98 protein-coding genes, 1 tRNA gene, 1 other RNA gene and 2 riboswitches (1 of these 102 cut by a window edge) are annotated in these 113048 nt (G+C 66.1%); of the genes, 39 read left to right on the forward strand and 61 right to left on the reverse strand.

Going from position 1 to position 113048, the window contains the following annotated elements:
* The 11 genes from rfbB to gyrA all read right to left on the reverse strand — a co-directional run.
* A protein-coding gene (gene rfbB, locus AZSP09_RS06535) for a dTDP-glucose 4,6-dehydratase (RefSeq protein ID WP_152089524.1) crosses the window boundary here: on the reverse strand, positions 1–209 show its beginning. It extends 853 nt beyond the left edge of the window; 209 of the gene's 1062 nt are visible here — the first part of the coding sequence; the start codon lies at positions 207–209; the stop codon falls past the left edge of the window.
* Positions 210–219: 10 nt separating this feature from the next.
* Positions 220–1545: a UDP-glucose dehydrogenase family protein gene (locus AZSP09_RS06540; protein ID WP_152089525.1), complete on the reverse strand. Its 1326-nt coding sequence runs from the start codon at positions 1543–1545 to the stop codon at positions 220–222.
* A 52-nt stretch (positions 1546–1597) separates the two neighbouring features.
* Positions 1598–2764: a lipopolysaccharide assembly protein LapB gene (lapB, locus tag AZSP09_RS06545; protein WP_130459241.1), complete on the reverse strand. Its 1167-nt coding sequence runs from the start codon at positions 2762–2764 to the stop codon at positions 1598–1600.
* Positions 2764–3090, reverse strand: a complete 327-nt coding sequence (locus AZSP09_RS06550) for a LapA family protein (protein WP_152089526.1) — start codon at positions 3088–3090, stop codon at positions 2764–2766. The genes lapB and AZSP09_RS06550 overlap by 1 nt, the downstream gene beginning before the upstream one ends.
* 84 nt (positions 3091–3174) lie before the next feature.
* Positions 3175–3477 (reverse strand): integration host factor subunit beta, encoded by a 303-nt coding sequence (locus AZSP09_RS06555; protein ID WP_014237016.1) that lies wholly within the window; start codon positions 3475–3477, stop codon positions 3175–3177.
* Between the two features lie 114 nt (positions 3478–3591).
* The gene (gene rpsA, locus AZSP09_RS06560) at positions 3592–5298 is read right to left on the reverse strand and encodes a 30S ribosomal protein S1 (RefSeq protein ID WP_014237015.1); all 1707 of its coding nucleotides are present in this window, start codon (positions 5296–5298) and stop codon (positions 3592–3594) included.
* Between the two features lie 199 nt (positions 5299–5497).
* Positions 5498–7432 (reverse strand): bifunctional 3-phosphoshikimate 1-carboxyvinyltransferase/cytidylate kinase, encoded by a 1935-nt coding sequence (locus AZSP09_RS06565; RefSeq protein ID WP_152089527.1) that lies wholly within the window; start codon positions 7430–7432, stop codon positions 5498–5500.
* A 48-nt stretch (positions 7433–7480) separates the two neighbouring features.
* Positions 7481–8353, reverse strand: coding sequence for a prephenate dehydrogenase (locus tag AZSP09_RS06570; RefSeq protein ID WP_014237013.1), 873 nt, complete (start codon positions 8351–8353; stop codon positions 7481–7483).
* Between the two features lie 57 nt (positions 8354–8410).
* On the reverse strand, positions 8411–9535 hold the full coding sequence (gene pheA / locus AZSP09_RS06575) for a prephenate dehydratase (RefSeq protein ID WP_332066816.1): 1125 nt from the start codon (positions 9533–9535) through the stop codon (positions 8411–8413).
* Positions 9536–9538: 3 nt separating this feature from the next.
* Positions 9539–10669 (reverse strand): 3-phosphoserine/phosphohydroxythreonine transaminase, encoded by a 1131-nt coding sequence (serC, locus tag AZSP09_RS06580; protein WP_014237011.1) that lies wholly within the window; start codon positions 10667–10669, stop codon positions 9539–9541.
* Positions 10669–13290, reverse strand: a complete 2622-nt coding sequence (gene gyrA / locus AZSP09_RS06585; RefSeq protein WP_014237010.1) for a DNA gyrase subunit A — start codon at positions 13288–13290, stop codon at positions 10669–10671. Before gyrA ends, serC begins: the two co-directional genes overlap by 1 nt.
* Positions 13291–13556: 266 nt before the next feature.
* Here gyrA and AZSP09_RS06590 point away from each other — a divergent pair, with 266 nt between their 5' ends.
* The 6 genes from AZSP09_RS06590 (at position 13557) to ssrA (ending at position 18116) form a co-directional block, all read left to right on the forward strand.
* Positions 13557–14198 (forward strand): OmpA family protein, encoded by a 642-nt coding sequence (locus tag AZSP09_RS06590; RefSeq protein WP_152089528.1) that lies wholly within the window; start codon positions 13557–13559, stop codon positions 14196–14198.
* Positions 14199–14267: 69 nt separating this feature from the next.
* Complete coding sequence (locus AZSP09_RS06595) at positions 14268–15602, forward strand: TRZ/ATZ family hydrolase (RefSeq protein ID WP_152089529.1); 1335 nt, start codon at positions 14268–14270, stop codon at positions 15600–15602.
* Between the two features lie 82 nt (positions 15603–15684).
* Positions 15685–16323 (forward strand): outer membrane protein OmpA, encoded by a 639-nt coding sequence (gene ompA, locus AZSP09_RS06600; protein WP_014237007.1) that lies wholly within the window; start codon positions 15685–15687, stop codon positions 16321–16323.
* Positions 16324–16402: 79 nt separating this feature from the next.
* Positions 16403–17101 (forward strand): bifunctional 2-polyprenyl-6-hydroxyphenol methylase/3-demethylubiquinol 3-O-methyltransferase UbiG, encoded by a 699-nt coding sequence (gene ubiG, locus AZSP09_RS06605; RefSeq protein ID WP_014237006.1) that lies wholly within the window; start codon positions 16403–16405, stop codon positions 17099–17101.
* Positions 17094–17753, forward strand: a complete 660-nt coding sequence (locus AZSP09_RS06610; protein ID WP_152089530.1) for an HAD family hydrolase — start codon at positions 17094–17096, stop codon at positions 17751–17753. Before ubiG ends, AZSP09_RS06610 begins: the two co-directional genes overlap by 8 nt.
* Before the next feature lie 39 nt (positions 17754–17792).
* Positions 17793–18116: a transfer-messenger RNA gene (gene ssrA, locus AZSP09_RS06615) on the forward strand.
* 124 nt (positions 18117–18240) lie between these two features.
* Here the strand turns inward: ssrA and ahbB (AZSP09_RS06620) are convergent.
* The 5 genes from ahbB (AZSP09_RS06620) to AZSP09_RS06640 all read right to left on the reverse strand — a co-directional run bounded on the left by ahbB (AZSP09_RS06620) (position 18241) and on the right by AZSP09_RS06640 (position 22025).
* Positions 18241–18744 (reverse strand): siroheme decarboxylase subunit beta, encoded by a 504-nt coding sequence (gene ahbB / locus AZSP09_RS06620; RefSeq protein ID WP_152089531.1) that lies wholly within the window; start codon positions 18742–18744, stop codon positions 18241–18243.
* 166 nt (positions 18745–18910) lie between these two features.
* The gene (locus tag AZSP09_RS06625; protein ID WP_152089532.1) at positions 18911–19417 is read right to left on the reverse strand and encodes an Lrp/AsnC family transcriptional regulator; all 507 of its coding nucleotides are present in this window, start codon (positions 19415–19417) and stop codon (positions 18911–18913) included.
* Positions 19410–20438 carry a siroheme decarboxylase subunit beta gene (ahbB, locus tag AZSP09_RS06630; RefSeq protein ID WP_152089533.1) on the reverse strand — a complete coding sequence of 343 codons (1029 nt, stop codon included), beginning with the start codon at positions 20436–20438 and terminating at the stop codon, positions 19410–19412. The genes AZSP09_RS06625 and ahbB (AZSP09_RS06630) overlap by 8 nt, the downstream gene beginning before the upstream one ends.
* Positions 20439–20452: 14 nt before the next feature.
* Positions 20453–21646, reverse strand: a complete 1194-nt coding sequence (locus tag AZSP09_RS06635) for a cytochrome D1 domain-containing protein (RefSeq protein ID WP_152089534.1) — start codon at positions 21644–21646, stop codon at positions 20453–20455.
* A 25-nt stretch (positions 21647–21671) separates the two neighbouring features.
* Positions 21672–22025: a c-type cytochrome gene (locus AZSP09_RS06640; protein WP_152089535.1), complete on the reverse strand. Its 354-nt coding sequence runs from the start codon at positions 22023–22025 to the stop codon at positions 21672–21674.
* A gap of 244 nt (positions 22026–22269) precedes the next feature.
* Here AZSP09_RS06640 and AZSP09_RS06645 point away from each other — a divergent pair, with 244 nt between their 5' ends.
* Positions 22270–22947: a hypothetical protein gene (locus AZSP09_RS06645; RefSeq protein WP_152089536.1), complete on the forward strand. Its 678-nt coding sequence runs from the start codon at positions 22270–22272 to the stop codon at positions 22945–22947.
* Between the two features lie 176 nt (positions 22948–23123).
* Here the strand turns inward: AZSP09_RS06645 and ilvN are convergent, their stop codons facing one another.
* Positions 23124–23441: an acetolactate synthase small subunit gene (ilvN, locus tag AZSP09_RS06650; protein WP_130458139.1), complete on the reverse strand. Its 318-nt coding sequence runs from the start codon at positions 23439–23441 to the stop codon at positions 23124–23126.
* Between the two features lies 1 nt (position 23442).
* On the reverse strand, positions 23443–25161 hold the full coding sequence (gene ilvB, locus AZSP09_RS06655) for an acetolactate synthase large subunit (RefSeq protein ID WP_152089537.1): 1719 nt from the start codon (positions 25159–25161) through the stop codon (positions 23443–23445).
* Positions 25162–25179: 18 nt separating this feature from the next.
* Between ilvB and AZSP09_RS06660 the strand changes: the two genes are divergently transcribed.
* The 8 genes from AZSP09_RS06660 to AZSP09_RS06695 all read left to right on the forward strand — a co-directional run bounded on the left by AZSP09_RS06660 (position 25180) and on the right by AZSP09_RS06695 (position 40417).
* Positions 25180–25569, forward strand: coding sequence for a hypothetical protein (locus AZSP09_RS06660; RefSeq protein WP_152089538.1), 390 nt, complete (start codon positions 25180–25182; stop codon positions 25567–25569).
* A 196-nt stretch (positions 25570–25765) separates the two neighbouring features.
* A riboswitch (cobalamin riboswitch) is annotated at positions 25766–26016 on the forward strand.
* Between the two features lie 129 nt (positions 26017–26145).
* Positions 26146–28992: a ribonucleoside-diphosphate reductase subunit alpha gene (locus AZSP09_RS06665; protein WP_197739067.1), complete on the forward strand. Its 2847-nt coding sequence runs from the start codon at positions 26146–26148 to the stop codon at positions 28990–28992.
* On the forward strand, positions 28989–30173 hold the full coding sequence (locus tag AZSP09_RS06670; protein ID WP_152089539.1) for a ribonucleotide-diphosphate reductase subunit beta: 1185 nt from the start codon (positions 28989–28991) through the stop codon (positions 30171–30173). The genes AZSP09_RS06665 and AZSP09_RS06670 overlap by 4 nt, the downstream gene beginning before the upstream one ends.
* A gap of 151 nt (positions 30174–30324) precedes the next feature.
* Positions 30325–30578, forward strand: a riboswitch (cobalamin riboswitch).
* Positions 30579–30782: 204 nt separating this feature from the next.
* Entirely contained in the window at positions 30783–33062 is a 2280-nt protein-coding gene (locus AZSP09_RS06675) for a TonB-dependent receptor plug domain-containing protein (protein WP_152089540.1), read from the forward strand.
* Positions 33063–33076: 14 nt separating this feature from the next.
* A complete protein-coding gene (locus AZSP09_RS06680) occupies positions 33077–33685 on the forward strand; it encodes a MotA/TolQ/ExbB proton channel family protein (RefSeq protein ID WP_152089541.1) in 609 nt (202 codons plus the stop codon).
* Positions 33663–34004 (forward strand): DUF2149 domain-containing protein, encoded by a 342-nt coding sequence (locus AZSP09_RS06685; RefSeq protein ID WP_014236992.1) that lies wholly within the window; start codon positions 33663–33665, stop codon positions 34002–34004. Before AZSP09_RS06680 ends, AZSP09_RS06685 begins: the two co-directional genes overlap by 23 nt.
* The gene (locus tag AZSP09_RS06690) at positions 33988–37992 is read left to right on the forward strand and encodes a cobaltochelatase subunit CobN (RefSeq protein WP_152089542.1); all 4005 of its coding nucleotides are present in this window, start codon (positions 33988–33990) and stop codon (positions 37990–37992) included. Before AZSP09_RS06685 ends, AZSP09_RS06690 begins: the two co-directional genes overlap by 17 nt.
* Positions 37993–38203: 211 nt before the next feature.
* A complete protein-coding gene (locus AZSP09_RS06695) occupies positions 38204–40417 on the forward strand; it encodes an OsmC domain/YcaO domain-containing protein (RefSeq protein ID WP_152089543.1) in 2214 nt (737 codons plus the stop codon).
* Positions 40418–40515: 98 nt separating this feature from the next.
* Here AZSP09_RS06695 and cydX read toward each other — a convergent pair whose 3' ends face one another.
* The 4 genes from cydX to cydP are packed head-to-tail and all read right to left on the reverse strand — an operon-like array spanning position 40516 to position 43559.
* Complete coding sequence (gene cydX / locus AZSP09_RS06700) at positions 40516–40611, reverse strand: cytochrome bd-I oxidase subunit CydX (RefSeq protein ID WP_014236989.1); 96 nt, start codon at positions 40609–40611, stop codon at positions 40516–40518.
* Between the two features lie 21 nt (positions 40612–40632).
* Positions 40633–41772: a cytochrome d ubiquinol oxidase subunit II gene (gene cydB, locus AZSP09_RS06705; protein ID WP_152089544.1), complete on the reverse strand. Its 1140-nt coding sequence runs from the start codon at positions 41770–41772 to the stop codon at positions 40633–40635.
* Between the two features lie 13 nt (positions 41773–41785).
* Complete coding sequence (locus AZSP09_RS06710) at positions 41786–43333, reverse strand: cytochrome ubiquinol oxidase subunit I (RefSeq protein WP_152089545.1); 1548 nt, start codon at positions 43331–43333, stop codon at positions 41786–41788.
* Positions 43311–43559: a cytochrome oxidase putative small subunit CydP gene (cydP, locus tag AZSP09_RS06715; protein ID WP_014236986.1), complete on the reverse strand. Its 249-nt coding sequence runs from the start codon at positions 43557–43559 to the stop codon at positions 43311–43313. The genes AZSP09_RS06710 and cydP overlap by 23 nt, the downstream gene beginning before the upstream one ends.
* A gap of 217 nt (positions 43560–43776) precedes the next feature.
* Between cydP and AZSP09_RS06720 the strand changes: the two genes are divergently transcribed.
* The 3 genes from AZSP09_RS06720 to AZSP09_RS06730 all read left to right on the forward strand — a co-directional run bounded on the left by AZSP09_RS06720 (position 43777) and on the right by AZSP09_RS06730 (position 46702).
* Positions 43777–45039, forward strand: coding sequence for a sensor histidine kinase (locus tag AZSP09_RS06720; protein ID WP_152089546.1), 1263 nt, complete (start codon positions 43777–43779; stop codon positions 45037–45039).
* 1 nt (position 45040) lies between these two features.
* On the forward strand, positions 45041–45604 hold the full coding sequence (locus AZSP09_RS06725; protein WP_014236984.1) for a response regulator transcription factor: 564 nt from the start codon (positions 45041–45043) through the stop codon (positions 45602–45604).
* 159 nt (positions 45605–45763) lie between these two features.
* Entirely contained in the window at positions 45764–46702 is a 939-nt protein-coding gene (locus AZSP09_RS06730) for a ParB/RepB/Spo0J family partition protein (protein ID WP_152089547.1), read from the forward strand.
* 110 nt (positions 46703–46812) lie between these two features.
* On the opposite strand, the gene AZSP09_RS06735 is transcribed toward AZSP09_RS06730, so the two are convergent.
* The 3 genes from AZSP09_RS06735 to AZSP09_RS06745 form a co-directional block, all read right to left on the reverse strand.
* Positions 46813–47274, reverse strand: coding sequence for a hypothetical protein (locus AZSP09_RS06735; RefSeq protein WP_130458123.1), 462 nt, complete (start codon positions 47272–47274; stop codon positions 46813–46815).
* A gap of 41 nt (positions 47275–47315) precedes the next feature.
* Positions 47316–48416 (reverse strand): RNA methyltransferase, encoded by a 1101-nt coding sequence (locus AZSP09_RS06740; RefSeq protein WP_152089548.1) that lies wholly within the window; start codon positions 48414–48416, stop codon positions 47316–47318.
* Between the two features lie 75 nt (positions 48417–48491).
* Complete coding sequence (locus AZSP09_RS06745) at positions 48492–49385, reverse strand: LysR family transcriptional regulator (protein ID WP_232058864.1); 894 nt, start codon at positions 49383–49385, stop codon at positions 48492–48494.
* A gap of 153 nt (positions 49386–49538) precedes the next feature.
* Between AZSP09_RS06745 and AZSP09_RS06750 the strand changes: the two genes are divergently transcribed.
* The 3 genes from AZSP09_RS06750 (at position 49539) to AZSP09_RS06760 (ending at position 54376) form a co-directional block, all read left to right on the forward strand.
* Positions 49539–50255: a DUF554 domain-containing protein gene (locus AZSP09_RS06750; protein ID WP_014236979.1), complete on the forward strand. Its 717-nt coding sequence runs from the start codon at positions 49539–49541 to the stop codon at positions 50253–50255.
* Positions 50256–50501: 246 nt separating this feature from the next.
* A complete protein-coding gene (locus tag AZSP09_RS06755) occupies positions 50502–53021 on the forward strand; it encodes a response regulator (RefSeq protein ID WP_152089549.1) in 2520 nt (839 codons plus the stop codon).
* 158 nt (positions 53022–53179) lie between these two features.
* Complete coding sequence (locus tag AZSP09_RS06760) at positions 53180–54376, forward strand: amino acid aminotransferase (protein WP_152089550.1); 1197 nt, start codon at positions 53180–53182, stop codon at positions 54374–54376.
* A 582-nt stretch (positions 54377–54958) separates the two neighbouring features.
* On the opposite strand, the gene AZSP09_RS06765 is transcribed toward AZSP09_RS06760, so the two are convergent.
* The 7 genes from AZSP09_RS06765 to rlmB form a co-directional block, all read right to left on the reverse strand.
* A complete protein-coding gene (locus AZSP09_RS06765; RefSeq protein WP_197739068.1) occupies positions 54959–56377 on the reverse strand; it encodes a hypothetical protein in 1419 nt (472 codons plus the stop codon).
* Positions 56378–56485: 108 nt separating this feature from the next.
* Positions 56486–57013, reverse strand: a complete 528-nt coding sequence (locus tag AZSP09_RS06770) for a hypothetical protein (RefSeq protein WP_152089551.1) — start codon at positions 57011–57013, stop codon at positions 56486–56488.
* A gap of 301 nt (positions 57014–57314) precedes the next feature.
* Entirely contained in the window at positions 57315–58328 is a 1014-nt protein-coding gene (locus AZSP09_RS06775; RefSeq protein WP_152089232.1) for an IS110 family transposase, read from the reverse strand.
* Positions 58329–59009: 681 nt separating this feature from the next.
* The gene (gene ahpF, locus AZSP09_RS06780) at positions 59010–60572 is read right to left on the reverse strand and encodes an alkyl hydroperoxide reductase subunit F (protein WP_152089552.1); all 1563 of its coding nucleotides are present in this window, start codon (positions 60570–60572) and stop codon (positions 59010–59012) included.
* 184 nt (positions 60573–60756) lie between these two features.
* A complete protein-coding gene (gene ahpC, locus AZSP09_RS06785) occupies positions 60757–61326 on the reverse strand; it encodes an alkyl hydroperoxide reductase subunit C (protein WP_014236974.1) in 570 nt (189 codons plus the stop codon).
* Positions 61327–61701: 375 nt separating this feature from the next.
* Positions 61702–62268 (reverse strand): hypothetical protein, encoded by a 567-nt coding sequence (locus tag AZSP09_RS06790; protein ID WP_014236973.1) that lies wholly within the window; start codon positions 62266–62268, stop codon positions 61702–61704.
* A 77-nt stretch (positions 62269–62345) separates the two neighbouring features.
* Positions 62346–63107: a 23S rRNA (guanosine(2251)-2'-O)-methyltransferase RlmB gene (rlmB, locus tag AZSP09_RS06795; RefSeq protein ID WP_014236972.1), complete on the reverse strand. Its 762-nt coding sequence runs from the start codon at positions 63105–63107 to the stop codon at positions 62346–62348.
* Between the two features lie 192 nt (positions 63108–63299).
* Between rlmB and AZSP09_RS06800 the strand changes: the two genes are divergently transcribed.
* Positions 63300–64208, forward strand: coding sequence for an HDOD domain-containing protein (locus AZSP09_RS06800; RefSeq protein ID WP_152089553.1), 909 nt, complete (start codon positions 63300–63302; stop codon positions 64206–64208).
* Here AZSP09_RS06800 and AZSP09_RS20565 read toward each other — a convergent pair.
* Complete coding sequence (locus AZSP09_RS20565; protein ID WP_014236970.1) at positions 64196–64330, reverse strand: hypothetical protein; 135 nt, start codon at positions 64328–64330, stop codon at positions 64196–64198. The two genes, AZSP09_RS06800 and AZSP09_RS20565, sit on opposite strands and share 13 nt — an antisense overlap.
* A gap of 1 nt (position 64331) precedes the next feature.
* Positions 64332–65552 (reverse strand): MFS transporter, encoded by a 1221-nt coding sequence (locus AZSP09_RS06805; RefSeq protein ID WP_232058865.1) that lies wholly within the window; start codon positions 65550–65552, stop codon positions 64332–64334.
* A gap of 105 nt (positions 65553–65657) precedes the next feature.
* Here AZSP09_RS06805 and AZSP09_RS06810 point away from each other — a divergent pair, with 105 nt between their 5' ends.
* The 3 genes from AZSP09_RS06810 to AZSP09_RS06820 are packed head-to-tail and all read left to right on the forward strand — an operon-like array spanning position 65658 to position 67540.
* The gene (locus tag AZSP09_RS06810) at positions 65658–66230 is read left to right on the forward strand and encodes a LemA family protein (RefSeq protein ID WP_014236968.1); all 573 of its coding nucleotides are present in this window, start codon (positions 65658–65660) and stop codon (positions 66228–66230) included.
* Entirely contained in the window at positions 66227–67132 is a 906-nt protein-coding gene (locus tag AZSP09_RS06815; RefSeq protein WP_014236967.1) for a GIDE domain-containing protein, read from the forward strand. The genes AZSP09_RS06810 and AZSP09_RS06815 overlap by 4 nt, the downstream gene beginning before the upstream one ends.
* A gap of 36 nt (positions 67133–67168) precedes the next feature.
* Positions 67169–67540: a DUF1304 domain-containing protein gene (locus tag AZSP09_RS06820; RefSeq protein ID WP_152089555.1), complete on the forward strand. Its 372-nt coding sequence runs from the start codon at positions 67169–67171 to the stop codon at positions 67538–67540.
* A gap of 45 nt (positions 67541–67585) precedes the next feature.
* On the opposite strand, the gene AZSP09_RS06825 is transcribed toward AZSP09_RS06820, so the two are convergent.
* Positions 67586–68473 carry a LysR family transcriptional regulator gene (locus tag AZSP09_RS06825; RefSeq protein ID WP_152089556.1) on the reverse strand — a complete coding sequence of 296 codons (888 nt, stop codon included), beginning with the start codon at positions 68471–68473 and terminating at the stop codon, positions 67586–67588.
* Positions 68474–68610: 137 nt separating this feature from the next.
* Between AZSP09_RS06825 and AZSP09_RS06830 the strand changes: the two genes are divergently transcribed.
* The 8 genes from AZSP09_RS06830 to AZSP09_RS06860 all read left to right on the forward strand — a co-directional run bounded on the left by AZSP09_RS06830 (position 68611) and on the right by AZSP09_RS06860 (position 78865).
* Positions 68611–69780 carry a mandelate racemase/muconate lactonizing enzyme family protein gene (locus tag AZSP09_RS06830; RefSeq protein WP_152089557.1) on the forward strand — a complete coding sequence of 390 codons (1170 nt, stop codon included), beginning with the start codon at positions 68611–68613 and terminating at the stop codon, positions 69778–69780.
* Positions 69781–69923: 143 nt separating this feature from the next.
* Positions 69924–72464 carry an EAL domain-containing protein gene (locus AZSP09_RS06835; protein WP_152089558.1) on the forward strand — a complete coding sequence of 847 codons (2541 nt, stop codon included), beginning with the start codon at positions 69924–69926 and terminating at the stop codon, positions 72462–72464.
* A complete protein-coding gene (locus tag AZSP09_RS19915) occupies positions 72461–72784 on the forward strand; it encodes a hypothetical protein (protein WP_172974713.1) in 324 nt (107 codons plus the stop codon). Before AZSP09_RS06835 ends, AZSP09_RS19915 begins: the two co-directional genes overlap by 4 nt.
* A 1-nt stretch (position 72785) precedes the next feature.
* Positions 72786–73649: an HDOD domain-containing protein gene (locus AZSP09_RS06840; RefSeq protein WP_014236961.1), complete on the forward strand. Its 864-nt coding sequence runs from the start codon at positions 72786–72788 to the stop codon at positions 73647–73649.
* Positions 73633–75843: a PAS domain-containing sensor histidine kinase gene (locus AZSP09_RS06845; RefSeq protein ID WP_152089560.1), complete on the forward strand. Its 2211-nt coding sequence runs from the start codon at positions 73633–73635 to the stop codon at positions 75841–75843. The genes AZSP09_RS06840 and AZSP09_RS06845 overlap by 17 nt, the downstream gene beginning before the upstream one ends.
* On the forward strand, positions 75840–77153 hold the full coding sequence (locus AZSP09_RS06850; RefSeq protein WP_152089561.1) for an HD domain-containing phosphohydrolase: 1314 nt from the start codon (positions 75840–75842) through the stop codon (positions 77151–77153). Before AZSP09_RS06845 ends, AZSP09_RS06850 begins: the two co-directional genes overlap by 4 nt.
* On the forward strand, positions 77146–77688 hold the full coding sequence (locus AZSP09_RS06855; RefSeq protein ID WP_152089562.1) for a response regulator: 543 nt from the start codon (positions 77146–77148) through the stop codon (positions 77686–77688). The genes AZSP09_RS06850 and AZSP09_RS06855 overlap by 8 nt, the downstream gene beginning before the upstream one ends.
* 13 nt (positions 77689–77701) lie before the next feature.
* A complete protein-coding gene (locus AZSP09_RS06860; protein WP_152089563.1) occupies positions 77702–78865 on the forward strand; it encodes an ATP-binding protein in 1164 nt (387 codons plus the stop codon).
* Here the strand turns inward: AZSP09_RS06860 and AZSP09_RS06865 are convergent, their stop codons facing one another.
* Entirely contained in the window at positions 78866–80788 is a 1923-nt protein-coding gene (locus tag AZSP09_RS06865; RefSeq protein ID WP_152089564.1) for an ATP-binding cassette domain-containing protein, read from the reverse strand.
* A 103-nt stretch (positions 80789–80891) separates the two neighbouring features.
* Here AZSP09_RS06865 and AZSP09_RS06870 point away from each other — a divergent pair, with 103 nt between their 5' ends.
* Complete coding sequence (locus AZSP09_RS06870) at positions 80892–81386, forward strand: YbaK/EbsC family protein (protein WP_152089565.1); 495 nt, start codon at positions 80892–80894, stop codon at positions 81384–81386.
* A gap of 61 nt (positions 81387–81447) precedes the next feature.
* On the opposite strand, the gene AZSP09_RS06875 is transcribed toward AZSP09_RS06870, so the two are convergent.
* Positions 81448–83484, reverse strand: a complete 2037-nt coding sequence (locus AZSP09_RS06875; RefSeq protein WP_152089566.1) for a methyl-accepting chemotaxis protein — start codon at positions 83482–83484, stop codon at positions 81448–81450.
* A gap of 233 nt (positions 83485–83717) precedes the next feature.
* Here AZSP09_RS06875 and AZSP09_RS06880 point away from each other — a divergent pair.
* A tRNA-Arg gene (locus tag AZSP09_RS06880) sits at positions 83718–83792 on the forward strand.
* A gap of 186 nt (positions 83793–83978) precedes the next feature.
* Here AZSP09_RS06880 and AZSP09_RS06885 read toward each other — a convergent pair.
* The 4 genes from AZSP09_RS06885 to AZSP09_RS06900 all read right to left on the reverse strand — a co-directional run bounded on the left by AZSP09_RS06885 (position 83979) and on the right by AZSP09_RS06900 (position 87740).
* Positions 83979–84980: an LLM class flavin-dependent oxidoreductase gene (locus AZSP09_RS06885; protein ID WP_152089567.1), complete on the reverse strand. Its 1002-nt coding sequence runs from the start codon at positions 84978–84980 to the stop codon at positions 83979–83981.
* The gene (locus AZSP09_RS06890; protein ID WP_152089568.1) at positions 84977–85906 is read right to left on the reverse strand and encodes a DMT family transporter; all 930 of its coding nucleotides are present in this window, start codon (positions 85904–85906) and stop codon (positions 84977–84979) included. The genes AZSP09_RS06885 and AZSP09_RS06890 overlap by 4 nt, the downstream gene beginning before the upstream one ends.
* A 69-nt stretch (positions 85907–85975) precedes the next feature.
* Positions 85976–87058, reverse strand: a complete 1083-nt coding sequence (locus AZSP09_RS06895; RefSeq protein WP_152089569.1) for an alkene reductase — start codon at positions 87056–87058, stop codon at positions 85976–85978.
* A gap of 97 nt (positions 87059–87155) precedes the next feature.
* A complete protein-coding gene (locus AZSP09_RS06900) occupies positions 87156–87740 on the reverse strand; it encodes a TetR/AcrR family transcriptional regulator (protein ID WP_130458096.1) in 585 nt (194 codons plus the stop codon).
* Between the two features lie 147 nt (positions 87741–87887).
* On the opposite strand from AZSP09_RS06900, the gene AZSP09_RS19920 reads away from it, so the two are divergent.
* Together AZSP09_RS19920 and AZSP09_RS19925 are read left to right on the forward strand one after the other, a co-directional pair.
* Positions 87888–88046, forward strand: a complete 159-nt coding sequence (locus AZSP09_RS19920; RefSeq protein ID WP_172974714.1) for a hypothetical protein — start codon at positions 87888–87890, stop codon at positions 88044–88046.
* Between the two features lie 604 nt (positions 88047–88650).
* Positions 88651–88824, forward strand: coding sequence for a hypothetical protein (locus tag AZSP09_RS19925; protein ID WP_172974715.1), 174 nt, complete (start codon positions 88651–88653; stop codon positions 88822–88824).
* Positions 88825–89462: 638 nt separating this feature from the next.
* On the opposite strand, the gene AZSP09_RS06910 is transcribed toward AZSP09_RS19925, so the two are convergent.
* From AZSP09_RS06910 to aceK, 10 genes are all read right to left on the reverse strand, one after another.
* Positions 89463–91640 (reverse strand): cache domain-containing protein, encoded by a 2178-nt coding sequence (locus AZSP09_RS06910; RefSeq protein ID WP_152089570.1) that lies wholly within the window; start codon positions 91638–91640, stop codon positions 89463–89465.
* Entirely contained in the window at positions 91637–93022 is a 1386-nt protein-coding gene (locus AZSP09_RS06915) for a sigma-54-dependent transcriptional regulator (RefSeq protein WP_152089571.1), read from the reverse strand. Before AZSP09_RS06915 ends, AZSP09_RS06910 begins: the two co-directional genes overlap by 4 nt.
* Positions 93023–93086: 64 nt before the next feature.
* Complete coding sequence (locus tag AZSP09_RS06920) at positions 93087–94271, reverse strand: SpoIIE family protein phosphatase (RefSeq protein ID WP_152089572.1); 1185 nt, start codon at positions 94269–94271, stop codon at positions 93087–93089.
* 64 nt (positions 94272–94335) lie between these two features.
* Complete coding sequence (locus AZSP09_RS06925; protein WP_152089573.1) at positions 94336–94647, reverse strand: STAS domain-containing protein; 312 nt, start codon at positions 94645–94647, stop codon at positions 94336–94338.
* A gap of 166 nt (positions 94648–94813) precedes the next feature.
* A complete protein-coding gene (locus AZSP09_RS06930; protein ID WP_152089574.1) occupies positions 94814–95392 on the reverse strand; it encodes an SRPBCC family protein in 579 nt (192 codons plus the stop codon).
* Between the two features lie 57 nt (positions 95393–95449).
* Positions 95450–95995 (reverse strand): chorismate--pyruvate lyase family protein, encoded by a 546-nt coding sequence (locus AZSP09_RS06935; protein ID WP_152089575.1) that lies wholly within the window; start codon positions 95993–95995, stop codon positions 95450–95452.
* Positions 95992–96450: a DUF192 domain-containing protein gene (locus AZSP09_RS06940; RefSeq protein ID WP_152089576.1), complete on the reverse strand. Its 459-nt coding sequence runs from the start codon at positions 96448–96450 to the stop codon at positions 95992–95994. The genes AZSP09_RS06935 and AZSP09_RS06940 overlap by 4 nt, the downstream gene beginning before the upstream one ends.
* A 94-nt stretch (positions 96451–96544) precedes the next feature.
* Positions 96545–96703, reverse strand: coding sequence for a hypothetical protein (locus tag AZSP09_RS19930; RefSeq protein WP_014238303.1), 159 nt, complete (start codon positions 96701–96703; stop codon positions 96545–96547).
* Complete coding sequence (locus AZSP09_RS06945; RefSeq protein ID WP_152089577.1) at positions 96642–97307, reverse strand: pseudouridine synthase; 666 nt, start codon at positions 97305–97307, stop codon at positions 96642–96644. The genes AZSP09_RS19930 and AZSP09_RS06945 overlap by 62 nt, the downstream gene beginning before the upstream one ends.
* Before the next feature lies 1 nt (position 97308).
* Positions 97309–99069, reverse strand: a complete 1761-nt coding sequence (aceK, locus tag AZSP09_RS06950; RefSeq protein WP_152089578.1) for a bifunctional isocitrate dehydrogenase kinase/phosphatase — start codon at positions 99067–99069, stop codon at positions 97309–97311.
* Positions 99070–99294: 225 nt separating this feature from the next.
* Here aceK and AZSP09_RS06955 point away from each other — a divergent pair, with 225 nt between their 5' ends.
* Both AZSP09_RS06955 and icd read left to right on the forward strand, forming a co-directional pair.
* Complete coding sequence (locus AZSP09_RS06955) at positions 99295–101535, forward strand: NADP-dependent isocitrate dehydrogenase (protein ID WP_014238306.1); 2241 nt, start codon at positions 99295–99297, stop codon at positions 101533–101535.
* Between the two features lie 371 nt (positions 101536–101906).
* Complete coding sequence (icd, locus tag AZSP09_RS06960; protein WP_152089579.1) at positions 101907–103133, forward strand: NADP-dependent isocitrate dehydrogenase; 1227 nt, start codon at positions 101907–101909, stop codon at positions 103131–103133.
* 84 nt (positions 103134–103217) lie between these two features.
* Here icd and AZSP09_RS06965 read toward each other — a convergent pair whose 3' ends face one another.
* From AZSP09_RS06965 to AZSP09_RS07010, 10 genes are all read right to left on the reverse strand, one after another.
* Positions 103218–103871 carry an oxygen-insensitive NAD(P)H-dependent nitroreductase NfsB gene (locus AZSP09_RS06965; protein WP_014238308.1) on the reverse strand — a complete coding sequence of 218 codons (654 nt, stop codon included), beginning with the start codon at positions 103869–103871 and terminating at the stop codon, positions 103218–103220.
* A 122-nt stretch (positions 103872–103993) separates the two neighbouring features.
* Positions 103994–105694, reverse strand: a complete 1701-nt coding sequence (gene ybaL / locus AZSP09_RS06970) for a YbaL family putative K(+) efflux transporter (RefSeq protein WP_130458919.1) — start codon at positions 105692–105694, stop codon at positions 103994–103996.
* Positions 105695–105942: 248 nt separating this feature from the next.
* Entirely contained in the window at positions 105943–106461 is a 519-nt protein-coding gene (locus AZSP09_RS06975) for a TlpA family protein disulfide reductase (RefSeq protein ID WP_014238310.1), read from the reverse strand.
* Positions 106461–107288, reverse strand: a complete 828-nt coding sequence (locus AZSP09_RS06980; protein WP_014238311.1) for an ABC transporter permease — start codon at positions 107286–107288, stop codon at positions 106461–106463. Before AZSP09_RS06980 ends, AZSP09_RS06975 begins: the two co-directional genes overlap by 1 nt.
* A gap of 24 nt (positions 107289–107312) precedes the next feature.
* Positions 107313–107747 carry a protein NosL gene (locus tag AZSP09_RS06985; RefSeq protein WP_130458920.1) on the reverse strand — a complete coding sequence of 145 codons (435 nt, stop codon included), beginning with the start codon at positions 107745–107747 and terminating at the stop codon, positions 107313–107315.
* Positions 107744–108613 carry an ABC transporter ATP-binding protein gene (locus AZSP09_RS06990; RefSeq protein WP_014238313.1) on the reverse strand — a complete coding sequence of 290 codons (870 nt, stop codon included), beginning with the start codon at positions 108611–108613 and terminating at the stop codon, positions 107744–107746. Before AZSP09_RS06990 ends, AZSP09_RS06985 begins: the two co-directional genes overlap by 4 nt.
* A gap of 102 nt (positions 108614–108715) precedes the next feature.
* Positions 108716–109681, reverse strand: coding sequence for a NapH/MauN family ferredoxin-type protein (locus AZSP09_RS06995; protein WP_152089580.1), 966 nt, complete (start codon positions 109679–109681; stop codon positions 108716–108718).
* A gap of 1 nt (position 109682) precedes the next feature.
* Positions 109683–110555 carry a 4Fe-4S dicluster domain-containing protein gene (locus AZSP09_RS07000; RefSeq protein ID WP_152089581.1) on the reverse strand — a complete coding sequence of 291 codons (873 nt, stop codon included), beginning with the start codon at positions 110553–110555 and terminating at the stop codon, positions 109683–109685.
* Positions 110552–111943: a nitrous oxide reductase family maturation protein NosD gene (gene nosD, locus AZSP09_RS07005; protein WP_152089582.1), complete on the reverse strand. Its 1392-nt coding sequence runs from the start codon at positions 111941–111943 to the stop codon at positions 110552–110554. The genes AZSP09_RS07000 and nosD overlap by 4 nt, the downstream gene beginning before the upstream one ends.
* Positions 111940–112923, reverse strand: coding sequence for a hypothetical protein (locus tag AZSP09_RS07010; RefSeq protein WP_152089583.1), 984 nt, complete (start codon positions 112921–112923; stop codon positions 111940–111942). The genes nosD and AZSP09_RS07010 overlap by 4 nt, the downstream gene beginning before the upstream one ends.
* Between the last annotated feature and the right edge of the window lie 125 nt (positions 112924–113048).

Below are 113048 nucleotides of genomic sequence, written 5' to 3' on the forward strand. Positions count from 1 at the left end.
TGCTGCAGCAGTTCCAGAATCAGGTCGTAGTCGGCGATGTCGCCGCGCACGAAACGGTGCCGCGGATCGCCGGCCAGTCCCTGGAGGTTCTCCAGATTGCCGGCGTAGGTCAGCTTGTCCAGGTTGATGACAGGCTCACCCCCCGCCGCCAGCCAGTCGATGACGAAATTGCTGCCGATGAAGCCTGCACCGCCGGTCACCAGGATCATGGCGGACTCCTTATTGACGACCGATGGCCTGGTAGTCGATGCCGAACTGGCACACCTGCTTGGGTTCGTACAGGTTGCGGCCGTCGAAGATCACCGGCTGCTTCAGCTTGGCCTTGATGGCCTCGAAATCGGGACTGCGGAATTCCTTCCACTCGGTGACGATGAGCAGGGCATCCGCCCCATCCAAGGCGGCCATGGGGCTCTCCGCATAGCTCAGACGCGGCTCATCGCCGAAAATGCGCCGGGCTTCATGCATAGCCACCGGATCGTAGGCCACCACGGTGGCGCCAGCGGCGAAGAGATCGGCCAGCAGATAACGGCTGGGGGCCTCGCGCATATCGTCCGTATTGGGCTTGAATGCCAGGCCCCAGACGGCGAACTTGCGGCCGCTGAGGTCGTTGCCGAAACGCTTCACGGTCTTGGCGGTGAGCACGTGCTTCTGGGCATCGTTGGCGTCTTCCACCGCATTGAGGACCTTCATCTCCATGCCGGCGTCGAGGCGGGCGGTGCGCTGCAGGGCCTGCACATCCTTGGGGAAGCAGGAACCGCCGTAGCCGCAGCCTGGATAGAGGAAGTGGTAGCCGATGCGCGGGTCGGAACCGATGCCCTGGCGCACCTGCTCGATGTCGGCACCCAGCTTCTCGGCCAGGTTGGCCAGTTCGTTCATGAAGCTGATGCGGGTGGCCAGCATGGCGTTGGCGGCGTACTTGGTCAGTTCGGCGGAACGCACATCCATGACGATGAGGCGCTCGTGGTTGCGCTGGAAGGGCGCATAGAGGGCGCGCATCAACTCGATGGCGCGCTCGTCCTCGGCGCCGACGACGATGCGGTCCGGCCGCATGAAATCCTCCACGGCGGCGCCTTCCTTGAGGAATTCCGGATTGGAGACGACGCTGTAGGCGATATCCGCTCCCCGGGCCTTGAGCTCGTCGGCGATGGCGGCGCGCACCTTGTCGCCGGTGCCCACGGGCACGGTGGACTTGTCCACCACCACCTTGTAGTCGCCCATGTGGCGGCCGATGTTGCGGGCGGCGGCGAGCACGTACTGCAGATCGGCGGAACCGTCCTCGTCCGGCGGCGTGCCGACGGCAATGAACTGGATGGTGCCGTGGGCCACGGCCTGTTCCACATCGGTGGTGAAACGCAGGCGGCCGGCGGCCACGTTGCGCTTCACCATGTCCAGCAGGCCCGGTTCGAAAATGGGAATGCCGCCTTCGTTGAGAATCCGGATCTTTTCCGGATCCACATCCAGGCACAGCACATCGTTGCCCACCTCGGCCAGGCAGGTACCGCTCACCAGGCCCACATAGCCCGTACCGACAACTGTAACTTTCAAATTATTCTCCCTGAAGGGTCATTGATCCGCCCAAACCGACGCATTCATGGGCTCAGGGGATCAGATCGAATTCTTCCGTGCGCCGGGGCGGATAGGTTTCCCAGCCGCCGCAGGCAGGACAGCGCCAGTAGAAGTGGCGCGCCTTGAAGCCGCAATTATCGCACCGATAGCGGGCCAGCCGGCGGGTGTGGTTGTGCACCAGATTGCGCACCAGCTCCAGGTCCGCCCGCTTTTCCGGCGGCACGCCGAGCAGCTGGGCTTCCAGCAGGCGGTCCAGGCCCAGCAGGGTCGGATTGCGCCGCAGTTCGTCCCGCACCAGGCGATAGGCCGCCTCCGGCCCCTCCGCATCCATCACCAGCTGGAATACGGTTTCCAGCAGATCGAGGGAGGGGTAGCTGGCCAGATAGCCGCGCAGCAGTTGCAGCCCTTCGTCCCGCTGCCCCTGGGCCAGGTAGGCATCCTGGAGCTTGCGGGCGACGATGGCCAGGTAGGCCGGATTCTGGCTCTCGATGCGCTTCCAGGCCTCGATGGCCGCTGCCAGATCACCCGCCTGCTGCAACAAGTCGCCCTGCAGGACGCTGGCGCGCACGCAGTTGCGGTGCAGGGAAAGGGCCGAGTCCAGGTACTGGCGGGCGGAATCGGGCCGGGAATTGATCATCTCCCCGGCTGCCAGCTCGCAGTAATAGTTGGCGATTTCCTTCTGGGTGGCGTAGTCAGGCATTTCCTTGGCGATGGCGATGGCCTTCTGCCAGTCCTTCTCCTGCTGGTAGATTTCCAGCAGGTTGCGCTTGGCCTCCTCGTCCCGGGAGGTGCCGCGCAAACGGGAAAACACCTCTTCGGCCCGGTCCAGCAGACCGGCCTTGAGGAAGTCCTGGCCAAGCTCGGAAAGGGCCTGCAGCTTCAGCTCCGGAGACAGGTCCACCCGCTCGATGAGGTTCTGGTGCATGCGGATGGCCCGCTCGGTCTCGCCGCGGCGGCGGAACAGGTTGCCCAGGGCGAAGTGCAGTTCCACCGTCTGGGGATCCACCTTCACCACTTCGATGAAGGCTTCGATGGCCTTGTCCGGCTGCTCGTTGAGCAGGAAATTCAAGCCCTGGAAGTAGGACCGGGGCAGGGCCCGGGATTCCCGCACCAGATGCTTGATGTCGATGCGGGCGGCGGCCCAGCCAAGGACGAAAAACAGGGGAAAGAGCAGTAACTGCCAGTACTCGAATTCGATCATTGGGCCACGGCCTCGCCGGCAGGAGGCGGTTGCACGGCAGCGTCGCTGGCGACCGGCTTGAGCACGGCCTGGCGCTCCCGCTCCCGCGCCAGTTCACGGCGGGTGCGCGACAGTTCGCGGCGCAACTGGAACAGGGTGCCGAGCAGGGACAGGGCACCTAAGGCCGTCCCGGCGGCGAAGAAACCGAGCAGGATGATCACCAGGGGCGCCTGCCACTGGGTATCGAAGAAGAAGCGCAGACTCACCGGATCGCTGTTCATTGCCGCAAAACCCAGCAAGAAGAAGAAGATGATGAGCCGGATGATCAAGATCAGGGCGCGCATAGCCTTATCCGCAAGCAATAAAAAAGGCGGCAACCCTAGGGTTGCCGCCCGCAATCTACCACAGGACAGGGGGTAAGGTCAGCGTCAGGCGGAGAGAGAGGCCAACAGCCCCAGGTCCACCCGTTCGCGCAGTTCCTTGCCTGCCTTGAAATGGGGTACGTATTTTTCCGGAACGCTGACTTTATCCCCGGACTTGGGGTTACGCCCCATTCGCGGCGGCCGGTAGTTCAGCGCGAAGCTGCCGAACCCCCGAATCTCGATACGGTCACCGTGGGCCAGAGCCTCGGTCATGGCATCGAGAATTTCCTTGACCGCGAAATCAGCGTCTTTCGCCACCAGTTGCGGAAACCGCATGGCCAGGCGGGCGATCAGCTCGGATTTGGTCATGCTTGAGCCTTAAAAAGCCATTGAGGGAAGGAAGCCCTCCAGCCCCACCCATCCCCGGTACCGATCCTGTCGGCGCAGCACCGGGAAGCCGGGAGGGGCATGGAAGGGGATTTCTTAGCCCTGGTTGGAGCCGTTCAGCTTGGCCTTCAGCAGCGCACCCAGGTTGGTGGTGCCGGAAGCAGCGGAGCTTTCGGAAGCGAACTTCTGCATGGCTTCGTGTTGCTCGGCCTGATCCTTGGCCTTGATGGACAGGTTCACGTTGCGGGACTTGCGATCCACGTTGATGATCATGGCTTCGAGTTCGTCGCCGACCTTAACCAGCTGGGACAGATCTTCCACGCGGTCACGGGAGTACTCGGAAGCACGCAGGTAGCCTTCAACGTCGCCTTCCAGCTGCAGCACGGCACCCTTGGCATCAACGCTCTTCACCACGGCGCGCACGATGGTGTTCTTCTCGTGGGTGGCGATGTAGTTGGTGTAGGGGTCGCCTTCGAGCTGCTTGATACCCAGGGAGATGCGCTCCTTGTCGGTATCGATGGCCAGCACCACGGCCTGCACTTCGTCGCCCTTCTTGAAGTTGCGGATGGCTTCTTCGCCGGTGGTGCTCCAGGACAGGTCGGACAGGTGCACCAGGCCGTCGATGTTGCCGGGCAGGCCGATGAACACGCCGAAGTCGGTGATGGACTTGATCTGGCCGGAGACCTTGTCGCCCTTCTTGTGGTTCTGGGCGAACTCTTCCCACGGATTGGCCAGACACTGCTTCATGCCCAGGGAGATACGACGACGGTCTTCGTCGATTTCCAGGATCATGACTTCCACTTCGTCGCCCAGTTGGACAACCTTGGTGGGATGCACGTTCTTGTTGGTCCAGTCCATTTCGGAGACGTGGACCAGACCTTCGATACCCTGTTCGATCTCAACGAAGGCGCCGTAGTCGGTCAGGTTGGTGACCTTGCCGAACAGGCGGGTACCGGAGGGGTAACGACGGGAGATGCCCACCCACGGATCTTCGCCCAGCTGCTTCAGGCCCAGGGACACGCGGTTCTTCTCGGTGTCGAACTTCAGCACCTTGGCGGTGACTTCGTCGCCCACGGCCAGCACTTCGCTGGGGTGACGCACACGACGCCAGGCCAGGTCGGTGATGTGCAGCAGACCGTCGATGCCGCCCAGGTCCACGAAGGCGCCGTAGTCGGTGATGTTCTTGACGATACCCTTGACGGTAGCGCCTTCCTGCAGGGTGGACAGCAGCTTCTCGCGCTCTTCGCCCATGGTTTCTTCCAGGACGGCACGGCGGGAAACGACCACGTTGTTACGCTTGCGATCCAGCTTGATGACCTTGAATTCCATGGTCTTGCCTTCGTAAGGAGTGGTGTCCTTGACGGGGCGGATGTCGACCAGGGAGCCGGGCAGGAAGGAGCGGACGCTGTTGGTCATGACGGTCAGACCGCCCTTGACCTTGCCGGTGATGACGCCGGTCACCAGGGTACCTTCGTTCAGGGCCTTTTCCAGATCGTTCCAGGCGGCGATGCGCTTGGCCTTGTCGCGGGAGAGGCGGGTTTCACCGAAGCCGTCTTCCAGCTGTTCGATGGCGACCTGCACGAAGTCGCCGATCTTGGCTTCGACTTCGCCGGCGTCGCTCAGGAATTCTTCGACCGGGATATAGGATTCGGACTTCAGGCCGGCGTTGACGACGACAAAGTTCTGGTCGACGCGAACGACTTCGGCGGTAATCACTTCACCGGAGCGCATCTCCTGGCGGGCCAGGCTCTCTTCGAATAGCGCAGCGAAGGATTCTTGGGAAATGGGGGAAGCAGTAGTCATGGAAAAGGTACCCTAACCGCCTGTACAAGCTGGCGGGAAAAGGTTGAACACCGCCACCGTTCCCCCTTCCTTCCGGCACCCTGCCCGACAGCGGGCGAAAAAATGCGGGAAAAAGGTTCCCGCTTCTTCCAGGAAGTCCGAACGCGAAAGGAATTTCCGATCAGGCTGACGAGGCAGAGGCGTGGAACGGTGACACCAGTCAGGATGCCGAACCGTACCAGTCGAGGACCTGGTCGACCGCCTGGTCGATGGTAAGCCCCGAGGTGTCCAGCAGGACGGCATCCTCATTCTGCTGCAAGGGCGCCACGCTCCGCTCACTATCGCGGCGGTCGCGCTCACGCAAATCCAGCAAAATGGCCTGCATGTTAGCAGGGAACCCTTTTCCGATCAACTGCTTATAACGCCTTTCCGCCCGTACCTCGGCAGAGGCGGTGAGAAAGACCTTGAGCCGGGAGTCGGGGAAGACCACGGAACCGATATCCCGGCCATCCCCCACCAGGCCGGCGCCGCAGCGGAAGACCCGCTGGCGGAACAGCAGGGCGGCCCGCACTGCAGGCAGGGCGGCCACCTTGGAGGCACCCTGGGAAATTTCCTCGGTACGGATGGCCCCCTCCACCTCTTCGCCGGCCAAGCGGATGGAGCCTTCGCCGAAGACCACTTCCAGGCCGGCGGCCACTGCCGCCACCCCGGCTTCGTCATCCCAGTCCACCCCGGCCCGCTGGGCGGCCAGGGCCGTGAGGCGGTAGAGGGCGCCCGAATCCAGATAGCCGAAGCCCAGGGCCGCCGCCACCCGGGCCGCCACCGTACCCTTGCCGGAGGCGGAGGGACCGTCGATGGCGATCACCGGCACGCTGCGGGTAACCGTGGCCAGGCGCTCGAAATAATCGGGGAAGGTCTTGGCCACACACTTGGGATCGTTGATGCGCAGGGGCGTGGCAAAGGCGGCCAGGGAGAAGCACATGGCCATGCGATGGTCGTCGTAGGTATCGATGGCGGTCGGTTTCAGGGCCGGCACCGGCGTCACCTTGAGGTAGTCCGGCCCCTCTTCGACCACAGCCCCCAGCTTCTGCAGTTCGGTGGCCATGGCGGCGATGCGGTCGGTCTCCTTGACCCGCCAGCTGGCAATATTGCGCAGCACGGTGGTGCCTTCGGCAAAGAGGGCGGCGGTGGCCAGGGTCATGGCCGCATCGGGAATATGGTTGCAGTCTAGGTCGATGGCCTGGAGCTTGCCGCTGGCAGGAGCCCGGGCTTCGATCCAGTTAGGCCCCATCTCGATGCGGGCGCCCATGAGGGCCAGGGCTTCGGCGAAGCGCACGTCGCCCTGGATGGAGTCCTTGCCCACGCCTTCGACCCGCAGGGGGCCGCCGCCGATGGCGCCGGCTGCCAGGAAATAGGAGGCGGAAGAGGCATCCCCTTCCACATAGACCGTGCCGGGAGAGACGTAGCGCACCCCGGCCGGCACGACAAAGGCCTGCCAGCCTTCACGTTGGACCTCCACACCGAAGCGGGCCATGGTGGCCAGGGTGATTTCGATATAGGGCTTGGAAATGAGCTCGCCCACCACCTCCACCCGGGTTTCGACGCCGGTCAGGGGCAGAGCCATGAGCAGGGCAGTCAAAAACTGGCTGGATACGTCGCCGCGGACCTGGAGCACACCGCCGGCGCGGATACTTGCCGGGAAAATTTCCAGGGGCGGGAAGCCGTCGTTGCCCAGGTAACGCACCTCGGCCCCCAGCTGGCGCAGGCCATCCACCAGGTCGCCGATGGGCCGCTCATGCATGCGGGCCACGCCCTTCAGCACATAGTGGCCGCCGGCCAGGGCCAGGGCGGCGGTGAGGGGACGGAAGGCGGTACCGGCATTGCCGAGAAACAGCTCGGCCTCCTTCACCGGGAAGGGACCGCCGACGCCGCTGATCCGGTAGGCCTCGCCACCCAGGGACTCCACGCCCACACCCAGCTGCTGCAGCGCCTCCAGCATGCGTTCCGTATCGTCGGAATGGAGCAGGTCCCGCACCTCGGTAACGCCTTCGGCCAGGGCGGCCAACAGCAGCACCCGGTTGGAAATGCTCTTGGAGCCGGGCAGACGCACGGTGCCGCCGGCGGAAACGAAGGGAGCGAGGTCGAGGAATTCCATGGTCACAACAGCCTTGAGGGGCCGGCGGAGAAGCCCGCCAGCCGGGGGTTAGCGCTTGCCTTCGGCCCAGTCGCGACGGGCCGTGCGGGCGGTATCGAAAATTTCTTCCAGACGGCGGCCGTCGCCAGCAGCCAGGGCTTGGTGCAACTCGTCGAGCTGGGCCCGATAGCTGTCCAGTTCCAGCAGCAGGGCGTCCTTGTTGGCCAGGCAGATGTCCCGCCACATTTCCGGGTGGCTGGCGGCGATGCGGGTGAAATCGCGGAAGCCGCTGGCGGCAAAGGTGAAGAACAGTTCCTTGTTTTCCCGTACCGCCAGATCATGCACCAGGGCGAAGGAGAGCAGATGGGGCAGATGGGAAACGGCAGCGAAGACCCGGTCGTGCTCGGCCGGCGTCAGTTCGTAGATCTGGGCGCCACACCACTCCCAGGCGGAACGGACCTTGGCCACGTTGAGTACGGAGTTCTCCGGCAGGGGCGTCAGCACCACCTTGCGTTCCCGGTAAAGATCGGCCCGGGCAGCCGCGGCACCGGAATTTTCGGCCCCGGCGATGGGATGGGCCGGCACGAACTGGCCGATGCGCTCGCCAAAGGCGGCCCGGGCCGCAGCCACCACGTCGCCCTTGGTGGAGCCGCCGTCGGTGACCACCGTCTCCGGCCCCAGATAGGGCACGATGCGGGCCATGATCTCGGGCATCTGGCCCACCGGCGTGGCCAACAGCACCAGGTCGGCGTCGGACAGTTCATGGGCCGGATTGATGCCGGCCCGGTCGATCACGCCCAGGTCCAGGGCCTGCTGCAGGGACTTGGGGCTGCGCCCGAAGCCCACCACCTCCTCCACCGCGCCGGCCGCCCGCAGGCCCAGGGCGAAAGAACCGCCGATGAGGCCCACACCGAAAATGACTACCTTGTTGAACTCGGCCATGACGCGCGCCTAGAGAGCTTGCACGAAAGAATCCACGGAACGCCGGGGAGGAAGGAATCAATAGACGGCGACCGGGTAGGACCCGAGCACCTTCAGGTAGGCCGCACGCCGGGCCAGTTCGTCCAGGGCCGCTTTGACCCGGGGTTCATCCCGGTGGCCATCCACATCGACGAAGAACACGTATTCCCACAGGGTGTGGCGCGCCGGCCGGGATTCCAGGCGGGTCAGGGAGACACCGGCGTCGGCGAAGGGCACCAGCAGGGTATGCAGGGCCCCCGTATTGTTGGGAATAGACATGATCAGGGAGGTCTTGTCCTTGCCCGCCGTGGAGGGGCCGGCGTCGTGGCGGCCCAGCACCACGAAGCGGGTGGTGTTGTTGGGCTCGTCCTCGATGCTCTCGGCCAGCCGGGGCAGGTCGTAGCGATCCGCCGCCGCCTCGCCGGCGATGGCCGCGGCGCCCTCTTCCTGGGCCGCCATCTGGGCCGCCTGGGCATTGCTGCCGACGGAGATGCGGGGCACGTTGGGCAGGTGGCGGTTCAGCCACTCATGGCACTGGGCCAGGGACTGGGCGTGGGAGTAAACCTTGGTCACCCGGTCCAGAGACGGGGCCTTGGTCAGCAGGTGCTGGTGAATGCGCAGCACCACCTCGCCGCAGATTTTCAGGGAAGTGCCGAGCAGCAGGTCCAGGGTGCGGCCGACGGCGCCTTCGGTGGAATTTTCCACCGGCGCCACGCCGTAGTTGGCATGGCCGGCTTCCACTTCGCGGAAAACGTCGTCGATGGAGGCCTGGGGCAGGAGCCGGGCGGCATGGCCGAAATGCTTGGTGGATGCGCTTTCCGAGAAGGTGCCCAGGGGCCCGAGGAAGGCGATGCCGAGGGGCTGCTCCAGGGACAGGCAGGCCGACATGACCTCGCGGAAGAACCAGGTGACGCTTTCGCTGGAAAGGGGCCCCTGGTTCATGTCCTGGATGCGGCGCAGGACCTGGGCTTCCCGCTCCGGGCGGTAGATGAAGCCGGCGTCGCCGTGACGGGCCTTGATCTCGCCCACCTGCTGGGCGCAGCGGGCACGGCGGTTGAGCAGGTCGAGCAGCTGGGCGTCGATGGCGTCGATGTCCATGCGCACCACGGACAGTTCGGCCAGCAGGGAGTCCTTGCCGTTGTCGCTATTCTGGCGGTCGCTCATGGTTCAGGCCCGGGACTTGGCGAAAGCATCCATGTACGCCACCAGGGCGCGAACCCCGTCCAGCGGCATGGCGTTGTAGATGGAGGCGCGCATGCCGCCGACGGACTTGTGCCCCTTCAGGGCCAGCAGGCCGGCTTCCTTCGCGCCTGCCAGGAACTCCGCATCGAGGGCGGCATCCCGCAGGGTGAAGGGCACGTTCATCTGGGAACGGCAGGCCGGGTCCACCGGATTGCGGTAGAAACCGTCGCTGCCGTCGATGGCGGCGTAAAGCAGGCGGGCTTTCTCGGCGTTGATGCGGGCCATCTCGTTGATGCCGCCGATGCGCTTCAGCCACTGGAACACCAGCCCGGCCACGTAGATGGCGAAGGTGGGCGGGGTGTTGAGCATGGAGTCGTTCTCGGCCATGACCGCGTAGTCCAGGACCGTCGGCAGACTGGCCGGGGCCTTGCCCAGCAGGTCCTCGCGCACGATCACCAGGGTCAGGCCGGAAGGGCCGATATTCTTCTGGGCGCCGGCATAGATGAGGCCGTAGCGGGAAACGTCCATGGGCCGGGAGAGGATGTGGGAGGACATGTCCGCCACTACCGGCACCCCGGCGGGAACGCCGGCCAGGAAGGCCGCTTCGTCCAGCAGCTCGACGCCGTGGATGGTTTCGTTGGTGCACAGGTGCAGGTAGGCCGCATCAGCATTGACCTGCAATTCGGCCGCGGCCGGCAGACGGGTGAAACCGTCGGCCACGGCAGCCTTGTCTTCCGTGCTGGCGATGCAGCGGGCGGCGGTTTCACCGCAGACCCGCAAAGTTTCCTTGAAGGCCTTCTTGGACCAGGAGCCGGTGACGATGTAGTCGGCCGGCTGCTTGTCCTTAACGCCGGCCAGCAGGTTGAGGGGAACCTGGGCGAACTGCTGGGTGGCGCCGCCCTGCAGGAACAGCACCTTGTAGTTGGCGGGGATGCCCATCAGCTCCCGCAGATCGGCTTCGGCCCGCTGGGCGATGGACGTGAATTCCTTGCCCCGGTGACTCATTTCCATGACGCCGCAACCGGCGCCCTGCCAGTCCAGCATTTCGTCCTGAACCTGCTCCAGCACCTCGGCGGGCAGAGCCGCCGGGCCGGCACTGAAATTCCACAAACGCATTACGCTTCCTCGCTGGCAGCGCTGTCCTCGCCGCCTTCAAGCATTTCGCCGTCCGCCAGTTCGTCGCCGGCCTCGGCATCGGTATCGCCTTCGCTTTCCGCCACCTTTTCCAGGCCGGACAACTTCTCGCCCGCATCCAGGGAAATCAGGGTGACGCCCTGGGTGGCACGACCCAGTTCGCGGATCTCGGCCACCCGGGTGCGAATCAGCACGCCGCCGGTGGTGATGAGCATGACCTCGTCCGCATCGGTCACCAGCTTGGCAGCGACGATCTTGCCGTTACGCTCGCTGGCGGCAATGGCCATGACGCCCTGGGTGCCGCGGCTGGAACGACGGAAGTCGCCCAGGCGGGTGCGCTTGCCGTAGCCGTTCTCGGTAGCCACCAGCACGGTTTCCTCTTCGCTTTCGGCCACCAGCAGGGAAATGACGCTCTGACCTTCCTGCAGCATCATGCCGCGCACGCCGCGGGACTGGCGACCCATGGGGCGCACCTGATCCTCGCCGAACCAGACAGCCTTGCCGCCGTCGGAGACCAGCACGATGTCGCTCTGGCCGGTGGTCAGGTCGGCACCGATCAGGTAGTCGCCCTCGTCCAGATCGACGGCGATGATGCCGGCCTTGCGGGGATTAGAGAAGTTGGCCAGGGAAGTCTTCTTCACGGTGCCCTGGACGGTGCACATGAAGACGTACTTGTCGTCGGAGAATTCCTTCACCGGCAGGATGGCGTTGATCTGCTCGCCCTCTTCCATGGGGAACATGTTGATGATGGGCTTGCCCCGGCTGATGCGGCTGCCCTGGGGCACTTCATAGACCTTGAGCCAGTAGCAGCGGCCCCGGTTGGAGAAGCAGAGGATGTAGTCGTGGGTGTTGGCGACGAAGAGGTGATCGACGAAGTCGTCATCCTTCATGGCAGCCGCCTGCTTGCCGCGGCCGCCGCGGCGCTGGGCCCGGTAGTCGGCCAGGGGCTGGGACTTGATGTAGCCGGTGTGGGACAGGGTCACCACCATGTCCTGGGGCGTGATCAGGTCTTCGATGCCCAGGTCCTGGGCGTAGGCCACGATCTCGGAGCGCCGGTCGTCGCCGAACTGGTCGCGGATGGCGGTCAGTTCCTCGCCGATGATCTCGGTGACGCGCTCGGGGCGGGCCAGGATGTCCATCAGGTCGGCGATCTTTTCCAGCAGTTCCTTGTAATCGGCGACGATCTTGTCCCGCTCCAGGCCGGTCAGGCGCTGCAGACGCAGTTCCAGGATGGCCTGGGCCTGGGCTTCGGTGAGGCGGTAGCCCTGGGCGGAGAGGCCGTACTCGGGCGCAATGCCTTCGGGACGGGTGGCATCCAGGCTGGCCCGGGCCAGCATCTCGGTAACGGTGGCGGAAACCCACATGCGGGCCATCAGCTCGCGGCGGGCATCGGCCGGAGTGGGCGCGGCCTTGATCAGGGCGATGATTTCGTCCACGTTGTCCAGGGCTACGGCCAGACCTTCCTGGGTGTGGGCCTTTTCCCGGGCCTTGCGCAGTTCGAAGACGGTGCGTCGGTTGAGCACTTCGCGGCGGTGGGCCAGGAAGCATTCCAGCATCTGCTTCAGGTTGAGCAGGCGCGGCTGGCCGTCCACCAGGGCCACCATGTTCATGCCGAAGGTGTCCTGCAGCTGGGTCATCTTGAACAGGTTGTTCAGGACCACCTCGGGCATCTCGCCCCGCTTCAGTTCGATCACCACCCGCATGCCGGACTTGTCGGACTCGTCCCGCAGGTCGGAGATGCCTTCGATGCGCTTTTCGTTGACCAGCTCGCCGATCTTTTCCAGCAGGGTGCGCTTGTTAACCTGGTAGGGCAGCTCGTCGATGATCAGGGCCTGGCGGTTGCCCTTGTCCAGGTCTTCCACGTGGGTCTTGGCCCGCATCACCACCCGGCCGCGGCCGGTGCGGTAGCCCTCGCGCACCCCGGCGACGCCGTAGATGATGCCGGCGGTGGGGAAGTCGGGAGCCGGAATGATGTCGATCAGCTCGTCGATGGTCAGGTTCGGGTTCTGCAGCAGGGCCAGACAGGCGGCCACCACCTCGCCCAGGTTGTGGGGCGGGATGTTGGTGGCCATGCCCACGGCGATGCCGGAGGAGCCGTTGATCAGCAGGTTGGGGATGCGGGCCGGCAGGATCAGGGGCTCCTGCTCGGAGCCGTCGTAGTTGGGGCCGAAGTCGACGGTTTCCTTGTCGATGTCTTCCAGCAGCTGATGCCCGATGCGGGCCATGCGCACTTCCGTGTACCGCATGGCAGCAGCGTTGTCGCCGTCCACCGAACCGAAGTTGCCCTGGCCGTCCACCAGCATGTAGCGCAGGGAAAAGTCCTGGGCCATGCGCACGATGGTGTCGTACACCGCCGTATCGCCGTGGGGGTGGTACTTACCAATGACGTCGCCGACGATACGGGCGGACTTCTTGTAGGCCTTGTTCCAGTCGTTGCCCAGTTCATGCATGGCAAACAGGACCCGGCGATGCACGGGCTTGAGGCCGTCCCGCACATCCGGCAGCGCCCGGCCGACGATCACGCTCATGGCGTAATCCAGGTAGGAACGGCGCATTTCCTCTTCGAGGCTGATTGGCAGGGTTTCTTTGGCGAATTGATCCATAGGTCTCGGGCGGCCGCCGGAGCGGCTCTGGGAGGATTTCCGGTGGAAATGAAGGGGGAGATTCTAGCACGCCGGCCTCCCCGCCGTCAGAACGCCCCCACGGCCGGGGATATCCCGGCGGAATCCCTTCCCGCTTCGCCGGAATCGGTTGTATCCCCCGAAAATCTTTGGTTAAATCGCCCATACATTGCCGTATGTGCAATGGTAGGCAAAGAAAGGCCCCCTAAGGCCACACCTGAGACACCACCCACGAGGAGGGACAAATCTTGAAACAGCAGAACCTGACCACCATCATCGCCACCCTGGGCGCCTTCGCCTGTGCCGCCCCGGCCCTGGCCCAGACGCCAACCGCCGCCTATCTCACCGACACCCGCAATGTGGTGGCCAAGAGCGGCTTCGGCCTGTGCTGGCGGACCAGCGCCTGGACCCCGGCGGCCGCCCTGGCCGAATGCGATCCGGACCTGACCAAGGCAGCCCCCGCCGCCGCCGCACCGGCCGCCGCCGCAGCCGCCAAGAAGTGCGACTTCACCGTCACCCTGCAGAGCGACGAGCTCTTCACCTTCAACAAGGCCGCCCTTACCAGCGCCGCCCAGAAACGCCTGGACAGCGACGTGGTGGGCAAGCTGGGCTCCTGCGCTTCCGTCTCCATGATCATGATCACCGGCCACACGGACCGCCTGGGCTCCCAGGCATACAACCAAAAGCTGTCCGAAAAGCGCGCCGATGCAGTCAAGGCCTATCTGCTGAAGAAGGGCGTGCCGGCCGACACGGTGGACACCATGGGCGCCGGCAAGACCCAGCCGGCCCAGGGCGTCAAATGTGATGACTCCCTGCCCCGGCAGAAGCTGATCGCCTGCCTGGCCCCCAGCCGCCGCGTGGTGGTCGAGGTCAAGGGCAGCGCCAAGTAACAGCAGTTGCAGACAGACGCCCCGCCCCATACGGCGGGGCTTTTTTGTTCACTTACCACCCCACACCCGATGACCTCCTCCCCCACTCCCGCCGACAACATCGACCTCCTGATCGAGGCGCGCTGGATCATTCCGGTCAGACCCTTCGGCGTCACCCTGGAAAACCATGCCGTCGCCGTCAGCGGAGGCAACATCGTCGCCGTGCTGCCCCAGGCGGAGGCCCGGGAACGCTTCACTCCGCGCAAGACGGTACGTCTGGGCGAACAGCTGCTGATTCCCGGCCTGGTCAATCTGCACACCCACGCGGCCATGAGCCTGCTGCGCGGCCTGGCCGACGACCTGCCCCTGATGACCTGGCTGCAGGAGCACATCTGGCCGGCAGAGGGACGTTTCGTCTCCCGGGAGTTCGTCCGCGATGGCACTCTGCTGGCGGCAGCCGAAATGCTGCGGGGCGGCATCACCTGTTTCAACGACATGTACTTCTTCCCCCGGGAAGCGGCCGCCGCCGCCCAGCAGATGGGGATGCGGGCTGCCCTGGGCCTGGTGGTGCTGGACTTTCCCAACGCCTACGCCAGCGGCGCCGAGGACTACCTGGAAAAAGGCCTGGCCGCCCGGGACGACCTGCGCAACGAACCCCTCCTCTCCTTCTGCCTGGCCCCCCATGCGCCGTATACGGTCTCCGACCAGACCTTCGAGCGCATCCTGCCCCTGGCAGAACAGCTGGACATTCCGATCCACCTGCACCTGCACGAAACCACGACTGAAATCGAGGAAAGCCTGAAGCAATATGGCGTACGTCCCCTGGAACGCTTGCGCTGCCTGGGCCTGGTGGGCCCCGGCCTGATTGCCGTTCACGCCGTCCACCTGCAAGCGGCAGAAATTGCCCTGCTGGCCACCCACGGCTGCTCCGTTGCCCACTGCCCGGCCTCCAACCTCAAGCTGGCCAGCGGCATCACCCCTGTTGCCGAACTGCTGCAAGCCGGCGTCAATGTCGGCATCGGCACCGACGGCGCCGCCAGCAACAATCGCCTCGACCTCCTGGCCGAAATGCGCCTGGCCGCCCTGCTGGCCAAGGGCGCCAGCGGCAACGCACAGGCCCTGGGCGCCCACCAGGCCCTGCAGGCTGCCACCCTTGCCGGTGCCCGGGCGCTGGGCATGGAAGACAAAATAGGTACAATTGAGTCTGGCAAAGCTGCCGACCTCTGCGCCATCGACCTTTCATCCCCCGAACTTTCCCCCTGCTACGACCCCGCATCCCACGCCGTATATGCGGCCGGGAGGGAGCATGTCTCCCACGTCTGGGTTGCAGGGCAATTAAGGGTGGAGAACGGCTCCCTGTGCGGAATCGGGAAAAATGATTTGATCAGCCTTGCCAAAGTATGGCAGAATAAAATTCGAGATTAGTCTCGGGCCGAACCCACGCAAAAATAAGGGGTTGCGCCGTTGCTGATTCAGCTGCCTTTCACGAACACGAGGTAAAAGAGAGATGACCAACAAATTCGCCAAAAAGTCCCTGCTGGTTCTGCTTGCCGCCGGCCTGAGCCTGGGCGCCACCATGGCCCAAGCCCAAACCACCGACAAGGGTGCCTACCTGACCGATACCCGTAACGAAGTTGCCCGCAGCGGTTTCGGCCTCTGCTGGCGCACCGGCTACTGGACCCCCGCCGCCGCCATCGCTGAATGTGATGGCGATCTGGTGAAGGCCGGTGCCGCTGCCAAGGACGCCGGTGGCGTCAAGCCCGTCGGCGCCAAGATCACCCTGTCCGCCGACGCCCTGTTCGACTTCGACAAGGCCGTGCTGCGCGCCGAAGGCAAGTCCAAGCTGGACGAGCTGGTGGTCAAGGCCAAGGAAATCAACCTGGAAGTGATCATCGCCGTGGGTCACGCTGACCGCATCGGTAAGGATGCTTACAACCAGAAGCTGTCCGAGCGTCGCGCTGCCGCCGTCAAGGAATACCTGGTGAGCAAGGGCATCGAAGCCAACCGCGTCTACACCGAAGGCAAGGGTGAAAAGCAGCCCGTGACCGCCGGCAAGTGCGGCAAGAGCGAAAAGAAGACCAAGGCCCTGATCGAGTGCCTGCAGCCTGACCGTCGCGTTGAAATCGAAGTGATCGGCACCAAGTAATCCTGCGCCGTTCCTGTAAAAAGCCCTGCATTCGCAGGGCTTTTTTCTTTCCTAGCCTCTCCCTTGCCATATTTCAGCCATGATTAACGCCGATCCCAACGAACTGCAGAAATTCAGTGACCTGGCCCACCGCTGGTGGGACCCCAAGAGCGAGTTCAAGCCGCTCCACGACATCAACCCCCTGCGTCTCGACTGGATCGACGCCAATGTGGGGCTGGCCGGCAAAAAAGTGCTGGATGTGGGATGCGGCGGCGGCCTGCTCAGCGAGGGCATGGCCGAACGGGGCGCCCAGGTGACCGGCATCGACCTCTCGGAAAAGGCCCTCGGCGTCGCCCGCCTGCACCTGCTGGAAAGCGGCCGCAGCGTGGACTACCGCCACATCTCCGCCGAGTCCCTAGCAGCCGAAATGCCGGGCAGTTTCGACGTGGTCACCTGCCTGGAAATGCTGGAGCACGTGCCGGACCCCGCCAGCACGGTGGCAGCCTGCGCCAGGCTGGTCAAGCCGGGCGGCCAGGTCTTCCTGTCCACCCTCAATCGCAATCCCAAGTCCTACCTGCTCGCAGTCATTGGCGCCGAATATCTCCTGCAGATGCTGCCCAAGGGCACCCACGACTACGCCAAATTCATCAAGCCATCCGAACTGGCACGTCATTGCAAGGCAGCCGACCTGGAAGTGGCCGAAATCATCGGCATGACCTACAACCCCTTCACCCAGCGCTACAGCCTGGGTCGGGACACTTCGGTGAACTACCTGCTGCGCACCGTGCGCAATGCCTGAAGCGGTACTGTTCGACCTGGACGGCACCCTGGCGGACACGGCTCCCGACCTGGGAGCCGCGCTCAACCGGGTACGCCAGGACTACAACCTACCGCCCCTTCCCCTGGACACCCTGCGCCCCCACACCTCCCAGGGAGGCAGGGGCCTGCTGCGGGTCGGCATGGGCGTTACCCCCCAGGATGACAGCTACGCCGAACTTTACCGCCGCTTCATCCAGCACTATGAAGAGCGGCTCTGCCACCATACGACACTGTTCCCGGGCATGGCCGAGCTGCTCGCACAGCTGGAACAACGCCGCATTCCCTGGGGCGTGGTCACCAACAAGAGTGAGCGCCTGACCCATCCGCTGCTGCAACAGATGGATCTGGCTCACCGCTGCGCCTGCATTGTCTGCGGCGACTCGACCCCCAACCCAAAGCCGGCACCTGCCCCCTTGCTGCTGGCAGCCCAATTGCTGGGTCTGCCCACCCGGGACTGCTGCTACCTGGGCGACGACCTGCGGGACATCCAGGCCGGCAACGCCTGCGCCATGATGACCATCGGCGTCCGCTGGGGCTATCTGGGCACGGAACACCCGCCGGAGACCTGGGGCGCCGACCACCTGATCGACCACCCCGACGAAGTATCGCCCCTGCTCCGCCCGACTCGCTGAAAGCCAGTCGCCTCGCCGCGCCGGGATTACGGCAGATATCAGACCACCGCCCCTTGAAGTTCCGGGGGGCAGCCCCCATAATGCTGGTCATGGTTGTAATTCCGGCAATCTGGAGGCGTTCTGGACGCGGGTTCGATTCCCGCCACCTCCACCTAAGAGTTTCGGAGAGTTCTTAGGTGGGGGTGTACTGGCTTCGACAGGGCGGGCAAAGGTGCGCAGGCAACTCGTCAGGCGATCGACGTTAATGAAGCAAATCTCCAAACGCCAACGATGAGCGTTTCGCAATCGCCGCTTAAGGCTTTTGCCGAGGCTGCTTGAGCCTTGTTACCAAAGAAAAGCCGGTGGGGACTTCGGTCCCCATCGTTATTTCCAATTCCCCAAATGTAGCTTCCCCGCCTCAGGCAACGCCCGTTGTCTCTTTCCCAGAGCGTTGGTGCAGCAGCTACTGAACCTCCCCCATAACGCAGCACCCGCAGGACCCAGGCAATCACTCGCCCAGGCGCAGGCCGGTTTTTTTCAGGATGCGAGTGGAAAAGAGGATGTCCCGGGCGCCCAGGGCGCCGGGGAACTCGGCCTGGATCAGGGTGGCGATGCGCCCGACTTCGGCTTCGACTTTCGCCCGGCTCTTGCCGTGGACCATGGCGAAGAGGTTGTAGGGCCAGGCCGGCGGATGGTCCGGCCGGCGATAGCAGTGGGTGACCGATTGCAGCCCGCCGACCCGCGCACCGACGGCGTCGATCACCGCCGGGTCGATCTGCCACACGCTCATGCCGTTGGCGGTGTAGCCGATGGCGTAGTGGTTGGGCACGGCGCCGATGCGGCGGATGGCGCCCGCTGCCAGCAGGCGGGCCAGTCGCTGCCGCACCTCGGCTTCGGCCACGCCCAGCTGCTCCGCCAGGACCAGGTAGGGACGCGGCACCAGGGGCAGGCCGGCCTGGGTGGCAAGCACGATGCGGCGATCCAGGTCATCCATGGGGAAAGTGGCGTCCATCAACGGTTTCCTGGCAGGCAGCTTGCAGACGCCATACCTATCCCCGACGGAACGGCATGCCGGCATTGCCCCCGGACAGCGCGGGCCACCCGGGCGGAATGGGCCTGCAGCTTGAGCCCAAGCACCACGACAGGTTGGGAAATGCTGAGATCGACGGTCGCGGCGTTCATGCCTGCAGCTTCATTTCGACGAAGTATTCCTTCTCTTTCGGGAAGGGATAGACCGGGTAGCCGGTGGCGGCCTCGATGGCCTGCACCGCAGCGTCGATGCCCTCCGGCGTTTCCGTCGCCAGCACGAACCACATGTTGAAGGCGTGTTCCCGGGCGTAGTTGTGAGCCACCTGGGGCAAGGCATTGACCTGTTCCGCCACCCGCTCGAATTCGGCTTCGGGCACGGCCATGGCCGCCAGGCAGAAGGCGCCGCCCAGGCGCTCGATCTGGAACATGGGGCCGAAGCGGGTGAGGATGCGGTCGTCCAGCAGGGACTGCAGCCGGGCCAGCAGCTCGGCCTCGCTGATGCCCAGCATGGCCGCGGCCTCGGCGTAGGGTTCCGGGCTCAGGGGAAAGTCGCCCTGGAGGGCGTTGATGATGCGCCTATCCAGTTCATCCGGCTCCCGGGCCGGCGCCAGGGCGGCGCGGCGGGAGGGCTTGGCCTGCTCCACCGCTTCAGCCATGGGCGGCCTGCCTCAGGGGATCGGTATCTGCCCGGGGCGCCTGGGGCGCATAGCGGGCGCCGGTCTGCTTGTAGCGCCGGGTGGAAAAAAGCAGCTCGTTGGGGAAGGCGTCCAGCCCCAGGCGCTCGCCCAGGCTGCGACGCAATTCCGCCACTTCCTCCCGGGCCTTGCCGTGGATCATGCAGAACAAGTTGTAGGGCCAGTGGGGCGCCATGGGCCGGCGGCGGTAGCAGAGGGTGACGCCGGGCTCGGCGGCGAGGCGCTCGCCCAGGGCGCTCACCTCCCCTTCCGGCACGGCCCAGACGCACATGGCGTTGGCGGTGTAGCCCAGCTCATGGTGCCGCACCACCACGCCGAAGCGCTTGAGGATGCCCCGCTCCAGCCACTGGCCGAGCAGTTCCAGCAGACGCCCTTCCTCCAGGCCAGCCCGGTAGGCCAGGGCGCGGAAAGGCTGGGGCTCCAGGGGCAGACCCTCCTGCAGCACCGGCATCAGCCCCTGCTCTTCCCGGGTCAGTTCGATGGGCTGCTCCAGGGAGGGCACCGCCGCCACCGGCTGACGCCGGGCGCCGCCGCCGGCCAGGTCGAAGCCCAGGTCGATGTGGAACTCTTCCACCAGGGGCAGGGAAATGACAGGGCAGCCGGTCTCGGCCTCGATGGCCGCCAGCACCGCATTCAGACGCAGAGCGTCCGGCGCGGTGGCGACGAACCACAGGTTGTAGGCGTGTTCCCGGGCGTAGTTGTGATTGACCTCGGGATGGGCGCTGACCCGGCCGGCCACCCATTCCAGCCGCTCCGGCGGTGCCTGCAGGGCGGCCAGGGTGCTGGCGCCGACCCGGCGCGGGGCAAAGACGGCGCCGATGCGGTTCACCATGCCCTGCTGCTGCCAGTGGCGGTATTGCTCCAGCACCTCCGCCTCACTCAGCCCCTGGGCCGCACCGATGGATGCAAAGGGCCGGGAGACCAGGGGAAAGTCCCGCTGGTAGTCGTTAAGCAGGGGGAAGCGGGCGGCGTTCATGGGCATGGACGGGCGATGCGTCAGAAGCCGGTGCGGGCAGCGCGGCTGGTGAAGAAGATGCCGCTCGGGCTCTCCGCCTTCAGCTCGGCCACCGGGGCCTTGGTGCGGGTGTCGAAGACGGTGACCTTGTTGTCGTCCCGGGCCGAGAGCCAGACGGCCTCGCCGCGGGGCGCGAATTCCATGTGCAGGATGGCCTTGCCCGGCTGCAGGGTATGGGTGACCTTGCCTTCCAGGGTGTCGATGACCTGGACCCAGCCGTTGTCGGGGAAGGCGAAATTCACCCAGATCTCCCGCCCGTCGGGCCGGGCCATGACGAACACCGGCTGGCTCTTCACCGGGATGCGGGCCGTCTCCTTCCAGGTCTTGGTATCCACCACCAGCACCTCGTGGCGGCCGATGGCGGGCAGGTAGGCCTTGCCCCCGGCCACGGACCAGCCCCGCAGGTGGGGCATCTTGTACACCGGCAGGGGCTGCTCGCCCTTGCCGTAGCCGGCGAGAATCTTCTGCACGCCCTGCTCCGGCTGCCAGGTGTCGAGCATGGCCAGGCCGTCCTCGCCGAAGAGGCCGGCGATGTAGTAGCGCCCGTCCGGCGTCACCAGGGCGTCGTAGGGCTGCTTGCCGGCGGAGTACTTCTGCATCTTGGGGGCCTTCGGGTTGGAGAGGTCGGCCACCCAGATTTCCCCGGCTTCGAAGAGCGAAAAGGCGAAGCGGTTGCCCGACAGGTCGGCCAGGCCCACCACCTTGGAGCGCACCCCGTTCATGTCCACGGACGGAATGTCCGCCACCAGTTCCAGGGTCTCGGCGTCGAAGGCCTTGATGCCGCCCGGCTCGTAATTCTGGGCCACCACCAGCTTGCCGTCCTGGGAAATGGCACCGCCGATGGCGTTGCCGGCCTGGACGATGCGCTTGGCAATGGAGGCGGTGAGCAGATCCACCTTGGTCAGACCGCCGTCACGGCCGAAGACGTAGGCGTAGCGCTGGTCCCGGCTGAAGACCACGGAGGCGTGGGACAGGTCACCCAGCCCGGGCACCTTGGCCAGAGCCGTTTTCGAGGTGGTATTGACCACCTGCACCTGGCCGATGGAACGCTCGATCACCACCCCCAGATCACCGGTACCGCGGGGCGCCGGGGCGCTGGCGCAACCGGCCAGGAGGGAGAGCAGGAGAACGGGCAGAAGAAAGCGACGGGAAACGACAGGCGTGGCAGGCGTCATGGCGGTCTTTCGCGGGGAACTCAAATTATTCATTGGGGAAGCCGGCCTGGAGCTGCTGCACTATCCACTGGGCCTCGGCCTCGCTCACGATGCCCTTGAAGGGCGGCATGGGCGTACCCGGCCGGCCGTGCAGGATGGTGGCCACCATGCTCTCGGCGGGCCGCTGGTGGAAAGTCTCGGCCGTCAGCGCCGGCCCCAGGCCGCCCTTGAGGGTCAGGCCGTGGCAGGAACCGCAATCCTGGCGCACCAGATGCACCAGTTCCTTGGCGCGAGGAGCGGGAACTGCCGCTTCCGTGGCACTAGCGGCAAGGGACAGCAAGGCCGCGGCCAGGCCAAGGCCGCTCAGGCAGATGCGAGGGAAAGAAATGGCGGGCTTCATGGGCATCCATCTTGCCGCCCGGCCCACCGGGACACTTTGATAAGCATCAGCTTTCGATGCAGAAAGACCGCGAGGGTTGTAGGGGGAAATACAGACAAACTACAAACAAAGTCATTTGGGGAAAAAGCCGCCCCTCGCTGTTCAACCACAAGGCAAAACCTTACACTGACAAAATGCAATACGCATACAGCTTTACAAGCTTACCTACCTGTACCCTTTTCCTGTTTAGCACTCTAACGAGGTAATGATGCGATTCAGATTTATACGATGTTCTTCAGCATTACTACTTTGCGCCGCTCTGTCAGCCTGCTCAGTAATCGATATAAAAGACAATGTTGTTGGTAACCCGGAAGCTGCATCAGATACTTACGCCAAGAATAAAAATTCGCACGGTGTAGTGCTCCTTGATGTGAATTGGGGAAGGGTATGGGGTTGCGCAAAATATGAAAATGCGCAACTCGTCACCTTCGCCTTCGATCGAATGCCACTGAAGAGGAGCAACGCTGAACCGGCCGAATTTATCGTCACAACACCTGGACGCTTATCTGCCAAGCAAGCTTTTGAAAGCTATGCCTACCAAGTTCCGCCAGGTGAATATGCGTTGAGCCATTTCAAGATCAAAGTAGCGCAATCGGCTTCCAATGTAGGTTACTTTGTTGCAGGCCAAAATGATCTTCTCAAGGATGGGAAACCTTATGCGGGAAGCTTCCGCGTAGGCGCTGGCGAAACGGTCTATATCGGGAATTTCTCTCTCGACTGTTATAAGCAACCGACACTTTGGCGCTATTACACCGAAGGCAAAAGCAACTTCAAATCGCATATAGCGCAGTACGCAAACAAATACCCATTCCTCGATTTGGGTAACGTCACCTACAGGCTGTTTGACACCCAAGTCATTGGTCGTACTTACGAACTTAAATGAGAAGGTAATACATCCTAGCGTTGAAGGCTCCATTCCAAAGTCATCCGCCAGTGGGAGCCTCTACCTCAACGTTTATGAATTTCCACTCCTTTGAGTTCCTCGACTCGAACATCGAGTCTATAGAAAAGCTCCAGCACCAGCGCCCGCCGCTTCCTGAAGCGGGCGCTTAGTTCCCTTCAGCGGAAAAACTCCTCCAGCCGTTCAAACACTGCATGATCCGCCCCATGGCGACGGACCGTGCGCACGTCTTCCAGCTTCTCCACCTGCTTCACCATCTGCTCCAGGCGCCGGTCTTCCAGGACCAGGAGCCAGATGCGGCTGATGCTGCCGTCGCCCACGGGCAGGCAGAGGATGCCTTCCACGTTGTAGGCGCGGCGGGAGAAGAGGCCCACCACGTGGGACATGACGCCGGCGTGGTTGTTCACTTCCAGTTCCAGCACGGTGCGCTGGGGGCGGGCCAGGGCGGCATTTTCGTTTTTGCTGACGGCGTTCATCTCAGCCTCCAATCATGTCGGTGTTGGCGGCGCCGGGGGGCACCATGGGGTAGACCTTCTCGTTCATGTCGATGAAGGCGTGGATGAGGCAGGGGCCGGGCCGTTGCAGGGCCTGGCGCAGGGCGGCCCGGGGATCGGCGGCGGTGTCCAGGTCCAGGGTATCGATGCCGAAGCCTTCGGCGATCTTGAGAAAGTCGGGCTGGCCGGCGAATTTGGAGGCGAAGTAGCGCTTGCCGTAGAACAGCTCCTGCTGCTGGTACACCAGGCCCAGGGCGTCGTTGTTCATGAGCACGATCTTCAGGTTGGCGCCGGCTTCGGCAATGGTGGCCAGTTCCTGGATGTTCATCAGGATGCTGCCGTCGCCGGTAAAGCAGACCACGGTGCGCTCGGGCTCGGCCAGGGCGGCACCGAGGGCGGCGGGAACGCCGAAGCCCATGGTCCCCAGGCCGCCGGAGGTTAGCCACTGGCGCGGCCGACGCAGGGGGTAGGCCTGGGCCACCCACATCTGGTGCTGGCCCACGTCGGTGGCAATGGCGGCGGAATCGTCCAGGCAGTCGGCCACGGCCTGGATCAGGCCGTAGTGGCTGCGGGGGTCTTCCAGGTTGGGCCGCTGCAGGCGAAAGCGGGAGCGCAGGTCGCCCATGTGGGTGAGCCAGCGCTTGCGCAGGTGGGCCTCCACCAGGGGCGAAAGTTTTTCCAGCACCTCGCCCACGTCGCCAGCGATGCCCACGTGGGCGTTCTTGATCTTGTCCAGTTCGGAGGGGTCGATGTCGATGTGGATGATCTGGGCCTTGGGGCAGAAGGCGGCCACCTTGCCCGTGGCCCGGTCGTCGAAGCGGGCGCCGACGGCGATGAGCAGGTCGCACTCTTCCAGCAGCAGGTTGGTGTAACGGGCGCCGTGCATGCCCAGCATGTGGATGGAGAGGGGATGGTCCACCGGCATGGCGCCCAGGGCCATGAGGGTCATGGTGGTAGGCAGCGATGCCTTCTCTGCCAGGGCCACGGCGGCCTCGGCGGCGCCGGAATGGACGACGCCGCCGCCCAGATAAAGGATGGGCCGCTCGGCGGCGTTGATCATGGCGGCGGCCTTCTCGATGGCCGCCATGTCCGGCGCCGGCTGGGCCTGACGCCCGCCGGGGGCAGGCCACTGGCTGACCTCGATGGCCTGGGCCTGGACGTCCTTGGGAATATCCACCAGCACCGGGCCGGGGCGGCCGGAGGCGGCCAGGGTGAAGGCCCGGGGAATCACCTCCAGCAACTCCTCGGCGGAGTTCACCAGGAAGTTGTGCTTGGTGATGGGAATGGTGAGGCCGTAGGTGTCCACCTCCTGGAAGGCGTCGGTGCCGATCATGCTGCGGGGCACCTGGCCGGTGATGGCCACCAGGGGAATGGAATCCAGCTTGGCGTCGGCGATGGCGGTCAGCAGGTTGGTGGCGCCGGGGCCGGAGGAAGCGAGGCAGACGGCGGGCTGGCCGCTGGCCCGGGCCATGCCCTGGGCGATGAAGCCGGCGCCCTGCTCATGGCGGGCCAGCACGTGGCGGATTTTTTCCGAGGCCGAGAGGGCGTCGTAGAAGGGCAGGATGGCGCCGCCGGGAATGCCGGAGACGGTGGTGACGCCCTGGCGTTCCAGCAGGCGGACGACGATCTGGGCGCCGGTAAGGGTTTCCGACGCCGGGGCGGCATCCGTCTGGCGGGCGGCTTGGGGGGCTGGGGCATTCATGGCAGGGCTTCTCCTTGCGTGATCCGGTTTGGCTTGCCGGTCGGAGGGCCCAAAAACAAAACCCCCGCCGGGCTGTCGCGCCGGCGGGGGTTTTGTGGAATTCGGTTGGTTTCTTTACCGGACTTCGCTCATCCCAGCGGCGCACGCGCGTACTACTACGACTACGCGTACTACAGCGCCTACTACGCCAATGACGGACGCGCCCGCGCCGGCCCGGGAGGGCAGCGTGTTGCAGCGGTCGAAGTCGGCGAAGTTGTGCATGGGGCTGATAAAGGATTCGCGGTTGAAGGCGGAAAAAAATCTGCCGGTAAAAAATTTTTTTGCCACTGCTCCGGCAAAAACGATCCGACGATTATGCAGAAATTCCGGTGGGGCATGCAACAGGAAATTCACAGTTTCTGTGGATAAGTCTGTGGGCCGTTCCGGGACAGTCGGCGAAAAGCCACAGTATTACTGGGGATTAAACACTCTGCCCGTTTTCTGGGCAAAATGCTCCCGGCTGTGGAAAAGACCCTGTCGCCAAATACACTATATGTAGTTGTCTATTACTCTCGTACTACTACCTGTAGTGTCCAACCCCTTGCCCTCCGCTTGAGGGCTGGGGTAAAGTCTCCTCCGCGACGGTTCCCCGATTTTGGGACAAATGGGAATCCGGTGCGGCGATCAAGGAAGTCGGGATCAGACGGATTCCCCGCGAATCCGCAGCGAACTTTCCGCCCATGCCGGAGCTGCCCCCGCAACTGTAAACGGCGAGTTCGATGTCCACGCGTGCCACTGGGAGGCAGTTCCACCGGGAAGGCGGGCATCGGGCCAGGACCCGTGAGCCAGGAAACCTGCCGTCGCCAATTTTTCAGTCTGACCAGGGGCGGGGTGCCCCCCGGTGGATCGGGATTGTCCGCTGTCGGCCGCCATGGGCGTCCCCGCCGGCGCCTCGGCAATCCCGCCGCCCTGGGCCCCCGTTCCGTTGATAACGGGAGTTCCACGATGCAAACCGGCCTCTTCGCCACCCACCAAGCGTCATCCCACCTGCCCTCCGACAATCTGGACGACAGTCTGCCCAACGCCGCCGATCTGGCCGGCCGGGCCCAGTCCTTCGAGGTCATCCGCCGCAACGGTTCGGTGGTGCCCTTCAATGCGGAGAAAATCTCCGTCGCCATGAACAAGGCCTTCCTGGCCGTGCACGGCAGCCAGGGCGCCGCTTCGGCCCGCCTGCGGGATCTGGTCTCCCGCCTCACCGCCATCGTGGTCCAGGCCCTCACCCGGCGCCTGCCCGGCGGCGGCACGGTGCATATCGAAGACATCCAGGACCAGGTGGAGCTGGCCCTGATGCGCTCCGGCGAGCACGACGTGGCCCGGGCCTACGTGCTGTACCGGGAAAAGCGGGCCGCCGAACGGGCCGCCCAGGCGGCGGCCGCCCCCGCTGCCGCAGGCCCCCTGCTGCACGTGGTGGACGGCGACCGCCGCTTCCCCCTGGACCGGGCCGCCCTGCTGCAGCAATGCCGGGAAGCCTGCCAGGGCCTGGCCGATGTGGCTGCCGAAACGGTGCTGGAGCAGGCCCTGCACAACCTCTACGACGGCGTGCCCCTGGCCGCCGTGCGCCAGTCCCTGGTGCTGGCCGCCCGCACCCTGATCGAGCGGGAACCGGGCTACAGCAAGGTGGCCGCCCGCCTGCTGCTGAGCAGCGTGCGCGTCGAAGTGCTGGGCGAGGAAGCCAGCCAGGAGGCCATGGCCGCCCGCTACGCCGAAGCCTTCCCCGGCCTCATCCGCACCGGCGTGGACGCCGAGCTGCTGGATGCCCGCCTCAAGGACTATGACCTGGAACGCCTGGCCGCCGCCCTCAAGGCCGAGCGGGACCTGCAGTTCGACTACCTGGGCCTGCAGACCCTCTACGACCGCTACTTCCTGCACGTGGACGAGCGCCGCATCGAGCTGCCCCAGACCTTCTTCATGCGCGTGGCCATGGGCCTGGCCCTCAACGAGATCGACCGGGAAGCCCGGGCCATCGAGTTCTACAACCTGCTCTCCTCCTTCGACTTCATGAGCAGCACGCCGACCCTGTTCAACAGCGGCACCCGGCATTCCCAGCTCTCCTCCTGCTACCTCACCACCGTCTCCGACGACCTGGAAGGCATTTACCAGTCCATCAAGGAAAACGCCCTGCTGCAGAAGTACGCCGGCGGCCTGGGCAACGACTGGACCCCGGTGCGCTCCCTGGGGGCCCGCATCAAGGGCACCAACGGCAAGAGCCAGGGCGTCATCCCCTTCCTCAAGGTGGTGAATGACACGGCCGTGGCCGTAAACCAGGGCGGCAAGCGCAAGGGCGCCGTCTGCGCCTATCTGGAATCCTGGCATCTGGACATCGAGGAATTCCTCGAGCTGCGCAAGAACACCGGCGACGAGCGCCGCCGCACCCACGACATGAACACCGCCAACTGGATTCCCGACCTGTTCATGCAGCGGGTCATCAACGGCGGCGAGTGGACCCTCTTCTCCCCCAGCGACGTGCCCGACCTGCACGACAAGTTCGGCAAGGAATTCGAAGTCGCCTACAACGCCTACGAGGCCAAGGCCGACCGGGGCGAGATCCGTCTGTTCAAGCGCATTCCCGCCGTGCAGCTGTGGCGCAAGATGCTGACCATGCTGTTCGAGACCGGCCACCCCTGGATCACCTTCAAGGATGCCTGCAACCTGCGCTCGCCCCAGCAGCACGTGGGCGTGGTGCATAGCTCCAACCTGTGCACCGAGATCACCCTCAACACCTCCGATTCCGAGACCGCCGTGTGCAACCTGGGCTCGGTGAACCTGCCGGCCCACCTGATCCTGGTGGACGGCCAGCTGGTGCTGGACCAGGCCAAGCTGCAACGCACCATCCGCACCGCCATGCGCCTCCTGGACAACGTGGTGGACATCAACTTCTACGCCACCCCCAAGGCGCGCAACGCCAACGTGCGTCATCGCCCGGTGGGCCTGGGCATCATGGGCTTCTCCGACTGCCTGCACCGCCTGGGCCTGCCCTACGCCTCCGAGGCCGCCGTGGAATTCGCCGACCGCTCCATGGAAGCCGTCTGCTACCACGCCTACTGGGCCTCCACCGACCTGGCCGAGGAACGGGGCCGCTACTCCAGCTTCAAGGGCAGCCTGTGGGACAAGGGCATCCTGCCCATCGACTCCCTGCAGCTGCTGGAAGACGCCCGCGGCGGCTATGTGGAAGTGGACCGCAGCACCACCCTGGACTGGGACGCCCTGCGCGAGCGCATCGCCCAGGTCGGCATGCGCAACTCCAACTGCGTCGCCATTGCGCCCACGGCCACCATCTCCAACATCATCGGCGTCTCCGCCGCCATCGAGCCTGAGTACCAGAACCTCTACGTCAAATCCAACCTCTCCGGCGAATTCACGGTGGTGAACGAATCCCTGGTGCGGGACCTGAAGGCCCTCAACCTGTGGGACGAGGTGATGATCTCCGACCTCAAGTATTTCGACGGCTCCCTCGGCCCCATCGACCGCATCCCGGACGAGCTGAAGGCCCGCTACGCCACCGCCTTCGAGATCGACCCCACCTGGCTGATCCGGGCCGCCGCCCGTCGCCAGAAGTGGATCGACCAGGCCCAGTCCCTCAACCTCTACGTGGCCGCACCCTCCGGCAAGAAGCTGGACGAGATCTACAAGCTGGCCTGGACCCAGGGCCTGAAGACCACCTACTACCTGCGCACCCTGGGCGCCACCGCCATGGAAAAGACCAGTTCCCCGGTGGACCGGGCCGCCGCCCCCGCCGCGCCCGAGCCCAAGTTCTGCTCCATCGACAACCCGGATTGCGAGGCCTGCCAATGAGCCAACTGCGTTTCGACGACTGGGACGACGCACCCGCCGCCGTCCAGCCCGCCCCGGCTGCAACGCCCGCCCGGCAAGCATCTCCAGCCCCCCTGCCCGCCCAGGCAGGAACGGCGGCGCCCCTGGCCGGCACTACCCCGGCAGCCGCGCCCCGCCTGCCTGCCGGCGGCATCTCTCTGGCCCCCATCAACCCGGAAGACAAGCGGGTGGTGAACGGCAAGGCCGACATCAACCAGCTGGCGCCCTTCAAGTACCCCTGGGCCTGGGAGTTCTTCCTCAACGCCAACCGCAACCACTGGACGCCCCTGGAAATCTCCATGGCCCAGGACGTGCACGACTACAACCACAAGCTGACGCCGGCCGAGCGCCACGTCTTCGAGAACGTGCTGTCCTACCTCACCACCTCCGACATCCTGGCCATGCGCAACATCGGCCTGGCGGTGATGGAGAAGATGAGCGCGCCGGAGCTGCAGATCTACCAGGCCCGCCAGGTCTATGAAGAGGCCCTGCACACCTGGACCTACCAGCACTGCATCGAAAGCCTGGGCCTGGACCAGAAGGAAATCTACAACCGCTACCGGGTGGTGCCGGAAATCCACGGCAAGATCGCCCTGGCCAACCGCCGCCTGGAGCGGGTGATGCGTTCCGACTTCGACCTGACGGACCGGGACAACCTGCACGAATTCGCCCTCTCCTACCTCTTCTTCGCCGGCATCTTCGAAGGCTGCTGGTTCTACAACGGCTTCACCCCCATCTTCGCCCTGCAGCGCCGGGGCCTGATGAAGGGCACCGCCGAGCAGCTGCAGTACATCATGCGCGACGAGGTGCTGCACTGCGCCTTCGGCATCCGGGTGGTGCGCCAGCTGCTGCAGGAAGAGAACCTGACCCTGGACCCGGTCCAGGTCAAGGCCCTGTGGGAAGAGGCGGAAGCCGCCGAGTCGGCCTACGCCGGCTACATCCTGCGGGAGCCCATCCTGGGCTACAACGCCGACCTGCACCGGGACCAGTTCCGCTTCATCGCCAACCGCCGCGCCCGCCAGCTGGGCCTGGCCGAGCCCTTCCCCGGCGCCGAGAACGTGCTGCCCTGGCTCGACGAACAGGCCAATATGCGCAAGGAAAAGAACTTCTTCGAAACCCGCGTCACCGAGTACCAGACCGGCGGCGCTCTGGCCTGGGACTGAGCCGGGCGGCAACCAGCGGCGTCGTGCCCTGGACGCTGCCCCGGCCCCTGGCGGGGATGGGGCAGCCCAGGACACAGACTTTTGTCATAGATGGGATTGGGGGTATGATCGCGCTCCTGATCGCCTGCAGTTGCGATCCCGGCTCCCCAGGGAGCCATTAGCAGTCAAAGGTGTCCGGCGGCAGCAGCCGCCGGGTGAAACGGGAACGAAGTAACGGCCATCACGGCCCCAAGCTTCGGCTGCCCCCGCAACGGTAAGCCAGTGCGGATGTTCCACGGCCCTCCTCCCCGGAGCGCCAGCCACTGAGCCAGCCCGTCGCCCCCTCACCGGGGCCGGCGACTGGCTTGGGAAGGCGGAACATCAAGACTGGCGAGCCCGGAGACCGGCCTTTGATTTTTGCGTGCCCGCCGTCCATGAAGGACGGTGCCGGCACGAACCTGCCACCGACCGCGGGGTTGCGGACGGAGCGGAGCATGAATCGAAGCGCCGGCCTTTCCCTCTGAGCCGAGTTTCTGCCGCCTGCCCTCGGGCCGGCGGTCGCGCCTCATCCTTTGTGCCCCCGTTTCCCGAAGCCCGGTCGGTAGCCATCGACTGGAGTCATACAGCAACATGGGGAGCATCAACAACCAACAACCGCGGCGTCTCCTGGCCGCCGCCATCGCCGCCCTCTTTTCCCAGGCCGCCCTGGCCGCCGGAGAGCAGGGCGAGACGGAACTGGGCAGCGTGGTGGTGACCGCCTCGCGTATCGAGCAGACCACCCTGGAGGCCCCGGCTGCCGTCACCGTCGTGACGGCCGACAAGCTGGACGCCTCGGGCGCCGTGCGCATCGGCGACGCCCTCACCGCCAAGGTGCCCAGCTTCTACATGCGCAACGGCCTGGGCACCAGCACCCGCATCAACACCGCCCCCATCGTCTCCTTCCGCGGCCTCTCCGACGGCCGGGTGAAGATGATGGTGGACGGCATGAGTCTCTCCGACGGCAACGCCGGCGGCCTGGCCAGCCTGATGGGCATTCCCATGGGCGAGGTGGAGCAGATCGAGGTGGTGCCCGGCTCCGCCTCGGCTCTCTACGGCAGCGACGCCATGGGCGGCGTGGTCAATGTCATCACCAAGGTGCCCACCAAGCAGGAAACCCGGGTCAAGGTCAGCCGGGGCTTCGGCGACGGCGAGCGCAGTGCGGTGGAAGCCAGCTACCGCAACAAGTGGGACAACGGCCTGGCCGCCACCCTGGGCTTCGGCTACGAGGACATGGCCGGTTTCGCCGGCAGCGACCTGGTGGTGCTGCCGGTGGGCACCACCGGCACCGGCGCCAACGCGGTCCAGGGTGGCCGGGCCACCACCACGGTGGATGGCAAGAAGGCCTATGTGGTGGGGGACCAGGGCGCCATCTCCTCCCACGCCAACAACCTGCATGCCAAGGTCTATTACAGCCTGGATGCCCAGTCCCGCTTCTTCGCCGGCTTCAACCGCAGCGAAAGCAGCATCGGCTTCGAGCGCTTCAACAACTACCTGAGCAAGAACGGCGCTCCCCTCGCCCTGCCCGCCAGCAATGTCTCCATCAACGGCGACAAGCTGGGCAGCATCAAGGAATCGAGCTTCTGGAATTCCAGCAATCCCAACTACCGCCAGGAGACCCGCTACTTCGCCGGCTTCGACGGCAAGCTGGGCAATGGCTACGACCTCAAGGCCAATGTGGGCTACTTCGACCGGGAGGCCTTCTACGTCGGCTCCGGCACCGGCGCCACCTTCGACGGCGGCCCGGGCACCCGCACCAGCACTCCCAACACCACCCTGGACGCCTCGGCCCAGCTGGGTTTTGCCGCGGGCAGCAACCAGTACCTGATCGTCGGTCTCTCCTCCAGCCGCAGCCACCTGCGGCGCAAGGTATACCAGCTCACCAGCTGGCGCGATCCCGACAGCACCACCGGCGCCCTCAACGAACAGTCCGACGGGGAAAGCACCACCAATTCCCTGTTCCTGCAGGACCAGATCTTCGTCGGCGACGACCTCACCCTCTACCTGGGCGGCCGCCACGACCGCTGGAGCAGCCGGGGCAACATGCAGAAATACGTCGGAACGCCCCGAAGCAATCTGGACATCCCGGAGCGCTCCGAATCCGCCTTCTCCCCCAAGGTGGCGGCGGTCTACCGCCTGACGCCGGGCACCAGCGTGCGCAGCTCCCTGGGCAAGGCCTTCCGTGCCCCCTCCAACTACGAGATGTACGCCACTCCCAGCATCAGCAGCCGCCGCCTGCTGGTGGCCGACCCCAACCTGAAGCCGGAAACCTCCACCTCCTGGGACCTGGGCATCGAGACGGCCCTGGCCGGCCAGGGCTCGGCCAAGGCCACCTATTACCGCACCCGGCTGCAGGACATGATCTACCGCAAGCTCAGCCCCTACAGCGGCAGCCTGGCCAATGTGGACTTCTTCGCCACGGCCACCAACGCCGGCCAGGCCGAGGTGGAAGGCGTGGAGCTGGCGGCGGAAATGCCCCTCGCCTCCTGGCTGCGGGCCTCCGCCAGCTACACCTGGACCGACAGCCAGATCACCCGGGACGAGAGCGGCACCGGCCTGCAGGGCAAGCGCCTGCGCTATGTGCCGAAAAACACCGCCTACTTCGCCCTGGACGCCCAGTGGCAGCAATGGCGCGCCTACCTCTCCGCCGCCTACACCGGCGAGCAGTTCAGCAAGGAAGACAACAGCGACGTCATCAAGAACGTCTACGGCGGCGTCAGCAAGTACTGGCTGGCCAACCTTAAGCTGAGCTACCAGTTCGACAGGAATTTCAAGGTCAGCGCCGGCATCAACAACCTCTTCGACAAGACCTACTACGAGTACTACCAGATGCCCGGCCGCAATGCCTTCATCGAGCTGAGCGCCTCGTTCTGACCCTGGGAGCCATCATGGAAATCGTCACCCTCATCGAGCAACTGCTCTACCAAGTCTCCACCGCCCTCTACCTGCCGGTGATCGGCGGCTGCGCCCTGCTGGTGGCCTACGTGCCCCTGCAACTGGGCATCACCCTGTTCGACGCCTGGCAGCGGCGCCGCGGCCATCTGCCGGAGGTGGAAAGCTTCAAGCTGCGCCTGGGCCAGCTGCGGCACCGCCTGAAGGGCTATCCGCGCCGCCTGGAGATCGAAGTGGAACGGCTGCTGCAGGCCGAGGAACTGGAACTGTCGCGGCGCCTGGACCGCATCCGCTTCGTCATCAAGGTGGGGCCGGCCCTGGGCCTCATGGGCACCCTCATCCCCATGGGCATTTCCCTGGCCGCTCTGGCCGAAGGCAACATCCCCAAGATGGCCGGCAGCATGGTCACCGCCTTCACCGCCACCGTGGCCGGCCTGGGCGCCGGGGTCCTCGCCTATCTGCTGGCCCTCTCCCGGGAACGGTGGGTGCGGGCCGATGTGCGGGAAATGGCCCACGCCGCCGAACTGACCCTGGCGGAAAGCGGCCAGGCCCTCCCCCACCACCTGCAGACGGAGGCCGACGATGCGGTTGCTGCAGCGGCGTAGGCGCTTCTCCCTGGACGGCGAGGCCCTGGAAGACCCCATCGCCGGGGTCGCCAACCTCTTCGACGCCAGCATCGTCTTCATCGTCTCCATGATGATCGCCCTGTTCATGGCCTACAACATGATGGACCTGCTGGACCCCAGTTCCGAAGTGACCATGGTGAAGAAGAACGCCAACGGCGAGATGGAGATCATCACCAAGAAGGGCAACGAGATCAAAGCCGCCAAGGTCACCGACCAGAAGCTCTCGGGCCGGGGCGAACGCCTCGGCACCGCCTACAAGCTGCCCGACGGGAGGATCGTCTATGTACCGGCCGACTGAGGGCAAGCGCCCGATCCTGTTCCACCTCCGGCACCTCTTCCTGGGCCTGGCCCTGCTGCTCCTGGGCCTGGCCGCCCAGGCCCGACCCCTGTCATTGGTGCTATTCCCCGGCGACCCGGCCACCCTGACGGCGGTCAATGCGGTGCAGCAGCTGCAACGGGAACCGGTCCTGAAAGAGGTGCGCTTCCACATCGCCTCCTCCTCCCAGCCCAGCCCGGCGGACCTGGAAGCCCTGGCCAAGGCCGACCTGGCCCTGATCTACAACATGGGCCGGGACCTGGCGAAGCAGATTGCCCCCGCCGTGGCCGAAATCAACCGGCGCGGCGCCAAGGCCTACGCCGTCGGCTCGCCCTTCGAGGAAGGTGAACGGGATGCGGGCCTGAGCCGCAACGAGGAACTGCGGGCCTACGCCCAGGCCGGCGGCGTGGACAACTACGCCGCCATGCTGCGCCTGGCCCTGGCCCGGGAATTCGGCCTGCCCCTGGCGGCCCCGCCGCCCCGCCCCTTCCCCGCCGTGGCCCTGTGGAATCCCCGCAGCGGCCAGCTCTTTAGCCGCTTCGAGGACTACGCGGCAGACTACCTGCGGCAGCGCCCCGGCGCCGCCGAGCGGGTCTGGGTGGGCATCGTCTTCAACCGGGTCACGGCCCAGGCCGGCCGCTCGGCCCTGCTCGAAGCCATGGTGGAAAGCCTGGAGCGGCGCGGCTTCAACGTCGCCCCGGCCTTCGGCTTTCCTTCCGAAAATGCGGTCAAGCAATACTTCATCGACCCCAGGGGCAAGGCCCGGGTGGCGGCCCTGGTGGGCCTGGCCCTGAAGATGGGCAACGTGCCGGAGAAAACCATCCCGCTCATGCAGGCCCTGGACGTGCCCGTGGTCAATGCCCTCTCCCTCTTCAACCAGAGCCGCCAGGAATGGGAGGATTCGCCCATGGGCCTGAGCCTCAACGAGCGGGCCTGGCAGATCGCCGGAGCCGAATTCGCCGGCGCCGTGGCTCCCACCGTGGTGGCTTCCAAGGAGCGTCTGACCGATCCCCGCACCGGCCTGGAATACGTGGTGGAGGCCCCCATTCCCGAGCGCATCGAGCGCCTGGCGGACCGGGTGAAGAAGTGGGTGGAGCTGCGCTATGAGCTCAACACCAACAAGCGGGTGGCGGTGATCTACTACAACTACCCGCCGGGCAAGGAGAACATCGGCGCCTCCTACCTCAACGTGCTGCCCCGCTCCCTGTGGCAGATCCTCTCCCGCCTGGAGCAGGCCGGCTACAACGCCCAGGGCCGCCCGGCCACGGAAGAAGCCCTGTTCGACGCCCTGCGGGAACACGGCACCAACATCGGCAACTGGGCTCCCGGTGCCCTGGAAAAAATGGTGCGCAGCGGCCACGCCATGCTGCTGCCGGTGAGCGACTACCGCAAATGGTTCGACCGCCAGCCGGAAAAGCTGCGCCGCGCCATGGTCCAGGCCTGGGGCGAGCCGGAAAACTCCAGGGTGATGTTGTGGAAGGACGGCAAGGGCAAGCCCCACTTCGTTTTCCCCGCCCAGCGCTACGGCAATCTGGTCTTCGCGCCCCAGCCTTCCCGGGGCTGGGAGGGCGACCTCAAGAAGATGTACCACGACGTGGCCCTGCCGCCCCACCACCAGTATCTGGCCTTCTACCTGTGGCTGCAGAAGGGCTACCAGGCCCATGCCATGGTGCATGTGGGCACCCACGCCACCCATGAATGGCTCTCCGGCAAGGAGGTGGGCTTCACCGCCGCCGATCCGGGGGAGGCCATGGTGGGCGACGTGCCCCAGCTCTACCCCTACATCGTGGACGACATCGGCGAGGCCCTGCAGGCCAAGCGGCGCGGCATGGCCACCATCATCTCCCACATGACGCCCCCCTTCGACAGGGCCAGCCTCAACTTGGAACTGGTCAAGCTGCGGGGCCTCATCGACGACTACGTGGTGGCAGCCCAGAAGAGCGAATCCGCCGCCGCAGCCGCCCTCGGCGAGATCAACACCCAGGGCCGCAAGCTGGGCGTGCTCAAGGACATCGGCAAGGACACCCTGGCCAACGGCGAGGAGGTGGAGGAACTGGAGCACTACCTGAAGGAAGTGAGCGAACACCAGGCCTCCTACGGCCTGCACACCTTCGGCATCGCTCCGCCCAGGGAGATGCAGCGCAGCACCGCCGAGGCCATCCTGGCCCTGGCCGGCAAGCTGGCCCCGGCCGAATACCAGCGCCGCCTGGAAGCCCTGATGGCCAATATGGAAGCCAGCGGCAAGGCCGAGCTGGACGCCCTGGAGGCGGGGCTGGCTGGGCGCTACGTGGCCGCCGGCCCGGGCAACGACCCGATCCGCAATCCGGACTCCCTGCCCACGGGACGCAACCTCTACGGCTTCGACCCCTCCCGCCTGCCCACTCCGGGCACCTGGGAACAGGGCCGCAGCCTGGCCGAGAAGTTCGTCGCCGACTACCGGCAGCGCCACGGCCAGTACCCGGACCGGGTGGTGTTCAATCTGTGGAGCACCGAGGCCATGCGCCACGAGGGCGTCACCGAGGCGGAAATCCTCGCCCTGCTGGGAGTGAAGCCCCAATGGGACGAACGGGGCCGGGTCAGCGGCCTGGAGATCATTCCCCGCCGCGACCTGGGCCGGCCCCGGGTGGACGTCACCGTGGTGCCCTCGGGCCTCTACCGGGACGCCCTGCCGACCCTGATGCTGCTGGTGGACGAGGCCGTCTCCAAGGTGAAGGACCTGGAGGAGGACGACAACCCCATCCGCACCAATGTGGGCAAGACCCGCCAGGCCCTGGAACAGCGTGGCATCGCCCCGGCCGAGGCGGCGCGCCTGGCGGCAGTGCGGGTGTTCACCGAACCTTCCGGCGCCTACGGCACCGGGGTGGACAACGTGGTCCAGGCCGCCAACACCTGGGATAAGGAAAGCCAGGTGGCCGACGTGTACTTCAACCGGGTCGGCCATCTCTTCGGCCAGGGCTACTGGGGCGACCGCCCCGGCGGCGCGGCCCTGGCGGTGGACATCTTCAAGATGGCCCTGAAGGATGCCAAGGCGGCCATCCACTCCCGCTCCTCCAACCTCTACGGCACCCTGGATAACGACGACGTGTTCCAGTACCTGGGCGCCACGGCCATGGCCATCCGCCAGGTGAACGGCAAGTCGCCGGAAACCCTGGTGCTCAACCTGGCCGACGGCAAGGGCGGCAAGCACGAGACCCTGGACAAGTTCATGGGCCGGGAAATGCGGACCCGCTACACCAACCCGGAATGGGTCAAGGCCATGTTGAACGAAGGCTATGCCGGCGCCCGCTTCGTCATGAAGGTGACCGAGCACCTGTGGGGCTGGCAGGTCACCGTGCCGGAGGCGGTGGACGGCGCCAAGTGGCAGGAGATGTACGAGACCTACGTGGCCGACCGCAACCGGCTGGGCGTCAGGGACAAGTTCCGGGAAGCGAAGAACCTGCGGGCCTACCAGGCGGTGGTGGACAAGATGCTGGTGGCCATCAACAAGGGCTACTGGCAGGCCGAACCCCGGGTGAAGGCCCATCTGGAGCAGGTGAACCGGGAAGTCATGGCCGAAGCGGGCGTCGCCTGCAATGCCAACAGTTGCAGCAGCGCCGAGGTCACCGCCCTGGCCCAGGCCCAGGACGCCCGGGACATGGCCGAGGCCCGCAGCCTGCCCGCCCCGGGCAACGGCGCCCGCGCCCCCGGCCGCAGCAGCGCCCTGCCGGCCGCCGCAAGCAAAGCCGCCCAGGCCGCACCGCCCCCAGGCGCCAAGGCAGCCGCCCAGCCGGCCCAGGCCAAGGCGGCGCCGCCCCCGGCCCCCAGGCCGACGCCGCCCGCCCAGGCCGGCGAGCCGGTGCATGGCTACGCGGTGCAGGAAAGCAAATCCGCCAACAGCCCCCTGCCGCCGGCCGTCACCCACTGGGCCCTGGCCGGCCTGGGGGCCCTGGTGCTGCTCGGCTTCGCCTGGCGCGCCCGGCGCCGGCCATGAGCACGGCCTAGGCCGGACCGTCCCCCTCCGGGGTGATCCTGCTGTCACCCCGGCGTTTGCGCGCAGCCTTCGGGCTGCGTTTTTTTTCGCCGGGCTTTTGCCGAGCCTCCGCAGGGCCAGGGGGCCGGCCGAGGAATAGGGCTTTCCCCGGGAAACCCGGATAATGGCGGCCGCTTCGCTTTATTCGTCTGCACACATTTTTGGATTCGCCATGGAAATCAAGGTCAATTTTCTCGACAAGCTGCGCCTGGAGGCCAAGTTCGACGACTTCACGGTCATCGCCGACCAGCCCATCCGCTACAAGGGCGACGGCTCGGCGCCGGGGCCCTTCGACTATTTCCTGGCCTCCTCGGCCCTCTGTGCGGCCTACTTCGTCAAGCTGTACTGCGAGACCCGCGGCATTCCCACGGAGAACATCCGCCTCTCCCAGAACAACATCGTCGATCCGGAAAACCGCTACCAGCAGACCTTCAAGATCCAGGTCGAGCTGCCGGCGGATATTTCCGAGAAGGACCGCCTGGGCATCCTGCGCTCCATCGAACGCTGCACGGTGAAGAAGGTGGTGCAGACCGGCCCCGAGTTCATCATCGAGGAGGTGGAAAACCTGGATGCCGACGCCCAGGCCCTGCTCACCGTCAAACCCGATGCCGGCCACCAGACCTACATCCCGGGCAAGGACCTGCCCCTGGAGCAGACCATCGCCAACATGTCCGCCTTCCTGGCGGGCCTGGGCATCAAGATCGAGATCGCCTCCTGGCGCAATCTGGTGCCCAATGTGTGGTCCCTGCATATCCGCGACGCCCATTCCTCCATGTGCTTCACCAACGGCAAGGGCGCCAGCAAGGAAAGCGCCCTGGCTTCGGCCCTGGGGGAGTACATCGAGCGCCTGAGCTGCAACCACTTCTACACCCACCAGTACTGGGGCGAAGAGATCGCCAACGCTCCCTTCGTGCACTACCCCAACGAGCGCTGGTTCAAGCCCGGCAAGAAGGACGCCCTGCCCAAGGAAATCCTCGACGAATACTGCCTGGAAATCTACAACCCGGACGGCGAACTGCGGGGCTCCCACCTCATCGACACCAACTCCGGCAACGTGCAGCGCGGCATCTGCTGCCTGCCCTTCGTGCGCCAGTCCGACGGCGAGGTGGTGTACTTCCCCTCCAACCTCATCGACAACCTCTACCTCAGCAACGGCATGAGTGCCGGCAACACCCTGGCCGAAGCCCAGGTGCAGTGCCTGTCGGAGATTTTCGAGCGGGCGGTGAAGCGGGAAATCCTCGAAGGCGAAATCGCCCTGCCCGACGTGCCGCAAGAGGTGCTGGCCAAGTATCCCGGCATCGTCGCCGGCATCCGGGGCCTGGAAGAACAGGGCTTCCCGGTGCTGGTGAAGGACGCCTCCCTCGGCGGCCGGTTCCCGGTGATGTGTGTCACCCTGATGAACCCCCGCACCGGCGGCGTCTTCGCCTCCTTCGGCGCCCATCCCAGCATGGAAGTGGCCCTGGAGCGCAGCCTCACCGAGCTGCTGCAGGGCCGCAGCTTCGAGGGCCTCAACGACCTGCCCCGGCCCACCTTCGAAAGCCAGGCGGTGACCGAGCCCAACAACTTCGTGGACCACTTCATCGACTCCAGCGGCGTGGTCTCCTGGCGCTTCTTCAGCGCCAAGGCCGACTACGACTTCGTCGAATGGGACTTCTCCGGCCACGGCGAAGAATCCAATGCCCATGAAGCGGCCACCCTGTTCGGCATTCTCGAAGAGATGGGCAAGGAGGCCTACCTGGCGGTGTACGACCAGTTAGGTGTCACCGCTTGCCGCATCCTGGTGCCCGGCTACTCGGAAATCTACGGGGTGGAAGACCTGATCTGGGACAACACCAACAAGGCCCTGGCCTTCCGCGAGGACATCCTCAACCTGCACCGCTTGAGCGACAAGCAGCTGGCCGCCCTGCTGCAACGGCTGGAAGAGAGCGAGCTGGACGACTACACCGACATCATCGGCCTCATCGGCGTCGAGTTCGACGAGAACACGGTGTGGGGCCAGCTGACCATCCTGGAACTGAAGCTGCTGATCCATCTGGCTCTGGGGCAGCTGGCGGAGGCCCACGACCTGGTGGGCGCCTTCCTGCAGTTCAACGAAAACACCGTGGATCGGGGCCTCTTCTACCAGGCCATGAACGTGGTGCTGGAAGTGGTGCTGGACAAGGATGAAGGCGGGGACCTGGACCTGGCCGACTACGAGGCCAACTTCCGCCGCATGTTCGGCAACGAGCGCATGGACGCGGTGATCGGCTCGGTGCAGGGCACCCTGCGCTTCCACGGCCTGACCCCGACCAGCATGAAGCTGGAAGGGCTGGACCGGCACCAGCGGCTGATCGACAGCTACAAGAAGGTGCACGCCGCCCGGGCCAAGGTGGCAGCCGGCGGCTGACCCGGAACGGCGGCCCCGCATCGGCCGCCGCCGCACTCCCATAAAAAAAAGCCGGGCCCGAGGGCCCGGTGAAATTCGTTCCAGGGAGGGAACGAGCGCTATTCCTGCGTGTGCTTCGCTTCCAGCCACAGGGCGTTGACCACCGCCAGCAGCACGGCGAAACCCAGGCCGAGAATCCAGGTGAAATACCACATGGCATGTACTCCTTTGCTTGATTAGTAGAGGGCCTTGTCGTTGGCGACGATGTAGTCCCGGGTCACCTTGCCGGCCATCACCCGATAGGCCCAGCCGGTGTAGGCGATGACGATGGGGGTGAAGATCAGGGCCACGTAGAGCATGACGTTGAGGGTCACGTAGCTGGAGGTGGCATCCCAGGCGGTGAGGCTGGCCTTGGGCAGGGTGGAGGACGGCAGCACGAAGGGGAACAGGGCGACGCCGGCGGTAAGGATCACCGCCAGGCAGGCCACGGAGGAGCCGACGAAGGCCACCAGGGTCTTGCCGGCCCGCAGGCAGGCCAGGGCCAGCAGCCCCCCCGCGTAGGCCAGGGCAGGCACGGCCCACAGCAGGGGATACTTCTGGTAGTTGGCGAACCAGGCACCTGGCTGGCGGACCACTTCCTTCATCAGGGGATTGAGGGCACCGCCCACGTCGGCGATGGACTGGATGACGAAGCCGTCGAGACGGCCCACCCATACCCCGGCGGCGGAGAAGGCGGCCAGCAGCAGCACCGCCAGCACCGTACCGGCGCCCCTGGCGCGGGCCTGCAGCTCCCCTTCGGTGCGGTGGGCGAGGAAGGTGGCGCCCTGCAGGGCCAGCAGGGACAGGCTCACCACGCCGCAGAGCAGGGCGAAGGGATTGAGCAGGGCCCAGAAGCTGCCGGTGTAGAAGGAGCGCATGGTTTCGTCCAGATGGAAGGGCACCCCCTGGAAGAGATTGCCGAAGGCCACGCCGAACACCAGGGCCGGCACCGCGCTGCCGGCGAACAGGCCCCAGTCCCAGGCGCTGCGCCAGGCCGGATTGGGCAGCTTGGAGCGGTACTCGAAGCCCACCGGACGGAAGAACAGGGCGAACAGGACCAGCAGCAGGGCCCAGTACATGCCGGAGAAGGCGGTGGCATAGACGAAGGGCCAGGCGGCGAAGATGGCGCCGCCGGCGGTGATGAACCACACCTGGTTGCCGTCCCAGTGGGGCGCCACGGTGTTGATCATGACGCGGCGGTCGGTGTCGTCCCGGCCGAGGATGGGCAGCAGGGTGCCGACGCCCATGTCGTGGCCGTCCATGATGGCGAAGCCGATGAGCAGCACGCCCACCAGCAGCCACCAGATGAGTTTCAGGGTCAGATAATCGAACAGCATCTCAGTCGTCTCCTCAGGCGTTGGCGGGCGCGGCGGCGGGCTGCAGGGCGGCGGGGCCGAGGCGGGCGTACTTGAACATCAGGTACATCTCGGCGACCAGCAGCAGGGTGTAGAAGCCGACGAAGCCGGCGATGGAGCCCCACAGGCTGGCGGCGGAAAGGCTGGAGGCCGACAGATGGGTGGGCAGCATGCCGAACACCGTCCACGGCTGGCGGCCGTATTCGGCGACGAACCAGCCGGACTGGATGGCGATCCAGGGCATGGGGATGAACCACAGGGCCCAGCGTAGCAGCCAGGTCTTCTGCTGGAAGCTGTTCTTGACGCTGTGCCAGAAGGCCAGCCCCACCAGCAGCAGCATGGCAAAACCCAGCAGCACCATCAGGCGGAAGGTCCAGAACAACGGCGCCACCCTGGGCACGGAGTCGTGGGCCGCCTGGTCCAGCATGGCCGGGGTGGCCTGGGCCAGGTCCGGGCTGTAGCGCTTGACCAGCATGCCGTAGCCCATGTCCTGCTGGTGCTTGGCGAAGGAGGCCTTGGCCGCTGCGTCGGCCGGATTCTGGCGCAGGGCCTCCAGGGCCAGCACCGCCTGCACGCCGCTTTCGATGCGCTGCCGGTTGGCAGCGCGGATTTCCTTGATGCCGGGCAGGGTCTCGGACACGGAGCGGGTGGCGATCAGGCCCAGCACGTAGGGAATGCGGATTTCCCAGTCGTTGGCCTGGCGTTCCTCATTGGGCCAGGCCAGCAGGTTGAAGCCCGCCGGCGCCGCTTCCGTCTCCCACATGGCCTCGATGGCGGCCAGCTTGGACTTCTGGGATTCGGACACGGCATAGCCGGATTCGTCCCCCAGCACGATCACCGACAGGCACCCGGCCAGGCCGAAGGCGGCGGCGATGCGGAAGGAACGGCGGGCGAACTCCACGTGCAGGCCCTTCAGCAGATACCAGGAGGAAATGCCGAGCACGAACAGGGAGCCGGTGACATAGCCGGCGGCCACCGTATGCACGAACTTGGACTGGGCCACCGGGTTGAACACCAGGGCGGCGAAATCCACCAGTTCCATGCGCATGGTCACCGGGTTGAAGGTGGAGCCCACCGGGTCCTGCATCCAGCCGTTGGCGATGAGGATGAGCACGGCGGAAAGGTTGGTGCCCAGGGCCATGAGCACGGTCACCGCCAGGTGGCCGGCCTTGGACAGGCGCTGCCAGCCGAAGAAGAACAGGCCCACCATGGTGGATTCGAGGAAGAAGGCCATCAGCCCCTCGATGGCCAGGGGGGCGCCGAAGATGTCGCCCACGTAATGGGAGTAGTAGGCCCAGTTGGTGCCGAACTGGAACTCCATGGTGATGCCGGTGGTGACGCCCAGGGCGAAATTGATGCCGTAGAGCTTGCCCCAGAACTTGGTCATGTCCCGGTAGATTTCCTTGCCGCTCATGACGTAGGCGGTCTCCATCACCACCAGCAGCCAGGACAGGCCCAGGGTCAGCGGGACGAAGAGGAAGTGGTACATCGCCGTGGCGGCGAACTGCAGCCGCGACAGGTCAACGACCGTCGAATCGATCATGGTGAACCTCCCTTATGGGTTGTTTTGTGGAACCGGTGAGCTGCTGGGCCATGCGCTGTTCATCCACGGCGACCCGGTAGGGGGCCACGTAGTTGAGCCACAGCACGCGCAGGAGAATGATCTTGAGCAGGAGCACCACGGCCAGGTGACAGGCCAGGCGGTGGCGGGCAAGGAAAGCGGAGAGGCCGCGGCGGGGCCGGGCGGACGAGACATGCTGGGCGGACAAGGGACACTCCCTTCCAGGCGGGGCGGCGAAGGCCCCGGGGAAAAAGGACGCCCCATTGCTGGGGCGTCAATCCTAGTCGTTAGTCCAGGCTTGGAAAGCTTAGACGGGGCGGATTCTGACCGCCGGCGGCGGCCTCGGGAAGTGACTAAATGTCACGCGACAAGCGGTCACGCCCTGCCCATAATGCCGCCGTCGCCACCCCTTCGGAGCCGCCTGCATGCCCTCGCCAGCGCCCTTCCCGCCGCCCCGGCCCCTGCGCCGCCTGCGCCTCGACGCGGACCTCCTGATCGCCCTGCGCTGGGGCTCGGTGCTGGCCATGGCCGCCATCACCCTGGGCTTTCCCCGCCTGCTCGGCATCACCATCGCCCCCCTGCCCCTGCTGGCCACGGCCACCTTCCTGGCGCTGGTGAACGGCGCCGCCATGTTGCTGCGCCACTGGGACCGGGAACCCATTCCCGCCATGACCCAGCTGATGGTGGACCTGCTCTCCTGGAGCATCGTCATCTACTTTTCCGGCGGCGCCACCAATCCCCTCATCTCCCTGCTACTGCCCGTGGTGGCCATCGGCGCCGCCATGCTGCCGACCCTGCAGGCCTGGCTGCTGGGGGCCTTTTCCATCCTCACCTATTCCTTCCTGTGGAATTTCTACCAGCCCCTGGAAGTGAAGGACGCCACCATCGCCGTGCAGCTGCACCTGCTCGGCATGTGGCTGACCTTTCTCGCCTCCGTGCTCATCTCGGTGTGGTTCATCACCCGCATGACGGCCGCCATCCGCATCCGCGACCAGGCCCTGGCCCGGGCCCGGGAAAACGAGATCCGCAACGGCTGGGTGGTCTCCCTCGGCACCCTGGCCGCCGGCGCCGCCCATGAACTGAGCACGCCCCTGGCCACCATGAAGCTGGTGGTGGACGATCTGGTCGAGGATGCCGAACTGCCGCCCCGGACGCGCCAGGAACTGGCGGGCCTGAAACTGCAGATCGACAAATGCAAGAGCGCCCTCACCCGCCTCACGGCGGAGGCCGGCCGGCCCCGGGCCGAGGAGCGCCGCCAGCGGCGGGTACAGGACTGGCTGGAGGAATGCGCCCACGGCTGGCGGGCCCTGCATCCGGCCGCCAGCATCGCCCTGCGCATCGATGCAGAAGCCGCCGGGCGCCTGGTGGCCGCCGACGTTGCCCTGGAACAGGCCCTGCACAACCTGGTGGACAACGGCGTGCGCTTCAGCCCCGAGTGGCTCGAAGTCAGCGCCGCCGTGCATGGCCCCTGGCTCCACCTGGTCATCGCCGACCAGGGGCCGGGCATTCCCGAAGATGTGCTGGCCGCCGCCGGCCAGCCCCTGCCGGTGCATTCGGACTCGGGCCTGGGCATCGGCCTGCTGCTGGCCCGCAGCGCCATCCAGCGCTGCGGCGGCCAGCTCCATCTGGCGCCCCGGCAGCCCCGGGGCACCGACGTCACCCTCAAACTTCCCCTCAAGGATTGCTGACATGAATCCCGTCACCGACGCTGCCGACGGCAACGAATCCCCCCTGCTGCTGATCGTGGACGACGACCAGGCCTACTGCAGTGCCCTGGCCAAGGCCATGGGCCGGCGCGGCTTCCAGACCATCGCCGGGCACGACCCGGAGAGCGCCCTGGCCCTGGCGGCCCGGCACGAACCGGAGTACGTCGTGCTCGACCTCAACCTGGAAGGCAAATCGGGCCTCAACCTGATCGAACCCCTGCTCGAATGCAGCCCCGGCGCCCGCATCGTGGTCCTCACCGGCTACGCCAGCATTCCCACCGCCGTCGGCGCCATCAAGCTGGGGGCCCTGGAATACCTGATCAAGCCGGTGGAGGCCGGCGACATCGTCAAGGCCCTCACCGCCGACCACTGGGAAATCCCCCCCATCGCCACGGACGAGCGCATGACGGTGCAGCGGGTCGAGTGGGAATACATCCAGCGCATCCTGCGGGAAAACGGCGGCAACATCACCGCCACCGCCCGCTCCCTGAAAATGCACCGGCGCACCCTGCAGCGCAAACTGGCCAAGCACGCCCCCGCCGCCTGAAGCCCATGGCGGCGCCAGATCTGCACCGCGGCTACGATCCGCGGCTATCCGTCAAGCCTTGAAAAAGGCGGGAAAACCGAGGAACATCCGCCCCCTTCGTCGATCCGCGCCGGCCTGCCGCCGCGGATCGCGCCACTACCAACCGACGGCGGAGGGGCCATGGCCTTCAAAGACAATCCTGCGGAATTCCGCATCATCGACATCGCCCTGATCGAGCCCGGCCCGGACCATGTGCGCCAGCACTTCGACGAGGCCAGCCTCAAGGGCCTGGCCAACTCCATCGGCCGCAAGGGCCTGATCCATCCCCTGGTGGTGCAGCCGGCGGACGGCGCCGGGCGCCACGCCCTGGTGGTGGGCGAACGCCGCCGCCGCGCCGCCCTGCTGGCGGGCGAGACCGCCGTGCCGGTACTGGTGCGGGCCTGCAGCCCGGAGGAAGTGCTGGAAGTGCAGGTCTTCGAGAACCTGGGCCTGGGCGTGCGCGCCGCCCTGGACCCGCGGGACATGGCCAACGCCATCCAGACCATTGCCGAGCGCTTCGAGAGCAAGGATGCGGCCGCCGAACACTTCGGCCGCACCGCCACCTGGCTGGCCCAGGCCACCGCCGCCGCCAACCTGTCGCCCCAGGTCAGCGCCCTGCTCGAGTCGGGCAAGATTTCCAGCACCAGCACCGCCATCCAGCTGGAGAAGCTGGCCCAGAAGAACGAGGCCAAGGCGGAAACCCTGATCGGCCAGATCGCGCAGCTGCCCGAAGGGGAGAAGCTGCCCAAGCAGGTGGTGGAAAAGGTTCTGGTGGAAGAAGGACTGCGCCGCGGCAAGAAGCCGGACACCCCGCCGCAAGCCGCGCCGGATATGGTTCCCAGCCCGGCTGCAGCCCAGGTGGCAAGCCCCTCCCCGGTCACGGCCGATGTGCCGCCCTGGGAAGAGGCCCCCGTCGCTCCCGCGGCGCCCGCCATGCCGGCGGCACCGGCGACGGAACGGCGCCGGGTCAATCCGGGCAAGGTGAAGATGGTGGCCGAAATCCTGGGCCTGGAAGCGGAAGACGAAGAGGCCGTGCTGGCCCGCCTGATCGACGAATTCCTGGCCCTCAAGGGCGCCTGAGGCATCCCCCGCCAGGCCCGTCCCGGGCCTGGAAAGCAGCCCTCCGGCTGCCGGCAGGAAAAAGCGGCGGCGCCCAGGCCGCCGCTTTCGTTTTTACTTCACGTCGAGCTCTACTTCACGTCAAACTCGAAGCGGGCGGCCACCTGGCCTTCCACCAGCACCTGCAGGCGGCGGTGGCCCGCCGGCTCGTTGGGGCCCACCGACCACTCGGCATAGATGTGCCCGTCCATGGGGGCCAGCAGGCGCTCGCTGACCTGGGTCCGCTTGTCGTTGGAGAGGCCCAGGTTGCGCGCCACTTCCTTCTCTTCCGCCGTGCCCTTGTTGGGCCGGGGCTGCACGTATTCCTCGCTGACCTTGAGGGTGCGCTTGCTGGTCTTGACCTCGATCACCCAGCCGTAGCGCTGGCCCAGCACGTGGGGCACCACGTCGGTGGGAGTGAACACCAGGTCGCCCTTCTTCTCTTCAAAGATGCCGAATTCGGCGGCCACCACTTCCACCGGGGCTTCCGCCGGCGGCGCGCCGTGGGCCAGGCTGCAGACGAGGAGGAGGGAGAACAGGAATGGGCGCAGCATGGATGGCTCCAGTGGGTGTGGGGGAGGCGCCGCCGCCGGCTTCAGGGGCGCGGCTGCCGGCGCCGGGGCGCCGGGCCGGAAATGGCCTGGGGCGCAGGGGCCTGGGGACTGCTCGGGTCCTCCGCCAGGCTGCGGGCCCGCAGCTGGCCGCAGCCGCCGTCAATGTCCTGGCCGGCGGAATTGCGCAGTTTGGTCAGGATACGCCGCTGGTGCAGGTAGCGGGCCAGATGCCGGGCCCGTTCCCAGGCCGGGCGGCGGAAGGCGCCCTCGCCAGCCTCATCCTCCCCGCCGACGGCGTTGAAGGGGATCAGGTTCATGATGGCGTATTTGCCGCTGAGGAGGCGGACGATGCCGTCCATTTCCGCCTCGCTGTCATTGACCCCGTCGAGCAGGGTCCATTGGTATTGGATGGGATAGCCGGTGCTGCGGGCATATTCCTCGCCCAGTTCCACCAGTTCCTCCGGCGTCAGGCGCGGCGCCTTGGGCAGCAGCTGGGCCCGCAGCTCGGCCCGGGTGGTGTGCAGGGAAAGGGCCAGGGCCGGCTTCACCGCCTGCCGGGGCAGACGCTCGAAGACGCGGCGGTCGCCGACGGTGGAAAAGACCAGGTTCTTGTGGCCGATGCCGCCGGCGCTGCCGAGCAGGTCGATGGCGGCCAGCACGTTGTCCAGGTTGTGGGCCGGTTCGCCCATGCCCATGAAGACCACCTTCTTCACCGGCCGCCGGGCCCGGGCCAGCACCACCTGGGCCACGATCTCGCCGCTGGAGAGCTGGCGCAGCAGGCCATCCCGGCCGGTCATGCAGAAGGTGCAGCCGACGGCGCAGCCCACCTGGGTGGAGACGCAGACCCCGTCCCGGGGCAGCAGCACGCTTTCCACCGCCTGGCCGTCGCCCAGGCGCACCAGCAGGCGCGCCGAGCCGTCGGCCCCCGGGTGTTCGGAATGGACCCGGGCCAGGGCCTCCAGGTCGGCGGCCAGGGCCGGCAGTTCCTCCCGGATGGCCTTGGGCAGGTAGTCCTGGGCCTGGCGGCGGCGGGCGCCGGCATCTAGGGGCTGGGCCTGGAGCCAGGCGCGCAGCACCCGGTCCTCGTGGCAGGTCTTGGCGCCGAGGGCGGCCAGGCGTTGGCGGATGTGTTCGAGTTGCATGGGGGCGGAATGCTAGCACCGCCGGCAGCGCCGGCATAGGCGCCGCGCCGCTTGCGGCTCCCGGCGGCGGTGCCCCTAGGCCCCGGGCTCGGCCCAGAGTTCCAGCAGGGCCCCCACCAGATCCGCGTCGCCGCCGCTGCGGGGGCAGACCAGGGACAGCTGGTAGTCCGGCAGGAGCACGGCCAGGTCATAGACGCGGAAGGCCGGATCGGCGCCCGCCGCCAGGCTCTCCACCTCCGAGGCCGGCAGCACCGCCAGGCCGCGGAAGCCCTGCAGCAGCAGGTCCCGCAGCATGCCGGCGTCGGAACTGTAGAGGGCCACCCGGGGCAGCAGGCCGGCTTCGTGGAACTGCTGCTGCAGGCGCTCGTAGGTGCCGATGCCGACGGAGCGGCGCAGCAGCAGCAGGGGATGGGCGGCCAGCTCGGCCAGGCCCAGGCGCTGCCCGGGGGCGAAGAGGTCGGCGGGGCCCAGGGCCACCGAGGGCGAGGCCCGCAGGCGGTGCACGTTGAAGCTGTCGGGCTGCAGGGGCGGCTGCATGAAGGCCAGGTCCAGCTGGCCGGTGCGCAGCAGGTGTTCCAGGTAGCTGGAATCCCCCACCACCAGGCCGATCTCCCGGGCCGGGAAGCGGGCCATGAGGGCCTCGCAGCGGGCCAGCCAGGGGGCGCGGCAGGTGGGCGAGAGGCCGATGCGCAGGGCCGGGCCGCTCTGGGAGGCGAGACGCAGCACCTCGTCCCGGGAGGATTCCACCGCCCGCAGGATGTCCCGGGCGCGGCGGTAGAACAGGCGCCCGGCCTCGGTCAGCTCCAGCTGCCGGCCCTTGCGCAGGAACAGGGGGGTGCCCAGTTCCTCCTCCAGCTCCTTCAGACGCTGGCTGAGGGGAGGCTGGGCCATGTGCAGTTCCCGGGCGGCCCGGCTGATCTGGCCCTGCTCGACGATGGTGCAGAAGTAGTGCATGCGCTTCAGATCCATGGGCCACCCATATCAATTCGATATTCCAGACAACGAAAACGGTATTTTATTCGCCACGCCGGAATCCTTAACATACCGGATTGCTTAATCAAGCCGCCATGTCATGCAGAGCCCCCCGCGGGCCGCCGGCGGCCTTCCCCGGAGAAATACCCCATGCTGGGACCCCTGGCCAACAGCGCCGCCCTGATCCTGGGCGGCCTCGGCGGCGCCGTGCTCGGCCGCCGCCTGCCCCGCCGCGTGCGGGAAACCCTGCCCCTGACCTTCGGCATCATCGCCGCCGCCATCGGCACCACCCTGATGAACAAGGTGCACGCCCTGCCGGCGGTGGCCCTGGCCCTGATCCTGGGCTCCCTGGCGGGGGAGTTGGCCCATCTGGAACGGGGCCTGGAGAAGGCCATCGGCTGGGCCCAGCGCCAGGCGGAAAGGCTCATGCCGGGGGAGAAGGGCAATCCCCGGGTGGAAGGCTTCGTCGGCAAGTTCGTCACCCTGCTGGTGCTGTTCTGCGCCAGCGGCATGGGCATTTTCGGCGCCACCCAGGAGGGCATGACCGGGGATGCCCACATCCTCCTGGCCAAGTCCATCCTGGACCTGTTCACCGCCCTCATCTTCGCTGCCGAACTGGGCCCGGCGGTGGCCCTCATCTGCCTGCCCCAGCTCCTGGTACAGGGCGCCCTCTTCCTCGGCGCCGGCCTGCTGGTGCCCCTGGCGACGCCGGAGATGCTGGCCGACTTCTCCGCCTGCGGCGGCGTCATCATGATGGCCACGGGCCTGCGCATCTGCGGCATCAAGTTCTTCCCCATCGTGAACATGCTGCCGGCCCTGTTCCTGGCCATGCCCTGCTCCCTGCTGTGGGCCCGCTGCTTCGGCTGAGCCCGGGGCCGCGCTGCGGCTGACAGCCGGCCGCCCGTTTCTCCCGCCGCCCGCCTCTCCCGCCGAACGCATCGGCCCCGGCGCTGTCCGACCATTTTGGCCAGCACGCCGATCCTGGCTCCCCTCCTGCCGTTTCATGACTTTTGCCCGCCGGAGCCGGAGCCGGCCTATGCCATACTGCTAGGCGAACGGGATGGAGCGCCATCCCCGCCGACCATTCTCGCCCTCCCCTTTCCAGGTGGCCCGATGACGCAGTTCCCCGCCGTCCCCGCAATCACCCGCCTGCTCGGCGCCCTGCTCCTGGCGTGCTGTGCGGCCCTGTCCGCCGGGCCCGCCGGTGCCGACGAGCCGCCCCTGCGAGTCACCAGCGACGACAACTATCCGCCCTACATCTTCCGCGACCCGAGCGGCCAGCCCGTGGGCTATCTGGTGGACCTGTGGTCCCTGTGGGAGCAGAAGACCGGCCGCCGGGTGCAGCTGATCGCCACCGACTGGGGCCGGGCCCAGCGCCTCATGGCGGAGAACGAGGCGGACGTGATCGACATGATCTTCCACACTGCCGCCCGGGATGCCCTCTACGAATTCTCCCAGCCCTACGCCAACCTGCCGGTGGGCATCTACAGCCACAGTTCCATCAGCGGCATCAGCAACACGGACAACCTCAAGGGTTTCCTCATCGGCGTCCAGGTCGGCGACGCCTGCATCGAGGAACTGCAGGGCAAGGGCGTCACCAACCTGCGCCAGTTCAAGAACTACGCGGAAATGATCGCCGCCGCCGTGGCCGAGGAGATCAAGCTTTTCTGCCTGGACCAGCTCCCGGCCAACTACTACCTCTACCGCCTGGATCTGCAGCGCCAGTTCCGCAAGTCCTTCGACCTCTACCAGGGGCGCTTCCACCGGGCCACGCGCAAGGGCGACACGGCCACCCTGGCGGCGGTGGAACGGGGCATGGCCCTCATCAGCAACGAGGAACGGGCGGCCCTGGAAAAGAAGTGGATGGGCTCGAGCATCGACTACGTGCCCTACATGCCCTACGCCCGGTACTTCGGCCTGGGCCTGGCCCTGCTGCTGGTCGCCGGCGCTGGCCTGGCCCTCTGGGTACGGGTGCTGCAGGCGGCCGTGAAACGCCGCACCGCCGAGCTGGAACGGCAGCGCAGCCACCTGCACACCCTGCTGCGGGGCATTCCCGACCCCCTCTGGCTGAAGGACGAGGCCGGCGTCTTCATCGCCTGCAACCCGGCCTTCGAACGCATGATGGGCCGCCCGGAGCAGGAGATCATCGGCTGCAGCGACTACGACTTCGTCAGCCGGGAACAGGCCGATTTCTTCCGCGACAAAGACCGCCAGGTGCTGGCCGCCGGCACGCCCCAGAGCAACGAGGAATGGATCACCCAGGCGGACGGCTCCGGCCAGCGCCTGTTCGAGACCGTCAAGACGCCCATCGTCGAGCCCCAGGGCAAGGTGCTGGGCGTCCTCGGGGTGGCCCGGGACATCACCGAGCGCAAGCGCCTGGAGGCCGAGGTCAGCAATTACAGCCACCACCTGGAAGAGCTGGTGGCCGAGCGTACCGAGGAACTGGCCCGGGCCCGGGACGCGGCCAATGCCGCCAACGTGGCCAAGAGCGCCTTCCTCGCCAACATGAGCCACGAGATCCGCACGCCGATGAACGCCATCATCGGCCTCACCCACATCCTCAAGAAGGGCGAGCCCTCGCCCCAGCAGCAGGACCGCCTGGACAAGATCGACGATGCGGCCAGCCACCTGCTGTCCATCATCAACGACATCCTGGACCTCTCCAAGATCGAGGCCGAGCGCCTGGTGCTGGAGGAACAGCCGGTGGAGCTGGGGCGCATCGTCAGCCACATCTTCTCCATGCTGGCCGAGGGGGCGCGCAAGAAGGGCATCGTCCTCAAGTCGGAAGTCGATCCCCTGCCGCCCTACCTGCTGGGGGACCCGACCCGCCTGACCCAGGCCATCCTCAACTACGCCAGCAATGCGGTGAAATTCACCGAATGGGGCAGCGTCACCCTGCGGATCAAGGTGCTGGAGCTGACGCCGGCGGACGTCTTCCTGCGCTTCGAGGTGGAGGACACGGGCATCGGCATCGCCCCGGAAGTCCAGCCCCTGCTGTTCGCCCCCTTCCAGCAGGCCGACGGCAGCACCAGCCGCCGTTTCGGCGGCACCGGCCTGGGCCTGGTCATCACCCGGCGCCTGGCCCAGATCATGGGTGGCGACGCCGGCGTGGACAGCCGCCTGGGCTTCGGCAGCACCTTCTGGTTCTCCGCCCGGCTCAAGCTGGGCGAGGCCCGGGCCGCCCTGCCCGAGGACGGCCCCCGCCCCGATTCGGCCGAAGGCGAACTGCTGCAGCACTACCGGGGCACCCCCATCCTCCTGGCCGAAGACGATTCCATCAACCAGGAGGTGGCCCGGGAACTGCTCGAATACGCCGGGCTGCGGGTGGACATCGCCGCCGACGGCAACGAGGCCGTGGCCTGCCTGGAACGGGGGACCACGCCCTACGCCCTGGTGCTGATGGACATGCAGATGCCCGGCATGGACGGTCTGGAGGCCACCCGCCACATCCGCCGCCTGCCCGGCATGGAAAACCTGCCCATCATCTCCATGACCGCCAACGCCTTCGGCGAGGACCGGGAGCGCTGCCTGGAGGCAGGCATGAACGACTTCGTGCCCAAGCCGGTGAATCCGGAAGTGCTCTACGCCATGCTGCTGAAGTGGCTGCCCCGGCCCCAGACGCCCAACGCCTGAGCCATTTTTGCCGCCCGCCCCACGCTTTTGCTGGCCGTGGTAGCCCGGGCGGCTACAATAAGCCCCTGCCGCCACGGCCCCCTGCCCCGCTTCCGGGGCAATCCGGCCCGCCCGGCGCGGCCTCTTTCTGACCACTTCACCAACGGAACCAGCGCACCATGTTCGAACACGTCGATGCCTACGCGGGCGACCCCATCCTCACCCTGGTCGAAACCTTCCACAAGGACCCCCGGACCACCAAGGTCAATCTGGGCATCGGCCTCTATTACGACGAACAGGGCCGCATCCCCCTGCTCGGCTCCGTGCGCCAGGCCGAGGCCGCCATCGCCGCCGCCCCCGCGCCCCGCTCCTACCTGCCCATGGAAGGCGCCGCCGACTACCGGGCCGTGGTGCAGAAGCTGCTCTTCGGTGCCGACAGCGCCGCCCTCAAGGCCGGCCGCGTCGCCACCATCCAGACCCTGGGCGGCTCCGGCGCCCTGAAGGTGGGCGCCGACCTGCTCAAGCGCTACTTCCCCAAGAGCGAAGCCTGGGTCAGCAACCCCACCTGGGACAACCACCGCTCCATCTTCGAAGGCGCCGGCATCGCCGTGCACGACTATCCCTACTACGACGCCAACACCGGCGGCGTGGACTTCGCCGGCATGGTCGCCTGCCTCAAGGGCCTGCCCGAGCAGAGCATCGTCCTGCTGCACCCCTGCTGCCACAACCCCACCGGCGTGGACCTCTCCCGGGAGCAATGGCAGCAGGTGATCGCCATCGTCGCCGAGCGCAAGCTGATCCCCTTCCTCGACATCGCCTACCAGGGCTTCGGCGACGGCCTCGATGAAGACGCCTACGCCATCCGCGCCCTGACCGATTCCGGCCTGCCCTTCCTGGTCAGCAACTCCTTCTCCAAGAACCTCTCCTTCTACGGCGAACGGGTCGGCGGCCTCTCCGTGGTGTGCAAGGACGCGGAAGAAGCCGGCCGGGTCCTGGGCCAGCTCAAGTTCACCGTGCGCCGCAACTACTCCAGCCCCCCCATCCACGGCGAACTGGTGACCACCATCGTTATGAACGATGCCGCCCTCCACGCCGAATGGGTCAAGGAAGTGACCGAGATGCGCACCCGCATCCAGGCCATGCGCCAGAAACTGTATGAAGTGCTGACCGCCCGGGTGCCGGGCAAGGACTTCTCCTACTTCACCAAGCAGCGCGGCATGTTCAGCTACACCGGCCTCTCCCCCGCCCAGGTGGACCGCCTGCGGGAAGAGTTCGGCGTGTACCTGGTGCGCTCCGGCCGCATGTGCGTGGCCGGCCTCAACACCGGCAACGTGGCCTACGTGGCCGAAGCCATGGCGGCGGTGCTGCAAGGCTGACGGGATTTCCCCGGCGATCTGCCGGGAGAAGCAAAAGGGACGGCCCTCCCGGCGATGCCATTGCCGGGAGGGCCGTCTTTATTGGGGTGTGGCGGGGTGGGTGGTTGTGATTGTCTGCCTGGGTATGGCGGACTGTTTCTCGAGGCGAAGCCGGGTGTGATTCCTCGAAGGCGGGATGCCTGAGTCTTCAGGCGCAAGGGGTGTCTGAATCTTCAGACGTGGTGGGTTTAGTTACCGCTGTGTTCCGCGCCTGACGCGCGGGTTACTTATTCTTGTCTCGCCAAGAATAAGTAACCAACAAGAAGGCGAGCCCGGTTTGGCGCCCCGCGTGCCGCGGGGTTCCCTGCGCTACTCGCTTCCGGCGGGGGCTGCGCAACTCGGGCCTAAAGGCCCTCAAACAGTGCTCGCCCTTTTCCCGCCACAAGCTCCGTTGCTCGGCGCCGCACAGGGCCAAGATTGGCGCTCTCCGAATTCAGCTATCAATCCAACGCGGTAATTACCAGAGAAAAGCAGATGTTCAACGTGGAGTTGAGGCGCCTGCGCGGCTTTTCGTGCAGGTTGCCTCGAACGCAGGGTTATGCGTCATTGCCCCACCTCTGAAACCGCTTCATTTCCAGCGAAGGGAGCTTCGGGAAACGACGCAAGACCATTGGAGTTGAGTATTGCCTTTCGACACTCTGCCGCATAAGAGGCATCCTCTTGGTCAGCCAAATAGCGCGCTGCGCGAAATAGGTCTTGAGTTGCGACCAGAGCAGTAGATGATGATTGGGCCGCTGTTACACACTTCTCCGTGAACCCGATGTCGCGCTCCGCTGGAGGCATAAGCCTATAGCCGTTCCCAAATAGCACGCCCTTTGCAGGCGTTGTTACTTCATCACGCTGTAGATCCTCGTGGATGTTCATAGCTAGCTGTCGTAGCTTATCCACGTTGATCGCTTTGCTATCCTTTCCTTCGGCTTCGCCAATTAGGCGGCCTTCCACGGATTCAAAGACAACATCAAACTCTGAGCTTCCCTCTTTATATGGCTGCGCGTTGAAGCCTAATAGGCGCAGCGCGTCAATGATTGCGTTTTCAAGAGGCTTACCCTTTTCATACAGAAGGTCGCGCAATAGGCCGACAGACTGGAGCTTCTCGATGATGTCTTCCTTGTTTCGTTGGGCCAATTCCAGTTGAGATTCGGCTTCAAGTAGATCAACGCGAAGACTACGCTCCGCAGCTAGGGAATACTTTGGGTCCGAAGCCCATGCAGGTTGCGGGGTAACTTCACCTGCGCTGTGGAGTGCGGCATCTAAAGCGATAGCTGCGCTGATAAATCGAGCGGAAAACTGGACGGCTTCATCTGTCCAGTTCTCTCCTTTCTCGTCGAGAAACTCAGCCCGATAAAACTCGACGTTCGGCAAGCATGCAAGCGTGCCGCTTGAGCTCTTGCTACGGAGTAAGACGCCGACAGTTTTTTCGCCATTCTTTGTTATCAGACACGCCGGATAGTTCCTGTTCGTCAATAGCACGTTGTATTCGGACTCGCCAGCAAACTCTGACCAATACGGAGCAAGAACCTCAGCGCCCTTCGACGCTAGCCGAACTGCGGTGCCACATGTGTTTGTTGGGCCTAAATCGGCCGGAATGCTGTGATAGTTGTTGTATGGCGTCACTATCCGCGTAGTGGCGCGATTTCTTCCGGTACCCGAATACTGACGGTCGCCAGTGTCGATGTACACCTCTTGAACTGCCGTGAGAAAGACGATCACCGTTTTCCCCGACTCGACGGCTTGCTTGATCTCACGGCGCCAATGCTCGCAGGCTTCCTTTAGTTGGAACGAGCGACTGTCGCTTAGACTTGGCCTACCTTTATATTGGTCATCGTATGTGATGAATTCGCCGATAAGTGGCTTAAATATGACGATATCCCAGTCAAGCAAAGAGGCCCTTGAAGTGAACTCCTCATGAGCAACGTCGTCAGATGCCAATTCAAGGCCAACGGTCAGAATCTTCTTAGCCATGTTGATGAAGCCTAGGTTGATGACGCATAACGTTGTAGGTAAGGGGCGCTGCGCGGCGCTTTATCGCGCGGCGTCCAGCGACCGAAGGGAGCGGCCTTGACCGCGGTGTTAGCCCTCATGGCGCTCTATGTGGACGACTACAGGTGATTGAGCATCCATAAACATGTAGCACCGCCCAAAGAGTGTCTTTTTTCCGAAGTCGTCAAAGGCGTTTTGACCGAGTGGCGTGATTAAGACCTCCGACGTGGCGAGCGCCCGTTGGTGCTGTTTGTCAATTTCGCTCCAGTGTTCTTCAGCAATGTCGGAAAGTACGAGACTCGCGACATCATGGTTGTACTGAACGAGGATATTTCCGTCCTTCATGTTTAGCGGGTTCATGTCAGGGTGAGCATGAAAGACGTTGTGAAGCGCCTGCTTTGCGTGTCCTTCGGCCGCAACGTCGCTAAGGCCATTTGGGAGGATAGCAACCGTGCCATGGCCGAAAACCGCAAAGTCACGTGAGCCATTGGTATAGAAACGAAAGCGTTCAATGATGCGCTCAAGCGGTTGTGTTACCTCTGGCTTCCAGTCTGGAACAGGAGGGAACTGTCTAGGTGGTTCAGGCGGAGGTTGTTTTTTCTTGAAGAGACCAAACACTGTGCATATCTCCTGAGGGCTAACTAGTATCTATGGACTCCCCCGATTTGCAAGTAAGAAACAAGTGGTTGGTTCTTTGGTAACAGCCTGCAGGAATCTATCCGGCCTACTTTGATACCCGTCGGTATCGGCCCTGATGACATTCGCTCCGTGGAAGCCTCATTAGTAGAGCGGCCTGGATGCGGCCAAACACGTTATCAGGCTGGTTCCACGTCGGTCTGCACCGTTGTCCCATCAACTCATTTCGCTCGCAATCTTCAGGCGGGAATCGTTCTGATCAATCGGTGGATCAAAGCAAGCCTTAGCTTGCCACCTGGTATTCAGTACCACGGGATAGCATTGCCCAAATGATACGTGCATTTTTGGCAGCCAGTGCAACCGCGGCCACGTTCGTACAACTGCGCTCTTTGAGGGCTTCTGCCCAGACGCTCTTTCGATCCGTTCTGCCTGTCGTCAGTCGCAATACCGAGCGGGTACCGTGTATCAGCAAGGTGCGCAGGGTGACATCGCCCCGTTTGCTGATGGAACCGAGTTTCGTCTTGCCGCCGCTGGAATTTTGCCGGGGCGTCAGCCCCAGCCAGGCGGCAAACTGTCGGCCACTCTTGAAGGTGCTGGCATTGCCGACGCTGGCGACCAGCGCGGTCGCAGTCACCGGGCCCACGCCCTCAATGGCCATCAGCCGACGCGCCGGTTCGCAAGCCTTGGCCAAGGCCGATATCTTGCGATCGTAAGCCAGAATTCTTTCGTCGAGTGTGCGTAGGCGGTCGTGCAGGTCGCCAATGGTTTCCCGGGCCAGGGGTGGCAGTTGACGACCACCGGCGCCAATCTCGCCCAGCAGTCGCCGTGCCTGGGCGATACCTTGTCCGATCACAATCCCGAATTCACCCAATAGCCCACGCACTTGATTGACCAGCGCGGTTCGCTCAGAGACAGTCAGGGCTCGAACCCGATGGACGGCGAGCACCGCTTGGGCCTCTTCCGACTTGACCGGTACAAAGCGCATGTTCGGCCGACCTACGGCTTCACAGATTGCTTCGGCATCGTTGGCGTCGTTCTTGCCACTCTTGCGGTAGGGAGATACGAACTGGGCGGCCATCAGACGGGCATCGTGGCCCTGTTTGATCAATTCACGCGCCCAGTAATGGGCCCCCGCACAGGCCTCGATGCCAATCAGGCTGGCCGGCGTATTGGCAAAAAAGGCGAGAACTTCTCCGCGGGAAAGCGTCTTCTTGAGCACTGTCTTGCCCTGCATATCCACGCCATGGACCTGGAAAACTGTCTTGGCGATATCCAGACCAACGCGAGCAACCTTCATGGCACACCTCCTTCACGAGCTCACAGCACTTTGGCTGCAATGCCTTCAGTGTCCCGCTGGGCGGGTGGGGGAGTCCATTTCATTAGTAGACGACAAAAGTGTCCAATAAAAATGGGGCTGTCCAATATCCTGGAAAACCGGACAGCCGAATCGATTGTCCCGCAACGGATTCAGCGAACCTTCCGTTTACTGGCCTCACTAAAAGTCCGTGAAACCGGACAGCCTCAAAGTTACCGTCGGCACACCCACACCGCAACCAAAAGTTGCAAATCGCATATCTCACCCCCCCCCAGGCCCAACCGGCGCGACCACCTTCGCTACGCCACCGGTTTTCCTTCCCCTTCCCCCCCCGCCGAGCAGCGCAAGGCGGGCGGGGGGGCTTTCGGCGAGGACTGTCTGAGGCCCGCAGGACCGAGTTCCGCAGCCGCCCCTCTCGACTGAGCAGCGCAGGGAAGCCCGCAGGGCCGGGGGTGAGGGTCGCCTTCTTGTTGGTTACTTATTCTTGGCGAGACAAGAATAAGTAACCCGCGCGTCAGGCGCGGAACACAGCCGCAAAATCACCAAACCACGCCCGAAGACTCCCCCTCAAGACAAACCAACAACACCCCAAAACAAAAAAACCGCCCCGGAACCTCCGGGACGGGCTTCTTGCTGGCTTGCTACAGGAGAAACAGGAATAACTCAGGCCGGGGCCGAGCTGCGGATCAGGTGGTCGAAGGCCGAGAGGCTGGCCTTGGCGCCCTCGCCCATGGCGATGATGATCTGCTTGTAGGGCACGGTGGTGCAGTCGCCGGCGGCGAAGACGCCTTCGGCGGAGGTCTCGCCCTTGGCGTTGATGACGATCTCGCCCCGCTCGGAGAGTTCGACGGTGCCCTTGAGCCAATCGGTGTTGGGCAGCAGGCCGATCTGCACGAAGATGCCTTCCAGGGCGACGGTCTTTTCCTCGCCGCTGACCCGGTCCTTGTACTTGAGGCCGTTCACCTTCTGGCCGTCGCCGGTCACTTCCGTGGTCTGGGCTTCGGTAATCACCGTGACGTTGGGCAGGCTGAGGAGCTTCTTCTGTAGCACGGCGTCGGCCCGCATTTCCTTGCCGAATTCCAGCAGGGTGACGTGGGCGACGATGCCGGCCAGGTCGATAGCTGCCTCGACGCCGGAGTTGCCGCCGCCGATCACGGCGACGCGCTTGCCCTTGAACAGGGGGCCGTCGCAGTGGGGGCAATAGGCCACGCCCTTGGTGCGGTACTCGGCTTCGCCAGGCACGTTCATTTCACGCCAGCGGGCGCCGGTAGAGAGGATCACGGTCTTGCTCTTCAACACGGCGCCGTTGGCCAGGGTCACCTCGGCGGGCTGACCGTTGGCGGCGGGCTTGAGGGCGGCGGCGCGCTGCAGGTTCATGATGTCCACCTCGTATTCGCGCACGTGCTGCTCCAGGGCCATGGCCAGCTTGGGGCCTTCGGTTTCCTTGACGGAAATGAAGTTCTCGATGCCCAGGGTGTCCAGCACCTGGCCGCCGAAGCGCTCGGCCACCACGCCGGTGCGGATGCCCTTGCGGGCGGCGTAGATGGCGGCGGCGGCGCCGGCCGGGCCACCGCCCACCACAAGCACGTCGAACACTTCCTTGTCGGAGAGCTTGGCTGCGTCCCGGGCAGCGGCGCCCGTATCCACCTTGGCCAGGATCTCGCCCAGTTCCATGCGGCCGGAACCGAAGGCCTGGCCATTGAGGTAGATGGCGGGGACGCCCATGATCTGGCACTCTTCCACTTCCTGCTGGAAGACGCCGCCGTCGATCATCACCGCTTCCACATTGGGGTTGAGCACGGCCATGGTGTTGAGGGCCTGCACCACGTCCGGGCAGTTGTGGCAGGAGAGGGAGATGAAGGTCTCGAAGCTGAACTTGCCGTCCAGGCCCTTGATCTGCTCGACCACCTCGGCCTCCACCTTGGGCGGGTGACCGCCGCTCTGCAGCAGGGCCAGCACCAGGGAGGTGAATTCGTGGCCCATGGGGATGCCGGCGAAGTGGATGCGGGGGTTCTGGCCGGCCCGGGCGATGCCGAAGGAGGGACGGCGGGCGGCCTGGCCGTCTTCGCGCAGGCTCACCTTGTCGGACAGTTCGGCGATGTCGGCCAGCAGGCTGCGCATTTCCTGGGCGGTGGCGGAATCGTCCAGGGAGGCCACCAGTTCGATGGGCTGGACGAGTTTTTCAAGGTAAGCCTTGAGCTGGGTCTTGATGCTGCTGTCGAGCATGGTCTTATCTCCCTAAATCGAAGCGATGCTGTACGGAAACGGATGAAATACGGTGCGGCATGCAATGGAAAGGCGCCCGCATGGGGATGGATGTGCGGGAGCACACCCGGCGGGCGCCTTTGCGCTGCAATCCGCCGCGGCGGGCCCGGCTGGCCGGGCACCGCGCTGCGGAAGGAAGAAGGTCTTAGATCTTGCCGACCAGGTCGATGGAGGGAGCCAGGGTCTTGGCGCCTTCCTTCCACTTGGCGGGGCACACCTGGCCGGGGTTGGCGGCGGTGTATTGGGCGGCCTTCAGCTTGCGCAGGGTTTCGGAAACGTCGCGAGCGATTTCGTTGGAATGGATTTCCAGGGTCTTGATCACGCCGTCCGGGTTGATGATGAAAGTACCGCGCAGGGCCAGGCCTTCTTCGGGGATATGCACGCCGAAGGCGTTGGTCAGCTGGTGGGTGGGGTCACCGATCAGGGGGAACTTGGCCTTGCCCACGGCGGGGGAGGTTTCGTGCCACACCTTGTGGGAGAAGTGGGTGTCGGTGGTGACGATGTACACCTCGGCACCGGCCTTCTGGAATTCGGCGTAGTTGTCGGCAGCGTCTTCGATTTCGGTGGGGCAGTTGAAGGTGAAGGCGGCAGGCATGAAAATCAGGACGGACCACTTGCCCTTCAGGTCGGTGTCGGAAACGGTGATGAACTTGCCGTTGTGGAAGGCATTGACGTTGAAGGGCTGGATGACGGTGTTGATCAAGGAAGTGCTCATCGTTTTATCTCCTGAGTTGAGTGAAACAAAGTTGGGGTTGGGTGAGGCGATGGGTGAATAGTAAAGATCCCGGAGAAATTACTCTAATTGATTGTCTTCATATTTAAGATAGTCAATAACTATCAACAAATGAAACAGCTTCCGGCACGGGGGCCCGACCGGCAGCAAACGCCGACATGGGAGCGGATGAAACCTGGGCTCAAGGGAGAAGGGACAGCGAAAGGCCGGCAGATGTTCCGCGGCAGCGGGGAAAGTCATCCACATTTCCTGTGGATAACCCTGTGGGAGAGCTGGGGGCAGTAGCCGCCAGGGCCCGCCGTTACTGGGATTGCCTTACCCTGCCACGAAAAGCGGCAGGGGCGGCGGAGGGCACATTCAGGCCGAGGCGCGCAAGACCCCGGGGAAAAAATATTCCGGGCCGTGGGGAGTGAGAACGAGATGGAAACGGAGGTTGCCGCTGCGGGCCGCCTCCTGGCTGACCAGGGCTTTCTGGGCCTTGGCGTCGCCGGCCAGGGCCTGGTACTGGTCCACGAAGGCCTGCTGATCGTCGGCAGCCTGCACGGTCTCGGCCGTGGCGGCGATGGCGGTGAAGCGCTGGGTCAGTTCGGCATTGGCGGCGAACAGGCGCTCGATCTGCTGACGGTCCGGAGTGTTGTTGACCACCGTCACATGCCCATCGGAAGCGACGGCCAGCATGGGTTCCGGCGAGGTGCGAAGCCCCTCTTCGCGGAATTTCTTGCCGACCTCGGCGGCAAAATCCGCCACCTCGGCGGACAGCCACTGCCGCGCGGCATCGACCTGCTGGCCGTCCACCGCTTCGGTCAGACTGGCCGCAACGGCTGGAAGCACCTGTTTTGGCGCGGCTTCCGGGGCACTGCCGGCCCGTGCCTGGGCCTGATAGGCTGCCTGGGGAAAGGCGAGCGACGTGGCGCTCACGAACATGAAAAAGCCTCCGCATATGGTTTTGCGAAGGCTTATTGCAAGACGGATGCCAGCCGGGGCGGCGGGCCCCGGGGCGCTTAGGGCTGCAGGCGGCGGCGGGCTTCGTAGAGGCAGACGCCGGAGGCGACGGAGACGTTGAGGCTCTCGACGCTGCCGAACATGGGTATGCGCACCAGCTGGTCGCAGGTCTCCCGGGTCAGGCGGCGCATGCCCTCGCCCTCGGCCCCCAGGACCCAGGCGGTGCCCTTGGGCCACTCGGCGGTGTACAGGTCGCCGTCGGCCTGGTCGGCGGTGCCGATGATCCAGATGTCCCGCTCCTTCAGTTCGCGCAGGGTGCGGGCCAGGTTGGTGACGGTGATGTAGGGCACGGTCTCGGCGGCGCCGCTGGCCACCTTCAGCACGGTGTTGGTGAGGCCCACGGAACGGTCCTTGGGAGCGATCACCGCATGGGCGCCCACCGCATCGGCCACCCGCAGGCAGGCCCCCAGATTGTGGGGATCGGTGACCCCATCCAGGATCAGCAACAGGGGCGGCTCCTCCAGGGTGTCGAGCACGTCGTCCAGGGTCACCTGGCGCTCGTTGGCGTCCACCTTGGCCACCACGCCCTGGTGCCGCTGGCCCGGGGCCAGGCCGTCGAGGCGCTTGGCGTCGGCGGGAATGACGCGGATGCCCTGGGCCTCCGCATGACGCAGCAGGTCCTTGGCCCGGGCGTCCTTGCGGCTCTGGTCCAGGTACACCTCCTTCACCGCATCCGGATTGTGGCGCAGCTTGGCGATGACGGCATGGAAGCCGTGGATGAGGCGGGTGGGGTGATTCTTTTCGGGAGCGGCCTGGGACATGGGGAGGCAATCGGAAACGGTTCGGGCCGCCATTGTAGACCAAGGCCCGGGCCGGCCCCAGCCCGGCGCCGGCAAGAGAAATGCCTTGCCCGCCCCATAGGCCCCGGCTAGTATTCAAGTCGGCTGAACTGATGCCGTTAAATCAGTCAGTTGAAGGCTTTTATTACAGCGATTTTTTAACTACGGCCCATCATGCTCGATCACGCCCTTCCCAGCCTGGATTCCTGGGTCCTGTTCTTCTCCGAACAGGAACTGCCCGTCTTGCGGCACACCGTGCGGCGCCTGGAAGAGGCGCGGGAACGCATGGACAGCATCAGCGGCCGGGAGATCGCCAGCATCATCCTGCAGGACCCCATGATGACCGTGCGCATGCTGGCCTACATCCAGCCCCTGCGCGGCTCCCGCCTGCGCAACGACGTCACCACCATCGACCAGGCCGTGGTCCTTTTGGGCATCGAACCCTTCTTCAAGAAGTTCGAAAACCTGCCCATGGTGGAAGACACCCTGAAGGAGCAGCCCCAGGCCCTGCTCGGCCTCATCAACGTGGTCCGGCGCGCCCAGCGGGCCGCCCAGTACGCCTACGACTGGGCCCTGTGGCGGCACGACCTGAACATGGAAGAAATCGTGGTGGCCACCCTGCTCCACGAACTGCCCGAGTTGCTGCTGTGGTGCTGCGCCCCCAAGCTGGCCCTGCAGATCAAGGCACTGCAGAAGTCGGACCGCGCCCTGCGCTCCGTCACCGCCCAGGAAACCGTACTCGGCGCCCACTTCGCCGAAATGCAGCAGGCCCTGTGCCGGGCCTGGAACCTGCCCGAGCTGATGCTCAAGCTCACCGACGAGGAACAGGCCAGCGCCCCCCGGGTGCGCAATGTCCTGCTGGCCGTCAATCTGGCCCGCCATTCCGCCAACGGCTGGGACGACGCGGCCCTGCCCGACGACTACCGGGACATCGCCGAATTCCTGCACGTCCATGTGTATACGGTGATGAAGAAAGCCGGCGCCCCCATCCCGCCGGAAATGGAGGCGGCGGAACTGGGCCTCAGCGACGAGGCCGACGCCGGGACCGCCGACCCAACCGAGCCCCCGGCTCAGCCGCAGTAGCGCAGGTTGGCCAGGTCCAGCAGCAGTTCCGGCGCCTGGTAACCGAGAAAGATCAGCACCAGCAGGGCGGCCGCCAGGGCCGCCCCCACTCCCCAGAAAAACCAGCGCCAGTGGCGGGCCATCTCAGGCCCCCGCCGGCTTCGGCTCGGCCCGCTGCACGGGCCGCTCGTCGATGGGCCAGCAGAGGATGGCGGCGATCACCGAAAGACCGATGGAGAGCAGCCAGGCCAGGTCGTAGGAGCCGGTCTTGTCGAAGATCATGCCCCCCAGCCAGGCACCGAGGAAGCTGCCCAGCTGGTGGCCGAGGAAGACGATGCCGGCCAGCATGGACATGAAGCGCAGGCCGAAGACCTGGGCGATGAGACCGTTGGTGAGGGGCACCGTGGCCAGCCACAGCAGGCCCATGCAGGCGGAGAAGATCCAGATGCTGGCCACCGACAGGGGGGCCAGCATGAAGGCGCCGATGACCACCACCCGGGCGCCGTAGATCAGCATCAGCAAGTTCTTCTTGCTGCCCTTGCCGCCGGCCCAGCCGAAGAGGAAGGAGCCGAAGATGTTGAAGAGGCCGATAAGGGCGATGCCGGTCATGCCGACGTTGGCGGAGAAGCCCGAATCCACGGCGAAGGACGGCAGGTGCAGCATGATGAAGGCGGTCTGGAAGCCGCACACGAAGTAGCTCCAGAACAGGTAGTGGAAACTCCTCTGCCCGCCCGCCTCCACCAGGGCGGCCCCGGCGGACTGGCCGGCGCCGCTCGCATGCTTGTGGCCGTCGGCCATGGCATAGGCCAGGGGCGCGATGAGGCCGACGCCGCAGGCCAGGAGGAACAGGGCGGCCTGCCAGCCGAAGCTGCTGATCAGGGCCTGGCCGATGGGCAGCACGGCGAACTGGCCGAAGGAGCCGCCGGCGCTGGCGATGCCCAAGGCCAGGCTGCGCTTTTCCGGCGTCGTGTGGCGGCCGATGACACCCATGATGACGGCGAAGGTGGTGCCCGACAGCCCCAGGCCCACCAGCACCCCGGCGGACAGGTCGAGAGCCAGGCCGGTGCTGGAAACGGCCATCAGGGCGAGGCCCACGACATAGAGCAGGGCCGAGGCGGCGATCACGCGGCCGGCCCCGTAGCGGTCGGCGAAGGCGCCGGCGAAGGGCGAGCCCAGGCCCCACACCAGGTTCTGGATGGCGAAGGCGAAGGAGAAGACTTCCCGGTTCCAGCCCAGGGCGCCGGTCATGGGCTGCAGGAAGAGGCCGCCGGTATGGCGGATGCCCATGGAGAGGGTGAGGATGATGCAGCCGCAGACCAGGATCAGGGTCGGCGTGCGCCAGGCGGACGGGCTCGATGGGGACATGTTGTTTGTTCTCTGCAGCATGGGGTCCGCCATTATAGGCAGGCCGGGGACGGCACAGTTCAAAGCCGGTATTATTCCCACGTCAATCAACAGGGAGCGCTGACAATGAGCGTAGGCGGCATGATTTTCCTCGGCCTGGTGGTGGTGGCCCTGATCTACGGCATCACCCTCTACAACGGACTGGTGGGTCTCAAGCACGGCGTCGCCAAGGCCTGGGCCAATATCGACGTGCTGCTCAAGCAGCGCCACGACGAACTGCCCAAGCTGGTGGAGGTGTGCAAGCAGTACAAGGAATTCGAACAGAGCACCCTGCAACGGGTGATCGAGGCCCGCAGCCAGGTGCAGAGCGCCCGTCAGGCCCAGGACGTGGGCGCCCTGGGCGAGGCGGAAGGCGCGCTGCGCCTGGGTCTTGGCCGGCTCTTCGCCGTCGCCGAGGCCTATCCCGAACTCAAGGCCAACGAGCACTTCATGCAGCTGCAGCAGCGCATCACCGCCCTGGAAAATTCCATCGCCGACCGCCGCGAGCTGTACAACGAGGCGGTGAATATCAACAACGTGCGGGTGGACCAGTTCCCCGACGCCATCATCGCCCGCCTCTTCCGCTTCGATCCCCAGCCCCTGCTGGAATTTGCCGCCGCCGAAAAGGCGGACGTGGACATCAAGCAGCTCTTCAGTTGATCCCCCGCCACTTCAAGCTCCACTGGCAGACGGGCCAGTGGATCACCTCGGGCGCCCAGCTGGCCCTGCTGGTGATCGGGGCCCAGACCGAATCGCCCCTGGGCTGGAGCGTCTGCCTCGGGCTGATGGCCCTGCTCAGCCTGTGGGCCTGGAGCGGCGCCCTGAAGCGGCGCCGGGCCATCGCCGACACCCCCACCTCCCGCATCGCTTCCGCCGCCCAGGGCTACGTCGAACTGCAGGGCAACGGCCGCCCCATGGCCGGTCTGCCCCTGGTCTCGCCCCTCAGCGGCGGCCGCTGCCTGTGGTATCGCAACACCACGGAGCAGAAGGATTCGGAAAACCAGTGGAAGGTCATCAACCGGGACGAAAGCGAGGCCTCCTTCGTCCTCGACGACGGCAGCGGCCTCTGCGCCGTGGACCCGGCCGGTGCCGAAATCCACACCCGGCACAAGCAGCAGTGGAGCGAGGGCGACTACCGCCATACCGAATGGACCCTGCGGGACGGCGACGACATCTATGTCCTGGGCGGCTTCCATACCCGGGGCGGCGGCGACGCGCTGCTGGACCCGGCGGAGGACCTGAAGCAGGTGCTGGCCGAGTGGAAGCGCAACCCGGAGGAACTGCACCGGCGCTTCGACCTAAACGGCGACGGCGAGCTGGACATGGAGGAATGGCGCCTGGCCCGCCAGGCCGCCCGGCGCGAGGTGGCGCAGCTGCACCGCCAGGCCCGGGCCGTTCCCGACATCCACCTCATGGGCCGCCCCGATGGCGGCCGGCTCTACCTCATTGCCAATCTGGCGCCGGAAAAGCTGGCCCGGCGCTACGGCTTGTGGGCTCTCTTCCACCTGGCCGTCTTTTTCGCCGCCCTGGGCGCCCTGCCCTGGGTCTGGCAACAACTATAAAAAAACCGGGCACCGCCCATCCCCCAAGGAGACAACATGACCGTCCTCAGCACCGCTGCCACCGTCGCCACCCTGCTGGTGGCCCTGCTCCACGCCTACATCCTGGTGCTGGAAATGTTCTGCTGGAACACCCCGAAGGGCCGCAAGGCCTTCGGCCTGACACCGGAGTTCGCCGCCGCCACCCGGGTCCTGGCCGCCAACCAGGGCCTCTACAACGGCTTCCTGGCCGCCGGCCTGCTGTGGGGGCTGCTGCCGGGCGAGGCTAGTTTCTCCATCCGCTGCTTCTTCCTCGGTTGCGTGGTGGTAGCCGGCATCTTCGGCGCCGCCACCGCCAGCCGCCGCATCCTCTTCGTCCAGGCCCTGCCCGGGGCCCTGGCCCTGGGGCTCAATCTGCTGGCGGCACTGTAAGCCGCCCGCGCCCGGCCAGGGCCGGCGCACCAGGCCGGGTGGCCATCAGGGATTGAAGCGGGCCGCCAGGAAATCCAGGAAGGCCCGCAGCCGGGCCGAGAGATTGAGGCGGGGCGGATAGATGGCGTAGAGGTCCGCCGGCGGCAAGGACCACTCGGCCAGCACCGCCCGCAGGCGGCCGCTCTCCAGGTATTTGGCGGCATCCCACTCGGAGCGCACCACCAGGCCCTGGCCTTCCAGGGCCCATTGCTGCACCACGTCGCCGTCGTTGCTGGAGAGGCCACCCCGCACCTTCACCGCCACGCTGTCCTTGCCCTTGGCGAAGCGCCACAGGTGGTAATCCTCGTCGTTCTGGCGGTGGATGATGCAGGCGTGGCGGACCAGTTCTTCCGGCGTCAAGGGCTCGCCGTGGGCCTCCAGGTAGCGGGGCGAGGCGCAGACGAAGCGGCGGTTGGAGAGGATCTTGCGCGCCGCCAGGCGGGCGTCCGGCGGCTCGCCGAAGCGCAGGCCCAGGTCGAAGCCCTGCTCCGCCAGGTTGAGGGGCCGGTCGGTGAGTTGCAGCTGCACTTCCACCGCCGGGTGCTGGCGCACGAACTCGCTCACCAGGGGGGCGATGTGGCTGCGCCCGAAGCCCAGGGTGGCGTTGATGCGCAGCCGCCCCCGGGGTGCCGCCTTGCTGCCGGCCACCTCGTTCTCCAGCTCTCTTATGTCTTCCAGGATGGTCCTGGCCCGGGCCAGGAACACCTCCCCTTCGGCGGTCAGACTCATGCGCCGGGTGGTGCGCTGCACCAGCCGCACGCCGAGGCGGGCTTCCAGCTGGGCCAGCCGCTTGCTCAGGGCCGGGGCGGTGAGGTGGAGTTCCCGGGCGGCGGCGGCCAGGCTGCCCTGGCGGGCCAGAAGGACGAAGAATTCCAGTTCGGAAGCGGTGTTCATGGGGCGCCTCTCATTGATAACTTTTGTTCATCAATGTTGTGAATATGGCTTAACTATAAACCACGGAAGAGAGGCTAACCTTCGTCTCGTTCGCCGCCCCGCCGGCTCCTGCCAACTGTTCCGAGAAGGAAAACCCCATGCGCATCGTCGATATCCGGGAAGTGACCCGGCCCATCTCCTCCCCCATCCGCAACGCCTATATCGACTTCTCCAAGATGACCCTGTCCCTGGTGGCGGTGGTCACCGACGTCATCCGCGACGGCAAGCCGGTGGTGGGCTACGGCTTCAACTCCAACGGCCGCTACGGCCAGGGCAGCCTGATCCGGGAACGCTTCCGTCCCCGCATCCTGGAAGCTGCCCCCGATTCCCTGCTCGACGAATCCGGCAACAACCTGGACCCCCACAAGGTGTGGGCCTGCATGATGAGCAACGAGAAGCCCGGCGGCCACGGCGAGCGCTCCGTCGCCGTGGGCACGGTGGATATGGCCATCTGGGATGCGGTGGCCAAGATCGAAGGCAAGCCTCTCTACCAGCTGCTGGCCGAACGCTACGGCAACGGCACGCCCAACCGGGAAGTCTTCGTCTACGCCGCCGGCGGTTACTACTGGCCGGGCCAGGACCTGCAGGCCCTGAAGAACGAGATGCAGGGCTACCTGGACCGGGGCTACAAGGTGGTGAAGAAGAAGATCGGCGGCGGCACCCTGGCCGACGACTTGAAGCGCATCGAGGCGGTGCTCTCCATCCTGCCCGCCGGCTGCAAGCTGGCGGTGGATGCCAACGGCCGCTTCGACCTGCCCACCGCCGTGGAATACGCCAAGGCCCTCTCCCAGTACGACCTGTTCTGGTACGAGGAGGCCGGAGATCCCCTGGACTACGCCCTGCAGGCCGAACTGGCCAATCACTACGAAGGCCCCATGGCCACCGGCGAGAACCTCTTCTCCATGCAGGACGCCCGCAACCTGATCCGCTACGGCGGCATGAGGGCCGACCGGGACTGGCTGCAGTTCGACTGCGCCCTCTCCTACGGCCTGGTGGAATACCTGCGCACTTTGAACATGCTCAAGGAGCACGGCTGGAGCCCCTCCCGCTGCATTCCCCACGGCGGCCACCAGATGTCCCTGGCCATCGCCGCGGGCCTGGGGCTGGGCGGCAACGAATCCTACCCGGACCTGTTCCAGCCCTTCGGCGGTTTCCCCGATGGCGTGCAGGTCAAGGACAGCATCGTCACCCTGCCGGAACTGCCGGGCATCGGCTTCGAAGGCAAGGCCGACCTCTACGCCGAGATGAAGGCCCTGGGCGAAGCCTGAGCAGGGGCGCCGCTTGCGGCCAGCCGGCCCGGCCCGCCAGCGGCGGCCAGCCCCCGGGGGCCCAGCGACTGGGGTTTGACCTAGGTGTATGCCAGCAGGGATATTTGCTACAAATACACCAGAAAATCCTCCCAGGCCGCCCCATGCCCCCTTTCACCCACGTCCCCTGCACCGGCCCCAGCGACGCCGTGGCAGAGCGCATCGCCCAGATGGCAGAGTTCCTGCCGGAAAGTCTGTGGCTGGTGGACGTGGCCTCGCGCCGGGTGATCTACGCCAACCCGGCCTACGAGAAGGTGTGGGGCGCCAGCCGGGAAAGCCTCTACCAGGACCGCCACGACTGGCTTCACCAGGTCCATCCGGAGGAGCAGCAGCGCCTGCGGGACGCCATCCGGCGCCGGCCCCACGGCGGCCTGGACATCCGCTTCCGCATTCTCACCGAGCGGGAGGAGGTGCGCTGGCTGCACATGAAGAGCTTTGCCATCGGCGACGGTCCCCGGCCCCACACCATCGGCGGCATCGCCTTCGACGTTTCCGACGTCCTGGCGGCCGAGGCCCGGGCCCACCACCTGACCCATTTCGACGGCCTCACCGGCCTGCCCAACCGCAACCAGTTCCGCGAACAGCTGGTGGAAGCCCTGCGCCACGCCGAACGCCGGCAGAGCCAGGCCGCCCTGCTCTGTCTGGGCCTGGACGGTTTCCAGAACGTCAATGAGAACCTGGGCTACCGCATCGGCGACGCCGCCCTGGCCCAACTGGCCCAGCGCCTGCGCCGGGACCTGCGCGGCGGCGACCTGCTGGGCCGCCTGGGAGGCGACCTGTTCGGCCTGCTGCTGACGGACGAGGGCGGCCTCGACATCTCCCAGGCCGCCCGCCGCCTGATCGACCTCACCGCCACCTCCCTCGAGGTGGAGGGCAGCGACGTCTATCTGGGGGCCAGCCTGGGCATCGCCGTCTATCCCTCCGACGGCACTTCCGCCGACCAGCTGCTGTACCGGGCCGAGACCGCCCTGCACGACGCCAAGCAGCACGGTGGCGGCACTTTCCGCTTCTTCGAGGCTGCCGCCAACGAGCGCCTGCGCAGCCGCCAGCAGACGGAACAGGCCCTGCGCCTGGCGGTGCAGGAAAACCAGTTCGTCCTGCATTACCAGCCCAAGGTCAGCTGCAACAACGGCACCATCATCGGCGCCGAAGCCCTGATCCGCTGGCAGCATCCCCAGCACGGCCTCATTTCCCCCGCCGAATTCATCCAGGCCATGGAGGAAAGCGGCCAGGTGGTGGCCGTGGGCCGCTGGGTCATGCACCAGGCCTGCCTCCAGGCCAGTCGCTGGCATGCCCGGGGCCTGGGCCCGTTCTCCGTGGCCGTCAATCTCTCGGCCCGGCAGCTGCGGGAGGGCAACCTGGTGCAGCAGGTGCGCCAGGTCCTGGAGGAAACCGGGCTGGCCGCCCGCTGGCTGGAACTGGAACTGACCGAATCCATGCTGATGGAGGATGTGGAGGAGACCATCGCCACCCTCGGCGAACTGCGGGCCCTTGGCGTGCGCCTGTCGGTGGACGACTTCGGCACCGGCTATTCCAGCCTCTCCTACCTGAAGCGCTTTCCCCTGGATGCGGTGAAGGTGGACCGCTCCTTCGTCCAGGACATCGTCGCCGACCCCAACGACGTCTCCATCACCCGAGCCGTCATCACCATGGCCCATGCCCTGCAGATGAAGGTCATCGCCGAGGGGGTGGAAACGGAAGCCCAGCTCGCCCTGCTCATCGCCAACCGCTGCGACGAAATCCAGGGGTATTATTTCAGCCGGCCGGTTCCGGCGGAGGAGATGGAAATCATGCTGGAAAACGGCAAGACCATCCCCGAGGATCTGATCCATCCCCGGGAAAGAAAGCGCACCCTGCTCCTGGTGGACGACGAGGAAAACATCCTCTCCGCCATGAAGCGCCTGCTGCGCAAGGAAGGCTACGACATCCGGATCGCCAGCGGCGGCGAGGAAGGCCTCAAGCTCCTGGCCGAACACCCGGTGGACGTCATCATTTCCGACCAGCGCATGCCCGGCATGACCGGGGTGGAATTCCTGCGCCGGGCCAAGGTGCTGCATCCGGAAAGCATCCGCATCGTCCTCTCCGGCTATACCGAGCTGCAATCCGTCACCAGCGCCATCAACGAGGGCGCCATCTACAAGTTCCTGACCAAGCCCTGGGACGACGAGCAGCTCAAGGAGCACATCGCCGAGGCCTTCCACCAGAAGGAACTGGCGGACGAGAACCGGCGCCTCTCCAGCGCCGTGCAGCTGGCCAACCGGGAACTGGAAAGCGCCAACGGCCGCCTGCAGCAACTGCTGGAAGAGCGGGAGCAGCGCATCAACCGCAACGAGACGGCCCTGGACGTGCTGCACGAAGTGCTGGAAATCCTGCCCTGGCCCCTGCTCGGGGTGGACGACGAAGGCATCATCGTCACCATGAACGGCCAGGCCGAAAATCTCCTCGGCTCCCAGGGCGGGCTGCTGGGCGAGCCCCTGGACTCCGTCCTGCCCCCGGCCACCTGCGACCTGCTGCTGCGCCAGGGGGTCAAGGAAACGCCCCTGCAACTGCGCGAGCGCACCTTCCTGGCCCGCAGCCATTCCCTCGGCCTCGCCTCCGCCGGCCGGGGCCTGGCCATCACCCTGATGCCGACGAGTCCGTCATGAACCAGGAACCGCTCTGGCTGCCCCTGGCCGAGGTGATCCCCGGCACCCCCCTGGCCGCCGACCTGGCGGACGGGGAAGGCCAGTTGCTGCTCACCGCCGGCTCCCGGCTCGATGCCCACCGCCTGCAGCAGCTGGCCCGCCAGGGCATTGCCACGGTGCCGGTGCCGCCGCCCCCGCCGCCGCCCACCCCGGAGGAAATGGCCCGCCGCGAAGGGGAGGCCCGCCTGCGCATGGAGCGGCGCTTTGCCCACGCCGGACACGGTCAGGCCAGCCGGGCCCTGTTCCAGGTCCTGCTGCAGCGGCAACTGGAGATGCCCTGAGATGTCGCCCCAGGCCTGCCCTCCGCCGCCGGACCGGGACACCGTCGCCGCCCGCATCGCCGCCCTGCCCAGCCTGCCCAGCGTGGCGGCGGAGCTGCTCAGCGGCGACGCCATCGAGGAGCTGGACGTGGCGCCCCTGGCCCGGCGCATCGCCGCCGACCAGGTCCTGGCGGCCCGGGCCCTGCGGGTGGCCAACTCGCCCTTCTACGGCATGCCGGGCATGGTTGGCTCGATCCAGGAGGCCATCGTCGTGCTCGGCTTTCGCGCCGTGCGTTCCCTGGTCATTTCCGCCGCCGCCGTGCAGGCCCTCGCCAGCCTCAAGCCGGGCCGCAACTTCTCGCCCCGCACCTTCTGGCGCCATAGCGTCGGCACCGCCGTGGCGGCCCGGCACCTGGCCATGCTCAGCGGCCGCAACGCCGAGGCCGCCTTCACCGCCGGCCTGCTGCACGACATCGGCCAGCTGGTGCTGTGCGTCGCCTTCCCCCGTCACTACGCCGCCGTCCTGGCCCGCAGCCAGGGCCACGAACTGCCCCTGGTGGCCGCCGAACTGGAATACCTGGGCCTCACCCATGCCGAGGCCGGCGCCATGCTGGCCACCCGCTGGGGCCTGCCCCAGAGCATGAGGGAAGCCATCGCCCTGCATCATCAGCCCGACGAGGCCCGGGCCGACTCCCTGGTGGACCTGACCCACGTCGCCAACGTCCTGGCCCACGGCCTGGAATTCTCCACCCCCCTGGAAGAACCGGTGCCGCCCCTTTCCGACACGGCCTGGAACCGGCTCAACATCGACTGGGCCCGGCTGGCGCCGACCCTGGACCAGATCGCCAACGAGTTCGAGGATACCCTGCATGCCCTCCTTGCCTGATCCCGGTCCGATCCCCCCCGGCCTGCCCGAGCTGCTGCACGGGGAAGTGCTGCTGCGCCACCTGCAGGTGAGCGTGGCCGACGACCAGGGCGCCATCCTCTACGTGAACGAGCGCATGTGCGAAGCCTGCGGCTACCGGCCGGATGAGCTGCTGCAGCACAACTACAGCGTGCTGGCCACCGGCCGCCATCCGCCCGAGTTCTTCGCCGAGCTGTGGCAGACGGTGCGGGCCGGCTTCGAATGGCGCGGCGAAATGTCCAACCGGCGCAAGGACGGCTCCGAATACTGGATCGAGCTGACCGTGGTGCCCCTGCCGGCAGAGGGCAACCTGCCCCGCCGCTACGTCGGCCTGGGTTCGGACATCACCCGCATCGTCGAGGCCGAGCAGCAGCTGCGCAGCAGCGAGGCCCGCTTCCGCGGCCTCACCGAAACCATCAGCGCCGCCGTGATCCTCTACAAGGGCGGCCCCATGCTCTATGTGAACCGGGCCATGGAGCGCCTGACCGGCTACAGCCGGGCCGAGCTGCTGCAGATGAGCTTCTTCGACCTGGCCCATCCCTCGGTGCGCGACCTCCTGCAGGAACGGGCCGCCGCCCGGCTGCGCGGCGAGGCCATGCCGACCACCTACGAGGCCCCTTTCGTCACCAAGGCGGGCAAGACCATCTGGATGGAGATCACCGCCGCCCGCATCGAATACGAGGGCGGCTACGCCGGTCTCGGCACGGCCATCGACATCACCGAACGCAAGCGGGCCGAGGCGGCCCAGCGCAGCACCCAGCAGATGCTGCAGCAGATCATCGACGGCGACCCGGTACCCACCTTCGTCATCGACGCATCGCACCGGGTGACCCACTGGAACGCGGCCTGCGCCCTGGTCACCGGCATGCCCGGGGAGAAAATCATCGGCAGCACCCGGGCCTGGTCCGGCTTCTACGCCGACGAGCGGCCGGTGCTGGCCGAGCTGGTGGTGGACGGCACCGCCGACAGCCGCATCACCGGCCTCTACGGCGACACCTTCCGCCGCTCCCCCATCATTCCCGGGGCCTACGAGGTGGAATCCTTCTTCCCCAACTTCGGCGACCGGGGCCGCTGGCTGTTCTTCACCGCCGCCCCCCTCAAGGATGCCCAGGGCCGCATCATCGGCGCCATCGAGACCCTGGTGGACGTGACCGAGCGCAAGGAGGCCGAGGAGGCCCTGCGCAATGCCCACGCCAAGCTGGAGATCCTGGTGGAGCGGCGCACCGCCCAGCTCTCCCTGGCCAAGCAGGCCCTGGAGGAGGACGTGCGGCGGCGGGAAGCTTCGGAGAACGAGCTGCGCCAGCGCAACGCCGAACTGCTGGAGGTGAACAAGCGCCTGCAGGAAGCCCAGGAGCAGCTGGTGCAGTCGGAGAAGATGGCCTCCATCGGCCAGCTGGCCGCCGGCGTCGCCCACGAGATCAACAATCCCATCGGCTACGTGCAATCCAACCTGTCCACCCTGGGCCGGTACCTGGAGGACATGCAGACGGTGCTCGACTCCCTGGCGACGGCGGTGGCCCAGCTGCCGTCCGAGCACCCGGCGGCCCAGGCCGTGGCCCGGGTCAAGCAGGACCTGGACTTCGACTTCCTGCTGGAGGATCTGCCCAGCCTGGTAACCCAGTCCCGGGACGGCATCGACCGGGTGCGCAAGATCGTCGCCGACCTGAAGGACTTCTCCCGTCTCGACGCCTCCCAGGACTGGCAGTGGGCCGACCTGCACCAGGGCCTGGATTCCACCCTCAACATCGTCAACAACGAGATCAAGTACCGGGCCGAGGTGGTCCGGGAATACGGCCAACTGCCGGAGGTGGAATGCCTGCCCTCCCAGCTCAACCAGGTCTTCCTCAACCTGCTGGTGAACTCGGCCCACGCCATGCCCGAGGGCCAGATGGGCCGCATCACCCTGCGCAGCGGCCACGACGAGCCGGCGCACCAGGTATGGCTGGAAGTGGAGGACAACGGCAGCGGCATCTCCCCCGAAAACATGCACCGCCTGTTCGACCCCTTCTTCACCACCAAGCCCGTGGGCAAAGGCACCGGGCTTGGCTTATCCTTGTCCTACGGCATCGTGCAGAAGCACCACGGCCAGATCACCGTCAGCAGCGAGCTGGGTAAGGGCACCACCTTCCGCATCGTCCTGCCGGTCAGCCAGCCAAAAGAGGGAGCAACCCCATGAGCGACGGCAACCTGCCCGTCCCCCCCGCCACCATCCTGTGCGTGGACGACGAGGCCAACATCCTCGCCGCCCTGCGCCGCCTGTTCCGTCCCGCCGGCTACAAGGTCCTGCTCGGCAACAGCGGCGCCGAGGGCCTGCAACTGCTGGAAGCGGAAAACGGCGAGGTGGACGTGGTCATCTCCGACATGCGCATGCCGGAGATGGACGGCGCCCGCTTCCTCGCCCAGGTCAGGGCCCGCTGGCCCAAGGCGGCGCGCATCCTGCTCACCGGCTACGCCGACATCGAATCCACCGTGGCCGCCATCAACCAGGGCGAGATCTACCGCTACATCGCCAAGCCCTGGAACGACAGCGAAGTCATGCTGACGGTGAAGGACGTGCTGGAGCGCAAGGCCCTGGAGCGGGAAAAGGCCCGCCTGGAAGAACTGACCCGGCGGCAGAACGAGGAGCTGAAAAGCCTCAACGCCAGCCTGGAGGAGAAGGTCCAGGCCCGCACCCAGGAACTGGCCCTGGCCAACGAGAAGCTGAAGACCAGCTTCATGACCTCGATCCGGGTCTTCGCCAACCTCATCGAACTGCGGGAAGGCCGCATGGCCGGCCACTCCCGCCGGGTGGCGGACCTCTCGCGCAAGACCGCCAAGCAGATGAACCTGCCGCCCCGGGACAGCCAGGACGTGTTCCTCGCCGGCCTGCTGCACGACATCGGCAAGATCGGCCTGCCCGACCACCTGCTGGCCAAGAACGAACTGCAGATGACCCCGGAGGAGCGGGGCCTGTGGCGCAAGCATCCGCTCAAGGGCGAACAGGCCCTGATGGCCCTGGAGGACCTGCGCGGCGCCGCCCGCCTGATCCGCAGCCACCACGAACGGGTGGACGGCCAGGGCTACCCCGCCGGCGAAATGGAAGGGGCCATTCCCCTGGGGGCCCGCATCCTGGCCGTGGCCAACGACTACGACGGCCTCATCCAGGGCACCCTCAACGGCAAGAAGCTGAACGAGCAGGCCGCCCTGGAGTTCATCGACAAAAGCCGGGGCCGGCGTTACGACCCGGCGGTGGTGGATGCCTTCCTGGTGGTCTGCGGCGGCATCAAGGAGCCGCCGCCGGTGGGCCTGCCCCTGCTGCCCGCCGAACTGGAGCCGGGCATGGTCCTGGCCCGGGATTTCCTCAGCCGCGACGGCATCCTGCTGCTGGCCGCCGACTATGTCCTGGATGAAAACCTGATCCGGCAGATTCGCGAATACGAGAAGAGCGAATTCGGCGGCCGCATCACCCTCCACATCCATCCACCGAAGATCGTCGATCATGAATAACCGCCCACCCCGCATCCTGCTCGTGGACGACGAGCCCGCCGTCCTGTCGGCCCTGGCCCGTCTGCTGCACCGCCAACTGCCGGCCGGCCCCGAAGTCGAAACCTTCACCTCCCCCCGGGCCGCCTTGGCGCGGGCCTGGGAAGTGCCCTTCGCCCTGGTGGTGAGCGACTACCGCATGGCCGAGATGGACGGCATCGCCTTCCTCAAGGAATTCGCCGAAATCCAGCCCCATGCCCTGCGCCTCATGCTCTCCGGCGCCGCCGACTTCGACGTGCTGGTGAGCGCGGTGAATGCCGTGGGCCTGCACCGCTACCTGATCAAGCCCTGGGACGACGATGAGGTATGCAGCGTGCTGCAGGGCGCCTATGCGGAATTCGGCCGCCAGGAGGCGGACCGCCAGCTGGCCCTGGAACGGCAGCGGCAGCTGGGCCAGCTGAGCCCGGAGGAAATCGAACGGCGCCGCCTGGAGGCGGAGGAACCGGGCATCACCCGGGTCAACTGGGGCCCCGACGGGGCCATCCATCTCGACGATTGAAGGGGCCGCCGCCATGCACCCCCTGCTCGAACGCCAGATTCGCCGCCACCTGGGCGAACACCCGGAAACGGTCCTGCCGCCCCCGGGCGATGCGGCCTGGGAGCACCTGTTCAACGCCATCGGCGAATCCTACGAGCAGCTGGACCGGGACCTGCTGCTGCGGGAACAGGCCCTCAACCTCACTTCGGAAGAACTCAACCGGCGCAACGACGACCTGCGCCGGGAACTGGCCGAGCGCACCGAGACGGAAGCGGCCCTGCAGCGGGAAAAAGGCGAGCAGGCGGCCCTCATCACCCGGCTCGAGGATGCCAAGCGGCAGCTCCTGTATTCGGAAAAGATGGCCTCCATCGGCCAGCTGGCGGCGGGAGTGGCCCACGAGATCAACAACCCGGTGGGCTTCGTGCAGTCCAACATCAACACCCTGGCCGGCTACGTGGAGGACCTCTTCGCCCTCACCGACCTGCTGGAGGAAGTGGCCGCCGGCCTGCCCGACGATTCGCCCCTGGGACGCAAGATCCGGGAAAGCTGCGAGCGCTACGACCTGGAATTCCTGCGGGAGGACGTGCCCAAGCTGCTCAGCGAATCCCGGGACGGGGTCAGCCGGGTGCGCAAGATCGTGCAGGACCTGCGGGACTTCTCCCACCCAGACGAAGGCAAGTTCGCCTGGATCGACCTCAACCCGGGCATCGTCTCCACCCTCAACATCGTCAACAACGAGCTGAAGTACAAGGCCGAGGTCATCACCGAGCTGGGAGAACTGCCCTTGATCGAGGCCAACCAGAACCAGCTCAACCAGGTCTTCCTCAACCTGCTGGTGAATGCGGCCCACGCCATCAAGGACAAGGGCGTCATCAACGTGGCCACGCGCCACCTGCCGGAAAGCGGGGAGGTCTGCATCAGCATCGCCGACACCGGCGCCGGCATCCCGCCGGAAAACCTGAAGCGCATCTTCGACCCCTTCTTCACCACCAAGCCGGTGGGCAAGGGCACGGGTCTGGGCCTCTCCCTCTCCTACGGCATCGTGCAGAAGCACCACGGCCGCATCGAGGTGGACAGCCAGGAGCGGGCGGGCACCCTGTTCCAGGTCTTCCTGCCCATCCACCAGCCGGCAGCCAGTGCCGCCGGGGAGGAGGCCGCTCCGGCGGCAGAGGCCACCGCCGCCGGGCAGCAGGCCTGATCAGCCCTTGCTCTTGGCTTCCAGCTCTTCCCAGCGCTCCAGCAGGAGCAGCAGTTCCTCGTCGATCTCCCCCAGTCTGGCGGAGCAACGCTGGGCTTCCTGGGGGTCCCGCTGGTACAGGCCCGGGTCTTCCAGGCGCTGGCTGAGGCCGGCCTGCTCAGCCTCCAGGGCAGCAATGCGGTCGGGCAGGGCTTCCAGCTCCTTGTTTTCCTTGTAGCTGAGCTTCACCGGCTTGGCCTTGGCGGCCTTGTCCTCCTTCGGCGCCGCCGCCTTCTCTTCCCGGGCCTGGACCTTGGCGGCTTCCGCCTCGGCGGCCTGGCGCTTCTGCTGGTAGGCAAACCAGTCGCTGTAGCCGCCGGCATATTCGTGCCACACCCCATCGCCTTCGGCGGCGATGGTCTGGGTCACCACGTTGTCGAGGAAGGCCCGGTCGTGGCTGACCAGGAACAGGGTGCCCGGGTAGTCCTGCAGCAGCTGCTCCAGCAGTTCCAGGGTTTCGATGTCCAGGTCGTTGGTGGGCTCGTCCAGCACCAGCACGTTAGCGGGACGGGCGAAGAGGCGGGCCAGCAGCAGGCGGTTGCGCTCGCCGCCGGAGAGGGACTTCACCGGCGAACGGGCCCGCTGGGGGGCGAAGAGGAAATCTCCCAGATAGCTGATGACGTGCTTTTTCTCGTTGCCGATTTCCACGTAGTCGGAGCCCGGGGAGATGACGTCGGCCAGGGCCGCCTCCTCATCCAGCTGGCTGCGGAACTGGTCGAAATAGGCCACCTCCACCTTGGTGCCCTGGCGCACGCTGCCCTCGTCGGGCTGCAGCTCGCCCAGGATGAGGCGCAGCAGGGTGGTCTTGCCGGCGCCGTTGGGGCCGATGAGGCCGATCTTGTCGCCGCGCATGAGGCGGGTGGAGAAGTCGCGGACGATGGTGCGCTCGCCGTAGCGCTTGGTCACATGGGTGAGTTCGGCCACCAGCTTGCCGCTCTTCTCCCCCGAGTCCAGGGCCAGTTCCACCTTGCCCTGGCGCTCGCGCCGGGCCGCCCGCTCGCGCCGCAGCTGCTCCAGGCGCAGCACCCGGCCTTCGTTGCGGGTGCGCCGTGCCTCCACGCCCTTGCGGATCCACACTTCTTCCTGGGCCAGGAACTTGTCGAACTTGGCATTGACCACCGCTTCGTCGGCCAGCATGCGTTCCTTGCGCTCCTGGTAGGCGGCGAAATTGCCGGGAAAGCTCACCAGCTGGCCCCGGTCCAGCTCCACGATGCGGGTGGCCAGGCGGTTGAGGAAGGCCCGGTCGTGGGTGATGAAGAGCAGGGTGACGTTGGCTTCGAGGAGCAGGTTTTCCAGCCAGGCGATGGCGCCCACGTCCAGGTGGTTGGTGGGTTCGTCCAGCAGCAGCACTTCCGGCGCCACGGCCAGGGCCTGGGCCAGGGCCAGGCGCTTCTTCTGGCCGCCGGAAAGGCCGCCCACCCGGGCCTCCGGGTCCAGGGAAAAACGCTGGATGGCAGCTTCGGCCTGGGCATTGACGGCCCAGGCGCCGCGGGCCTCCAGGTCGGTCTGCAACTGGTGCAGGCGGGCCAGCAGGGACTCATGGTCGGCCCCCTCTTCCGCCAGGCGGTGGGACACCTCATGGTATTCGGCCAGCAGGGCCGAGGTGTCGCCCATGCCGCCGACCACGGCCTGGAACACGCTCTGTTCCGGATCGAAGGGCGGCTCCTGGGGCACGTAGCCGATGCGGGCGCCGGGCTGGCGCCACACCTCGCCGTCGTCCAGGCCGCCCTGGCCGGCCAGGGCCTTGAGCAGGGAGGACTTGCCGCAGCCGTTGCGGCCGATCAGGGCCACCCGTTCCCCCGGGTCCAGCTGAAAGTCGGCGTGGTCGAGCAGGGGCACGTGGCCAAAGGCAAGGCAGGCGGATTTGAGTTGCAGGTAGGGCACGGAAGGCAGCCGGTGGAAGCAAAGGCCGCTATTGTAGCCTCCCCCGCCGCGGGCCACTCCCCGGGCTTGCCCGGCGGGGCGCCGCCGCCTTAAGCTTGGCCCCATGAAACCTGCCAGCCACCCCACCGCCCTGCGCCTGCAGGCCCTGCTCCAGGCCGCCGGCCACGACGCCGCCGTGGTCGAGTTCGACCAGCCCACCCGCACCAGCGCCGAAGCCGCCCAGGCCATCGGCTGCAGCGTGGCGGAAATCGCCAAGTCCGTGGTTTTCCGCCGCCGCAGCGACGGCCGCGCCGTGGTGGTGGCCTGCGGCGACCAACGGGTCAGCGAGAAGAAGGTCAAGGCCCTGGTGGGCGGCCCCATCGAGCGGGCCGAAGCGGAATTCGTGCGCCAGGCCACCGGCTACGCCATCGGCGGCGTCTCGCCCCTGGGCCAGCCCGGAGAGGTGATCCTGCTGCTGGATGCCCTCTTGCAGCGCTTTGCCACCGTCTGGGCCGCCGCCGGCACGCCCTTCTCCGTCTTCCCCCTGGCCCCGGCCGACCTTCAGCGTCTCACCGGCGCGCCCTGGGCCGACGTGCACCAGGAAGCGCCGGCCGCCTGAGCCGCCATAAAAAAGCCCGGCAGGTTTCCCCGCCGGGCCGCCATGGACGGGCTGAGCCGCCTTAGACCTTGAAGCGCTGCAGGGCCGTCTGCAGCTCCTGGGCCAGGGTCTGCAGGTTGCGGGCGTACTCGGTGTTCTGGGTGGAGGTGGCGCTGCCCTCTTCCGCCATCTGGGCGATCTGCTCCACCAGACGGGCGATTTCCTGGCTGACCACGCTCTGCTCCCGGGTGCTGTCGGCGATGTCGCGCACCGTGCTGACCGACTTCTCGGTATTGGCATCGATGACCTGCAGGGCCTCGCCGGCCTCCCGGGCCATTTCCACGCCGGCTTCCACCTGACGGCTGACCACCTGCATGCCGGCCACGGCGCTCTGGGTCTCGCCGGTGATGGCGGCGATGGTGTCGGCAATTTCCTGGGTGGAGGAACTGGTGCGCTCGGCCAGCTTGCGCACTTCGTCGGCCACCACGGCGAAGCCCCGGCCCTGTTCCCCGGCCCGGGCCGCCTCGATGGCGGCGTTCAAGGCCAGCAGGTTGGTCTGGTCGGCGATTTCCTTGATCACGCCGACGATGCCGGATATCTGCTGGGAGCGCTCGCCCAGGCTGTGGATGACCTCGGCGGAGCGGCCGATTTCGCCGGCGATGCGTTCCATTTCCTCCACCGTCTTCTGCACGATGCTGCGGCCCCGATGGGTGGATTCGGCAGCTTCCTCGCCCACCTGGGCGGCGTCGCCGGCGCTGGCGGCCACGTGGGAAATGCTGACGGACATCTGCTCCACCGAGGCGGCCATGCCGGAGGCGGACTGGGACTGCTGCTCCGCCGCTTCCATGGCCTGGTGGGAGGCATTTTCCACTTCGGAGGCGGCTGCGTTGACGCGACCGGCGGCGGCGGAAATCTCGCCCACCAGGCTGCGCACATTGGCTGCGGTCACGTTGAGGGAGTGCCCCAGGCGCTGCACCTCGTTGCCGCTGTTGCCATCCGCATCGCGCACGCTGATGGTCAGGTCCCCGGCGCCGAGGCGGTCCATCTGCACCATGAACTCGGACAGGGGCTTCAGACGCACATTGACCAGGAAGAAGATCACGGCACAGGAAAGCAGGGCCGCCACGATGCTGGAAATGACCAGGAAATTGCGCAGCTTCATGCTCTCGGCGAGGAACTCGTCCTCCCAGGAGGCCCCCACCAGACGCCAGCCCCAGCGGGAAGAGGTGCCGGCCACGCCCAGCTTCTTGCGCATCTTGCCGTTGGCGTCCTTCATCTCGTAGGTGAGCAGACCATCGGGGCCGGCCACGGCCTTGGCGATGTTGTCCCGGGTCTCCCCGTCCATGCCTTCCAGGGTCTTGCCGGCCAGGGTGGGGTGGGCCACGAATTCCACCAGGGTCTTGTCGTCCTTGGTCTGGCGGGCGATGTAGACGTAACCCGTATCGGCCACCTTGACCTTGCCGAAGAGGTCGCGGATACGGCCCAGTTCGCTTTCCAGCTTGATGCGCACGGAAACGCCGCCGTACACCTTGCCCTCCGCCGTCTTCAGCACCTTCACCGTGCTGAAGTAATAGGTGCCGTTGCGGATGGAGAGGCCACCGAAATCCTTGCCCTGCAGGATGGCGTCGGCCACCGGATCGCCAGGCTTGATCTCGGTACCGTCCATATAGCTGCCGTCCTTTTTCAGCAGGGTGGCGGCCCGGTACAGCTTGCCTTCATGCAGGGCCAGGATGGCGGCATCCTCGCCGGTCAGTTCCTGGAAGGCCAGCAGTATCTTGCGGTTGCCGTTGAGCACCTCGCCGCCGGCCCGGATCACCGGCAGATCCACATTGCCGGTGCGAACCGTGCCCGAGCCCAGGTTGAAATCACCGGACAGCTGGCGGCGGAAGAAGTTGACCTGCCGGTCGCCCCGGGCCAGAACACCGTCGTACACGTTGTCCAGGATGTCCTGCAGGATGTGCATCTGCTCGCGCAGATCGGATTCGGCCAGGTTGAGGGCAGAACGGCTGGCCATGGAGGTGGCCACCATGGTCATGGCGGTGAAGATGATGATGAGCAGGGAGGCCGCAACGAGGATGATCTGTCGGGCGATGGGCAGTCTGCGGTATAGGTCGAGCATTTTTGAACCCCCTATTTATTATTGGTTGGCTACCCGCCTGGCGGGATGGCTACCTGCCGGGAACGGTTCCCCACGGCATGTTTCAGCATTATTAATCGCTACTTTACTAAAGTAATACAACTATTTCACGCTGTGACCTAGGCGAATCCCGGACGCCCGCCCCCGTAAATACCCCGGCCTGTGGCGCGGCTGGCGGCAGCCGGAGGCTGCGCGTACAATACGCGCCCGCGGCTGTCTCCGTAGTTAAATGGATATAACTTTCCCCTCCTAAGGGAAGATTAGTGGTTCGATTCCACTCGGGGACGCCAGTCCCGCCGCCCCACTCCGTGGCACTCCCCACCCTGCCCGTCCCGCCTCGTTCTGCGGCAATCCTGGGCCCGACTCCCTGCTAACGCTTGTCCCCAGACCATCCCGACCTGAAACCCAGTATTGGCGCACCCGCCGGCATTGCACCGGCGGGGATGTCCGTCCTGCCTGCCCTGGCGGGCAGGCCTTCAGCCGGCCCAGGCCCGGGCTGCGATCTCCAGGGAGCGCAGGCGCAGGGCCGGTTCGAACACGTCGCACACCAGCATCAGCTCGTCGGCCCCGGTGCGGGCCTGCAGGGCGGCCAGGCCCCGGGCCACGGTGTCCGGTCCGCCCACCACGGCGACGCCGAGGAAGCCGTTGATGGCGTCCCGCTCTTGGGCATGGAGGCTCTCCATGAAACCCTCCCGGGGCGGCGGTAGGCCGGCCCGGTCGCCGCGCAGGATGCCCAGCACCCGCTGCCGGCTGCTGCTGGCGAGGAAATCGGCTGCGGCGTCGTTCTCCGCCGCCACCAGGGGCACGCCCACCATGACGTGGGGCCGACGCAGTGCAGCGGAGGGCTGGAATTCGTGGCGATAGAGGGCCACCGCCTGGTCCAGCATGGCCGGGGCGAAGTGGGAGGCAAAGGCATAGGGCAGACCCCGGGCCGCCGCCAGGCGGGCAGCGAAGAGACTGGAGCCGAGCAGCCAGATGGGCACCTGGGTGCCGGCCCCGGGCACCGCCACCACGGCCTGGCCCGGCTGCTGGGGACCCAGCAGGCGCTGCAGTTCGGCCACCTCCCGGGGGAAGTCGGCCTCCGTTTCCACCCGATCCCGGCGCAGGGCGCGCATGGTGGTCACGTCCGTGCCGGGGGCCCGGCCCAGACCCAGGTCGATGCGGCCCGGATAGAGTTCGGCCAGGGTGCCGAAGGCCTCGGCCACCACCAGGGGCGCGTGGTTGGGCAGCATGATGCCGCCGGCCCCGACCCGGATGCGGGAGGTGGCGCCGGCGATGTGCCCCACCAGCACGGCGGTGGCGGAGCTGGCGATGCCCGGCATGTTGTGGTGCTCGGCCAGCCAGTAGCGGGTGAAGCCAAGGGCTTCCACATGACGGGCGGTGTCCCGGGCGATGGCCAGGGCCTGGGCGATGCTGCCCCCTTCCCGCACCGTCACCAGATCGAGCAGGGAGAGGGAGGCCTTGCCGGTGGTGGTCATGGATTTTTTCCTTCCGCTCCCGCCGCCGGGACCACGATGGGATTGCGTTTGCTGGCCAGCCAGCCGAAGAAGGAGAGCAGGGCCAGGCCGCCGCCGATGAGCAGGATGCCCGCCACTTCGCTGGCCTGGAAGGCCTCGCCGAAGGTCAGGCGGGAGGAAAGGATGGCCACCACCGGGGTGCCCAGCACCGAGAGGCTGGCCTCCCAGGCCGGCACCCGGTCCAGGATGTAGATCCACAGCCACCAGCAGAGAGCCGTGCTGGCCACGGACATGAACATGAGGATGCCGACGTAGGACAGGTTCCAGTCCGTCGGGTGTTCGGGAACGACCAGGGCCAGCAGGGTCAGGGGCACGGCGCCGATGATCATCTGCCAGGTGGTGAGCACCAGCAGGTCCACCGGCTGGGCGCCGCGCAGGCGCTTGATGAGGATGGTGCCGACGGCCCAGCAGAGGGCGGCCATGAGGCCGAGGAACTTGCTGAAGAGACTGGAGTGCATGTCCCAGGGCGCGATGATGAGCAGAAGGCCGGCCAGGGTGCTGCCGGCGGCTAGCCACTGCCTGCCCCGCACCCGCTCGCCCAGGATGGGCCAGGCCAGCAGCAGGGTCCAGATGGGCATGGTGAAGATGAGCACGGCGGTCTTGCCCGGCCCCCCTTCCACCAGGGCCCAGGTCTGGAAGACCATGAAGCCGGCCACCTGGGTCAGGCCGATGGCCAGGGTCTGGCCCGGGGCCACCAGCTTGAGGGGCTTGCCCAGCAGGCGCAGCACCACCACCAGGGCCAGGGCGGCGCCGATACATCGCTCCGCGGCGAAGGCGAAGGGGGCGGCATGGGCCAGGCCCTGCTTGGCCAGGACCCAGGTGTAGCCCCAGGTGAGGGAAAGGACGACCAGGGCCAGGAGCGGCAGCCAGCGGCGATAGGCGTTCATGGAAATTCCGTCAAAAGAATGAAGGCGCCGCGACGGCCGAAGCCGCCGCGGCGTGGGTAGGGCTGTCGCTCAGGCCAAGGCCGGGTAGTCGGTGTAACCCTCGGCGCCGCCGCCGTACAGCTTGTCGGCCCGCAGTTCGTTGAGGGGAGCGCCGCTCTTGAGGCGGTGGGGCAGGTCCGGGTTGCTGATGAAGGGCCGGCCGAAGGCCACCAGGTCGGCATGGCCACTGGCCACCGCCGCTTCGGCGCTGGCGCCGCTATAGCCGTTGTTCACCATCCAGGTGCCGCCGAAGGCCCGGCGCAGGGCCTCGTAGTCGAAGGCGGGAGCGCCTTCGGGCTGGCGCGGGCCGCCGGTCTCGCCTTCGATGACGTGCAGGTAGGCCAGACCCAGGGGCGCCACCTGCTCCACCACATAGCCGTAGAGGGCCTGGGGATTGCTGTCCAGGGGCGCGGCGAAGGTGGTGAGGGGGCTCAGGCGCAGGCCGGTGCGGCCGGCGCCGATTTCCCCGGCCACGGCCCGCACCACTTCCAGCAGCAGCCGGGCCCGGTTGGGGATGGAGCCGCCATAGGGGCCGCTGCGGTCATTGACGCTGTCGCGCAGGAACTGTTCCAGCAGGTAGGTGTTGGCGCCATGCACTTCCACCCCGTCGAAGCCGGCGGCGATGGCGTTGCGGGCAGCCTGACGGTAGTCCTCCACCAGGGCCGGCAGTTCCTCGTCGGCCAGGGCCCGGGGCGCGGACACGTCCACGAAGCCTTCCTTGGTGAAGGTCTTGGTGGGGGCCGGACGGGCGGTGGAGGAGACCGGAGCGGCGCCGCCGGGCAGCAGGGAAGAATGGGAGATGCGGCCCACGTGCCACAGCTGCAGGACGATGCGGCCGCCGGCGCCATGGACGGCGTCGGTCACCTGGCGCCAGGCCGCCACCTGCTCCTCGCTGTAGATGCCCGGAGTGTCCAGGTAGCCCTGGGCCATGGGGCTGATGGGGCTGGCCTCGGCGATGATGAGGCCGGCACTGGCGCGCTGGCGGTAGTACTCCACCGTCAGGGGACCGGGCTTGTTGCCGGCGATGGCCCGGTTGCGGGTCAGGGGGGCCATGACGATGCGGTTGGCCAGGGAAATGTCGCCGACGGTGACAGGATCGAACAGGGAAGGCATGGATTGGCTCCTCGAAAAGGATGTTGCTGATTAGACCGGTCGTCTATGACTGCAAAACAATAAAAGGGCCGCCACCGGGGCGGCCCCGGGGGAAAACTCAGGGGGTCAGCATCTTGCGGGTGAAGGCCATGGCGTTCTCCAGGGCGGCCCGGTTGCGGTGCAGCTTGCCCAGCAGGCTGGCGCCCAGCCACAGCTGGTACAGGGTCTGGGCCGTCTCCCGGGGCTCCAGGGGCGGCAGGGAGGCATCGGCCACGCCGGCTTCCACCAGGGCCGCCAGGCGCGCCACGATCTGCTCGGTACCGTCCCGCAGGGTGATGCGCATGGCGTCGGAGAGATCGGCCACTTCGGCGCTGAGCTTCACCACCAGGCACTTCTGGGCATTGCAGGCGTCGCTCTGGGCATCCATCCAGCGCTGCCAGTAGCGTTCCAGCCGTTCCCGGCCGCTGGCGGCGGGGTCCCGGCTCAGCTCGTCGATGCGCTCCAGGTAGCCGGCGAAGTGGTCCTGCAGCAGGGCCTGACCGAACTGCTCCTTGGACTCGAAGTAGTGGTAGAAGGAGCCCTTGGGCACCCCGGCTGTCTTGAGAATTTCATTGAGGCCGACGGAAGAAAAGCCCTTGCCGGCGATGAGCCCCTTGCCGCTGTCCAGGATGTGCTGACGGGTATTGTCGTAGCGAGTGTTCATGGCCGCCACGATACCAACAATTAGACCAGTCGTCTAGCTGATGAATCGAGGCCGAAGGGAAGCCGCCATCGGCGTGACTTATCTCATACCCCGACGCCGGGAACGAGGCGATATACTTCGGCGATGAACCATCCAGCCGCACCGACCATGGCCCCTCCTCCCACCTGCATCGACTGCAAGCACGCCCTGGAAGTGGCCGAAGAACCGGGCATGGTGGCCTGCACGGCCCACCTGGAGTACTTCCCCGCCGACCACCCGGCCACCTGCGCCGACTTCATGAGTTCGCATCTGTTGTCCCTGGGCTAGGACACAAACAGTTATTGCCCTACGTTCCTAGAGTTAGGCCGCAGTATCCAATTTGTGTTCAGCTCCTGGAATTTTGGTGAACACAATAGACCGGCGGATGTTGAGCGATGGACAGCAGGATCGGATTTCCGAGCTGTTGCCGGGCAAGTTGACAGACGAGGAATAACGAGCGGCTGTTTGTAGAGAGGGTACTTGTCATAGCCCGTGCCGGTAGTCCGTGGCGCGACTTGCCATCGGAGTTTGGAACTGGCGCTCGGTGTCCATCTACTTCACTCAGTGGGAAACAAAGGACTTAAGGGTAAGAGTTGCGGAAGTCCTCCAAGGAGATGCTGACTCGAAAGAGTTGTTCAACGACTCAACGGCAGTACGAGCCCACCTACATCCGACCACTCCTCCAGAAAAAACGGCGACGATCAGGTAATCGGCCGTTCGCGCAGCAGCCTGACGACCAAAATCTACGTCTGTGTGGATGCATTTGGCAATCCTCTTCACTTGATCCGGACGGAAGGGCTGGTCACGTACATAACCCAAGACCCCGCATTTATAGAGTCCCAGTCTTGCAGTGCTGCTTATTCCCGATAAGGGATGTGACAGGGGAGCTTTCATGGAAACCATCAATGCCGCGGGGGCAATAGCTGTCACCCCCTCCGAAGAAGCCGGCTTGCAGAGTCGTCAATCCAACAAGCATAGATGCAAGGCTCGCACCCTCGTTGAGCGTTTTTTAAAACGCCTCAAGCAGTTCCAACATATCGCACTACGCTTCCAAAATCGCACATAGGCTCAATGCCATCTCGCATATGGCATGCAACTATACGAGTTATGATGAACACACTCTAACTGTTAAGAAAAACATGCCCACCGGGCAACAGCGAAACACAGCTGTAAATCTACAAACGACGCCCAACCACTCCCCACCACGCCACGGCGGAAACTCCCCCCTTATTCCCCTGCCAAGCAGCACAACCCCGGCACCAGCAGGAGCGTTTCATCTATCCCCTGCAACCAAGCCTCCGGAAACAGCGCAGGGAGGAAAATTCTGCCAGCAGTAACGGCTGCGCCTTGTCAGGAGTTCTGCGTCAGGGGTCCCGGCTGATTCCACTTGAGCCCAGTGCCGGCATGATGAGTTGCCAGCCTGCCATGCCCTCTGTTTCCCAGATCAGCAGCAACCAACCCCAGCCGAGCTGGCAAGCCAGCAGGACTGCGATCGTAATCCAGCAACGGTTCAGCCAACATTCATCCGGTACGATAGCCAACTCCGTCAGCAGCCCATCGGCAACCTTGTGAAAACGGGCAAGGAATTCCTCTTCGCAAGCAGGGAAAAAGGGCTATGGATGATAGGGTCGTACCAGGTCGATGGCGGCCTATGCTCCGGTAGACGCCCTGATGGGCAGGCCCGGGATCGCCATTGAGTTACGGCTAGCCCGCCCTACCTGCCGAGGGTGCCCCCGACTTCCCCCTTGTCGCGTATTCTCCTTGCCTGAGGAAACGCGCCGCAAACACCGGCGCCGACGGCTGTTCCGTGTATTGGGCCTCCCGGCGCAGCCACAGGGTGAAGGTGGTGTGCTCCCCCGGTGCGCTCTCCACCGAGATGCGCCCGCCGTAGCGCTGGATGATGGCGTAGGAGATGGATAGCCCCAGCCCCGTGCCCTCCTGCTTCTTGGTGGTGAAGAAGGGATCGAAGATGCGGTCCAGGTCGGCCGGGGCGATGCCGTGGCCCGTGTCCCGCACCCGCAGCAGGGCGCCGGGGAAGGAGGCTTCGCCGGGGATGGCGTCGTCGGGGCAGATGTCCCGGCTTTCCACGCTCAGGGTGCCGCCCTGGGGCATGGCCTGCATGGCGTTCATCATCAGGTTGATCAGCACCTGCTGCAGTTCGCCCCGGTTCATTTCCACATTGCAACCGGCCTCGAGCCGGGTCTCCACCTTGACCCCGGCCTTGTTCAGGTTGTGCCGGGTCAGCACCAGGCAGTCGGCCACCACGCCGTTCACGTCCGTGGCTTCGGCATAGCCGGCGAAGTCGCCGGGGCGGGCGAATTGCAGCAGGCGGGTGACGATGGCGCGGATGCGCTGGGTCTGTTCGTCGATCAGGCGGATCTCGCCCCGCACGGGCTCGGCCTGCTCCCCCAGCACGTCCCGCAGCAGTTCCAGGTTGCCCTGGATCACGGCCACCGGGTTGTTGATCTCATGGGCAACGCCGGCGGTGAGTTCGCCGATGGCGGTGAGCTTTTCGTTCATCACAAGCTGCTGCTGGGCCCGGCGCAGGGTGGCGTTGGCCTCTTCCAGGGCGGCGGTGCGCTCGGCCACCTTGCGGTCCAGCTCGTCGGCGGAACGCTGCAGTTCCAGGCGGCGGGCGGAGAGGGAATCGAGCAGGTGGTCGAAGGCCCGGGAGAGGCGGCCCAGTTCGTCCTTGCTGGCGCTGGGGCCGACCCGGGCGGTCTCTTCGCCGGCTTCGATGCGGGCCATGACCCGGTTCATGCGCTCGATGGGGCGAAAGATGGTCTGGGCCCAGCGCAGGGCGGCCAGGGTGCCCAGGCCCGAGACCAGCAGGAAGAGCAGGAAGAGGCCGGCCAGGGCGCCGTGCAGGGCGGTCTGCAGGGGGGCTTCGAGAAAGCCGACGTAGAGCATGCCGACCCGCTCGCCGCGCAGGTTGAGCAGGGGCTCGTAGCCGGAGACGTAGGTGTCGTCCACCACGAAGGCGGAGCCGAGCCACACTTCGCCCCGGCCCAGCACCTTGTCGCGCACGGCCTGGGAGACCCGGGTGCCGAGGGCGCGCCGGCCTTCGAAGAGACGCACGTTGGTGGCGATGCGGGTGTCGCCGAGGAACAGGGTGGCGGTACCCTGGCTGCCCAGGGGCAGGGAGGCCTGCTGATAGACGATGGTGTTGATGCGGTCCACGATGCCCAGGTTGCCGTTGAGCAGGACGCCCCCTTCCAGCACTCCCAGCATCTGGCCCTCGCTGCCCAGCACCGGCACCGCGGCCTGGATCACCAGGCCCCGGTCTTCGGCCCGGCGCGGGTCGGGGGAGGCATTGCGGGTGGGCAGCAGGTCCAGGTGGGCCCGCTGGCGCAGGGCGGGCGCCAGTTCGTCGAGCTGCTCCGGGGCGAACACTTCCAGGCCGTGCTGGCCCCGCCCCTGCAGGGCGGACTGGACCACGTCCCAGGCGCTGCGGTCCACCGGGCCGCGGCCGCCGGCCCGCACCCGGCCGCGGGAATCGAGCAGCACCAGATAGTCCAGACCCTGGGCCAGGGCCGCCTCCTGCAGCAGCAGGTCCATGTCGTCGGGAGCGCCCCGCTGCAGGGCCTGCAGCAGGCGGTGGGAGGAGGAGAAACCTTCCAGGTTGAGGCTGACGCCGCTCTGCACCCGGTCGAAAAACTGGCGGGCGGTGACCAGGTCGGAGCTGACCTTGTTAACCAGCAGCTGGTTGTAGCCCTGGGTACCCCAGACCCAGACGATGAGCAGCAGCACCGGCACCCCCAGCAGCAGGGGCGCCAGCACCAGGGCCAGCAGCTTGAGCCGCACCGAGCCGGCGAAGGAGGCCTGCAGCGCCTCCAGGCGCCGGCCGGGATGGCGCAGCCAGGCGCCCAGGCGGCCGCTCATACCCCCCACTCGGCGCACTTGCGGTCCAGGGTCTTGCGGGAGACGCCCAGGAGGTCCGCCGCCCGGGCCTTGCTGCCGTTGCTCTGGGCCAGCACCGCCAGGATGTGGCGCTTTTCCACCTCGGCCAGGAGCAGGGAGGGGGGCGCTGCCGCCGGCTCCATGGCGGCGCCGTCGCTGCCCAGGGAGTCCAGGGGGAATTCGCCGAAGAGCAGGGAGCGCTCAACGAAGTTGCGCAGCTCCCGCACGTTGCCGGGCCAGGCGTAGGCCGAGAGGGCGTGGGCCACCTCGGGGGTGATGAGCAGGGGCGCCACGCCGAGCTGGACGCACAGGTTGTCCATGAACAGGGCCGCCAGCTCGGGCACGTCCTCGGCGCGCTGGCGCAGGGGCGGCACGGTGAGGGTCATCACTTCCAGGCGGTAGAAGAGGTCCTGGCGGAAGCGGCACTGGGCCACCTCCTGCTTCAGGTCCCGGTTGGTGGCGGCCACCACCCGCACATCCACCGGCACCTCGTGCTCGGTGCCGACGGGGCGGATCTTGCGTTCCTCCAGCACCCGCAGCAGCTTGGACTGCAGGGCCAGGGGGAACTCGCCGATTTCGTCGAGGAACAGGGTGCCGCCGTGGGCGTAGTAGAAGAGGCCATTGCGGGCCTCCTTGGCGCCGGTGAAGGCGCCCTTCACGTGGCCGAAGAGTTCGGATTCGATGAGGTCGGCGGAAATGGCGGCGCAGTTCACCGCGACGAAGGGCCGGGAGGCCCGGGGCGAGAGCTGGTGCAGGGCCCGGGCCACCAGTTCCTTGCCGACGCCGGATTCGCCCTGGATCAGCACGGTCGAGGGGGTCGGCGCCACCCGCCGCACCAGGGCCCGCAGGCGGGCGATGCTGTCGGAGTGGCCGACGATTTCATCCCGGGCGCCGCCCCGCTCTTCCAGCTGGCGGCGCAGGACGAAGTTCTCCCGGGCCAGGCGGGCCCGCTCGAAGCAGCGGTTGATGGAATTGACGATCTGGTCCACGCGGAAGGGCTTGAGGACGAAGTCGGAGGCGCCGGCGCGCAGGGCGTCGATGGCCGTTTCCATGTCGGCGAAGGCAGTGATGAGGATGACGTCGCCGGCGAAACCGGCGGCCTTCAGGTCCTTCAGCCATTCCAGGCCGGACTTTCCGGGCAGGGCGATGTCCAGGATGATCAGGTCGAAGTGGCGCCCGGCCAGCTGGGCCGCCCCCTCCTCGGCGCTGGCCGCCGCCTCCACCTGCCAGCCGCGCAGGGCCAGGGTGCGGGAGAGGAAGCTGCGCATGCCCTCCTCGTCGTCCACCACCAGCACCGTCGGTTCGGCGGGGCGGTCGGCGGGATCGGGGGATTCGGACCCGGGGTTTTCGGGAATGAAGGCCATGGCGAAGAAGGGAATGGGCGCGGAAAGGGCCGATTATAAGCCCCGCCGGCGCCCCGCCCGGCCCTCAGGGACGCAGTTCCACCAGGGTCAGGTCGTCGCGGAACTGGTCGCTGCCGTGGTAGCGGGCCGCCGCCAGCCAGATGCCCTGCACCGAGCGGCGCGGCCCCGGCTCCGCCAGGAGGGCGAAGATGGCTTCCTCGCCGAAGGCCTTGCCGCTCTCGTCCTCGCACTCGCAAAAGCCGTCGGTGAACAGGTAGAAGCGGTCCCGGGGGTGGAACACCAGTTCCGTCGGCGCTTCCGTCTCCCCCAGGTTGGGCTGCAGGCCGAGGGGATAGTAGGCCGAGCCCACCAGGGTCAGCTTGCCCCGGCCGCTGCGGTTGAAGCAGCCGGGCATGCCGCCGTTCCACACCCGCAGCCGGTCCCGGGCGGCATTCACCTCCACCAGGGCGAAGGCCATGAACATCTGCAGCGGCAGGCGCTGGAACATGACCCGGTTGAGTTCGATCAGCAGGGCCTCGGCATCGCCGTTCTCCGCCGCCTGGGAATAGAAGACGTGGCCCAGCAGGGGCGCCACCACGGCGGAGGCGGGGCCGTGGCCGGAGATGTCGCCCACCAGCACCCACTGGCGCCGGTCCGGGGTCATGGCGGAGAGCAGCATGTCGCCGTTGCTGCGGTCCACCGAGGAAAGGACGTAGCGCAGCTTGTGGGGATCGAAGGTCTCGGTCTCCCGCAGCCGGGTGAGGATGTCCTCGGCCAGGCAGCGCTCGTGCATCAGCCACTGGTTCTGCTCCGCCAGCTGGCGCCGCGCCTCGGCCAGGGCCACATGGCTGCGGATGCGGGCGCGCACGATGGAGGGACTGACCGGGCGGCCGATGAAATCCACGGCCCCCAGGGCCAGGCCCCGGACCTCGTCGCGGATGGCGGTCATGGCGGTGACGAAAACCACGGGAATGGCGGCGGTGGCCGGATCGGACTTGAGCCGGTCCAACACCTCGTAGCCGTCCATACCCGGCATCATGACGTCGAGCAGGATCAGGTCCGGCGGCGGCTCGTCCACGGCGCAGGCCAGGGCTTCCGGACCGTTGTAGGCGAAGCGCAGGTCGTATTCGAACTGCAGGCAGTCGGCCAGCACTTCGACGTTTTCCCGGGCGTCGTCCACGATGAGGACGATGGGGCGCCGGGGCGTCCGCCACGGACACCCGCTGCCGGCGGGCAGCCCGGGGCTGCCCTGGTCGGACGCATGGGACACGGAAGCCCTCCAGCCACTCCGGATCGGAACGGTCGCCGGCGGGCCGGAGCCCGCCACGGCGGCGTCAGACCAGCTTGAGCACCTTGTGCAAATTGACCAGCTTGAGGACTTTCTTGACGTCGCTGCTGCAGTTATGCAGCTCCAGGGACTTGCCTTCCCGGGTGACGCGGTCGTTGATGACCATGAGGGCGCCGATGCCCGAACTGTCGATGTAGGTCAGCTTGCCGCAGTCGAGGATGACTCGGCTGGCTTCCGGCATGGCGATCAGGCTGTTGCAGCGGCTGTGGAAATTGACGGTGTTGGAGTAATCCAGGCGGCCCTCCAGGACCAGGGAACACTCGCCATCCGGCTGGCGGATTTCAGCTTGGTTGTCCATTTCTTATCCCCCTGAAACTCCCGGGAGGCAGGCGGGGCCGGCCTCCGGGCAAGATTGAGCCATTCACCCGACCCAGTGCCTCCCTGGAAATGTCTCTCAGCGTTATATGGCGCGGGCCGGAGGGTCATTAGGCTACCGCCGCCGCCCCCGCGTCAAGCCCCTGCCATCAACGTACGGCAAACCGCTTTTCCATCTCCGCCGCCATGGCGTTGAACTGCTCGGCCAGCTCGTGCTGCAGCAGGGACGGCCCCAGCAGGGAGGGCAGCCAGAAGTCGGGAACCATCGCCACCCGGTAGGAAAAGCGGGTGCCGCCGTCCAGGGGCGCCAGCACCATGTCGCTCTCGAATTGCCTGGTATTGCCGGCCAGGCCGCGGGCCTGGATGCGCCGCCGGGGCGTCAGGGTGATCTCCCGCAGGGACTCGAAGGCGAAGGAGAAAATGCCGAAGCGGGCCCTCCCCTTCTGCTCCACCTGCAGCACCTGGCCCTGGCGGGAAAGCACCCGGCTGCTGCTGAGATTGGTGAGGATGGCGGCCATGTTGTCGAAGTCCGTCAGCACTTCCCAGGCGACGGACGGCGGCACCGGCACGACGAACTGCGCCTCCACCGTCCACGTCTCGCCCTGGCGGCGCACCTGGATCTCATCTTCGTCGATGCGGACGGGGGCATTGGCGCCGGCGAGGACCAGGCCGGGGGCCAGCGGCAGCAGGGAGAGGGCCCGCAGAAGGAGGCGGCGGCAGGAATCCATGGCCCATTCTTGCGCCGGGCCCTGACCCGGGTCTGACCGGGCCGTGTAAAAGAATGTTCAGAGGGAGAGCACGGCGGGGAGGAAGACCTCGTTCACCAGGAGCCCCTTGGCGCCGCGGCCGAAGCGGGAGCGGCGGGCCCACAGCCAGCCGGGCTGGGGGCCGAGGGCGGCCTCGGCGCTGCGGTAGAGGCGGTGGCGCCGGTCCAGGGCGCGGAATTCGAGGCGGCCCCGGGCGATGCGGGGGTCGGAGAAGAGCAGGCTGCCCAGAGAACGCTGGCCCAGGGCGAAAAAGCGCTGATCGAAGGGATGGCGCGGCGCCAGGGGCATGACGGTGTGGGCGAAGACCACCGGCACCTCGTCCGCCAGCAGCAGCACTTCCCGCATCCAGACCCGGGTGCCGGCGGGCAGGCCGAGGCAGGCCGCCTCTTCGCTGCCGATGGGGGCCAGGCACTGGCGCAGGCATTGCACGCGGAAACGGTCGCAGCGGGCACGGATGCGGGCGGTGAGGGAACCCCGTTCCTCCAGCCAGGGACGCAGGGCCGGGGCCGGGGCCCGGCCGCGTTGCAGCAGGGCCGAACGCCAGGCGGCGCGGGCCGGGATCATCGCGGCGCGGGAGCGCGCTCGATGCCGCCCAGGGTCAGGCCGGCCTTGAGGCCCCGCTGGGCGAACCAGCCCTGGTTCATCTCCAGGGCGAAGCGGGCGTCCTTGTCGGCGCAGTGGCTGTTCTCGGTCTGGGGCTGCATGTCGCGGATGTTGATGATGCGGCCCTGTTCATCGAGGAAGGCGACGGAAAGGGGCAGCAGGGTGTTCTTCATCCACATGCAGTGGCGGGCCGGGAAGGGGAAGACGAACAGCATGCCCTGGTTGGCCGCCATGCTGCGGCGGTTCATCAGGCCCTGCTGGCGGTCCGGATCGGTGTAGGCCACTTCGGCCTCGATGCGGTGGAAGCCAGCGGTCAGTTCCAGGCGGCCCATCTCGGCCAGGGCGCTGCCGCACCAGGCAGCGGCTGCCAGGGCGAGGGCGGCGCCCAGGGAGCGGGAAAGGGTGGTGGTATGCATGGGGCGGAATTATAGGCCAGCCGGCAGCGGCTGCCCTATTTTGCGCAGCGCCGGGCCGGGCAGGCCGCAAGCCTGCCGGACCGGCCGCGGCGGCTTAGTGGTGGCGCTTGGCGTGGTGCTTGGCGGCCTTGGCAGGCTTGACGTGCTTGGCATGGCTCGCCTTCTTGGCGTGGTGGCCATGGGTGGCGGCTTCAGCGACGCCGGTGCCGAGGGCGAAGGCCAGGGTCAGGGCGAGCAGTAGGGCTTTTTTCATTTGCAACTCCGTCAGGGGATGGGGTTCGGCCGGGAGCGCCGTCCGGCGCCAGGTCGGCAAAACCGCCCTGCAGCAGACGCCACTCTCCCGGGGCCAGGCCTTCCACGGAAGCCCGGCCGATGGCGGCCCGGATGAGCCGGAGCGTAGGGTAGCCCACGCTGGCTGTCATCCGCCTGACCTGGCGGTTCTTGCCCTCACGGATTTTCAGTTCGATCCAGCTGGTGGGGATGGCGGCCCGGTAGCGGATGGGCGGCTCCCGCAGCCACAATCCATGCGGTTCTTCCATGAGCCTGGCCTGGGCCGGCCGGGTGACGCCATCCTTCAGGGCAACCCCCTGGCGAAGGGCTTGCAGCGCGGATTCCGTCGGTACGCCCTCCACCTGCACCCAGTAGGTCTTTTCCAGCTTGTAGCGGGGATCGGCGATGCGGGCCTGCAGGACGCCGTCGTCGGTGAGCAGGAGCAGGCCTTCGCTGTCCGCGTCGAGGCGGCCGGCGGGATAGACGCCGGGCATCTCCAGGTAGTCCTTGAGGCCCTGCCAGCGGCCCTCGGGGGTGAATTGGGAGAGGACGCCGTAGGGCTTGTTGAAGAGGAGGATGCGGGCCATCTCAGGCGTTTTCCCCGCCGGCGGCGTAGAGGCGGCTAAAGCGCAGTTCTTCCGGATAGGGGAAGAAGTCCTCCACCCGCCCCTGGCGGATCTGCTCCTGGGCCGCCTGCCAGAATTCGGGCTGCAGCAGGTCCCGGTGGTGCTTGAGGAAGGCCTGGCGCACCGGCCGGGAACCGAGCAGGAAGGTGGCGAACTCTTCCGGGAAGACGTCGTTGCGGGCCACGGAATACCAGGGCTCGCCGGACATTTCCAGTTCCGGATAGGGGGCTTCCGGGATGGCCCGGAAATTCATGTCGGTCATGTGTTCGATTTCGTCGTAGTCGTAGAAGACGATGCGGTTGTAGCGGGTGACGCCGAAGTTCTTCCACAGCATGTCGCCGGGGAAGATGTTGGCGATGGCCAGTTCCCGGATGGCGTTGCCGTAGTCCTTCACCGCCGCTTCCACCTTCTCTTCCGGGGCGTTGTCCAGATAGATGTTGAGGGGCGTCATGCGCCGCTCGATGTAGAGGTGCTTGATGATCAGGTCTTCTCCGTCCTCCTCCAGGAGGGAGGGCACCTGCTGCCGCAGCTCCTCCAGCAGGGCCGGATCGAAGCGGGAACGGGGCAGGGCCGCGTAGGAGAACTCCAGGGTGTCGGCCATGCGCCCCACCCGGTCCACCTGCTTCACCAGCTGGTACTTGTATTTGACCGTGGCGTGGTCTACTTCCTTGGAACTGCCGAAGACGTCCTTGATGATCTTGAAGACGTAGGGGAAGGACGGCAGGGTGAACACCAGCATCACCAGGCCCCGGATGCCGGGGGCGACGATGAATTTGTCCTCCGAATGGCGCAGGTGGTAGATGAGGTCGCGGAAGAACATGGTCTTGCCCTGCTTGCCCAGCCCCAGCATGGTGTACAGCTCGGAGCGGGGCTTGCCGGGCATGATGGAGCGCAGGAACTGGACGTAGCCGGAGGGCACTTCCATATCCACCATGAAATAGGCCCGGGACAGGGAAAAGAGGATGGAGATGCGCCAGGCGTCGAGCAGGATGGTATCCAGATAGAGCTTGCCACCCGGGGTGTGCAGCACCGGGATGGCGAAGGGGTATTCCTGGTTGCCGTTGATGGCCTTGCCGATGATGTAGGCGCCCTTGTTGCGGTAGAAGGCGGAGTACAGCACCTGGATCTGGCAGTTGGCCTCCCGGGCCGGCAGTTCGCCTCCGAGATGGGTCTGGATGGTGCGGTAGAGGTAGTCCACGTCCCGCTCCAGGTCCTCGAAATCCCGCTGCCAGTCGAAGTCCAGGATGATCTGGCGCATGGTCTGGCCGAGGCCGCCCTCCCCCGGGTAGTAGCTGGAGTAGGTGGGCGGATTGGATTCGATGTTCTCCGTGGAGATGGCCGGCCGCACGAAGATGAAGTCGTTGTGGAAATAGGTGCGGTGCAGGATCTTGCAGCACACGGAGTTGAAGAAGGTCTCCGCCAGCTCCGGCTGCTTGTGATTGAGCAGCAGGCCGATGTAGAGCAGCTTCACCTGCTGCCAGGTGGCGTCGTCCAGGGCCTCGGCCCGGAATTCGTCGCGCAGGCGCTCGACGCACTCCTCCACCCGGTCGTCGTAGAAACGGATGCGATCCTTCACCGCCTTGTGCACCGCCAGCCAGTCGCCGGACTCGAAACGGAACTTGGCCTCCCGGCTGGTCTGGCGGAACAGCCGGTAATGCTTGTTGAAGCCGTCGATGAGGGCAATGGCGATGCGATTGGCGGTGGCGGCGGTCGAAATGTCCATCGGCACGGGCGGGACGCGGAAGAAAGCGGAAATCTTAGCACCGGCCAGCCCCGCCTCCCGCGGAAATGGGGCCCGGACAGGCTCCATGAGGGGCCCTGGGGAGGGAAAGGCGGGCATCCATCCCCACGGCATTCATTGCACGGTACGCAATAAGATTGCACCGGGTGATATAATATATATAAGAGTTGTCCGCACCTTTAACTACGAACTATGTGAGGGATTAGCATGTCTGCTGGTAAGTCGAAGATCATTTACACGCTCACTGATGAGGCGCCCCTGCTGGCGACCTGTGCTTTTCTGCCGATCATCCGCACCTTCACCGGTCCGGCCGGCGTTGAAATCGCCGAAAGCGACATTTCCGTGGCCGCCCGTGTCCTGGCCGAATTCTCCGACTACCTGCGCGACGACCAGAAGGTTCCGGACAACCTGGCCGAACTGGGCCGCCTGACCCAGGACCCCGACACCAACATCATCAAGCTGCCCAACATCAGCGCCTCCGTGGCCCAGCTGGTGGCTTGCGTCAAGGAACTGCAGGCCAAGGGCTACGCCATCCCCGACTACCCGGAAAACCCCACCACGGACGAGGAAAAGGCCCTCAAGACCCGCTACGGCAAGTGCCTGGGCTCCGCCGTGAATCCGGTGCTGCGCGAAGGCAACTCCGACCGCCGCGCCCCCGCCGCCGTCAAGAACTATGCCAAGAAGCACCCCCACTCCATGGGTGAATGGAAGCCCTGGTCCCAGACCCACGTGGCCCACATGGACCACGGCGACTTCTACCACGGCGAAAAGTCCCTGACCCTGGACAAGGCCCGGGACGTGAAGATGGAGCTGGTCACCAAGAGCGGCAAGACCATCGTGCTGAAGCCCAAGGTGGCCCTCAAGGACGGCGAGATCATCGACTCCATGTTCATGAGCAAGAAGGCCCTGTGCGACTTCTACGAGAAGGAACTGGAAGACTGCCGCCAGGCCGGCATCCTCTTCTCCCTGCACGTGAAGGCCACCATGATGAAGGTGTCCCACCCCATCGTCTTCGGCCACTGCGTCAAGATCTACTACAAGGAAGCCTTCGAGAAGCACGGCAAGCTGTTCGACGAGCTGGGCATCAACGTCAACAACGGCATGGCCACCCTCTACGAGAAGATCGACACCCTGCCCGAATCCAAGCGCGACGAGATCATCCGCGACCTGCATGCCTGCCAAGAGCACCGTCCCCGTCTGGCCATGGTGGATTCCGCCAAGGGCATCACCAACTTCCACTCCCCCAACGACATCATCGTGGACGCTTCCATGCCCGCCATGATCCGCGGCGGCGGCAAGATGTGGGGTGCCGACGGCAAGCCTTACGACTGCAAGGCCGTGATGCCTGAATCCACCTTCGCCCGCATCTACCAGGAGATGATCAACTTCTGTAAGTGGCACGGCAACTTCGATCCCAAGACCATGGGCACCGTGCCCAACGTCGGCCTGATGGCCCAGAAGGCCGAGGAATACGGCTCCCACGACAAGACCTTCGAAATCGCCGAAGCCGGCATCGCCAACATTGTGGACCTGGCCACCGGCGAAGTGCTGCTGTCCCAGAACGTGGAAGAAGGCGACATCTGGCGCATGTGCCAGGTGAAGGACGAGCCGATCCGCGACTGGGTCAAGCTGGCCGTCACCCGTGCCCGCAACTCCGGCATGCCTGCCGTCTTCTGGCTGGACCCCTACCGTCCCCACGAGGCCGAGCTGATTAAGAAGGTGGAGAAGTACCTCAAGGATCACGACACCAGCGGCCTGGAAATCCACATCATGTCCCAGGTGCGCGCCATGCGCTTCACCCTGGAACGGGTCGCCCGCGGCCTGGATACCATCTCCGTCACCGGCAACATCCTGCGCGACTACCTGACCGACCTGTTCCCCATCATGGAACTGGGCACCTCCGCCAAGATGCTCTCCATCGTGCCCCTGATGGCTGGCGGCGGCATGTACGAAACCGGTGCCGGCGGCTCCGCGCCCAAGCACGTGCAGCAGCTGGTGGAAGAAAACCACCTGCGCTGGGATTCCCTGGGCGAGTTCCTGGCCCTGGCCGTGTCCCTGGAAGAGCTGGGCATCAAGACCGGCAACGCCAAGGCCAAGCTGCTGGCCAAGACCCTGGATGAGGCCACCGGCAAGCTGCTGGACGAGAACAAGTCCCCCTCCCGCCGTACCGGCGAGCTGGACAACCGGGGCAGCCAGTTCTACCTGGCTCTGTACTGGGCCCAGGCCCTGGCCGCCCAGTCCGAGGACAAGGACCTGGCCACCAAGTTCGGCCCCCTGGCCAAGTCCCTAGCCGAAAACGAGCAGAAGATCGTGGACGAGCTGAAGGCGGTCCAGGGCAAGCCCGTGGATATCGGCGGCTACTACCTGGCCGACCAGGCCAAGGTGACCGCCGTGATGCGCCCCAGCGCCACCCTCAACAGCCTGCTGCAGGCCGCCAGCGCCGCCTGATCGGCACCTGCCCGGCCCACGGCCCGGTCCAGCCCCCGTCCCGGGGTTTGGCCGGGCCGTTTTTCTTGTGTCGGCACCGGCCTTGCCACCTGCCGGACGCACCCTCCCGTTCCGCCTCTCTTCCGCCCCCCTTCTCTGCTCCTCTCCCCGCCAGCTTCCCGGTGGACAACACCCGATTTCCGCCGGCGCCAGCCCCATGTCCCGGCCCTGGATGGGCGTCTGTCCCCCCTCCCCGTTTTTCATACATAATGCCCCGGTGCCGGCCTGAGTTTCTCCTGGCCCACGGCCCTCGCCCGGCATGATCACGACGGGGTTTCAACGCAAAACCCTGCGCTCACATAACAACTCTCATCTCTCATGGAGCTAAGGAAATGAGTTCACACATCAAAGTCCCTCAGGGCGGGCAGAAGATCATCCCGGGCCAGCCCATTCCCAATAACCCCATCATTCCCTTCATCGAAGGTGACGGCATCGGCGTGGACATCACCCCGGTGATGATCAAGGTGGTGGATGCGGCCGTGCAAAAAGCCTATGGCGGCCAGAAGAAAATCCACTGGATGGAGGTTTACGCCGGCGAGAAATCCACCCAGATCTACGGTGCCGACGAGTGGCTGCCCAAGGAAACCTTCGACGCTCTCAAGGAATACTCGGTCTCCATCAAGGGGCCCATGACCACCCCGGTGGGCGGCGGCATCCGCTCCCTCAACGTGGCCCTGCGCCAGGAGCTGGACCTCTACCAGTGCGTGCGCCCGGTGCAGTACTTCAAGGGCGTGCCTTCCCCCCTGAAGCAGCCCGAGCTGTGCAACATGGTGATCTTCCGCGAGAACACGGAGGACATCTACGCCGGCATCGAGTGGGCCCACGGCTCCGAGGCCTGCAAGAAGGTGATCAAGTTCCTGCAGGAGGAGATGGGGGTGAAGAAGATCCGCTTCCCAGAATCCTCCGGCATCGGCATCAAGCCCATCTCCGTCGAAGGCACCGAGCGCCTGGTGCGCGCCGCCATCAAGTACGCCATCGACAACGGCCGCAAGTCGGTGACCATCGTGCACAAGGGCAACATCATGAAGTTCACGGAAGGCAACTTCCGCGACACGGCCTATGCCCTGGCCAAGCGCGAGTTCGGCGGCGTCGACATCGACGGCGGTCCGTGGCAGAAACTGCCCAACGGCATCGTCATCAAGGACGCCATCGCCGACGCCTTCCTGCAACAGATCCTGCTGCGCCCGGCCGAGTACGACGTGATCGCCACCACCAACCTCAACGGCGACTACATCTCCGATGCCCTGGCGGCCCAGGTGGGCGGCATCGGCATCGCTCCCGGCGCCAACATCTCCGACCAGTACGCCTGTTTCGAGGCCACCCACGGCACGGCGCCCAAGTATGCCGGCAAGGACAAGGTGAACCCCGGTTCCCTGATCCTCTCCGCCGAGATGATGCTGCGCCACCTGGGCTGGAAGGAGGCGGCGGACCTCATCATCAAGTCCATGGAAGCGGCCATCGGCGACAAGGTGGTGACCTACGACTTCGCCCGGCTCATGGAAGGGGCGACGGAAGTGTCCTGCTCCGAGTTCGGCGAGGCCATGATCGCCCGCATGTAAGCCGCCGCTGCGGCCACAAAAAAAGCCCCGCCATGCGGGGCTTTTTCTTTCTGCCTGCCAGCCGGGACCGGCTGGAGAAGCGCGTCAGATCTCGCTGATGACGGCGCTCTCGGGCAGGCGGGACTTGGGCAGGCGGGCATTGAAGTCGTCCTCGCTGCGGTAGCCCAGGGCCACCATGACCCGGCTGCGCAGCCCCTTGGCCTTGAGGCCCAGGGCCTCGTCCACGGCCTCGGGGCTGAAACCCTCGATGGGGCAGGCATCGATGCCCAGGGCGCCGGCCCCCAGCAGCAGGGTACCCAGGGCCAGATAGACCTGGCGGTCCATCCAGGCGGCCTCGTCCTGCAGCTGCTGCTGGTGCAGGCCCACGTAGAAGGCCCGGCCCTTGGCCTGGGCTGCCTTGGCCTCGGCGTTGGCAAAGCGGCCGTCTGCCTCCTCCTGCGCCAGGATGGCCGCCAGATGGCCTTCATCCAGGCTTTCCCGGGCGCACAGCACCACCACCTGGGAAGCATTGCGCACCTTGGGCTCGTTGTAGGGGAAATCGGCGGTGAGGGTGGCGGCGATGCGGCCCTTGGCAGCGTCGCTGCCGGCGATGACGAAATGCCAGGGCTGGGAATTGACGGAGGACGGGGCATTGCGCAGCAGGGTGCGCAAGGCCGCCAGATCGTCGGCGGCAATCTTGCGGCTGGGATCGAAGGCCTTGGTGGTGTAGCGTTGTGCGGCTACCTGGGCGATGTTCATGGAAGCTCCTGGGAATAGGGGAAGAAATTTGCCCGGGAGCATACCGCCGCCCGGGGCCGAAGCAAAGGCCGGGAATTCCCGGCCGGCCAACCTCCCGACTCGGGGCCGGCGCCGGCCGCCCCTCAGGCGCCCTTGCCCATCCGCGCCAGCACGTGGCGGGCCATGCCCTTGGCCAGTTCGTCCTCGCCCATGAAGACCGTGCCCAGGCTCTCCTGGCGCAGCAGGCCGGCCTCCTCCTCGGAGTGGGTGCGCAGCACCACTTCGATGGCCGGATTTAGGGTGCGGGCCATGTCCACGATCTTGCGCACGTCCAGGGTGTCGGGCGTGGCGATGACCAGCATGCCGGCCCGGGCGATATGGGCCTGGATCAGCACCGCCGGGTCCGAGGCATCGCCGGAGACGGCAGGCACCCCCCGCTCCCGCAGCTTCTCCACCACCTGGCGGTGCTGCTCGGCCACCACATAGGGAATCTTCTGGGCATCCAGGGCCTCGGCGATGCGCCGGCCGACCCGGCCGTAGCCCACCAGCACCACCTGGCCGGAGAGGAAATGCTCTTCCACCGTGGTCGGCAGGGCGGCCGTCGGGTCTTCCCGCATCTCCAGGCGCCGCGCCAGGGCGGAATGGGCCAGGGCCCATTTGCGGGCCGGACCGATGGCGGCAAAGACGACGGAGTTGAAGGCGATGGAAATCAGGGCCCCGGCCAGGATCAGGCTCTGCCCGGCCTTGGGCAGCAGGTCCAGGGCAACGCCCAGGCCGGCCAGGATGAAGGAGAACTCGCCGATCTGGGCCAGGCTGGCGCCGACTGTGAGGGCGGTGTTGAGGGGATAGCGGAAGGCCAGCACCAGCAGGATGGCGGCCACCGTCTTGCCGACGATGACGACGGCGGCCACCGCCAGCACCTTGCCCGGTTCCTGCAGCAGCACCTGGGGATCGAAGAGCATGCCGACGGAGACGAAGAACAGCACCGAGAAGGCGTCCCGCAGGGGCAGGGATTCCTCCGCCGCCCGGTGGGCGAAATCGGATTCGCGCATCATCATGCCGGCGAAGAAGGCGCCCAGGGCGAAGGAAACGCCGAAGAGTTTGGCCGAGCCGTAGGCCACGCCGACGGCGGCGGCAATGACGCAGAGGGTGAACAGCTCCCGGGAGCCGGTGCGGGCCACGGCCCACAGGATGCGCGGGAAGACCCGCCGCCCCACCACCAGCATGAGGGCGATGAAGGCTCCCACCTTGGCCAGGGTCACCGCCAGGGTGCCCCACAGGCTGCCGCCGGCGCCGTGGGCATCGGCAGCGCTGCCGCCCAGCAGCTCGGCCAGGGGCGGCATCAGCACCAGCACCAGGACGCACACCAGGTCCTCCACCACCAGCCAGCCGACGGCGATGCGGCCATTCACCGAATCCAGGATGCCCCGGGTCTCCAGGGCCCGCAGCAGCACCACGGTGGAGGCGCAGGAGAGGGCCAGGCCGAAGACCAGGCCGCCGCCGAAAGACCAGCCCCAGTACATGGCCAGCACGGTGCCCAGGGCGGTGGCCACGGTGATCTGCACCACGGCGCCGGGAACGGCGATGCGGCGCACATTCATCAGGTCTTCCAGGGAGAAGTGCAGGCCGACGCCGAACATCAGCAGCATGACGCCGATCTCGGCCAACTGGCCGGCCAGCTCCACGTCGGCGACGAAGCCCGGGGTGGCCGGGCCCATGATGATGCCGGCAATGAGGTAGCCGACCAGGGGGGGAATCTTCAGGCGGGCAGCAATGAAGCCCAGGATCATGGCCAGGCCGAAGCCGGCGGCCACGGTGGTGATGAGGCTGATGTCGTGGGGCATGTTGCGGTCCTTGCGGGGAGTGTTAGCAGACTAGCGCCAAACAGGCGGCCACGCACTCCCCTCCCCTCGACATCCGCCGGGATCGGGCCGACACGCGCTGACCTTTCGCCCGGCGAAGCCCATTGTCCCACGAAGGGCGCCGCGGCTGGATCAGGGAAACGCCGGACAAACGGACGGCAGGCACCGCGCCGGGGACCCGGTGCGGCCAGGAAAAGTCGGGGGAAAAACAGCGGGGCGAGGCCCGCCGCTCAGAACAGGGGCGCCAGGGCCTTGTCCAGGTCTTCCAGCTTCATGCCGCCCAGCTTGCGGGCGACGATGTGGCCCTGGCGGTCCAGGATCACCGTGTAGGGCAGACCGGCCTTCTCGTTGCCCAGCTGGCGCATCAGGTCCAGCCCCGGCTGCAGGCCGGAAACCAGCACCGGGTAATTCACCTCGTAGGCCGAGGCGAATTCCTTCACCGCCTCCTTGCCCTCTTCCACCGCCACGCCGACGATGGTCAGGCCCTTGGCCTTGTACTTGTTCTGGATGCTCACCAGATCGGGAATTTCCTTGCGGCAGGGGCCACACCAGCGGGCCCAGAAATTCACCACCAGGGGCTTGCCCCGATAGCGCTCCAGATTCACCTTCTCGCCGGCGGTATCGGGAAAACTGGCGGCGAAGAGCGGCGCCGCGGAGGCCTGCTCTTCGGCAACAGCCGCCAGGGGAGCGGCAAACAGCAGGGCGGAGGCCAGGGCGGCGAGGGAGGAACGCAAGGGCAGCATGGGCATCAGGGCAGGTCGGTTTTGCGGAAAGTCAGGAAGCCGGCCAGGGCCGCAGCGCTGCCCAGGAGAACCGGATAGGCCAAAGCATAAACCTTGTAACCGAGAACGCCAAAGGTATCCAGGATCACGTACGCGGAGGGCCCGAGGACGATCAACTGGGGATCGAAGAGGGCCAGGGCCGCGGTGCGGAACACCTGCAGGGGGTTGGCCAGGGCGATGCCGATCACCGTTTCCGGACTGACCTGGCCCTGGATCAGGACGCCGAGCAGGATCAGGTCGAGGAACACCAGCATCAGCAGCCAGACCATGAAGGCCGTGCCCTGGGCCACGTCGGTGCTGCGGGCCAGGGTGGAGATGAGCATGCCGATGCCGAGGAAGCACCAGGCCATGGCGGCCAGCAGGGCGGTGTAATAGACGAACATGCCCCAGGGCACTTCGATGCCCTTGATCAGGGCCCACAGCACGGCGCCCAGCATGGCGACGAAGACCGGCAGGAAGATGGTGACGTAGCGGCCCAGGAACTTGCCCCAGAACCAGGCCGCCAGGCCCACGGGCAGGGACAGCAGGTATTCGAAGACCCCGGCCTCCCGGTCGCCGGCGACGGAACGCACGGTGGTGACGAGGACGAAGATGGGCAGGATGGCCATGGCCAGCTGGATGTAGGTCACCAGCAGGCGGGACAGGCCGATGAAGCCCAGGACCCGGGATTCGGTCAGACCGAAGGCGAACAGCAGGGCCACGATGCCGCCGAAGACCAGGCTGTAGATGAGGAACCAGCGGGCCCGCAGGGATTCCACGATGTCGAGTTTGGCGGTGAGCCAGAGGGTTTTCATTGCTGTCCTATTCCCTGAGTGTTTTTATTTGCCTTTGGCGAGGACCTGCTTCTTCGCTTCGTCGAAGCCGATGCTGCCCTCCACCTTGTCGGCCACGGCACCGAAGCCGTAGGCCATGGGAGTGCGCTTGCCGCTCACGTAATAGGCCTTGCGTGCGTCGAGCCAGCGGCCGTCGCGGGAATCGGCGATCCAGAATTCCATGCGCGGGTCCGACGACCAGGGCTGGTGCTCGCTCCAGAAAATGGCGCAGCCGAAATCGTCGAACTTGTAGACCTTCTTGCTGTGGGGATCGCGGATCTGGGCCGCGTAGGCCTTGTCGCTGATGGCCATGCCGCAGCGGGTGCAGCCGTCCCGGTCCCACTTGATTTCCACCGGGCCGCTGCTGGGCTGGCCGCCGCAGCCGGCGAGGGAGACGAAAACGCCGGCCGGCACCGAGAAGAGGAAGGTGCGGCGCTTCATTGCAGGGTCACTCCCGTGACCTCCTGCATGTCGATGCGGGTCAGCAGGCCGACGTAGCGGGACACCATGCCGAGGAAGCGCAGGCGGTCCGGGCCGGCCACCTGGCCGTGCCAGGAGAGGCCCTCGTTGCGGGCGGCGAAGCCCCAGCCTTCCAGGGCCTTGGCGATGGCCGGGTCGGCCCGGCGCAGGTCCACATGGCAGTCGAGCAGGGTATCCATGCCGGAATCGTCGGCCACCCGGTCGTCCAGCACTACCTTGCCCATGTCCATCTCGATCACCCGGTTCACCAGGGCCGCCACCTCGTCGAGACGGTGGCTGGAAATGATCATGGTGCAGTTGTCCTGGCGCTCGGCCAAGAGCTGGAAGAAGATGTGGCGGGCTTCCGGGTCCAGGTTGGCGGCCGGTTCGTCCATCACCAGCACCTGGGTGTCGCGCCCCAGGGCGATGGCGATCAGCAGCTTCTGCTTCATGCCGCCGGAAAGGCGGTTGAAGGGACGGGCGGCGATGGCGTCCACATCCAGGCCGAGGCGGTCGGCGATGGCGTGGATGCGCCGGGGATCGGACTTGCACACGGCAGCGGCGAAAGTCACCAGCTGGCCCACGGGCATTTTCAGGGGCGGCGGCAGCTGGGGCACGAAGCCTACCTTGCCCAGCACGTCGGCCCGATGGGTCCGGGGCGCCTTGCCGTCGATGCTGACCTCGCCGCCGTAGGTGTATTCCCCCAGCAGGCAGCGGATCAGGGTGGTCTTGCCGGCACCGTTGGAGCCGATCAGGGCAATGCGCTCGCCCAGCTGGATGTCCAGGCTGACTCCGGCCAGCACTTGGGCCTTCTTGAAGATCTTGCTGACGTTGTCGAAACGGATCATGGGAAAGGAGATTTCTCGCAAAGCGTTACAGGGCCAAGGCCGCAGGATGCCAAAGCCCGGGCTGCGGCGCTTTGATATTTATCTCCTTCGGCTCCATTTTTCCTAAAGCAGTTTGTCCAGGCCCTTGACCCCGTAGGTCAGGGCGCCGCTGGGGCAGGTGTCCACGCACAGGCCGCAACGGGTGCAGTCGGGGCCGATGGACATCACCGCCTCCTCGGCCCGGCCCTTGATGACCACGTCGAGAACGTGGGGCACCAGGCAGACCTTGCGGCAATCGCCTTCATGGAAGCACTTGTCCAGGCGGTAGACGATGCGCAGGGGCGACACGGTGCCCACCATACCGTAGGTCAGGCCGATGGGACAAACATATCGGCACCAGGCCCGGCGCGAGTAGAAAACTTCGAACAGGAGCAGCAGGAAGATCCAGGCCAGGGCCAGGCTGGGGCCGTAGATAAGGGCCCGGGAAAGGATGCCCGTGGGCGACAGGGTCTCGAACACGGTGTAGCCGGTGACGATGGCCAGCAGGGAGAACAACACCCAGAACACGGTGCGGGTGCCCCGGTGGAACTCATGGTCGGTGACCCACTTCTTTTCCACCAGCTTCAGGTGCAGGGCCTCGAACCATTCCGCCACCAGGTGGTAGGGACAGACCCAGGAGCAGAAGGTGCGCCCCCCCAGCAACACCCAGAGGAAGAACACCGTGGCGGTGCCGATCAGCAGGTTCACGATGATGTGCTTGTGGGCCAGCATCACCTGCAGGGCGGAGTTGAGGTCGATCAGGTGGAAGCCGACGAAGCGGGAGGCGGTGAGGGCCCCCTCCAGCATCTGGATGTCCAGCCAGAAGGAGACGACGAAGAGCAGGTTCACGGCGATGAGCACGGCCCAGCGGCGGTTGCGCCACTTGTGCTGCAGCAGCTGGTGCTCCCGGGTGTGCTGCTTCATGGCCTCGAAGTCGGCCTTGTTGAGGCGCTTCAGCTTGTGGATCTGTTCCGCCTCCGGACTGTAGGCGGCGGGCTTTTGCGGCTCCCGGCCGAGCATGACCAAGAGCTTTTCCTTGAAGCTTTTCATTTCAGGCCTCCCAGGTCTTGCGTTCGTCCACCACGATGGCGGCCATGCCGCCCGCTTCCACGGGGCAGATCATTTCGCAGACGCCGCAGCCGACGCATTGTTCCAGGACCTCCGGCGCCGCCCGTTTGACGCCGTCGCCGTTGTCCACGAACTTGAGGCGGATGGCGTCCTTGATCGGGCATTCGGTGACGCACAGGTCGCACAGTTCCCGCTCGTAGGGATGGTCCGCCACCGGAATGGGTTTCCAGCGGTCCACATCCATGTAGCGCATGGTGCCCTTGAAGCCGGCGCCCCGGGCTTGCCCCTTGAAGCCCTTGCCCTGGGCCGCCAGACAGATCTGGGGCTGGGCCAGGCGGGCCAGGCCCATGCGTTCCTTGAGATTGAGGGTGGGTTCCGGGTCCTTTTCCTTGGCCTTGAGAATGGGCAGACGGGCCAGGTGGGCGCCGGGCCGTACCGCCAGGAAACCGGGCTTGTCGTAGGTGAGGGCGCCGGTGGGACAGGCCAGGATGCACTGGCCGGCATCGCAGGAAAAGTCGCAGGCCTGCTCCCGGGCGTCGATGTGGGGCACGCCGATGCCGTAGCCGTCCGTGAGATCGCCCAGCTTGATGGCCTGCACCGGGCAGACCTGGACGCACTGGCCGCACTTGATGCAGGAGGCGAGGAAGTCCTTTTCATCCAGGGCGCCGGGAGGACGCAGGCGGGTGCGGCTGGCCCGGGCCACGGGCAGATAGCCCAGCAGGGCTAGGCCGACGATGCCGCCGGTCAGGAGGGAACTGCGGATGAAGCGGCGGCGGGCAGTGCGCTGCTTGGCGGAGCCGGCGGGCTTGGCAGCATTGCCGGCAGGCGTATCGGATTCCGGGTTGTTGTCACTCATGGTGCTTTCCTCCGGGGATTCTTGAACACCGGGGCTTCGTCCCGCACCATCAGCACGGGGTCTGAAAAGGGAGCCAGGCGCTCAAGGAAATCCAGTGATTCCATCATGGGGGCGCTCTTGAAAAAGAGGGCGAAGGGCACTTCCATCCACAGGCGGTCGGCGTAGGCGTAATCCTCGTAGGGCGTGTCGCCGACGCCGTCGTTGTTGCGGTCGAAGCCCTGGTAGCCGTCCCAGTAGTTGCCGTGCCAGCGGTTATGGGCGGCACCGCCGCCCCCGGCCACGGCCACGTCGGCCAGGTTGCCCTCGAAGACATTGCTCTCGAAAACGCTCCCCTCCCGGTCGGAGACGAAGCTGACGGCAATGCCGTTGAAGGCGAAGCGGTTCTTGCGCACCTCGGTCTTGGAGCCGGGCTCGAAGGGCGACAGGTCGGTGCCGATGCCGGTGGAGCAGTAGAGGATTTCGTTGCCCTCGATGACCGTGTTGCTGGCCTCCTTCAGGCCCACAGCCATACCGGTGGCGCCGGTGGCATGGGAGATGGTGTTGTTGCGGATGTAGGCGCCGTTGGTGTACATGAGATACACGCCGACGGCGTTGTCGTAGAAGCGGTTGCCCTCCACCGTGTTCTCGTGGGCGAACATGAAGTGGATGGAATAGCGGCTGCGCCGGCTGACGTTGTTGCGGAAGACGTTATGGTCGGAATACCAGGCCACCATGTCCCGGGAATCCTCGATTTCATTGCCTTCCAGCAGGTTGTTCTTGCTGTACCAGAGGCGCACGCCGTCGCCCCGCAGGCCCAGGTCGAAGGGCTTGGAGCGGATGTAGTTGCGGGTCAGCTTGTTGTCGTTGGACTGCTTCAGGTCGATGCCGAAAAGACAGTTGGTGATGCGTACCTGGTCGACCACGTTGCGGTCGCCGCGCACATTGAGACAGGCGTCGTCGCTGTCGTGGGAACCGCCGGAATTGGTCAGATGCACGCCGCGCAGCACGGCACCGCTGGTATCCAGGACGAACACCGTGCCCTTGCCGCCGCCGTCGATGATGACCTGGCCCTGGGCCTCGATGGTCAGGGGCTTGTTCACCACCACCGGACCGGAATAGCTGCCGGCCGGCACCTTCAGCACCGAGCCTTCGGGAGCCTGATTGACCAGATCCTGGAACCAGGGAATGCCGGCCACCGCCGGCACCGTGGGCAGGGGCACCTTCTCGCCGGAGGCGCCCCAGGCGCTGCCGGCAGGCTTGCCCATGCCGTCATCCGCACTGGATGCGGCTGCCGGCGTATCGGTGGCGGCGCCGAGGGCCCGCAGGGCGTAATCCGGGTCTCCCACGGCAACGCTTACCGCCGCCCACACCAGCAACGGCGAGGCGGCGACTGCAAGCAGGCGTCTCACTCGGCAGCCCCCTCGCGCACCTGCTTGCGCCGGATCAGCAGGGCCGGCATGAGGTTGAGGAACATCAGCACCAGCAGGCCGTAACCCCAGTAGGGATAGGAGTAGGTGGAGAACTGGGCCACCTTGCCTTCGCCGAAGACGGTGGGCATGAAGGGCTTCACCGTGAAGGCGCCCCAGGGGTGCAGGTTGTGGCCGAAGAACCACAGCCAGGCGGCGTAGGTGACGACGAAGAAGAGGGGCAGCAGGGCCGGCACCAGGGCCAGCAGCAGGCTGAAATTGCGCACCTTGGCAACGCCGGCGACGACGATGCCCATGACCAGGATCAGGCCGACGATGACGATGTGGCTGATGAGGGTGACGTTATCGCCCCAGGCCTTGATCTTCTCCGGTTCCTTGAAGAAGGTGCCGGCCTCCTGGACGTAGGCTTCGACGTGGCTGGCCAGATGGCCGAGCACGTACTGGTCCACCAGCATCCAGGCGGCAACGGCGGCAAAGCCGGCGGACAGGACCAGGATGCGGGTCTTGCGCTTGGTCACCATGAAGCCGGCCAGCATGACGGCGAAGAAGCCGAAGAAGAACTTGGCCAGGGGCTTCTCCACCGGGGCACCGGTGGCGATGGGGAACATGCCCACGTAGTGGTTGATGGTGTTCATCTCGTGGACGCAGTCCAGGCCCTGGGCCCCCTTGTTCACGTCCTTCTTGGCATCCAGGATGGGGTTGTAGCGCTCGGTGTTTTCGTCCAGGTCCTGCTGGATGATTTCGTTGGCCATGCGGGTGCCGACCCCGGCCGCCTTGCAGCCGTTGTAGACGCCATCGAAATGGAAGTGGATGCGGATGCCGTCAGGAAAGGCGTCCTTGGGGTAGTTCGGTGCCGTCAGGGAGACCCACCAGATGGGGGCGAAATAGGCGGCCACCATGGCCACCAGGGCGATCAGGGTCAGTCCCTGGACCAGGCGAGTCTGTTTGGTTTGGGTATCCATGTTCTGCTGTCTCTCGAAAAGCAGCCCCGCTTACCGGCGACGGCCGCAGGATGGTAGTGCTAGTTATTTTTGACCGGCCTTCCCTGAACCGCCGGAGGCCCTCTCCCCGGGAGAGGGGTGGATGG

This window comes from Azospira sp. I09 (assembly GCF_009177135.1).
GTDB classification, from domain to species: domain Bacteria; phylum Pseudomonadota; class Gammaproteobacteria; order Burkholderiales; family Rhodocyclaceae; genus Azospira; species Azospira oryzae.

Excerpts from the sequence above, each read along its gene's own strand:
- AZSP09_RS19925 (WP_172974715.1), top strand. The coding sequence starts at position 88,651 with ATGGAAACCATCAATGCCGCGGGGGCAATAGCTGTCACCCCCTCCGAA.
- AZSP09_RS07000 (WP_152089581.1), bottom strand. The coding sequence starts at position 110,555 with ATGAGTGACAACAACCCGGAATCCGATACGCCTGCCGGCAATGCTGCC.
- AZSP09_RS07010 (WP_152089583.1), bottom strand. The coding sequence starts at position 112,923 with ATGGATACCCAAACCAAACAGACTCGCCTGGTCCAGGGACTGACCCTG.
- AZSP09_RS06745 (WP_232058864.1), bottom strand. The coding sequence starts at position 49,385 with ATGGATCTGAAGCGCATGCACTACTTCTGCACCATCGTCGAGCAGGGC.
- AZSP09_RS06850 (WP_152089561.1), top strand. The coding sequence starts at position 75,840 with ATGAGCGACGGCAACCTGCCCGTCCCCCCCGCCACCATCCTGTGCGTG.
- AZSP09_RS06755 (WP_152089549.1), top strand. The coding sequence starts at position 50,502 with ATGACGCAGTTCCCCGCCGTCCCCGCAATCACCCGCCTGCTCGGCGCC.
- ilvN (WP_130458139.1), bottom strand. The coding sequence starts at position 23,441 with ATGAACGCCGTCAGCAAAAACGAAAATGCCGCCCTGGCCCGCCCCCAG.
- AZSP09_RS06805 (WP_232058865.1), bottom strand. The coding sequence starts at position 65,552 with ATGTCCCCATCGAGCCCGTCCGCCTGGCGCACGCCGACCCTGATCCTG.
- AZSP09_RS06725 (WP_014236984.1), top strand. The coding sequence starts at position 45,041 with ATGAATCCCGTCACCGACGCTGCCGACGGCAACGAATCCCCCCTGCTG.
- AZSP09_RS06810 (WP_014236968.1), top strand. The coding sequence starts at position 65,658 with ATGAGCGTAGGCGGCATGATTTTCCTCGGCCTGGTGGTGGTGGCCCTG.
- AZSP09_RS06720 (WP_152089546.1), top strand. The coding sequence starts at position 43,777 with ATGCCCTCGCCAGCGCCCTTCCCGCCGCCCCGGCCCCTGCGCCGCCTG.
- ilvB (WP_152089537.1), bottom strand. The coding sequence starts at position 25,161 with ATGAATGCCCCAGCCCCCCAAGCCGCCCGCCAGACGGATGCCGCCCCG.
- AZSP09_RS06760 (WP_152089550.1), top strand. The coding sequence starts at position 53,180 with ATGTTCGAACACGTCGATGCCTACGCGGGCGACCCCATCCTCACCCTG.
- serC (WP_014237011.1), bottom strand. The coding sequence starts at position 10,669 with ATGCGTTTGTGGAATTTCAGTGCCGGCCCGGCGGCTCTGCCCGCCGAG.
- AZSP09_RS06980 (WP_014238311.1), bottom strand. The coding sequence starts at position 107,288 with ATGAAAACCCTCTGGCTCACCGCCAAACTCGACATCGTGGAATCCCTG.
- AZSP09_RS06975 (WP_014238310.1), bottom strand. The coding sequence starts at position 106,461 with ATGCCCATGCTGCCCTTGCGTTCCTCCCTCGCCGCCCTGGCCTCCGCC.
- AZSP09_RS06645 (WP_152089536.1), top strand. The coding sequence starts at position 22,270 with ATGATGCGATTCAGATTTATACGATGTTCTTCAGCATTACTACTTTGC.
- AZSP09_RS06995 (WP_152089580.1), bottom strand. The coding sequence starts at position 109,681 with ATGAAAAGCTTCAAGGAAAAGCTCTTGGTCATGCTCGGCCGGGAGCCG.
- AZSP09_RS06555 (WP_014237016.1), bottom strand. The coding sequence starts at position 3,477 with ATGACCAAATCCGAGCTGATCGCCCGCCTGGCCATGCGGTTTCCGCAA.
- AZSP09_RS06820 (WP_152089555.1), top strand. The coding sequence starts at position 67,169 with ATGACCGTCCTCAGCACCGCTGCCACCGTCGCCACCCTGCTGGTGGCC.
- AZSP09_RS06665 (WP_197739067.1), top strand. The coding sequence starts at position 26,146 with ATGCAAACCGGCCTCTTCGCCACCCACCAAGCGTCATCCCACCTGCCC.
- AZSP09_RS06570 (WP_014237013.1), bottom strand. The coding sequence starts at position 8,353 with ATGGCCGAGTTCAACAAGGTAGTCATTTTCGGTGTGGGCCTCATCGGC.
- AZSP09_RS06840 (WP_014236961.1), top strand. The coding sequence starts at position 72,786 with ATGTCGCCCCAGGCCTGCCCTCCGCCGCCGGACCGGGACACCGTCGCC.
- AZSP09_RS19920 (WP_172974714.1), top strand. The coding sequence starts at position 87,888 with ATGGCCCCTCCTCCCACCTGCATCGACTGCAAGCACGCCCTGGAAGTG.
- AZSP09_RS06595 (WP_152089529.1), top strand. The coding sequence starts at position 14,268 with ATGACCTCCTCCCCCACTCCCGCCGACAACATCGACCTCCTGATCGAG.
- AZSP09_RS06830 (WP_152089557.1), top strand. The coding sequence starts at position 68,611 with ATGCGCATCGTCGATATCCGGGAAGTGACCCGGCCCATCTCCTCCCCC.
- AZSP09_RS19915 (WP_172974713.1), top strand. The coding sequence starts at position 72,461 with ATGAACCAGGAACCGCTCTGGCTGCCCCTGGCCGAGGTGATCCCCGGC.
- AZSP09_RS06640 (WP_152089535.1), bottom strand. The coding sequence starts at position 22,025 with ATGAAGCCCGCCATTTCTTTCCCTCGCATCTGCCTGAGCGGCCTTGGC.
- AZSP09_RS06835 (WP_152089558.1), top strand. The coding sequence starts at position 69,924 with ATGCCCCCTTTCACCCACGTCCCCTGCACCGGCCCCAGCGACGCCGTG.
- AZSP09_RS06750 (WP_014236979.1), top strand. The coding sequence starts at position 49,539 with ATGCTGGGACCCCTGGCCAACAGCGCCGCCCTGATCCTGGGCGGCCTC.
- AZSP09_RS06735 (WP_130458123.1), bottom strand. The coding sequence starts at position 47,274 with ATGCTGCGCCCATTCCTGTTCTCCCTCCTCCTCGTCTGCAGCCTGGCC.
- AZSP09_RS06855 (WP_152089562.1), top strand. The coding sequence starts at position 77,146 with ATGAATAACCGCCCACCCCGCATCCTGCTCGTGGACGACGAGCCCGCC.
- AZSP09_RS06860 (WP_152089563.1), top strand. The coding sequence starts at position 77,702 with ATGCACCCCCTGCTCGAACGCCAGATTCGCCGCCACCTGGGCGAACAC.
- AZSP09_RS06710 (WP_152089545.1), bottom strand. The coding sequence starts at position 43,333 with ATGATCGATTCGACGGTCGTTGACCTGTCGCGGCTGCAGTTCGCCGCC.
- AZSP09_RS06690 (WP_152089542.1), top strand. The coding sequence starts at position 33,988 with ATGTACCGGCCGACTGAGGGCAAGCGCCCGATCCTGTTCCACCTCCGG.
- AZSP09_RS06925 (WP_152089573.1), bottom strand. The coding sequence starts at position 94,647 with ATGGACAACCAAGCTGAAATCCGCCAGCCGGATGGCGAGTGTTCCCTG.
- AZSP09_RS06765 (WP_197739068.1), bottom strand. The coding sequence starts at position 56,377 with ATGGCTAAGAAGATTCTGACCGTTGGCCTTGAATTGGCATCTGACGAC.
- AZSP09_RS06895 (WP_152089569.1), bottom strand. The coding sequence starts at position 87,058 with ATGCCTTCCCTGTTCGATCCTGTCACCGTCGGCGACATTTCCCTGGCC.
- AZSP09_RS06845 (WP_152089560.1), top strand. The coding sequence starts at position 73,633 with ATGCCCTCCTTGCCTGATCCCGGTCCGATCCCCCCCGGCCTGCCCGAG.
- AZSP09_RS06885 (WP_152089567.1), bottom strand. The coding sequence starts at position 84,980 with ATGACCACCACCGGCAAGGCCTCCCTCTCCCTGCTCGATCTGGTGACG.
- AZSP09_RS06900 (WP_130458096.1), bottom strand. The coding sequence starts at position 87,740 with ATGAACACTCGCTACGACAATACCCGTCAGCACATCCTGGACAGCGGC.
- AZSP09_RS06610 (WP_152089530.1), top strand. The coding sequence starts at position 17,094 with ATGCCTGAAGCGGTACTGTTCGACCTGGACGGCACCCTGGCGGACACG.
- AZSP09_RS06930 (WP_152089574.1), bottom strand. The coding sequence starts at position 95,392 with ATGGATTCCTGCCGCCGCCTCCTTCTGCGGGCCCTCTCCCTGCTGCCG.
- aceK (WP_152089578.1), bottom strand. The coding sequence starts at position 99,069 with ATGGACATTTCGACCGCCGCCACCGCCAATCGCATCGCCATTGCCCTC.
- ybaL (WP_130458919.1), bottom strand. The coding sequence starts at position 105,694 with ATGCCCCACGACATCAGCCTCATCACCACCGTGGCCGCCGGCTTCGGC.
- ahpC (WP_014236974.1), bottom strand. The coding sequence starts at position 61,326 with ATGAGCACTTCCTTGATCAACACCGTCATCCAGCCCTTCAACGTCAAT.
- AZSP09_RS06625 (WP_152089532.1), bottom strand. The coding sequence starts at position 19,417 with ATGGCTGAAGCGGTGGAGCAGGCCAAGCCCTCCCGCCGCGCCGCCCTG.
- AZSP09_RS06870 (WP_152089565.1), top strand. The coding sequence starts at position 80,892 with ATGAAACCTGCCAGCCACCCCACCGCCCTGCGCCTGCAGGCCCTGCTC.
- AZSP09_RS06670 (WP_152089539.1), top strand. The coding sequence starts at position 28,989 with ATGAGCCAACTGCGTTTCGACGACTGGGACGACGCACCCGCCGCCGTC.
- AZSP09_RS06740 (WP_152089548.1), bottom strand. The coding sequence starts at position 48,416 with ATGCAACTCGAACACATCCGCCAACGCCTGGCCGCCCTCGGCGCCAAG.
- AZSP09_RS06955 (WP_014238306.1), top strand. The coding sequence starts at position 99,295 with ATGTCTGCTGGTAAGTCGAAGATCATTTACACGCTCACTGATGAGGCG.
- AZSP09_RS06985 (WP_130458920.1), bottom strand. The coding sequence starts at position 107,747 with ATGAAGCGCCGCACCTTCCTCTTCTCGGTGCCGGCCGGCGTTTTCGTC.
- ubiG (WP_014237006.1), top strand. The coding sequence starts at position 16,403 with ATGATTAACGCCGATCCCAACGAACTGCAGAAATTCAGTGACCTGGCC.
- AZSP09_RS06790 (WP_014236973.1), bottom strand. The coding sequence starts at position 62,268 with ATGTTCGTGAGCGCCACGTCGCTCGCCTTTCCCCAGGCAGCCTATCAG.
- AZSP09_RS06685 (WP_014236992.1), top strand. The coding sequence starts at position 33,663 with ATGCGGTTGCTGCAGCGGCGTAGGCGCTTCTCCCTGGACGGCGAGGCC.
- AZSP09_RS06915 (WP_152089571.1), bottom strand. The coding sequence starts at position 93,022 with ATGGCCTTCATTCCCGAAAACCCCGGGTCCGAATCCCCCGATCCCGCC.
- AZSP09_RS06965 (WP_014238308.1), bottom strand. The coding sequence starts at position 103,871 with ATGAACATCGCCCAGGTAGCCGCACAACGCTACACCACCAAGGCCTTC.
- rlmB (WP_014236972.1), bottom strand. The coding sequence starts at position 63,107 with ATGTCCCAGGCCGCTCCCGAAAAGAATCACCCCACCCGCCTCATCCAC.
- AZSP09_RS06825 (WP_152089556.1), bottom strand. The coding sequence starts at position 68,473 with ATGAACACCGCTTCCGAACTGGAATTCTTCGTCCTTCTGGCCCGCCAG.
- AZSP09_RS06675 (WP_152089540.1), top strand. The coding sequence starts at position 30,783 with ATGGGGAGCATCAACAACCAACAACCGCGGCGTCTCCTGGCCGCCGCC.
- ahpF (WP_152089552.1), bottom strand. The coding sequence starts at position 60,572 with ATGCTCGACAGCAGCATCAAGACCCAGCTCAAGGCTTACCTTGAAAAA.
- AZSP09_RS06695 (WP_152089543.1), top strand. The coding sequence starts at position 38,204 with ATGGAAATCAAGGTCAATTTTCTCGACAAGCTGCGCCTGGAGGCCAAG.
- AZSP09_RS06875 (WP_152089566.1), bottom strand. The coding sequence starts at position 83,484 with ATGCTCGACCTATACCGCAGACTGCCCATCGCCCGACAGATCATCCTC.
- AZSP09_RS19930 (WP_014238303.1), bottom strand. The coding sequence starts at position 96,703 with ATGAAAAAAGCCCTACTGCTCGCCCTGACCCTGGCCTTCGCCCTCGGC.
- rpsA (WP_014237015.1), bottom strand. The coding sequence starts at position 5,298 with ATGACTACTGCTTCCCCCATTTCCCAAGAATCCTTCGCTGCGCTATTC.
- AZSP09_RS06940 (WP_152089576.1), bottom strand. The coding sequence starts at position 96,450 with ATGCATACCACCACCCTTTCCCGCTCCCTGGGCGCCGCCCTCGCCCTG.
- pheA (WP_332066816.1), bottom strand. The coding sequence starts at position 9,535 with ATGAGCGACCGCCAGAATAGCGACAACGGCAAGGACTCCCTGCTGGCC.
- AZSP09_RS06550 (WP_152089526.1), bottom strand. The coding sequence starts at position 3,090 with ATGCGCGCCCTGATCTTGATCATCCGGCTCATCATCTTCTTCTTCTTG.
- AZSP09_RS06565 (WP_152089527.1), bottom strand. The coding sequence starts at position 7,432 with ATGGAATTCCTCGACCTCGCTCCCTTCGTTTCCGCCGGCGGCACCGTG.
- gyrA (WP_014237010.1), bottom strand. The coding sequence starts at position 13,290 with ATGGATCAATTCGCCAAAGAAACCCTGCCAATCAGCCTCGAAGAGGAA.
- cydX (WP_014236989.1), bottom strand. The coding sequence starts at position 40,611 with ATGTGGTATTTCACCTGGATTCTCGGCCTGGGTTTCGCCGTGCTGCTG.
- AZSP09_RS06945 (WP_152089577.1), bottom strand. The coding sequence starts at position 97,307 with ATGGCCCGCATCCTCCTCTTCAACAAGCCCTACGGCGTCCTCTCCCAA.
- ahbB (WP_152089531.1), bottom strand. The coding sequence starts at position 18,744 with ATGGACGCCACTTTCCCCATGGATGACCTGGATCGCCGCATCGTGCTT.
- AZSP09_RS06910 (WP_152089570.1), bottom strand. The coding sequence starts at position 91,640 with ATGAGCGGCCGCCTGGGCGCCTGGCTGCGCCATCCCGGCCGGCGCCTG.
- AZSP09_RS06800 (WP_152089553.1), top strand. The coding sequence starts at position 63,300 with ATGCTCGATCACGCCCTTCCCAGCCTGGATTCCTGGGTCCTGTTCTTC.
- AZSP09_RS06775 (WP_152089232.1), bottom strand. The coding sequence starts at position 58,328 with ATGAAGGTTGCTCGCGTTGGTCTGGATATCGCCAAGACAGTTTTCCAG.
- AZSP09_RS06635 (WP_152089534.1), bottom strand. The coding sequence starts at position 21,646 with ATGACGCCTGCCACGCCTGTCGTTTCCCGTCGCTTTCTTCTGCCCGTT.
- AZSP09_RS06730 (WP_152089547.1), top strand. The coding sequence starts at position 45,764 with ATGGCCTTCAAAGACAATCCTGCGGAATTCCGCATCATCGACATCGCC.
- AZSP09_RS06680 (WP_152089541.1), top strand. The coding sequence starts at position 33,077 with ATGGAAATCGTCACCCTCATCGAGCAACTGCTCTACCAAGTCTCCACC.
- icd (WP_152089579.1), top strand. The coding sequence starts at position 101,907 with ATGAGTTCACACATCAAAGTCCCTCAGGGCGGGCAGAAGATCATCCCG.
- AZSP09_RS20565 (WP_014236970.1), bottom strand. The coding sequence starts at position 64,330 with ATGGCCCGCCACTGGCGCTGGTTTTTCTGGGGAGTGGGGGCGGCCCTG.
- AZSP09_RS06935 (WP_152089575.1), bottom strand. The coding sequence starts at position 95,995 with ATGATCCCGGCCCGCGCCGCCTGGCGTTCGGCCCTGCTGCAACGCGGC.
- ahbB (WP_152089533.1), bottom strand. The coding sequence starts at position 20,438 with ATGCCCATGAACGCCGCCCGCTTCCCCCTGCTTAACGACTACCAGCGG.
- ompA (WP_014237007.1), top strand. The coding sequence starts at position 15,685 with ATGACCAACAAATTCGCCAAAAAGTCCCTGCTGGTTCTGCTTGCCGCC.
- AZSP09_RS06990 (WP_014238313.1), bottom strand. The coding sequence starts at position 108,613 with ATGATCCGTTTCGACAACGTCAGCAAGATCTTCAAGAAGGCCCAAGTG.
- AZSP09_RS06890 (WP_152089568.1), bottom strand. The coding sequence starts at position 85,906 with ATGAACGCCTATCGCCGCTGGCTGCCGCTCCTGGCCCTGGTCGTCCTT.
- cydB (WP_152089544.1), bottom strand. The coding sequence starts at position 41,772 with ATGCTGTTCGATTATCTGACCCTGAAACTCATCTGGTGGCTGCTGGTG.